This is a genomic window from Mannheimia haemolytica, from assembly GCA_900638155.1.
Taxonomy (GTDB): Bacteria; Pseudomonadota; Gammaproteobacteria; order Enterobacterales; family Pasteurellaceae; genus Mannheimia; species Mannheimia glucosida.
Window position 1 is genome coordinate 1 of sequence record LR134495.1, and the last position, 115,343, is coordinate 115,343.

At 41.3% G+C, this 115,343-nt stretch carries 114 protein-coding genes, 8 tRNA genes and 1 other RNA gene (1 of these 123 running past the window's edge); 54 read left to right on the forward strand and 69 right to left on the reverse strand.

Features of this window, described 5'->3' with window-relative positions:
* Together dnaA and dnaN are read left to right on the forward strand one after the other, a co-directional pair.
* Positions 1-1,350 carry a chromosomal replication initiator protein DnaA gene (dnaA, locus tag EL242_RS00005; RefSeq protein WP_172595329.1) on the forward strand — a complete coding sequence of 450 codons (1,350 nt, stop codon included), beginning with the start codon at positions 1-3 and terminating at the stop codon, positions 1,348-1,350.
* 18 nt (positions 1,351-1,368) lie between these two features.
* Entirely contained in the window at positions 1,369-2,472 is a 1,104-nt protein-coding gene (gene dnaN / locus EL242_RS00010) for a DNA polymerase III subunit beta (RefSeq protein WP_126301020.1), read from the forward strand.
* A gap of 62 nt (positions 2,473-2,534) precedes the next feature.
* Here the strand turns inward: dnaN and EL242_RS00015 are convergent, their stop codons facing one another.
* The 18 genes from EL242_RS00015 to EL242_RS00100 all read right to left on the reverse strand — a co-directional run bounded on the left by EL242_RS00015 (position 2,535) and on the right by EL242_RS00100 (position 18,310).
* Positions 2,535-3,155 carry a YfgM family protein gene (locus EL242_RS00015; RefSeq protein ID WP_126301021.1) on the reverse strand — a complete coding sequence of 207 codons (621 nt, stop codon included), beginning with the start codon at positions 3,153-3,155 and terminating at the stop codon, positions 2,535-2,537.
* A 9-nt stretch (positions 3,156-3,164) separates the two neighbouring features.
* Complete coding sequence (hisS, locus tag EL242_RS00020; protein WP_126301022.1) at positions 3,165-4,436, reverse strand: histidine--tRNA ligase; 1,272 nt, start codon at positions 4,434-4,436, stop codon at positions 3,165-3,167.
* Positions 4,437-4,440: 4 nt separating this feature from the next.
* Positions 4,441-5,553, reverse strand: coding sequence for a flavodoxin-dependent (E)-4-hydroxy-3-methylbut-2-enyl-diphosphate synthase (gene ispG, locus EL242_RS00025; protein WP_126301023.1), 1,113 nt, complete (start codon positions 5,551-5,553; stop codon positions 4,441-4,443).
* A 100-nt stretch (positions 5,554-5,653) separates the two neighbouring features.
* Positions 5,654-6,649 carry a RodZ domain-containing protein gene (locus EL242_RS00030; RefSeq protein ID WP_126301024.1) on the reverse strand — a complete coding sequence of 332 codons (996 nt, stop codon included), beginning with the start codon at positions 6,647-6,649 and terminating at the stop codon, positions 5,654-5,656.
* Between the two features lie 167 nt (positions 6,650-6,816).
* A complete protein-coding gene (gene argH / locus EL242_RS00035; protein ID WP_126301025.1) occupies positions 6,817-8,196 on the reverse strand; it encodes an argininosuccinate lyase in 1,380 nt (459 codons plus the stop codon).
* Positions 8,197-8,312: 116 nt separating this feature from the next.
* Positions 8,313-9,476, reverse strand: coding sequence for a tRNA 2-thiouridine(34) synthase MnmA (gene mnmA, locus EL242_RS00040; protein ID WP_126301026.1), 1,164 nt, complete (start codon positions 9,474-9,476; stop codon positions 8,313-8,315).
* A 111-nt stretch (positions 9,477-9,587) separates the two neighbouring features.
* Complete coding sequence (locus EL242_RS00045; protein WP_126301027.1) at positions 9,588-9,899, reverse strand: nucleotidyltransferase domain-containing protein; 312 nt, start codon at positions 9,897-9,899, stop codon at positions 9,588-9,590.
* Positions 9,881-10,297: a nucleotidyltransferase substrate binding protein gene (locus tag EL242_RS00050; RefSeq protein WP_126301028.1), complete on the reverse strand. Its 417-nt coding sequence runs from the start codon at positions 10,295-10,297 to the stop codon at positions 9,881-9,883. Before EL242_RS00050 ends, EL242_RS00045 begins: the two co-directional genes overlap by 19 nt.
* A gap of 1 nt (position 10,298) precedes the next feature.
* Complete coding sequence (gene nqrM / locus EL242_RS00055) at positions 10,299-10,544, reverse strand: (Na+)-NQR maturation NqrM (protein ID WP_006250397.1); 246 nt, start codon at positions 10,542-10,544, stop codon at positions 10,299-10,301.
* Positions 10,545-10,556: 12 nt separating this feature from the next.
* On the reverse strand, positions 10,557-11,591 hold the full coding sequence (locus tag EL242_RS00060) for an FAD:protein FMN transferase (protein WP_126301029.1): 1,035 nt from the start codon (positions 11,589-11,591) through the stop codon (positions 10,557-10,559).
* A 48-nt stretch (positions 11,592-11,639) separates the two neighbouring features.
* Positions 11,640-11,933: a nucleotidyltransferase family protein gene (locus EL242_RS00065; RefSeq protein ID WP_126301030.1), complete on the reverse strand. Its 294-nt coding sequence runs from the start codon at positions 11,931-11,933 to the stop codon at positions 11,640-11,642.
* Positions 11,926-12,360 carry a nucleotidyltransferase substrate binding protein gene (locus EL242_RS00070; protein WP_126301031.1) on the reverse strand — a complete coding sequence of 145 codons (435 nt, stop codon included), beginning with the start codon at positions 12,358-12,360 and terminating at the stop codon, positions 11,926-11,928. The genes EL242_RS00065 and EL242_RS00070 overlap by 8 nt, the downstream gene beginning before the upstream one ends.
* A gap of 123 nt (positions 12,361-12,483) precedes the next feature.
* Entirely contained in the window at positions 12,484-13,713 is a 1,230-nt protein-coding gene (gene nqrF, locus EL242_RS00075) for an NADH:ubiquinone reductase (Na(+)-transporting) subunit F (protein WP_006250393.1), read from the reverse strand.
* Between the two features lie 10 nt (positions 13,714-13,723).
* The gene (gene nqrE / locus EL242_RS00080) at positions 13,724-14,320 is read right to left on the reverse strand and encodes an NADH:ubiquinone reductase (Na(+)-transporting) subunit E (RefSeq protein ID WP_020824243.1); all 597 of its coding nucleotides are present in this window, start codon (positions 14,318-14,320) and stop codon (positions 13,724-13,726) included.
* Between the two features lies 1 nt (position 14,321).
* Positions 14,322-14,948, reverse strand: coding sequence for an NADH:ubiquinone reductase (Na(+)-transporting) subunit D (locus EL242_RS00085; RefSeq protein WP_006250391.1), 627 nt, complete (start codon positions 14,946-14,948; stop codon positions 14,322-14,324).
* A complete protein-coding gene (locus EL242_RS00090) occupies positions 14,948-15,721 on the reverse strand; it encodes a Na(+)-translocating NADH-quinone reductase subunit C (RefSeq protein WP_126301032.1) in 774 nt (257 codons plus the stop codon). Before EL242_RS00090 ends, EL242_RS00085 begins: the two co-directional genes overlap by 1 nt.
* On the reverse strand, positions 15,714-16,949 hold the full coding sequence (locus EL242_RS00095; protein ID WP_126301033.1) for an NADH:ubiquinone reductase (Na(+)-transporting) subunit B: 1,236 nt from the start codon (positions 16,947-16,949) through the stop codon (positions 15,714-15,716). The genes EL242_RS00090 and EL242_RS00095 overlap by 8 nt, the downstream gene beginning before the upstream one ends.
* Before the next feature lie 2 nt (positions 16,950-16,951).
* The gene (locus tag EL242_RS00100; protein ID WP_126301034.1) at positions 16,952-18,310 is read right to left on the reverse strand and encodes a Na(+)-translocating NADH-quinone reductase subunit A; all 1,359 of its coding nucleotides are present in this window, start codon (positions 18,308-18,310) and stop codon (positions 16,952-16,954) included.
* A 446-nt stretch (positions 18,311-18,756) separates the two neighbouring features.
* Here EL242_RS00100 and nfuA point away from each other — a divergent pair, with 446 nt between their 5' ends.
* Entirely contained in the window at positions 18,757-19,353 is a 597-nt protein-coding gene (nfuA, locus tag EL242_RS00105; protein WP_006250387.1) for a Fe-S biogenesis protein NfuA, read from the forward strand.
* A gap of 109 nt (positions 19,354-19,462) precedes the next feature.
* Here nfuA and pyrG read toward each other — a convergent pair whose 3' ends face one another.
* The gene (pyrG, locus tag EL242_RS00110) at positions 19,463-21,100 is read right to left on the reverse strand and encodes a glutamine hydrolyzing CTP synthase (protein WP_126301035.1); all 1,638 of its coding nucleotides are present in this window, start codon (positions 21,098-21,100) and stop codon (positions 19,463-19,465) included.
* Between the two features lie 267 nt (positions 21,101-21,367).
* Here pyrG and ansB point away from each other — a divergent pair, with 267 nt between their 5' ends.
* Positions 21,368-22,417 (forward strand): L-asparaginase 2, encoded by a 1,050-nt coding sequence (gene ansB / locus EL242_RS00115; protein ID WP_126301036.1) that lies wholly within the window; start codon positions 21,368-21,370, stop codon positions 22,415-22,417.
* Between the two features lie 77 nt (positions 22,418-22,494).
* On the opposite strand, the gene EL242_RS00120 is transcribed toward ansB, so the two are convergent.
* The 4 genes from EL242_RS00120 to EL242_RS00135 all read right to left on the reverse strand — a co-directional run bounded on the left by EL242_RS00120 (position 22,495) and on the right by EL242_RS00135 (position 25,772).
* Positions 22,495-23,139, reverse strand: coding sequence for a hypothetical protein (locus tag EL242_RS00120; protein ID WP_126301037.1), 645 nt, complete (start codon positions 23,137-23,139; stop codon positions 22,495-22,497).
* Positions 23,140-24,123, reverse strand: coding sequence for an HTH-type transcriptional regulator CysB (cysB, locus tag EL242_RS00125; protein WP_126301038.1), 984 nt, complete (start codon positions 24,121-24,123; stop codon positions 23,140-23,142).
* Entirely contained in the window at positions 24,120-24,803 is a 684-nt protein-coding gene (gene yjjG, locus EL242_RS00130) for a pyrimidine 5'-nucleotidase (protein WP_126301039.1), read from the reverse strand. Before yjjG ends, cysB begins: the two co-directional genes overlap by 4 nt.
* 75 nt (positions 24,804-24,878) lie before the next feature.
* On the reverse strand, positions 24,879-25,772 hold the full coding sequence (locus EL242_RS00135; RefSeq protein ID WP_006250380.1) for a transcriptional regulator GcvA: 894 nt from the start codon (positions 25,770-25,772) through the stop codon (positions 24,879-24,881).
* Positions 25,773-26,217: 445 nt separating this feature from the next.
* Between EL242_RS00135 and rsgA the strand changes: the two genes are divergently transcribed.
* The 4 genes from rsgA to EL242_RS00155 are packed head-to-tail and all read left to right on the forward strand — an operon-like array spanning position 26,218 to position 28,597.
* Positions 26,218-27,255 (forward strand): small ribosomal subunit biogenesis GTPase RsgA, encoded by a 1,038-nt coding sequence (rsgA, locus tag EL242_RS00140; RefSeq protein ID WP_126301040.1) that lies wholly within the window; start codon positions 26,218-26,220, stop codon positions 27,253-27,255.
* The gene (rnhB, locus tag EL242_RS00145) at positions 27,252-27,851 is read left to right on the forward strand and encodes a ribonuclease HII (protein WP_171814965.1); all 600 of its coding nucleotides are present in this window, start codon (positions 27,252-27,254) and stop codon (positions 27,849-27,851) included. The genes rsgA and rnhB overlap by 4 nt, the downstream gene beginning before the upstream one ends.
* 12 nt (positions 27,852-27,863) lie before the next feature.
* On the forward strand, positions 27,864-28,223 hold the full coding sequence (locus tag EL242_RS00150) for an HIT domain-containing protein (RefSeq protein ID WP_126301041.1): 360 nt from the start codon (positions 27,864-27,866) through the stop codon (positions 28,221-28,223).
* A gap of 2 nt (positions 28,224-28,225) precedes the next feature.
* Positions 28,226-28,597, forward strand: coding sequence for a YcfL family protein (locus EL242_RS00155; RefSeq protein ID WP_126301042.1), 372 nt, complete (start codon positions 28,226-28,228; stop codon positions 28,595-28,597).
* A gap of 34 nt (positions 28,598-28,631) precedes the next feature.
* On the opposite strand, the gene EL242_RS00160 is transcribed toward EL242_RS00155, so the two are convergent.
* The 5 genes from EL242_RS00160 to proQ all read right to left on the reverse strand — a co-directional run bounded on the left by EL242_RS00160 (position 28,632) and on the right by proQ (position 34,259).
* The gene (locus tag EL242_RS00160; protein ID WP_126301043.1) at positions 28,632-29,261 is read right to left on the reverse strand and encodes an MBL fold metallo-hydrolase; all 630 of its coding nucleotides are present in this window, start codon (positions 29,259-29,261) and stop codon (positions 28,632-28,634) included.
* Between the two features lie 16 nt (positions 29,262-29,277).
* Entirely contained in the window at positions 29,278-29,832 is a 555-nt protein-coding gene (locus EL242_RS00165) for a YcbK family protein (RefSeq protein ID WP_126301044.1), read from the reverse strand.
* A 169-nt stretch (positions 29,833-30,001) separates the two neighbouring features.
* The gene (locus tag EL242_RS00170; protein WP_172595364.1) at positions 30,002-31,489 is read right to left on the reverse strand and encodes a L,D-transpeptidase family protein; all 1,488 of its coding nucleotides are present in this window, start codon (positions 31,487-31,489) and stop codon (positions 30,002-30,004) included.
* A gap of 135 nt (positions 31,490-31,624) precedes the next feature.
* Positions 31,625-33,637, reverse strand: coding sequence for a carboxy terminal-processing peptidase (gene prc, locus EL242_RS00175; protein WP_126301045.1), 2,013 nt, complete (start codon positions 33,635-33,637; stop codon positions 31,625-31,627).
* Positions 33,638-33,722: 85 nt separating this feature from the next.
* Complete coding sequence (gene proQ / locus EL242_RS00180) at positions 33,723-34,259, reverse strand: RNA chaperone ProQ (protein WP_126301046.1); 537 nt, start codon at positions 34,257-34,259, stop codon at positions 33,723-33,725.
* A 326-nt stretch (positions 34,260-34,585) separates the two neighbouring features.
* On the opposite strand from proQ, the gene EL242_RS00185 reads away from it, so the two are divergent.
* Positions 34,586-34,798 (forward strand): cold-shock protein, encoded by a 213-nt coding sequence (locus tag EL242_RS00185; protein ID WP_006250370.1) that lies wholly within the window; start codon positions 34,586-34,588, stop codon positions 34,796-34,798.
* A 56-nt stretch (positions 34,799-34,854) separates the two neighbouring features.
* On the opposite strand, the gene EL242_RS00190 is transcribed toward EL242_RS00185, so the two are convergent.
* Complete coding sequence (locus EL242_RS00190; RefSeq protein WP_126301047.1) at positions 34,855-36,012, reverse strand: 3-phenylpropionate MFS transporter; 1,158 nt, start codon at positions 36,010-36,012, stop codon at positions 34,855-34,857.
* A complete protein-coding gene (gene proC / locus EL242_RS00195; protein WP_126301048.1) occupies positions 36,009-36,827 on the reverse strand; it encodes a pyrroline-5-carboxylate reductase in 819 nt (272 codons plus the stop codon). The genes EL242_RS00190 and proC overlap by 4 nt, the downstream gene beginning before the upstream one ends.
* A gap of 76 nt (positions 36,828-36,903) precedes the next feature.
* Here proC and rdgC point away from each other — a divergent pair, with 76 nt between their 5' ends.
* From rdgC to argE, 4 genes are read left to right on the forward strand one after another with little or no spacing between them, the layout of a single operon-like run.
* Positions 36,904-37,812, forward strand: coding sequence for a recombination-associated protein RdgC (gene rdgC / locus EL242_RS00200; protein ID WP_126301049.1), 909 nt, complete (start codon positions 36,904-36,906; stop codon positions 37,810-37,812).
* Between the two features lie 20 nt (positions 37,813-37,832).
* Positions 37,833-38,438: a beta-phosphoglucomutase family hydrolase gene (locus EL242_RS00205; protein ID WP_126301050.1), complete on the forward strand. Its 606-nt coding sequence runs from the start codon at positions 37,833-37,835 to the stop codon at positions 38,436-38,438.
* Between the two features lie 15 nt (positions 38,439-38,453).
* Positions 38,454-39,245, forward strand: a complete 792-nt coding sequence (locus EL242_RS00210; protein WP_126301051.1) for a DUF998 domain-containing protein — start codon at positions 38,454-38,456, stop codon at positions 39,243-39,245.
* A gap of 3 nt (positions 39,246-39,248) precedes the next feature.
* A complete protein-coding gene (gene argE / locus EL242_RS00215; protein ID WP_126301052.1) occupies positions 39,249-40,391 on the forward strand; it encodes an acetylornithine deacetylase in 1,143 nt (380 codons plus the stop codon).
* A 74-nt stretch (positions 40,392-40,465) separates the two neighbouring features.
* On the opposite strand, the gene EL242_RS00220 is transcribed toward argE, so the two are convergent.
* The 6 genes from EL242_RS00220 to EL242_RS00245 form a co-directional block, all read right to left on the reverse strand.
* On the reverse strand, positions 40,466-41,263 hold the full coding sequence (locus EL242_RS00220; protein ID WP_126301053.1) for an autotransporter outer membrane beta-barrel domain-containing protein: 798 nt from the start codon (positions 41,261-41,263) through the stop codon (positions 40,466-40,468).
* A gap of 21 nt (positions 41,264-41,284) precedes the next feature.
* A complete protein-coding gene (locus tag EL242_RS00225; protein ID WP_126301054.1) occupies positions 41,285-43,075 on the reverse strand; it encodes a pertactin-like passenger domain-containing protein in 1,791 nt (596 codons plus the stop codon).
* Between the two features lie 99 nt (positions 43,076-43,174).
* A complete protein-coding gene (gene dolP, locus EL242_RS00230) occupies positions 43,175-43,765 on the reverse strand; it encodes a division/outer membrane stress-associated lipid-binding lipoprotein (RefSeq protein ID WP_044426780.1) in 591 nt (196 codons plus the stop codon).
* A 9-nt stretch (positions 43,766-43,774) separates the two neighbouring features.
* Positions 43,775-44,359, reverse strand: a complete 585-nt coding sequence (locus EL242_RS00235) for an SIS domain-containing protein (RefSeq protein ID WP_126301055.1) — start codon at positions 44,357-44,359, stop codon at positions 43,775-43,777.
* A 5-nt stretch (positions 44,360-44,364) separates the two neighbouring features.
* Positions 44,365-44,736, reverse strand: coding sequence for a YraN family protein (locus EL242_RS00240; RefSeq protein WP_006250860.1), 372 nt, complete (start codon positions 44,734-44,736; stop codon positions 44,365-44,367).
* Entirely contained in the window at positions 44,711-46,429 is a 1,719-nt protein-coding gene (locus tag EL242_RS00245; RefSeq protein WP_126301056.1) for a penicillin-binding protein activator, read from the reverse strand. Before EL242_RS00245 ends, EL242_RS00240 begins: the two co-directional genes overlap by 26 nt.
* A 73-nt stretch (positions 46,430-46,502) precedes the next feature.
* Here EL242_RS00245 and rsmI point away from each other — a divergent pair, with 73 nt between their 5' ends.
* Positions 46,503-47,375: a 16S rRNA (cytidine(1402)-2'-O)-methyltransferase gene (gene rsmI / locus EL242_RS00250; RefSeq protein WP_126301057.1), complete on the forward strand. Its 873-nt coding sequence runs from the start codon at positions 46,503-46,505 to the stop codon at positions 47,373-47,375.
* Between the two features lie 244 nt (positions 47,376-47,619).
* Here the strand turns inward: rsmI and EL242_RS00260 are convergent, their stop codons facing one another.
* From EL242_RS00260 to EL242_RS00285, 6 genes are all read right to left on the reverse strand, one after another.
* Entirely contained in the window at positions 47,620-48,786 is a 1,167-nt protein-coding gene (locus tag EL242_RS00260) for an MFS transporter (protein WP_126301059.1), read from the reverse strand.
* 72 nt (positions 48,787-48,858) lie between these two features.
* On the reverse strand, positions 48,859-50,373 hold the full coding sequence (gene putP / locus EL242_RS00265) for a sodium/proline symporter PutP (RefSeq protein WP_006250857.1): 1,515 nt from the start codon (positions 50,371-50,373) through the stop codon (positions 48,859-48,861).
* 93 nt (positions 50,374-50,466) lie between these two features.
* On the reverse strand, positions 50,467-51,255 hold the full coding sequence (locus tag EL242_RS00270; protein WP_126301060.1) for an IclR family transcriptional regulator: 789 nt from the start codon (positions 51,253-51,255) through the stop codon (positions 50,467-50,469).
* Positions 51,252-51,830 (reverse strand): 5-formyltetrahydrofolate cyclo-ligase, encoded by a 579-nt coding sequence (locus tag EL242_RS00275; RefSeq protein WP_126301061.1) that lies wholly within the window; start codon positions 51,828-51,830, stop codon positions 51,252-51,254. The genes EL242_RS00270 and EL242_RS00275 overlap by 4 nt, the downstream gene beginning before the upstream one ends.
* Position 51,831: 1 nt before the next feature.
* Positions 51,832-52,023: non-coding RNA, 6S RNA (gene ssrS, locus EL242_RS00280), on the reverse strand.
* Positions 52,024-52,127: 104 nt separating this feature from the next.
* Positions 52,128-52,418 carry a cell division protein ZapA gene (locus EL242_RS00285; protein ID WP_006250856.1) on the reverse strand — a complete coding sequence of 97 codons (291 nt, stop codon included), beginning with the start codon at positions 52,416-52,418 and terminating at the stop codon, positions 52,128-52,130.
* A 78-nt stretch (positions 52,419-52,496) separates the two neighbouring features.
* Here EL242_RS00285 and EL242_RS00290 point away from each other — a divergent pair, with 78 nt between their 5' ends.
* The 4 genes from EL242_RS00290 (at position 52,497) to EL242_RS00305 (ending at position 55,353) form a co-directional block, all read left to right on the forward strand.
* A complete protein-coding gene (locus tag EL242_RS00290) occupies positions 52,497-53,054 on the forward strand; it encodes a UPF0149 family protein (RefSeq protein ID WP_126301062.1) in 558 nt (185 codons plus the stop codon).
* Between the two features lie 89 nt (positions 53,055-53,143).
* Positions 53,144-54,208 (forward strand): uroporphyrinogen decarboxylase, encoded by a 1,065-nt coding sequence (hemE, locus tag EL242_RS00295; protein ID WP_126301063.1) that lies wholly within the window; start codon positions 53,144-53,146, stop codon positions 54,206-54,208.
* 146 nt (positions 54,209-54,354) lie between these two features.
* Positions 54,355-54,945, forward strand: a complete 591-nt coding sequence (locus tag EL242_RS00300; protein ID WP_006250347.1) for a YjaG family protein — start codon at positions 54,355-54,357, stop codon at positions 54,943-54,945.
* Positions 54,946-55,062: 117 nt separating this feature from the next.
* Complete coding sequence (locus EL242_RS00305) at positions 55,063-55,353, forward strand: HU family DNA-binding protein (RefSeq protein WP_226318009.1); 291 nt, start codon at positions 55,063-55,065, stop codon at positions 55,351-55,353.
* 88 nt (positions 55,354-55,441) lie between these two features.
* Here the strand turns inward: EL242_RS00305 and EL242_RS00310 are convergent, their stop codons facing one another.
* The 3 genes from EL242_RS00310 to EL242_RS00320 all read right to left on the reverse strand — a co-directional run bounded on the left by EL242_RS00310 (position 55,442) and on the right by EL242_RS00320 (position 60,265).
* Positions 55,442-55,882 carry a hypothetical protein gene (locus EL242_RS00310; protein ID WP_126301064.1) on the reverse strand — a complete coding sequence of 147 codons (441 nt, stop codon included), beginning with the start codon at positions 55,880-55,882 and terminating at the stop codon, positions 55,442-55,444.
* Between the two features lie 145 nt (positions 55,883-56,027).
* Positions 56,028-58,970, reverse strand: a complete 2,943-nt coding sequence (gene rne / locus EL242_RS00315) for a ribonuclease E (RefSeq protein ID WP_126301065.1) — start codon at positions 58,968-58,970, stop codon at positions 56,028-56,030.
* 449 nt (positions 58,971-59,419) lie between these two features.
* Entirely contained in the window at positions 59,420-60,265 is an 846-nt protein-coding gene (locus EL242_RS00320) for a cysteine hydrolase family protein (RefSeq protein WP_126301066.1), read from the reverse strand.
* A 126-nt stretch (positions 60,266-60,391) separates the two neighbouring features.
* On the opposite strand from EL242_RS00320, the gene EL242_RS00325 reads away from it, so the two are divergent.
* On the forward strand, positions 60,392-61,216 hold the full coding sequence (locus EL242_RS00325) for an AraC family transcriptional regulator (protein ID WP_126301067.1): 825 nt from the start codon (positions 60,392-60,394) through the stop codon (positions 61,214-61,216).
* A 96-nt stretch (positions 61,217-61,312) separates the two neighbouring features.
* Here EL242_RS00325 and ubiD read toward each other — a convergent pair whose 3' ends face one another.
* Complete coding sequence (gene ubiD / locus EL242_RS00330; RefSeq protein WP_126301068.1) at positions 61,313-62,776, reverse strand: 4-hydroxy-3-polyprenylbenzoate decarboxylase; 1,464 nt, start codon at positions 62,774-62,776, stop codon at positions 61,313-61,315.
* Between the two features lie 131 nt (positions 62,777-62,907).
* On the opposite strand from ubiD, the gene znuA reads away from it, so the two are divergent.
* Positions 62,908-63,885 carry a zinc ABC transporter substrate-binding protein ZnuA gene (gene znuA / locus EL242_RS00335; RefSeq protein ID WP_126301069.1) on the forward strand — a complete coding sequence of 326 codons (978 nt, stop codon included), beginning with the start codon at positions 62,908-62,910 and terminating at the stop codon, positions 63,883-63,885.
* A 51-nt stretch (positions 63,886-63,936) separates the two neighbouring features.
* Here znuA and EL242_RS00340 read toward each other — a convergent pair whose 3' ends face one another.
* Positions 63,937-64,257: a zinc ribbon domain-containing protein YjdM gene (locus EL242_RS00340; protein WP_006249742.1), complete on the reverse strand. Its 321-nt coding sequence runs from the start codon at positions 64,255-64,257 to the stop codon at positions 63,937-63,939.
* Positions 64,258-64,396: 139 nt separating this feature from the next.
* Here EL242_RS00340 and rnr point away from each other — a divergent pair, with 139 nt between their 5' ends.
* The 19 genes from rnr to recN all read left to right on the forward strand — a co-directional run bounded on the left by rnr (position 64,397) and on the right by recN (position 88,280).
* On the forward strand, positions 64,397-66,760 hold the full coding sequence (gene rnr, locus EL242_RS00345; RefSeq protein ID WP_126301070.1) for a ribonuclease R: 2,364 nt from the start codon (positions 64,397-64,399) through the stop codon (positions 66,758-66,760).
* A 3-nt stretch (positions 66,761-66,763) separates the two neighbouring features.
* Positions 66,764-67,030 carry a hypothetical protein gene (locus EL242_RS00350; protein ID WP_126301071.1) on the forward strand — a complete coding sequence of 89 codons (267 nt, stop codon included), beginning with the start codon at positions 66,764-66,766 and terminating at the stop codon, positions 67,028-67,030.
* Between the two features lie 222 nt (positions 67,031-67,252).
* On the forward strand, positions 67,253-67,711 hold the full coding sequence (gene mraZ / locus EL242_RS00355; protein WP_006249739.1) for a division/cell wall cluster transcriptional repressor MraZ: 459 nt from the start codon (positions 67,253-67,255) through the stop codon (positions 67,709-67,711).
* 15 nt (positions 67,712-67,726) lie between these two features.
* Entirely contained in the window at positions 67,727-68,665 is a 939-nt protein-coding gene (rsmH, locus tag EL242_RS00360; protein WP_126301072.1) for a 16S rRNA (cytosine(1402)-N(4))-methyltransferase RsmH, read from the forward strand.
* Positions 68,666-68,683: 18 nt separating this feature from the next.
* The gene (gene ftsL, locus EL242_RS00365) at positions 68,684-68,995 is read left to right on the forward strand and encodes a cell division protein FtsL (protein WP_006249737.1); all 312 of its coding nucleotides are present in this window, start codon (positions 68,684-68,686) and stop codon (positions 68,993-68,995) included.
* A 3-nt stretch (positions 68,996-68,998) separates the two neighbouring features.
* On the forward strand, positions 68,999-71,059 hold the full coding sequence (locus EL242_RS00370; RefSeq protein ID WP_126301073.1) for a penicillin-binding transpeptidase domain-containing protein: 2,061 nt from the start codon (positions 68,999-69,001) through the stop codon (positions 71,057-71,059).
* An 8-nt stretch (positions 71,060-71,067) separates the two neighbouring features.
* A complete protein-coding gene (murE, locus tag EL242_RS00375; protein WP_126301074.1) occupies positions 71,068-72,558 on the forward strand; it encodes a UDP-N-acetylmuramoyl-L-alanyl-D-glutamate--2,6-diaminopimelate ligase in 1,491 nt (496 codons plus the stop codon).
* Positions 72,559-73,110: 552 nt separating this feature from the next.
* A complete protein-coding gene (gene murF / locus EL242_RS00385) occupies positions 73,111-74,505 on the forward strand; it encodes a UDP-N-acetylmuramoyl-tripeptide--D-alanyl-D-alanine ligase (RefSeq protein ID WP_126301075.1) in 1,395 nt (464 codons plus the stop codon).
* A gap of 20 nt (positions 74,506-74,525) precedes the next feature.
* Positions 74,526-75,608: a phospho-N-acetylmuramoyl-pentapeptide-transferase gene (gene mraY, locus EL242_RS00390; RefSeq protein WP_126301076.1), complete on the forward strand. Its 1,083-nt coding sequence runs from the start codon at positions 74,526-74,528 to the stop codon at positions 75,606-75,608.
* Positions 75,609-75,945: 337 nt separating this feature from the next.
* A complete protein-coding gene (murD, locus tag EL242_RS00395; RefSeq protein WP_126301077.1) occupies positions 75,946-77,247 on the forward strand; it encodes a UDP-N-acetylmuramoyl-L-alanine--D-glutamate ligase in 1,302 nt (433 codons plus the stop codon).
* A complete protein-coding gene (gene ftsW, locus EL242_RS00400; protein WP_126301078.1) occupies positions 77,247-78,425 on the forward strand; it encodes a putative lipid II flippase FtsW in 1,179 nt (392 codons plus the stop codon). The genes murD and ftsW overlap by 1 nt, the downstream gene beginning before the upstream one ends.
* Positions 78,426-78,545: 120 nt before the next feature.
* Complete coding sequence (murG, locus tag EL242_RS00405; RefSeq protein ID WP_126301079.1) at positions 78,546-79,601, forward strand: undecaprenyldiphospho-muramoylpentapeptide beta-N-acetylglucosaminyltransferase; 1,056 nt, start codon at positions 78,546-78,548, stop codon at positions 79,599-79,601.
* 76 nt (positions 79,602-79,677) lie between these two features.
* Positions 79,678-81,105 carry a UDP-N-acetylmuramate--L-alanine ligase gene (gene murC, locus EL242_RS00410; RefSeq protein WP_126301080.1) on the forward strand — a complete coding sequence of 476 codons (1,428 nt, stop codon included), beginning with the start codon at positions 79,678-79,680 and terminating at the stop codon, positions 81,103-81,105.
* Positions 81,106-81,194: 89 nt separating this feature from the next.
* The gene (locus EL242_RS00415) at positions 81,195-82,106 is read left to right on the forward strand and encodes a D-alanine--D-alanine ligase (RefSeq protein ID WP_126301081.1); all 912 of its coding nucleotides are present in this window, start codon (positions 81,195-81,197) and stop codon (positions 82,104-82,106) included.
* A complete protein-coding gene (locus EL242_RS00420) occupies positions 82,106-82,897 on the forward strand; it encodes a cell division protein FtsQ/DivIB (protein ID WP_126301082.1) in 792 nt (263 codons plus the stop codon). The genes EL242_RS00415 and EL242_RS00420 overlap by 1 nt, the downstream gene beginning before the upstream one ends.
* Before the next feature lie 22 nt (positions 82,898-82,919).
* Positions 82,920-84,191 carry a cell division protein FtsA gene (gene ftsA / locus EL242_RS00425; protein ID WP_126301083.1) on the forward strand — a complete coding sequence of 424 codons (1,272 nt, stop codon included), beginning with the start codon at positions 82,920-82,922 and terminating at the stop codon, positions 84,189-84,191.
* A gap of 32 nt (positions 84,192-84,223) precedes the next feature.
* On the forward strand, positions 84,224-85,471 hold the full coding sequence (gene ftsZ / locus EL242_RS00430) for a cell division protein FtsZ (RefSeq protein ID WP_006249726.1): 1,248 nt from the start codon (positions 84,224-84,226) through the stop codon (positions 85,469-85,471).
* Positions 85,472-85,502: 31 nt separating this feature from the next.
* Entirely contained in the window at positions 85,503-86,423 is a 921-nt protein-coding gene (lpxC, locus tag EL242_RS00435; RefSeq protein ID WP_006249725.1) for a UDP-3-O-acyl-N-acetylglucosamine deacetylase, read from the forward strand.
* 174 nt (positions 86,424-86,597) lie between these two features.
* Positions 86,598-88,280 carry a DNA repair protein RecN gene (gene recN, locus EL242_RS00440; RefSeq protein ID WP_126301084.1) on the forward strand — a complete coding sequence of 561 codons (1,683 nt, stop codon included), beginning with the start codon at positions 86,598-86,600 and terminating at the stop codon, positions 88,278-88,280.
* 46 nt (positions 88,281-88,326) lie between these two features.
* Here the strand turns inward: recN and EL242_RS00445 are convergent.
* Positions 88,327-88,402 (reverse strand) — tRNA-Ala (locus tag EL242_RS00445).
* Positions 88,403-88,481: 79 nt separating this feature from the next.
* On the reverse strand, positions 88,482-89,921 hold the full coding sequence (gltX, locus tag EL242_RS00450) for a glutamate--tRNA ligase (protein ID WP_126301085.1): 1,440 nt from the start codon (positions 89,919-89,921) through the stop codon (positions 88,482-88,484).
* A gap of 174 nt (positions 89,922-90,095) precedes the next feature.
* Here gltX and EL242_RS00455 point away from each other — a divergent pair.
* From EL242_RS00455 to EL242_RS00470, 4 genes are all read left to right on the forward strand, one after another.
* A tRNA-Val gene (locus tag EL242_RS00455) sits at positions 90,096-90,171 on the forward strand.
* 48 nt (positions 90,172-90,219) lie between these two features.
* Positions 90,220-90,295, forward strand: a tRNA-Val gene (locus tag EL242_RS00460).
* Between the two features lie 52 nt (positions 90,296-90,347).
* Positions 90,348-90,423 (forward strand) — tRNA-Val (locus tag EL242_RS00465).
* 48 nt (positions 90,424-90,471) lie between these two features.
* Positions 90,472-90,547: transfer RNA gene (locus EL242_RS00470), tRNA-Val, on the forward strand.
* 153 nt (positions 90,548-90,700) lie between these two features.
* On the opposite strand, the gene mltF is transcribed toward EL242_RS00470, so the two are convergent.
* The 5 genes from mltF to EL242_RS00495 form a co-directional block, all read right to left on the reverse strand.
* Positions 90,701-92,194: a membrane-bound lytic murein transglycosylase MltF gene (gene mltF / locus EL242_RS00475; RefSeq protein WP_126301086.1), complete on the reverse strand. Its 1,494-nt coding sequence runs from the start codon at positions 92,192-92,194 to the stop codon at positions 90,701-90,703.
* A gap of 128 nt (positions 92,195-92,322) precedes the next feature.
* Positions 92,323-92,399, reverse strand: a tRNA-Arg gene (locus EL242_RS00480).
* 71 nt (positions 92,400-92,470) lie between these two features.
* A tRNA-Arg gene (locus EL242_RS00485) sits at positions 92,471-92,547 on the reverse strand.
* A 13-nt stretch (positions 92,548-92,560) separates the two neighbouring features.
* A tRNA-Ser gene (locus EL242_RS00490) sits at positions 92,561-92,655 on the reverse strand.
* Positions 92,656-92,863: 208 nt separating this feature from the next.
* The gene (locus EL242_RS00495) at positions 92,864-93,415 is read right to left on the reverse strand and encodes a hypothetical protein (protein ID WP_020824258.1); all 552 of its coding nucleotides are present in this window, start codon (positions 93,413-93,415) and stop codon (positions 92,864-92,866) included.
* Between the two features lie 92 nt (positions 93,416-93,507).
* On the opposite strand from EL242_RS00495, the gene EL242_RS00500 reads away from it, so the two are divergent.
* Positions 93,508-94,359, forward strand: a complete 852-nt coding sequence (locus EL242_RS00500) for a thymidylate synthase (RefSeq protein ID WP_126301087.1) — start codon at positions 93,508-93,510, stop codon at positions 94,357-94,359.
* Between the two features lie 52 nt (positions 94,360-94,411).
* Here EL242_RS00500 and lysM read toward each other — a convergent pair whose 3' ends face one another.
* Positions 94,412-94,855, reverse strand: a complete 444-nt coding sequence (gene lysM / locus EL242_RS00505; protein ID WP_126301088.1) for a peptidoglycan-binding protein LysM — start codon at positions 94,853-94,855, stop codon at positions 94,412-94,414.
* A gap of 238 nt (positions 94,856-95,093) precedes the next feature.
* Between lysM and EL242_RS00510 the strand changes: the two genes are divergently transcribed.
* The 7 genes from EL242_RS00510 to EL242_RS00535 all read left to right on the forward strand — a co-directional run bounded on the left by EL242_RS00510 (position 95,094) and on the right by EL242_RS00535 (position 101,634).
* Complete coding sequence (locus tag EL242_RS00510) at positions 95,094-95,531, forward strand: DNA polymerase III subunit chi (protein ID WP_126301089.1); 438 nt, start codon at positions 95,094-95,096, stop codon at positions 95,529-95,531.
* A complete protein-coding gene (locus EL242_RS00515; protein ID WP_126301090.1) occupies positions 95,525-95,968 on the forward strand; it encodes a GNAT family N-acetyltransferase in 444 nt (147 codons plus the stop codon). Before EL242_RS00510 ends, EL242_RS00515 begins: the two co-directional genes overlap by 7 nt.
* Positions 95,965-96,705, forward strand: a complete 741-nt coding sequence (locus EL242_RS00520) for a Fic family protein (RefSeq protein ID WP_126301091.1) — start codon at positions 95,965-95,967, stop codon at positions 96,703-96,705. The genes EL242_RS00515 and EL242_RS00520 overlap by 4 nt, the downstream gene beginning before the upstream one ends.
* 1 nt (position 96,706) lies before the next feature.
* Positions 96,707-96,877 (forward strand): hypothetical protein, encoded by a 171-nt coding sequence (locus EL242_RS11410; RefSeq protein ID WP_172595331.1) that lies wholly within the window; start codon positions 96,707-96,709, stop codon positions 96,875-96,877.
* Entirely contained in the window at positions 96,867-97,460 is a 594-nt protein-coding gene (locus tag EL242_RS00525) for a zeta toxin family protein (protein ID WP_126301092.1), read from the forward strand. Before EL242_RS11410 ends, EL242_RS00525 begins: the two co-directional genes overlap by 11 nt.
* Positions 97,461-98,119: 659 nt before the next feature.
* On the forward strand, positions 98,120-98,725 hold the full coding sequence (locus EL242_RS00530) for a hypothetical protein (protein ID WP_126301093.1): 606 nt from the start codon (positions 98,120-98,122) through the stop codon (positions 98,723-98,725).
* A gap of 44 nt (positions 98,726-98,769) precedes the next feature.
* Positions 98,770-101,634 (forward strand): valine--tRNA ligase, encoded by a 2,865-nt coding sequence (locus tag EL242_RS00535; RefSeq protein WP_126301094.1) that lies wholly within the window; start codon positions 98,770-98,772, stop codon positions 101,632-101,634.
* 69 nt (positions 101,635-101,703) lie between these two features.
* Here the strand turns inward: EL242_RS00535 and EL242_RS00540 are convergent, their stop codons facing one another.
* The 9 genes from EL242_RS00540 to nudE all read right to left on the reverse strand — a co-directional run bounded on the left by EL242_RS00540 (position 101,704) and on the right by nudE (position 109,465).
* Entirely contained in the window at positions 101,704-102,297 is a 594-nt protein-coding gene (locus EL242_RS00540; RefSeq protein WP_126301095.1) for an SGNH/GDSL hydrolase family protein, read from the reverse strand.
* 134 nt (positions 102,298-102,431) lie between these two features.
* Positions 102,432-103,886: a decarboxylating NADP(+)-dependent phosphogluconate dehydrogenase gene (gnd, locus tag EL242_RS00545; protein WP_126301096.1), complete on the reverse strand. Its 1,455-nt coding sequence runs from the start codon at positions 103,884-103,886 to the stop codon at positions 102,432-102,434.
* Between the two features lie 82 nt (positions 103,887-103,968).
* Entirely contained in the window at positions 103,969-104,658 is a 690-nt protein-coding gene (locus EL242_RS00550) for an aspartate/glutamate racemase family protein (RefSeq protein ID WP_126301097.1), read from the reverse strand.
* 5 nt (positions 104,659-104,663) lie between these two features.
* A complete protein-coding gene (locus EL242_RS00555) occupies positions 104,664-105,002 on the reverse strand; it encodes a n-acetylglutamate synthase (RefSeq protein WP_126301098.1) in 339 nt (112 codons plus the stop codon).
* A gap of 27 nt (positions 105,003-105,029) precedes the next feature.
* Entirely contained in the window at positions 105,030-105,581 is a 552-nt protein-coding gene (locus EL242_RS00560; protein ID WP_126301099.1) for a hypothetical protein, read from the reverse strand.
* 44 nt (positions 105,582-105,625) lie between these two features.
* Positions 105,626-106,324: a 6-phosphogluconolactonase gene (gene pgl, locus EL242_RS00565; RefSeq protein ID WP_126301100.1), complete on the reverse strand. Its 699-nt coding sequence runs from the start codon at positions 106,322-106,324 to the stop codon at positions 105,626-105,628.
* Positions 106,325-106,525: 201 nt separating this feature from the next.
* Complete coding sequence (gene zwf / locus EL242_RS00570; RefSeq protein ID WP_126301101.1) at positions 106,526-108,013, reverse strand: glucose-6-phosphate dehydrogenase; 1,488 nt, start codon at positions 108,011-108,013, stop codon at positions 106,526-106,528.
* Between the two features lie 77 nt (positions 108,014-108,090).
* Positions 108,091-108,909 (reverse strand): 3'(2'),5'-bisphosphate nucleotidase CysQ, encoded by an 819-nt coding sequence (gene cysQ, locus EL242_RS00575; RefSeq protein WP_126301102.1) that lies wholly within the window; start codon positions 108,907-108,909, stop codon positions 108,091-108,093.
* Between the two features lie 13 nt (positions 108,910-108,922).
* Positions 108,923-109,465, reverse strand: a complete 543-nt coding sequence (gene nudE, locus EL242_RS00580; protein WP_126301103.1) for an ADP compounds hydrolase NudE — start codon at positions 109,463-109,465, stop codon at positions 108,923-108,925.
* A gap of 136 nt (positions 109,466-109,601) precedes the next feature.
* On the opposite strand from nudE, the gene EL242_RS00585 reads away from it, so the two are divergent.
* The 3 genes from EL242_RS00585 (at position 109,602) to hslO (ending at position 112,120) form a co-directional block, all read left to right on the forward strand.
* Entirely contained in the window at positions 109,602-110,576 is a 975-nt protein-coding gene (locus tag EL242_RS00585) for a hypothetical protein (RefSeq protein ID WP_126301104.1), read from the forward strand.
* Entirely contained in the window at positions 110,566-110,982 is a 417-nt protein-coding gene (gene hslR, locus EL242_RS00590; RefSeq protein ID WP_126302678.1) for a ribosome-associated heat shock protein Hsp15, read from the forward strand. Before EL242_RS00585 ends, hslR begins: the two co-directional genes overlap by 11 nt.
* A 244-nt stretch (positions 110,983-111,226) precedes the next feature.
* Positions 111,227-112,120 (forward strand): Hsp33 family molecular chaperone HslO, encoded by an 894-nt coding sequence (hslO, locus tag EL242_RS00595; RefSeq protein ID WP_126301105.1) that lies wholly within the window; start codon positions 111,227-111,229, stop codon positions 112,118-112,120.
* A gap of 72 nt (positions 112,121-112,192) precedes the next feature.
* On the opposite strand, the gene hisIE is transcribed toward hslO, so the two are convergent.
* The 5 genes from hisIE to EL242_RS00620 all read right to left on the reverse strand — a co-directional run.
* Positions 112,193-112,837, reverse strand: coding sequence for a bifunctional phosphoribosyl-AMP cyclohydrolase/phosphoribosyl-ATP diphosphatase HisIE (gene hisIE / locus EL242_RS00600; RefSeq protein WP_126301106.1), 645 nt, complete (start codon positions 112,835-112,837; stop codon positions 112,193-112,195).
* A gap of 9 nt (positions 112,838-112,846) precedes the next feature.
* A complete protein-coding gene (locus EL242_RS00605) occupies positions 112,847-113,587 on the reverse strand; it encodes a hypothetical protein (protein WP_126301107.1) in 741 nt (246 codons plus the stop codon).
* A gap of 70 nt (positions 113,588-113,657) precedes the next feature.
* Positions 113,658-114,431, reverse strand: a complete 774-nt coding sequence (gene hisF / locus EL242_RS00610; protein ID WP_126301108.1) for an imidazole glycerol phosphate synthase subunit HisF — start codon at positions 114,429-114,431, stop codon at positions 113,658-113,660.
* Complete coding sequence (gene hisA / locus EL242_RS00615) at positions 114,413-115,162, reverse strand: 1-(5-phosphoribosyl)-5-[(5-phosphoribosylamino)methylideneamino]imidazole-4-carboxamide isomerase (RefSeq protein ID WP_126301109.1); 750 nt, start codon at positions 115,160-115,162, stop codon at positions 114,413-114,415. The genes hisF and hisA overlap by 19 nt, the downstream gene beginning before the upstream one ends.
* A gap of 175 nt (positions 115,163-115,337) precedes the next feature.
* A protein-coding gene (locus tag EL242_RS00620) for a BRO family protein (RefSeq protein WP_126301110.1) crosses the window boundary here: on the reverse strand, positions 115,338-115,343 show its end. 840 nt of this gene lie beyond the right edge of the window; 6 of the gene's 846 nt are visible here — the last part of the coding sequence; the start codon falls outside the window, past its right edge; the stop codon is at positions 115,338-115,340.

Consider the following 115,343-nt stretch of genomic DNA (forward strand, 5'->3'; position numbering starts at 1 on the left):
TTGGAGCAAATTGTGTCTTCCCTTTGGTCTGATTGCCTTAATCACTTACAAACGAAAGTCTCACCAACCGATTACAGCACTTGGCTACGTCCTCTGCAGGCAAGTTCTGAGAATGGGGAACTTACACTTTATGCACAAAATCAATTTGTTGAAAACTGGGTAAAAGATAAATTTTTATCTGAAATTACCGAGCTTGCCCGTTTTTTGTCGAAAAATGATAATTTGGTGGTGACGTTAAAAGTTGGGATTAAACCGACAGAACAGCCAAAGGTCAGCCCAAGTCTAAAAAACGAGAGTTCAGAATTCAGCAATACCGGCTTTAAAACCGGGCTAAATCCAAATCAAACCTTTGATAATTTTGTACAAGGTCGCTCAAACCAATTAGCTAAATTAGTGGCTCAACAAGTGGTGGATAATTTAGGCGAAAGCCATTGCAACCCACTCTCGTTTTATGCCGGCACCGGTTTAGGCAAAACCCACTTATTACACGCTATCGGCAATGAATTAGTTAAACGCACACCGGGTACTCGGGTGCTATATATTCATTTGGAACGTTTTTATCGTGATATTATTAAGGCGATCAACAGTTCCAATAACGATGCGGAAAAAATCAAAAAATTCTACCGCTCGCTTGATGTGTTAATGATTGACGATATTCAATTTCTTGCCAATAAACCGAAAGTGCAAGAAGAATTTTTACATCTGTTGAATTCGCTGTTTGAACAACGCAAACAGATTATTTTAACCTCCGATGTGCTACCGAAAAACATTGATAAAATTGACACGGCGATTAAATCCCGTTTAAGCGGCGGTATTAGTGCGACCATTGAGCCACCTGAATTGGAAACCCGAGTGGCAATTCTTCGCCAAAAAGCCTTAGAACGTGGAGCAGATTTGCAAGAAGATGCCGCCTATTTAATGGGGCAAAAACTCCGAACCAATGTGCGTGAATTGGAGGGAGCATTAAACCGTGTAATTGCGTGGCAAAAATTGACCCTTCGCCCGATTACGGTTGATGCGGTGCGTGAAACCTTGCAAGATCTGTTTGCCTCTTTCGATTACTTGATTACGATTGAAAATATTCAACGCATTGTAGCCGAATATTACGGCATAAAAGTTGCCGATATTAAATCGAAAAGTCGGGCAAGAAGCATTGCCCGTCCTCGCCAAATGGCAATGGCACTGGCAAAAGAGCTAACCAACCATAGCTTGCCGGAAATTGGTCGGGAATTTGGCGGTCGGGATCATACTACCGTGATGCACGCCTGCAAAACCATTAATGAATTACGCGATACCGAAAGCGGTATCCAAGAAGATTATATCCATTTAACACGCAAATTATCATCTTAGCCCGATGAAGGAATGATTATGCAAATTACCATTACCAGAGAACAATTACTTAAGCCTTTACAACAGGTGTGTGGCGTATTAAGTAGCCGTCCGACTTTGCCTGTTATTAACAATCTTTTATTAGAAATTGAAGGTAATCGTCTATCTTTAACCGGCACCGACTTAGAAGTGGAATTAACCACCCAAGCACAACTGCTACAAGCGGTCGATTTTGCCGGAAAATTTACCATTCCGGCGAAAAAATTCCTTGATATCAGCAAAAGCCTACCTGATGACAGCGTGATTTCGGTACAATTTGAAGAAGATAAAGCCATTATCAAAGCAGGGCGTAGTAAATTTAGTTTAGCTACATTACCGGCAAGTGATTACCCGAATTTGATGGATTGGAAACCGGAAGTGGATTTCTCAATTGATCAATCTACCCTTGCCCGTCTGATTGATGCGACCCAATTCTCAATGGCGAACCAAGATGCCCGTTATTTCTTAAACGGAATGAAATTTGAAACCGAAGGCAATTTATTACGCACCGTTGCCACAGACGGACACCGTTTAGCCGTTTGCACAATGGTGCTAAATCAAGAGCTTTTGACCCATTCGGTTATCGTGCCACGCAAAGCCGTACTTGAGCTTTCCCGTTTGGTTTCCAGCAACGATGAAACCGTGCGTTTGGAAATCGGTTCAAGCAATATCCGTATTACAATGAACGGCATTGTGTTTACCTCTAAACTGATTGACGGCAGATTCCCGGATTACCGCCGAGTTCTGCCTCGCAATGCAGACCGTATTCTAGAAGCGGAAACCGAAACCCTCAAACGGGCATTAATGCGTGCGGCGATTCTTTCTAATGAGAAATTTAGAGGGGTGCGTTTAACCTTAAGCAATAATTTACTCAAAATTACCGCCAACAACCCGGAGCAAGAAGAGGCGGAAGAGATCATTGATGTTGCCTACGACAGCCCGGAAATGGAAGTCGGCTTTAACGTTAGCTATGTATTAGATGTGTTAAACACTTTAAAATGCCAACGTGTGCGTTTTAGCTTAGTTGATTCAAGTTCCAGTTGCTTAATTGAAGATTGCGATAACAGCTCTGCCGAATATGTGATTATGCCGATGCGTTTATAATTCACAGCAACACTAAACCAACAAAAAAGCCTGATTGATTTTATTTCAATCAGGTTTTGTTTTTATAAGTTATTCAAACGTACATCAATTAAGGTTTGTTCCTGAGGATTTGCGGTCGTTTTAGCTTGCTCATAAGCACTTTTCGCCGCAGGAATATCGCCTTTTGCTGCAAGAATATCGCCTGTTAGAATTTGCTTACGCAATTCCCACGCTTTATCTTGAATTTGAGCCAGACTTGCCAGTGCTTCATCGTAAGATTTTAATTGAAAGTCAATTTGAGCCAAACGAAAACGCGCGATCGATTGTAAGGTTGAATCTGAATGAGCTAAGACTGACTGTAACGCTGTTTTAGCCGCAGAAAAATCCCTTTTTTCGACCGCTTGTTTAGCCGTTTCAAATTGGGCAAAAGCGGCATAGCTTGAATCTTTATTATCCGCAATAAATTTCTCGACAAGCGGTTGGTTTTTGCTTGGATTTTGCAAATAACTCTCCATTACACTTTGGTATGAAGCGGATGTTTTTTGTGCCGTTTCAAGCTGGTGATTTTTCCAAAAATTCCAGCCGGCAGTTGCTGCACAAGCTAAAATAATCGCCACCAAAATCGGTGTGCCGTTCTCTTTAAACCAATTTTTGGCATCTTCAAATTGCTGCTCTTCGGTTTTATTTAAATATTCGTTACTCATCTTTTTCTCCTAAAATCGTTTAAATAGCTCAGCAATCAGCTCTGATTGAGCAATCGTGATTTGTTCTGCTCCTGAACGCAAATCTTTGATAACAACTTGCTTTTCAGCCACTTCGCTTTCGCCAATCACTAAGGCAATTTGGGCTTCTACTTTATCTGCACGTTTAAATTGTTTTTGGAATTTACCGCCGGAACAGTGTGTCATTACGCCAACGTGTGGCAATTCGCTACGAATCTGCTCGGCAAGTTGGAAGGCATTTAGTGTTGCCCCTTCACCGGAGAATACGATATACACATCCACCGCTTTTGGTAAATTAATCTCTTTATTTACCTCTTGCACCAACAGCACTAAACGCTCTAAGCCCATTGCAAAGCCAACGCCTTGGGTTGCGTGTCCGCCGAGTTGTTCGACTAAGCCGTCATAACGCCCACCGCCACAGACTGTGCCTTGTGAGCCTAAAGCTGAAGTGACCCATTCAAACACGGTTTTATTGTAATAGTCTAAACCACGCACCAATTTTGGATTGACTTCGTAACGGATTCCCATTGCATCAAGTAAGGCACAAAGCTGGGTAAAATGCTCACGGCTGTCATCATCTAAATAATCAAGCAGTTTTGGGGCATCGTTTAATACATTTTGTAGTGCTTCGTTTTTGGTATCTAAAATCCGCAGTGGGTTTTTCACCAAACGCTCTTTCTCTTCTTCGCTCATTAACGCGGTATGATTTTCTAAAAATTTTACTAATGCCGAACGATAATTTGCACGAGCTTCTAACGAGCCGATAGAGTTAAGTTGCAAAGAAACGTGTTGGTCGATACCTAACTCTTTCCATAGACGTGCGGTAAGAATAATCAACTCCGCATCAATTTCCGGATTGGCAATGCCGAACACTTCAACACCGGCTTGGTGAAATTGGCGATAACGCCCTTTCTGTGGACGTTCGTGGCGGAACATCGGGCCCATATACCATAAGCGTTGCTCATTATTGTAGATCCAACCACGCTCAATCGCCGCACGCACACAACCGGCTGTACCTTCCGGACGGAGCGTTAATTGCTCATCATTATCCCAGAAGGTGTACATCTCTTTCGACACTACATCAGTTACTTCGCCGATGGCACGGGCAAATAACGGGGTGCTTTCTACAATCGGCATACGCACTTCCGAATAGCCGTAACTTGCCAGCACATTACGCACTTTCTGTTCAACCCATTGCCATAATGGAGACTCACTTGGTGAGCAGTCGTTCATTCCTCGAATTGCTTGAATTGTTTTTGCCACTCTCTTATCCTATTTGTTCAATATCTATACGATTATGTTGTTGTGCAACTCTGGCACGAATTTTAGCTTCTAATTGGTCGATTAATTTTGCGTTGTCAAAACGCTCTTTTTGACGAACGCCATCTAAATAAAAGCCGCTCATTTTATTGCTACCTGTTACCCCTAAATCAGACACCAACGCCTCACCCGGCCCGTTTACCACACAGCCGATAATCGATACGTCCATCGGTGTGATAATGTCTTCTAAACGTTGCTCTAGCTCGTTTACCGTCGCAATTACATCAATTTCTTGGCGGGAACAGGTTGGGCAAGCAATAAAATTGATCCCACGAGAGCGAATACGCAGCGATTTCAAAATATCAAAGCCAACTTTCACCTCTTCAACAGGATCAGCCGCTAATGATACACGCAAGGTATCGCCAATCCCTTCCGCCAATAATAACCCTAAGCCTACCGCTGATTTCACCGAGCCGGCTCTCGCACCACCTGCTTCAGTAATGCCTAAATGCAGGGGCTGATCAATCTGTTTTGCAAGAAGTCGGTAAGATTCGACCGCTAGAAATACATCTGAGGCTTTCACGCTGACTTTGAATTGTTCAAAGTTAAGGCGATCTAAGTGATCAACGTGGCGTAATGCCGATTCTAATAATGCCTGTGGTGTCGGTTCGCCATATTTTTCCTGCAAATCACGCTCTAATGATCCGGCATTCACCCCGATTCGGATCGGAATGTTTTTATCTCTGGCACAATCTACCACAGTTCGGATCCGCTCTTCATTTCCGATATTACCCGGGTTAATCCGCAAGCAATCCACCCCATATTCGGCAACTTTCAACGCAATGCGATAATCGAAGTGGATATCCGCCACCAATGGCACATTCACTTGTTGTTTAATCGCTTTAAATGCTTCTGCTGCGTCCATTGTCGGCACGGACACACGCACAATATCAGCCCCGACACGTTCTAGCGATTTAATTTGAGCAACCGTTGCTTCCACATCAGTTGTGCGGGTGTTGGTCATTGACTGAACCGTAATCGGTGCATCGCCGCCTACAGGCACATTACCCACATAGATTTTCTTCGATACCCGACGTTTAATAGGTGATTGATGTATCATATTTTTAGCTAATTGTGAAAATTTATAAAAACAGAAAACGCTCGTAAAGACAGCTATCGTTGAATGCTAGCTTTACGTGCGTTTCATCGTTAAATCAAGCTTACTGTAACGGTAAACGAATACGAGCTACACGCCCATCAATTTTCAATGGTACTTCTTGGCCTTTATAGTACACTTTTACATTGGCAGGCGCACCAATGGTTAAACGATATTGCTCATTCTCATTGAAACTTAAAGTCTCACCATTGTTATATAATTTTTCTGCTAAACGTTTATTTTTAGCACCTCGCACTGTAATCCAGCTTTGTGAACCGGTAATTTCGATACGAAGCTCATCATTCGTTACCGCAACAGGCTGTTCTGTAGGTGCTTGTTCCGACTGAGATTGCTGTAAAACATTCACTGCTTCAACCTGTGCTGTATCAGCTTGTTTAACGTCTTCTACCGCTTTAACTTCTTCTTGTGCTACAGCCGGCGATGCCGTTTGTGTAGGCTCTACTTTTTCAGTTAATGCCGGTTCTGCTGCAACTACCGTTTCTGCTGCTTGAGCAGGCTGCTCTGAAACCTGAATAGGTTGCTGAACAGGCACGGAAGTTTGTGCTGAAGCATCATTATTATTTGTAGTGGTATTTGTCACTTCAGCAACTGGTGCAGAGCTAACAAATTGCTCACGATTTTCCTGTTCTTTTTGATACCCTTGCCACCACCAAAGTAATGTCATTCCTAATGCCGCAAGCAATACTAATACCGTTAAATACTTTAAGGTTTTACCTTGTGAATTTGATGAAGGTTTTACTGAAGAAACTTTAGTGACTTCTTTTGGAATAGTGACTTCACCATAATTAACGCTCGAAATAAGGGATTCAGGTAAACGCAAAAATTTCACATAATTACGCACATAGCCACGCACAAAAGTTGGGGCAACGTTTTGTAGAATAAAGATATCATTTTCAAGTGATTCAATATGTGATTTTTTTAAGTTGGTTTTTTGAGCAACATCTGTAATAGAAAGATTTAACGCTTCACGAGCCGCTTTTAATTGTTGCCCTAAAGAAAGTGCTGTACCAGCTTGAGTAGAATTAACTGATTCTGTCATATAAAACTCTTTAAAGAAAGTAGTAGAAATAAAATTCAAAAATTATTCGGAAGTTTAAAGAGGTAATGCCTATTTTGCAATCTTAATGCGTAAAAAATTGAAAATTTAATCGGCAAGCGGTCATATTTTTCAATTTTTTTGCAAAATATGACCGCTTGTATCTTGCTTTACTTAGAAGCTAAATTGGCTTTTGCTGCCGCAATCGCCTCTGCCACACGTTGTGGGTTCACCCCTCCTTTAGCACAACGTTTTTCTAAGCAGGACTCTAATGACAGAATCGGATAAACGTCATTATCAATAGAAACGTGGAATTGCTGGAACTCGGCAATCGTTAATGCTTCAAGCGGTTGTTTTTTGCCGATTGCATATACCACCGCTTCGCCAACAATATGGTGAGCTTCACGGAATGGCACGCCTTTCGCCACTAAATAATCTGCCAACTCGGTCGCATTCGCATAACCTTGCTGAGCGGCTTCTCGGGTGCGTTCGGTATTCACTTGAATATCAACCAGTACAAGTTCTGCAATTTCTAAACAAGCCTGCCAAGTTTCCAACGCATCAAAAATACCCTCTTTGTCCTCTTGCATATCTTTATTATAAGCAAGTGGCAACCCTTTGAGTGTAGTTAATAAACCGTTTAATGCTCCAAATACCCGACCGGATTTCCCACGAATCAGCTCACAAGCATCAGGGTTTTTCTTCTGTGGCATAAGTGATGAGCCTGAGGTCACACGATCCGACATTTCAAGAAAGCCTGATTCACCACTATTAAAAATGATTAAATCTTCAGCAAAGCGAGAGAGATGCATCATACTGATCGAGGCAGTAGAAAGCAGCTCTAAAATATGGTCACGATCTGACACGCTGTCTAAACTGTTGCGTGTGGCTTCTTCAAAGCCTAAATCACGGGCTAATAAGTCACGATCAATGCCGTAAGCCGTACCAGCCAATGCCCCTGAACCAAGCGGGCAAGTGCTCATACGCTTATTTGCATCGCTCAAACGGCTGAAATCCCGTTCTAACATTTCATAGTAAGCCATACACCAATGGGCGAAGGTCACAGGCTGAGCCCGTTGCAAATGGGTATAACCCGGCATCACTGAGTCTTGATTTTCTTCGGCAACGGACACCAAACGCTCTTGTAAAGCTCGGATTCGCTCTTGCAGTGCTACCGCTTGCACCTTGCACCACATTTTAATATCCACCGCTACTTGGTCATTACGGCTACGCCCGGTGTGCAATTTTTTACCTAAATCGCCCACTTTTTCAATCAGCTTGGATTCAACCCAGCTGTGAATATCTTCCGCATCATCTTTTAAGATAATGGTGAGGTTAGATTCCACCTCTGCTCTCACCTCTTTTAATGCTGCGATTAGTTGTTCTAATTCTGCTGCCGTTAAAATACCTACCGAAGTAATGGCTTTTGCCCAGCCGATTGACCCCTCAATATCTTGAATCGCCAAGCGGTAATCAAAACGTAATGAATCGTTAAAATATTTAAATTTTGCATCTGCCTGTTGTGTAAAGCGTCCACCCCAAAGTGCCATAGTCTGTTCCTTGTATATTATTCTTTGTATTAATCAAAATGAAAAAGGCGTTTTACCGCCTTAACTTTTCGCTTATTTTGCATAAATATGCAGAATATTTCAATATTTATTTATAACTATTTTAATTGTGACTCAATAATGCCACCGCCTAAGCAAACTTCGCCTAAGTAAAACACGGCAGACTGCCCCGGGGTCACGGCAATTTGTGGTTCATCGAACATCACTCGAATAGTTTCATCATCAATCACTTGGATTTCACAGGCAATATCTGCTTGACGATAACGGGTTTTTACCGTGCAGCGTAAATTTTCACGCAACGGCATCATATCCACCCAAGTGAGCTGTTTCGCAATTAGGCCGTTTGAAAGCAGAGCTGAATTATCGTGTCCTTGTGCTACAATCAATACATTATTAAGTAAGTCTTTCTCCACCACATAAAACGGATCTTCACTTAGCCCTTTCACCCCGCCGATACCTAAGCCTTTTCGTTGCCCAAGCGTGTGATACATCAGCCCATCGTGGCGACCGACTAATTTGCCGTCAACAGTGCGAATTTCCCCCGGTTGAGCCGGCAGAAAACGAGCTAAGAAATCTTTAAATTTACGCTCACCGATGAAACAAATGCCGGTAGAATCTTTTTTCTTTGCCGTTGCTAATCCTAGATCTTCGGCAATGGCTCGCACAATCGGCTTCTCAATTTCGCCCACCGGGAATAAACTCTGCCCGATCTGCTTTTTATTTAACGCATATAAAAAGTAGCTCTGATCTTTATTTTCATCTAAACCACGCAAAAGTTTCGCATCTTGATCATCATTCGTGCGGCGGACATAATGCCCGGTCGCAATATAATCTGCACCAAGATCTTCTGCTGCATATTCCAAAAAGGCTTTAAATTTGATCTCTTTATTACATAAAATATCCGGATTTGGCGTTCTTCCTGCCTTGTATTCCGCCAAGAAATATTCAAATACATTATCCCAATATTCCGCAGCAAAATTAATTTTATGCAACTTCATACCCAGTTTATCGGCAACCGCTTGAGCATCGGCAAGGTCAGCGGCGGCAGTACAATAATCGGTATCATCATCTTCTTCCCAGTTTTTCATAAACAAGCCTTCCACTTGGTAGCCTTGTTGTTGAAGAATAAAAGCAGAAACCGAGGAATCCACCCCACCGGACATACCAATAATGACTTTTTTCTTGCCATTTTCAGCAAGTTGCTCTGGTGTTAATTTCGGGAAATGGGTGTTATAAGTGTTTGAAATTAATAGATTTGACATAAATTCTCCCGTAACTTCGGTTAAGGCGAAGCACATTGGTTAGTGATAAAAACAACAAGCGGTGAAATTTGCAAAAAATTTTGCAAAATGAACCGCTTGCCTATTAAGAAATTAGAGTTCTATTTGGTAAAAGACTTTTCCTACTCTATCAATATGTTCAATAAAGTTAGGATTTGTGAGTTTATCATAAATGGAAAGATCAAATAAATAAGGTGAGCTTGAGTCATCAAGATCACCCCAGATTCTTTTTACAATATCATAAGTCAGATCTTTGCCTTTGAAAGTAAGATCTACATCTGAGCCTTCACGATAATTACCTTTAGCACGCGAGCCATAGATAATTGCTTGCTCCACTTCAGGGTATTTCGCAAGAATATCGGTAATAGTTTTCGTCGCTCGTTCGCTTAGTCCAAAGTTTGGCATAGTGTTTCTACTCGCTGTTCAAATTCAATAAATAAAGGCAGATACGCCTTGATAATTTTATTAAATTCTTCAGTTAAAATAGTTTCATCGTAAGTATGAACTATTATATTGCGGCTTTTTATCATTTCTAGCCAAACTTCGCCCTGAGTGATTAGCCCACGATTAAAAGCCAAACGAGAAGCCGTTTTTGAACCATAAATATCAACTTCACCTTCCCATTTTAAAATATCTTGCATTAACTTCCACGCTAACTCGTGTGTAATCTCAAAACTCTGGATAATTCCTTTTTTAATTACATCAATGTCGGTATCAGCGTATTTTTCTGCTTCTGCTTGAAGGTAACTTACTGATTTTTTATAGTTATCAAACCGCTGTTTCCAGCGAATATCTCTATTCATATTATTTCACTTCATAAAATTGTGGCTCTTTATTAAAACGTGCCACTTCTTCAGGGTCGGCTGTGCCGTCTGCGATTTTAGATTTTAGGTTATCGCAAGGTTCTTCGCAGTCGCACATTTTTTTCATACCTAAAGCGGTGATACCGCCACAGCTGCCTTTGATGGTTTTGCCTTTCACGATAAAACCAATCGACATCGCAAAAATCACGGCTACAAAAAAGCCAAAGGTTAATAATACAGTTTCCATTTTTCACTCCAACTATTGTGATTGAATAAGTTTGCTAAATTCGCTCGACATTTGTGTCTCAAATTTATCGCCGTTTTTAACAATTAAAAAGATTGCTAATTTTTCACGCTCTGCCACTGCTAATGCTTTTTCCGCTCCTAACACAAATAAACCGGTTGATAAGCCGTCTGCCGTCATTGTGGTTGGGGCAAATACAGTGATAGAGGCTAAATTATGGTTTACCGGACGTAACTGTTTTGGGTCGATAATATGTGAAAGACGGTTGCCTTTTTCATCTTCAAAATAATTACGATAATTGCCCGAAGTTGCCATCGCCAAATTGTGCAACGGCACGGTAATTTGTGCGGCTTGACCTTGTGTCATTACCGGTTGCTCGATTGCAATCCGCCAATCTAAGCCTTGTAAATTTTTTCCTTTGCCTCGTAATTCGCCACCAATTTCAACTAAATAGTTGCTCACACCTATAGTTTCAAGATGCTCGGCTAATTTATCTACACCGAAACCCTTTGCAATAGACGATAAATCTAGATAAAGATTAGCTGCTGACTTGGTGAGCTTGGGTTTACTACTCATTTCAAGCAAAATTTTATCAATGCCGACATAAGCAGAACGCTCTGCAATTTGTTCCTCAGACGGCACTTTATTTAAGCGTTTATCCGGCCCGAACCCCCACAAGTTCACCAATGGACCAACGGTTACATCTAAAGCCCCTTCGGTGACTTTATTTAAACGGATTGCCTCTTGTACCACTTTTGCAAAATCCTGCGAAATTTCGACCGCTTGATTTGCCTGCTTTGCTTGATTAAAACGGCTAATTTCCGAATCTTGTTGGTAGGTGGACATCTGATTATTCACCTCAATCAATAAGCCATCCAGCTCATTTTTCATTTTTTCAGGCGAAATCAAATTCTTCACTTCACCATTATCAATATATTTTACGGTGTAAGTTGTCCCCATGGTTTTGCCCGACAGCGTAATTTGCTCAGGGGCTTTTTCACAAGCACTTAAAGTAAAAAAAGCAATTAAAAGAAGAAAAAATTTTTTCATTGGTATCACAAAAGTTAAAAATTGGGGAAATTATAGCATATTTAGCGATTAAATAAGCACTTCATATCGTTGTAAAATAATTTGTTTAAACGATTCGTTGCAACTTGCCCAGTCAATCAGATCTACTGTGAAAGGTAGGTCAGAATCCGTAAACGCAAGCTCTAACTCTGTTTGTTGCCGAATCGTGAGCGGTTGTTTGGTGATTAATGCTAAATCAAGATCCGAATAGGCTTTAGCTGTGCCTTTAATGCGAGAGCCAAAAACCCAAACGGGTGTATCAGGCAAGTATTTTTTGAAAATATCCAACACCTGTTGGCGTTGTGCCTCAGTTAAATCAATCATAGCTATTGCGTTTTTGGAGCTGTTTAACTAAAAAATACGTACTTTCCAGAAAGTTTGAAATTCCGTTATAAACCTGCAGTGCTTTATTTTGATCATAAGTATGCGAGGTAATATTTCGCATTTTGCGATAATCTAGCCAGACTTCCGGTGATTCAATCAGCCCATATTGAGCAGCCATTCGCAAAATATCACGGAACTCGGTGCTATCAATATCAGTGTCATTTGACTCAATGTTTTTGAGCTGACGCTTGAGCATTTTTATCGACAATTCGTAAACAAATTCAAATTTTTGGATTGCTCCTGCAATCAAAGTGTCTTGAATAATTGCTTCTTGCCGGTTAAACCACGCTTGATTTTCAAGGCTGACAATCGTTTTCTCAAGGGAATTGAAAGCATTTTCAAGTGCCGTAATATCCAGTTGTTCCATTTGCTTCCCCTTAAAATTCACATTATTAAATTACCAAAACTTAATAATATAAATTAAATCAAGCGGTCAATTTTGCAGAAAATTTTGCAAATTTGACCGCTTGTAGTCAGAAGTTAAGGTTTATCAACCACCGAAGTCATCTAATAAGATGTTTTCGTCTTCTACACCTAAGCTCTTCAGCATACCGATTACGGCAGCATTCATCACCGGTGGACCACACATATAGTATTCGCAGTCTTCAGGTGCTTCGTGGTTTTTGAGGTAGTTCTCATAAAGCACGTTATGAATAAAGCCACGGAAGTAATCTTCTCTGTCGCCCGGTAATGGATCAGAAAGTGCCACATACCATTTGAAGTTGTCGTTTTCTGCTTGAAGACCATCAAAATCTTCCACATAGAACATTTCACGTTCTGAACGAGCACCATACCAGAATGACATTTTACGTTTAGATTTTAAACGTTTTAATTGGTCGAAGATATGTGAACGCATTGGTGCCATACCTGCACCACCACCGATAAAGACCATTTCCGCATCGGTATCTTTAGCGAAGAACTCACCGAATGGACCTGAAATTGTCACTTTATCACCCGGTTTTAATGACCAAATGTAGGAAGACATTTGACCCGGCGGTACGTCCGGATTGCGTGGTGGAGGTGTAGCAATACGCACGTTAAGCATAATAATGCCTTTCTCTTCCGGATATGAGGCCATTGAGTATGCACGAATAATATGCTCGTCCACTTTTGAAGTATAACGCCATAAGTCAAATTTATCCCAGTCTTCATGGTACTCTTTTGGAATATCGAAGTCTTTATAATGAACAGTATGAGGCTCAGCTTCAATTTGGATATAACCACCCGCACGGAACGGTACTTCTTCGCCTTCAGGAATTTGAAGTTTAAGCTCTTTGATGAAGGTTGCTTTGTTATCGTTTGAGATAACGGTACATTCCCATTTTTTCACACCAAAGATCTCTTCCGGAAGTTCAACGTCCATTGAAGATTTCACGTTTACCTGACAAGCTAAACGCCAGCCTTCTTTCGCTTCTTTCTTAGAAATGTGCGATAACTCAGTTGGAAGAATTTCACCACCGCCTGATTTCACTTGTACTTTACATTGACCGCAAGAGCCACCGCCACCACAAGCTGAGGAAACGAAAATCCCTTTACTTGCTAAAGCACCGAGTAATTTTCCACCAGCCGGTAGCGTAATGCCTTTTTCCGGATCGTTGTTGATTGAGATGGTAATATCACCTGAATCAACTAATTTTGATTTAGCGAAAAGAATGATCACCGCAAGCACTAATACCAGAGCCGTAAATGCGATAATACCGAAAATAAAATTACTATCCACGATATGCTCCTTATAATTGAATGCCTGAGAATGACATGAATCCTAACGCCATTAAACCTACCGTGATAAAGGTAATGCCTAAACCACGTAAGCCTGCCGGCACGTCAGAATATTTCATTTTCTCGGTTAAACCTGCAAGTGCTACGATAGCTAACATCCAGCCTGTACCTGCACCTACACCATAAACCACAGATTCTACAAAGTTATACTCACGTTGTACCATAAACGATACACCACCAAAAATCGCACAGTTTACGGTGATAAGTGGTAAGAAGATACCTAATGCACTATAAAGTGCCGGGAAAAACTTGTCTAAAATCATTTCCAGAATTTGAACAAGTGCTGCAATAACCCCGATGAAAGTGATAAAGTTTAAGAAGCTTAAATCCACACCTTCTACTAATGCACCCTCTTTTAATACGTGGGTATAAACTAATTGGTTAGCTGGAACTGCAATGCCAAGTACTACAATTACCGCAATACCTAAACCAAAAGCAGTTGAAACTTTCTTAGACACCGCAAGGAATGTACACATACCAAGGAAGAAAGAAAGTGCCATATTTTCAATAAATACGGACTTAACAAAGATACTCAGAAGATGTTCCATCTTATTTCTCCACTTGTTCCGGTTTCCACGTTCTAATCGCCCAGATCACAAATCCGATAATAAAGAACGCACTTGGTGCTAATAAGAATAAACCGTTTGCTTGATACCAACCACCATTTTGAACAGTTTCAAGAATGGTGATACCGAAAATTTTACCTGAACCGATAAGTTCACGTAAAAAGGCAACGATAATTAACATTGCACCGTAGCCTAAACCGTTACCGATACCATCAACAAAACTTTCAACCGGGCCTGATTTCATCGCGAATGCTTCTGCACGCCCCATTACGATACAGTTGGTAATAATCAGACCAACGAATACCGATAATTGTTTTGATAGATCGTAAGCATAAGCACGTAAGATTTGGTCAACCAAAATTACTAATGAAGCAATAATCGCCATTTGTACAATGATACGGATACTATTTGGAATATAGTTACGAATCATTGAAATAAACATACTTGAGAATGCAGTAACTAAACTTACCGCAATTGCCATTACTACTGCTGTTTGTAATTGAGTCGTTACCGCTAACGCAGAACAAATACCTAAGATCTGTAATGCGATCGGGTTGTTATCGACAATTGGCGATAACAATAATTTTTTAAGATTGTTATTGTCTGCCATTAGTTAGCTCCTGCCGCTGCTTTAAATTTTGCTAAATATGGACCAAAACCATTTTGACCAAACCAGTATTTGAATGAGCCATCCACACCGTTTGAGGTTAATGTCGCACCGGATAAACCATCAACGCCGTGATCTTTATCTGCCGATGCACCTTTACCCACTCTTAACGCAACTTGGTTTTGCTCGTTAAATAGTTTTTTACCTACAAAGTTTTTCTGCCAGTTTGGGTTTGCAATTTCACCACCTAAACCTGCCGTTTCACCTTGTTCATAGTAAGTAATACCATTGATCGTATTTGCATCAGGTTGTACTGCCACAAAACCGTACATAATTGACCATAAGCCGTTACCGTGCATTGGTAATACTACTTGAGTCGTTTTACCTGAGTCATCTTTTACTAAATAAACTTCCGCATATTTAGCTCGAGTTTTGATATTCGCTTTATCATCTTCAGGAGCAATCACAACATTTTGCGCCGGATCTTTAGCTGCTGCACGAGCATCAAAGCCTGTTACACCGTCAACATAATCGCCTGTTGCTAAATCTACAATTTTCGGCTCAATAAATTTGGTATAGGTTTCTTGCACATCAGTATCTTTTTGCAATAAACCGGCCGCTTGTAAAATGTTTTTCTGTTTATCAAGTTGTTTCTGAATATCTTGTGTGGGTTTAAGCATTACTGCTGCACCTGCCACAATTAAAGAACAGATTAAACTTAATAAAACTACAACAGTTAGCGTTCCGCCAACGCTATCTTTATTAAATTTAGCCATTGTTTGCTACCCTCGCTAATCTGCGTTTGATATTCCCTTGAACTACTAAATAGTCAAAGATTGGAGCAAATAAGTTAGCAAATAAAATCGCTAACATCATACCCTCAGGGTATGCCGGGTTTACCACACGGATTAATACACACATAAAGCCGATTAAGATACCGTATGCCCATTTACCTTTGTTCGTAAATGCAGCTGATACCGGGTCGGTTGCCATAAAGAACATACCGATCGCAAAACCACCTAATACTAAGTGCCAATGCCAAGGCATAGAGAATAATGGGTTGGTATCAGAACCGATTACATTAAATAATGTCGCAGTTGCCGCCATACCAATCATTACACCGGCAATAATTCGCCAAGAAGCAATTCGAGCAAATACAATGATTGCAGCACCAATAATCAACATTAAGGTAGAGGTCTCGCCGATAGAACCCGGAATATTACCTAAGAACGCATCCATCCAAGTAATGGTTTCACCGGTTGCAACGTGCTGTAATGCACCTTGACCACCAACTGCCCATTGAGAAAGTGCAGTTGCACCTGAGAAGCCATCTGCGGCAACCCATACTGCATCACCTGAAATTTGCCCCGGATAAGCAAAGAATAAGAAAGCACGACCGGCTAATGCTGGGTTCATAAAGTTTTTACCCACGCCACCGAATACTTCTTTTGCCACTACCACACCAAAGGTGATAGCAAGAGCAGCTTGCCATAATGGTAATGTTGGCGGAACGATTAACGCTAACAATAATGAAGTGACGAAGAAACCTTCATTTACATCGTGCTTACGCACTGCGGCAAATAAAATTTCCCAAGTTACACCTACTGCAAAGATCGTAATGTAGATAGGTAGGAAATATGTTGCACCCAGCAACATTTTGGTTCCCCAGCCTGCATTAGCAATAGAGCCTAAACTATCAGCTAAACCATAGTGCCAATCATTTGCCACTAAATCTGATAAAGTACCCATTTTTAATGCTGCAAGAATACCTTGTGAACCTACATTGTACATACCGTAGAACATTGCAGGGAAAAGTGCTAGCCACACGAAGATCATCATACGTTTGGAATCAATCGCATCACGAACGTGGGCATCTTTCTGCGTCACATTGCCTTGCACATAAAGCACTGTTGCAATAGCTTCATACAACGCATACAGCTTTTCGTATTTTCCACCCGGTAAAAACGCAGGTTCCATTTTTTCTAGTAAATGTTTTAAACCCATTTTTAACCTTCCTTCTCGATCTTCTCTAATGCTGCACGCAACATCGGACCGTAATCATTTTTACCCGGACACACAAAGGTACAGAGTGCTAAATCTTCTTCGTCTAACTCCAAGCAACCTAAGGCTTGAGCAGAATCGGTATCATTAGATGCTAAATCACGCAGTAACAAGGTCGGGATAATATCCAACGGCATTACACGCTCATAAGAACCGATTGGCACCATAGCACGATGGCTACCGTGTGTACCTGTTGTGAAATTAAACAGTTTTTTACCGAAGTAACCTAATGTTGTACGGGTGATTGAGAATTTATTCGCCCCCGGCATAATCCAGCCGAAAAACTCTTTCTCATTGCCTTCTGCAATTACAGAAACCTGCAACGCATAACGACCTAAATAGTCGTGAACGCCTTGCGCTTTCGCACCGCTTAACACTGAGCCTGAAATCACACGGTTTTCCCCTGCGTTTAACTCATTCGCCACTAATTCAGACACTTTGGCGCCTAAACGGGTACGGATTAAACGTGGATTTTTCACTTGTGGACCTGCTAATGCCACTACACGGTCAGTAAATAGCTCACCGGTCGTAAATAATTTACCGATAGCAATTACATCTTGGTAATTTAAATACCAAACTTGTTTAGTTGCACCAACCGGATCAATAAAGTGAATGTGTGTACCTGCAAGCCCTGCTGGGTGCGGGCCTTTAAAACGGTTAGTTTGGACATTCTCAATTTGACGGCTTTGTGCCGCATTTAAAATATTTGAGTCTGCACTGCCACAGAGATGAATCACTTTTTTACTTTCAAATAAACGACTTAATACAGTTAAGCCATCAAAGAAAGCTTGTTGGTGTTCTGCAATAATCACTTCCGGATTTGCTGCAAGTGGATTAGTATCCATCGCATTGACAAAAATAGAGGAAGGTTCTGCATCTAATGCAGGCACTTTGCTAAACGGACGTGTACGGAAAGCCGTCCATAAGCCTGACTCTACAAGGTTTTGTTTTACTTGCTCTGAAGTTAATGAAGCTAATTGGCTGGCTTCATAACGAGCAAAGGTAATTTGCTCATCACCCTCAACTTTAATTACTACCGATTGAAGAACACGCTTCTCGCCACGGTTAATTGCCGTTACGGTACCACTTGCAGGGGCAGTAAATACCACGCCCGGATTCTTTTTATCTTCAAAAAGAACCTGACCTTTCTTTACTACATCGCCTTCACGCACTTTCATTGAAGGACGCATACCCACATATTCTTCACCAAGCATAGCAACTTCAGTAACGGTATTACCGTTATGGATTACTTGCTCAGGTTTTCCCGCAATCGGAAGATCTAAGCCTTTTTTGATTGTAATCATATTGTTTGCACTACTTTTCTTTTGGGTTAAAAAATATGATTGCGCTAACGCAATCGCTTCTATTGAGCCGCAGCTTTACTTAAAAATAAACAATGGTCCCCCACCTATTTTTAAAAGCCACATTAAGTTCTCAAATCTGTGATCAACCTTTATCTTTTCTTAACAAAAGGTTAACTAAAAATAATCTTCTTATTTTACCTAAAAAGCTCCCCTTCTGGCTAGGAAAACCCCCTATTTTTTGCATATTCCCGCGGTAAAATTTGAAATAAATCAAGATTTCAATTCCCTCTTAACATAAATTAACCATAATTAGTTAATCCAATTTCCCTTCAAGCGGTTAAATTTTATTAACAATTTGCAAAAATTTTTTTAGCTAGGCAATTTTGAAATTCAGGCGTAAAATAGTTGATAAATTTTGTAAAATATTAAAAAACAGGATAATTTAAATGGAAGAACAAACCATTCATATTTCAATATCAGATGCAGCACAAGCCCATTTTGCCAGACTATTAGAACAGCAAGAAGAGGGAACTAATATCCGTATTTTTGTGGTCAATCCCGGCACACCGGGGGCAGAATGCGGTGTCTCTTACTGCCCACCCAATGCAGTTGAAGAGACGGATACCGAATTTAAATTTAACCGTTTCTCTGCATTTGTCGATGATATTAGCTTGCCGTTTTTAGACGAAGCAGAAATTGATTATGTCACTGACCCGATGGGTTCACAGCTAACGCTAAAAGCCCCTAACGCCAAAATGCGTAAAGTGGCTGATGATGCACCTTTTATCGAGCGTTTAGATTATGTGATTCAAACCCAAGTCAATCCGCAACTTGCCAGCCACGGTGGTAAAGTGACTTTAATTGAAATCACCGAAGATAAATATGCTGTGTTGCAGTTCGGCGGTGGTTGTAACGGTTGTTCAATGGTAGATGTGACCTTAAAAGAGGGGATTGAAAAACAGCTTCTGGCAATGTTCCCTGATGAATTAGTTGGTGTGAAAGATATTACCGAACACCAACACGGTGAACATTCTTACTATTAATAAACATACTAAAAAGGGATAAATCATTTGATTTATCCCTTGTTTTATCATTCGCAAGCGGTCGAGTTTCGCAATTTTTTTACAAAATCCGACCGCTTGTTAAGTCTCATTAAGCCATACGGCTCTCTTGGTAATCTTTCGCTGCTTTTACAAAGCCTGCGAATAATGGGTGACCATCACGTGGGGTTGAGGTAAATTCCGGGTGGAATTGTGCTGCTATAAACCAAGGGTGATTTGGCACTTCAATAATTTCCACTAATTTACGATCTGCTGATAAACCGCTCACTTTTAAGCCTGCCGCTTCAATTTGTGGCAACAGCTTATTGTTCACTTCGTAACGGTGGCGATGACGTTCAACAATCGTTTCCGCACCATACACTTCACGGGCTTTCGAGCCTTCAATTAAATGGCATTGTTGCGAACCTAAACGCATAGTGCCGCCTAAATCCGATTCATCACTGCGGGTTTCCACATTCCCTTCGGCATCTTGCCATTCGGTAATTAAACCAATTACCGGCTGCGAGCAATCTTTGTCAAATTCAGAAGAATTAGCTTCAGTTAAACCTGCTACATTACGGGCATATTCAATTAAGGCAATTTGCATACCTAAACAGATACCTAAGTAAGGAATCTTGTTTTCACGGGCATATTGTGCGGTTCGAATTTTGCCTTCCACGCCACGATAGCCAAAGCCGCCCGGCACAAGAATACCGTCTAAGCCTGCCAATAACTCTGTGCCTTTGGTTTCAATATCTTGCGAATCAATGTATTTAATATTCACTGCTAAACGATGCGTTAAGCCTGCGTGTTTCAAGGCTTCATTCACCGATTTATACGCATCCGGCAATTCCACATATTTTCCGACCATACCGATAGTCACTTCACCGGTTGGATTTGCTTGGCGGTATAACACTTGTTCCCACTCTGAAAGATCGGCTTCTTTGCAATCTAAACGGAAACGATCGCACACAAAGGAATCTAACCCTTGCGATTTCAATAATTCTGGAATGCGATAAATCGAATCTACATCTTTAAGCGAAATAACCGCACGCTCCGGCACATTACAGAAAAGGGCGATTTTTTTCTTCTCATTTTCCGGAATAGCACGATCTGAACGGCAAATTAACACATCCGGCTGAATACCGATTGAAAGCAACTCTTTTACTGAATGCTGAGTCGGCTTAGTTTTCACTTCCCCTGCGGTTGGAATGTAAGGCACTAAGGTTAAATGCATAAACAAGGTTTTTTCACGACCGATATCCACCGCTAATTGGCGGAGTGCTTCTAAGAATGGCAGTGATTCAATATCCCCCACCGTGCCACCAACTTCCACAATGGCGACATCACGCCCTTTACCGCCTTCTAATACACGGGCTTTAATTTCATTGGTAATGTGCGGAATAACCTGAATGGTTGCCCCTAAATAATCGCCACGGCGTTCTTTACGCAACACTTCAGAGTAAATTTTACCGCTGGTAAAGTTGTTAGCTTTGCTCATTTTGGAACGGATAAAACGCTCGTAGTGACCTAAATCCAAGTCGGTTTCCGCACCGTCTTCGGTCACAAATACTTCCCCGTGCTGAGTAGGGCTCATTGTACCCGGATCGACGTTGATATAAGGGTCAAGCTTCATAATGGTGACATTTAAACCACGAGCTTCAAGAATAGATGCTAAAGAGGCTGCCGCAATACCCTTCCCTAAAGAAGATACAACACCGCCTGTGACGAAAATATAATTCGTTGTCATTGTGATTGCCTTTGCTGATTAATTGGGTTGGAAATTCAGAATATCAGTTTACTTTATAAAAAAGAAACTATCAGGACGGGAAAGTAGTTTACATCAAATTACATTTTTTTGCTAATGGAAAATCGGTAAGCAGTCAGATTAATTCTTTTTCAATAGTGCTAACTAATCTTAACTTAATTAATGCACTATTATTTGCGATAGATCAGAATTAACCTATATGTTTATGGATATCATAATACCTGTTTTTCTAATACTGGAGACGATACAATGAAAATCAAAAAATTACTACTGCCAACTCTGTTAAGCATTGCTACTATGCCAATTCAAGCAGCCGACCTACCTAATATTACAATTCTTGCAACTGGAGGGACAATTGCCGGTAGCCAAAAAAACACGGCAACCTCAGCTTATCAAGCTGGGCAGCTAAATATTGAAACACTCATAGAAGCCGTCCCGGATATTAAAACATTAGCAAATATCAAAGGAGAACAAATCGTTAAAATCGGATCTCAGGATATGTCTGATGAAGTATGGCTAAAACTGGCAAAAGCAATTAATCAACAATGCCCAAACACAGATGGTTTCGTTATTACGCACGGCACAGACACTATGGAGGAAACCGCATACTTCCTTGATATGACTGTAAAATGCGAAAAACCCGTAGTATTAGTGGGAGCCATGCGACCAGCAACTGAAAAAAGTGCCGACGGCGTATTAAATTTATATAACTCAGTTGTTGTCGCCAAAGATTCAAAATCCAGTGGCAGAGGGGTGTTGGTTGCAATGAATGATATTGTATTGGGCGCTCGCGATGTTACAAAAACCAGTACGACATCAGTGCAAACATTTAACTCACCAAACTTTGGTGCACTAGGCTATATTCATAATAGCAAAGTTGATTATGAGCGCTCCCCAGAAAGTAAACACACAGTAAACACTCCCTTTAAAGTAGATGAATTAACAGAATTACCAAAGGTCGGCATTATTTATGCTTATTCAAATATGCCAACCGAACCGCTTCAAGCATTATTAGATGCAGGTTATCAAGGCATCATCGTTGCTGGAGTTGGTAATGGTAATATGAATGCGGCAAATTTAGCTTTACTAGAAGAAGCGGCTAAAAAAGGAATTACTGTGGTTCGCTCGTCTCGAGTACCAACCGGATATACTACCCGAGATGCAGAAATTGATGATAGTAAGTATGGTTTTATTGCTTCCGGCACATTAAATCCTCAAAAAGCTCGAGTATTACTGCAGCTCGCCTTAACACAAACAAATGATATAAAAACCATTCAACAATGGTTTGACGATTTCTAAAAAATAAATAACAAGCGGGCTATTTTGCAGAAAAAATCACAAAATAGACCGCTTGCCGCTCTTATTCCTAATCTTTATTATTTTACAAAGCTATCAAAAGTTAGCTCGTAATTATCACCGTCTCGGCTATAGGCGATGTAGCGTGGGAATTTTTCGCCTTCAAATTTTTTCACCGTAATGTCTTTTTTATCACTGGTTCTAAACTTGTAGGTAATTTCTTGGTAAGTTTTATCACCTACTTTTACCGCCTTTTGAGCTTTACGTAGCTGCACATTCGGTGTCGGGTAAAGTTTTTTACCGTTTGTGGTTTGGAAACTGCTCGGTAATTTATCGTAATAGCTTAACTGGAATGCCGTGGTAAATAAATCATAAGTCGGCATTGTCAGCGCTTCTTCTTTTAGTGGCTCTTTCACTTTGCCATATTTTACCGTTTTAGAATCAATTTCTGCCATTGCATAAGTTTTGCCGTTACGGGTATCTCGGTAGCTCAACATATGAAATTGTTCGTTTTTTTCTGTTCCCTTCGCAGAAAAGACAATATTATATAAAGGCACATTAATTTTTGCCTGAATATTATATTGGCCACCACCGTTATTAAAGTTAATGTAGGCTGGCATTAAATAATTTGAGCTGTATTTCAACTTAAAATTCTCCGCACTGGCGTTTGAAATCAAGCCCAAAGTGACCACGATTACGCTCGCTAACTTCTGCCAAATTCTCATCTATTTCTCCTCTAAAGATATACTTTCGAACAACCTTGAAATTGCATTGTTATCTCGTAATTGTTCCGCTTTCTCCACTTGTACCCGTGTTAAATGTGGCGAAAAATAATTAATAAAATCATACATATAGTTACGAAGAAAAGTTCCTCGTTTAAAGGCAATTTGCGTCATACTCGGCTGAAAAAGATGGCTTGCATTAATAGCCACCAAATCTTGATCTGTTTCCGTATATGCCATTGATGCCATAATGCCAACCCCTAAGCCTAAGCGTACATAAGTTTTGATTACATCAGCATCTGTCGCCGTAAATACGATATTAGGCAAAATACCTTCCTTATTGAAGGCATGATCTAAATCCGATTGCCCTGTAAAACCAAAAGTATAGGTTATCAAATCATATCTACCTAATTGTTCGACAGTCAAATTTTTACTTTGGTTCACAAAAGCCGCAAGAGGATGCTCTGGTTTGACAATAACTGAACGATTCCACCAATAACACGGCAATAAAACCGCTTCATCAAATAAATATTGAGCTTCTGTGGTAATGGCTAAATCCACTTCTCCAGCCATCAAAGCATCATAAATTTGATTCGGGGAGCCTTGGTGCAAATGCAAACTTACTTCAGGATAGCGAGCCTTAAACTTCTCAATTACACTCGGTAGCATATAACGGGCTTGGGTATTGGTGGTCGCAATGCGTAAGATGCCTTTGTTGGGTCGAGTTTGTTCTTCAGCAACCGATTTAATGCTCTGGGCTTTTACCAATAATTCACGAGCAATCGCCACAATTTTTTCACCAGCAGGCGTTAGCCCCTTAACGTGCTTACCGTTACGCTCAAAAATATTAATTCCCAACTCACTTTCCAACAAACGAACTTGTTTGCTAATCCCCGGTTGAGAAGTGTAAAGCACCTCTGCGGCCTCGGTAATATTCAAGTTTTGGTTTACTATTTCAACGATATAACGTAACTGTTGTAGCTTCATAATGATTTCCTCTCTACAATCGCAATAATCTGTTGCATCGTATGCACTTCGTAAGTTGGCTTAATATCCGTATCATTCTCTTTACTAAGCAAATTTAACCAACAAGTATCAATCCCAGCATTATTACCTCCTAAAATATCAGAAGCGAGGGTATCACCTACCATAAGCACTTTAGTACGATCAAATTCGTCCATTAATGCAAAAGCGTAATCAAACACTTGGCGATCAGGCTTTGCGGCACCAATTTGTTCTGATATCACTACAATATCAAAAAAATGTGAAGTTTGAGTATTATCTAAACGTTTTTGCTGCAAGTCGGTAAAACCATTGGTGATAATGCCCATTTTTACTTTACCATACAAAGCGTTTAACATATCCATTACACCTTCTAAAGGCTGACTGACGAATGCCATCTCCGCCATTAATTCTTGATTAAGTTGTAGCGGATCCACGCCTGTTTGAGCAGATAATTTTGCAAAGCGTCGGGTTTGAATATCTTGAGCAGTGATCTCATTATTTTGGTAAGCCACCCAAAGTGGTTTATTTACCGCTTGAAAGTCTTGATAATCTTGTTCACTAAAATCAATCTGGTAACGAGCCAGCATCGCTTTTAAACCAAGATAAGAATTAAATGAAAACAAGGTTTCATCAGCATCAAATAATACCCATTGATATTTCATAATATTCCTTTTTTAACTTAGATAACAAGCGGTCAAATTTTTCTAATTTTTCGCATACCGCTGATAAAACCACGCTTAAGCACAACACTCTTTCATTTTTTGCTGAATCCACTCAACAAAAAATTGTACTTTCTGAACTTGGGCTGATTGCGAAGGATAGACAACATAGAACGATTTTTCATCAAACAATGTGGTTGGGAAAGGCTCTATTAAAGTACCTTTTTCAATTTCGTGCTGTGCCAACAACTGGTTGGCAATCGCAATGCCTTGTTGGTGCATTGCAGCTTGAAGCACCATAAAAGTATGGCTAAAAATTGAGCCAGTTTCCGCATCTACTATATCTTCTATATGCAAATGCTCAACCATCCTTTTCCACTTATTATGGGTGGAGGAATGCAATAAATGTTTACCTGCTAAATCTGCCGGTAAATGAATGGTATTTTGCGATAAATACTCAGGCGAAGCTAAAATAACAATACGGGATTCCGTCAAACGGATAGATTCCAGACCTTGCCAATCCCCCTTACCATAATAAATAGCAACATCAGTTTCTTTACCTAATAATCCCTCATCTTGATCAACACCCTTAATACGTACTTCCACTTCTGGATATTTTTCGTGGAAATCCGCCAAACGTGGGACTAACCAATGCATACCAAATGTTTGTGGTACGCTAATAGTCAGAATTTGACGACTACTTTGCTGCCTAATTTTATCTGTTGCGAGAGCAATTTGTTCTAATAATGGCTGAACTTCATAGAAATATTGTGCGCCTAACTCAGTTAATTCCAGCAAACGGTTACGGCGATGGAACAGGGAAGCACCTAAAAAATCTTCTAATAGTTTAATTTGGTGGCTCACTGCAGCTTGTGTGACGAAGAGATCTTCTGCCGCTTTAGTAAAATTTAAATGGCGTGCAGCAGATTCAAATGCTTTCAATGCATTGAGTGGTGGAAGTTTTTTGTTCATAATTTTTCAAGCTAATAGATTACTAAACAAGCAACTCTATTATTTTTTCTGATAGTTTAAATAAAAAAAATTCGTTTGATGCTTGCAAATAGAAATAATAAAATATCCGCATACTTAGATGGATAGTTTAGAATTTATTTCTATTCCTAAATTTTAAGTATGATGTTGTGTTTGCATATTGGTCTAGGAAACTAGACTAGAGTAACGAAAGTTACTTGTTTCACTTCCTGTATATTTTGAACCGTATTGGTTTATAACCGCCCACTTTGGGCGGTTTTTTTCTATGTAAAAAAACAGCACAAAACCTAGATCGCATTCTATATTATTCGCTACCTTTATTCTAGCCTTTCTGCTTTTTTATTCTTTCACTTTAATCTATTATAAAAAGAGGTTTTATAGTATGCTAAAGCCTATTTTTCATTTGCAATAATTACCGAGAGTTCTTTTGAGTAAACCGAAATTAACCCATAACCAACAGCGTAGAATCCAATCTAACCATCATAAGCGTATCAACAAAAAAGAAATTGAATGGCAAGATGAAATGTTAGGCGAAATGCAACAGGGCATTGTCGTTACCCGCCACGTTAAACACGCTGATGTTGAAACCGCAGAGGGAGAAATTTTCCGCTGTAATATCCGCCGTACATTGAAAAATGTGGTGGTGGGCGATCAGGTTTCTTGGCGTAAAGGTAGTGAGCAACTACAAGGGATTAGTGGTGTAATTGAGGCAGTTTTTCCACGTAAAAATGAACTTACCCGCCCCGATTATTATGACGGTATTAAGGTGATGGCATCGAATATCGATCAAATCATTATTGTATCAGCCGTGCTACCCACACTTTCGCTGAATATTATCGACCGTTATTTAGTGATTTGCGAAACGGCAAATATTCCTGCCTTAATCGTACTCAACAAAATTGATTTGCTAGATGAAAATGAGAGACAAGCGGTTAAAGAGCAGCTCAAAATCTATGAAGAGATTGGCTATGAAACTCTCTGTTTATCGGCCGACACGGGTGAAAATATGCAGGCATTACACCAATATCTCGCCAAAGGCACTTCTATTTTTGTCGGACAATCCGGCGTGGGGAAATCCAGCCTGATTAACCAACTCTTACCTGAAGTCAATGCCCTCACCGGCTCAGTGAGCGATACCTCTGGTTTAGGTCAGCACACCACCACTGCCTCTCGCTTATACCATTTACCGCAAGGCGGACAGCTAATTGACTCACCGGGTATTCGAGAATTTGGCTTATGGCATTTAGAACCTGAGCAAATCACCTTAGGCTATCGAGAGTTTCAATCGGTTTTAGGCACGTGCAAATTCCGTGATTGCAAACACAAAACCGACCCGGGTTGTGCCTTAAGACAAGCGGTCGAAAATGGCGAAATTTCTGCAATTCGCTTTGAAAATTACCATCGCTTAATTGAAAGCCTGTCTGAAACCAAAAGCCAACGCCATTTCAGAAAAGAAGAAGTATAATGAATGAATTTATTTACCCTAACGCCCGATTAATCGCCGGTGTTGACGAAGTCGGACGAGGACCTTTAGTCGGAGCGGTTGTGACCGCAGCCGTGATTTTAGATCCGAATAACCCGATTCAGGGCTTAACCGATTCCAAAAAATTATCCGAGAAAAAACGCCAAGCTTTGGCAGAAGAGATTAAAGCCAAGGCTCTGAGCTGGTCGCTAGGACGTGCCGAGCCGACAGAAATTGATGAGCTGAATATTTTAAATGCGACAATGTTGGCAATGCAACGTGCGGTTGCCGGCTTGCATATTCAGCCGGATTTTGTGCTAATTGACGGCAATCGTCCGCCAAAACTGCCAATGCCGGCACAAGCTGTGGTGAAAGGAGACAGCTTAGTAGCTGAGATCAGTGCCGCTTCGATTATTGCAAAAGTTGCCCGGGATCAAGAAATGGACGAATTAGACCAACAATTTCCACAATACGGCTTCGCACAGCACAAAGGCTACCCGACTAAACTCCATTTTGAAAAATTAGCAGAATTTGGGGCAACACCTTATCATCGTAAGAGTTTTGCCCCTGTAAGAAAAGTATTAGGTTTAATCGACTAGAAGGAAAACACAATGGCTACAGAGTACCAAGAAACAATTTTCACCAAAATCATCAATAAAGAAATTCCGGCAAATATTGTCTATCAAGATGAACTTGTGACCGCATTTCGTGATATTGCCCCACAAGCACCCACGCATATTTTGATTATTCCGAATAAATTTATTCCAACCGTCAATCACGTGAGTAGTGAAGATGAATTAGCCCTAGGGCGTTTATTTACGGTGGCGGCAAAATTAGCCCAAGAAGAAGGCATTGCCGAAGAAGGCTATCGCTTAGTGATGAATTGTAATAAAAACGGCGGGCAGGAAGTGTTCCATATTCATATGCACTTGTTAGGCGGACAAAAACTAGGACCTTTAGTGGCAAAATAACTATGCGTATTTCCTACTTTGCATTTGCAATTTTTTCGATTTTTTTGACCGCTTGTGGTAGCAAACCTGTCAGCTATTTACCAACCGGCTCAGAGCCTATTGTCAATATTGAGTCTGACATTGCTGAAAAGATAGAGCTGGAAACGAATAGCAAGCAATTTAGCACCACAAATTTAACTGAATTTCCGCTTAATCTTGCTTATAAATTATTTTGGTATAATAGAGATGGGGTAACACAATCCCATAACGGTATATCAGATAGTATCGGCTGGCAACATCTATGGTTGCAACCTAAGCAAAAACAGACCATTGCACTCATTAAACCAACGGAAGAAAGCCATAATTACCGCCTCTATTTACGAGGCGTAAAATAGCAAAAAAGCAGAGCCAACTGCTCTGCTTCTTTATTTATTTCAAAAACGGGTTGGTCTGTTTTTCCCGCCCGATAGTTGTGTGTGGACCATGTCCCGGTATGATGATGAAATCATCATCTAAATCAAACATTTTTTCCCTGATCGTTTCCAATAACTGGCTATGGTTGCCTAAATAGAGATCTGTTCGACCTATGCTATTTTGGAATAAAACATCGCCACTAAAAGCAATACGATTGTCAAAATCAAAAAAGCCGATATGACCTGGAGCATGCCCCGGCAAATGTCGAACGGTATAGCTCAGCTCGCCGACTTCGACCCGATCACCTTCCTCTAACCAATGATCAGGCAAAAAGCCATTTACTGGTGGTAATCCAAATTGTTGGCACATTTCCGGCAAACGTTCAAATAAAGGTTTATCTGCAAGATGCGAGCCGAAAACCTCTACTTGAAAATGCTCTCTCAACTTTTCCACCGCCATAATATGATCTAAATGACCGTGCGTAATCAATAATTTCTGAACCTTAAGCTGCTGAGATTCAACAAATTGAATAATGACTTCGGCATTATCGCCGCCATCAATAATAGCCGCATTCTTATTTTCGTCCCAAATCACCGTGCAATTTTGTTGAAATGGACTAACAGGAATAATTTGCAAATTAAACATAAAATAAGACCGCTTGTTAGCCTCTCCAAGTGCGAACTGGGCCAGTATCTACGTGAACAAAGTTACTACGAGGATAATAACCTACGCCACCATTATTCAAGCTCTCAGCCGCTTGTTTTACTTTATGTAACGGCACGCCTGATACTTGGAAATCTACTGCTTGTCCAAGAATATGGTAACTATGGCTGGCAACACCACGGCTTCTACGACGAAGTCTTGCATTTGTTTGTGCGGAGCGATAACCACTTAATACTAGGATTTCCGCATTATGGAAACCTAAACGGCGTTGTAATTGATTCAATTTGACAAATAATTTTGGATCAATTGCTTTAACCTGATTGATATGACGATCCCGCATTAAATAGTTTAACTGGCTTAGATCGGTTTTGTTTAATCCACCTGCACCAAATTTAGCAGTGTAAGTATCGCCTGTATTCACATTACGAAAACGTAACGCAGCTGGGGCAGGAGTAGAAAGCGCTGCCATTACTTGACCCGGCAGAAGGCTAGCCCCTAAAACAAGTCCACCGAGTGATAGCCACTTCCGGCGTTGAACATTAATTTGTTTCATTTTTTCCTCATAGGTTAGCTAATGATTTATAGAAAATCACTCACAAATGAGCGAATTTCTATACACCATACTTAAAGTAAGAATTTACAATCGTAAATTTATGTAAGCTATATTTTCAAAAAGTTCCAAGAAGATGATATCTTCTTGGAATTTATCAGAAATAGCACGATTAAATAATGCTCTTTAATTTTCCCCAATTCACAGAATGTTGTGGGATTTTGGCATCAAAGTTATAAATGTCCGGAAGGGTTTGCACTTTTCCACCTTCAACCCAAGCCGTCACATAATAGAGATAAACCGGGTTATCTGAACGAATCTGGGCCGAGGTCGTCTTTTTACTGCCTAAGACTTGATTCTTTTTATCAGATCCCCAACCCGCTTCTTTTAATAAAATGGTTGCCAATTCATCAGATTTTTCTACACGGACACAACCAGAACTTAACGCACGCCCCGTTTTACCAAATAATCCTCTATTTGGCGTATCATGCAAATAAATTGCATCCGAACTTGGCATATTAAATTTATAACGTCCTAAGGCACTATCATCACCTGCTTTCTGGCGAATACGGTATGGTGAACTTTTCGCATTTAAATATTGTGACCAATTTACGCTACGCGGATTAATTTTATTGCCACTACTATCAAGAATTTCGAAACTAGCACGATCTGCATAACCTGGGTCACGTGCTAGTTTAGGAATAATATCTTTAGTCATAATACTAGTCGGCACATTCCAAGGTGGATTCACTACCACATTACTCAGCTTACTATACATTACCGGTGTACGACGATCTTCTCGCCCAACAATCACTTTAGATTGAAGAGCTAAATTACCATCACGGAAATAATATAATTGATAGCTTGGGATATTCACAAAAATTCCATTGTTAAAACTTGGAATAATACGTAAACGTTGAGCATTGAGCGCTAATTTATAGAAAGAAGCCCCATTACCACCACCAGCTACCTCCGTAACAGCTTTACCTTTTTTGGCTTTAGGTGCTGAAGAGCCTCCTGCCATTGCCAATACTCTCTGTGCCGTATCACGATATAAATGGTTTCTTGGAACAAGATTTGTTACAAACTGCCCAGAATCGCCTTCCCTCACGGCATTAGTCCATTGGAAGATTTGCTCTGAAGAGGGCGATTTTGGTACATAACTGCCTAAGTTATATAACCAATTATTTGCATTTTTAAACACATTTTTGTTGTAATACAAATAATCTAAGAAGCCATCAGTTAATAAAATATCTCTACCTAAACCTTCCGGTTGATTTAAAATTTGCTGCAATGCCTTAGCTGATTTAGAAGATACACCACTTACTGCAAATAATGCATATTCTTTCAAAAATGCTTTTTCTGCGGCTTTATCATTCCACATTGTCGCAAATTCACTGTCTAAATAAACCTTAGTTGTTGCTTGGCTCAGCAATAAGGCATTATTACCTATTTCTTGCTTAATTCTTGCTTCCGCTTCTGCAAATTTTCTTGCTTGCTCTTGACGAATTTGTTCCTGTTCTAACGCATAATCGGCCTGTTTTACCAATTCTGCAGCACGAGCCTGCTGAGTTGCAAAACTTAATTGCGGTAAAATATTATCTTGTACAACAGGCTCAGAAGCCACCTGAGCAACTGTGGCTGTTTCAGCCAAAGCCATGCCAGAAAACGCCACCATAATAGGTAATAATTTAAAGGTTTTCACCCACTCTTCCTCTTAATATTTGCAAATTTATAAAAAAATAAACCGCTTAGCTCCGCTAAGCGGTACGTTATGTGCGCATTATAAACACATTTATGATTTTTTATCAAATTCTGACCAATCAAGCATCATCTGTTCAGCTTCTTTTAAGAAAAAGTCCGGTGCTTCATAGTCTTTTGGTAAATCATCAATATCTTTTAATGCTTTTTTGCCTTCACGGGCAAAACGGGCATTAATATCTTTTAGGCGCTTGCTTTCATCTGATTTATTTTCTTTCAGACGCTCTTCTAAATTTAACGATAAAAACTTACGCTCATCACGTTCTTTTCGAATCGCAATATTCTCGTTTAAGACTATAAACTCTGGGTTTTTAGCAATACGCTCTTGATGTTTCGCTGTTAATGTAGCAACTGCATTACGAGCATTCCCAGCCTCTTTATAATTAGCTGCTGGAATTTTATCCCAAGGAAGCGCATTATCTTCAAAACTTTCACCTGTTTTTGCAGCATTAATGATTTCCGGGAATTTAATATCCGCCTCAACCCCTTTTAGCTGGGTACTTCCACCATTGATACGGTAGAATTTTTGAATCGTATATTGGATAAAACCAAGAGGCTCTTGATCCAAATCATATACAAAATTCAATGAACGGCTCTGTTGAACAGTTCCCTTACCAAAGGTTTGTTGCCCTACAATAATTGCACGGTTGTAATCTTGCATTGCCGCAGCGAAGATTTCAGAGGCTGAAGCACTATGGCGATTAATCATCACCATCACTTTTCCATCATAAACTGATTTTGATTCCGGATCTTCGTGTACTTTGATACGATTGAATGCGTCTTGTACTTGCACTACAGGACCATCTTTAATAAATAAACCGGTTAATTCAATCACTTCAGTTAACGAACCACCACCGTTTTCACGTAAATCAATGATCAATCCTTCAACATTTTTTTTCTCTATTTGAGTAAGTAATTTACGTACATCTGAAGTCAAACCGATATAAAAAGTAGGGATCTTAATTACCCCTACATTTTTTCCATCTACTTTTTCTACCGTTAATTTAGCAGCACTATCCTCAATACGAACTTTATCACGCACAAGGGTAATAATTTTAGTTTTTCCACCTTTTTCAGGCTCAATTTCTAAACGAACTTTAGTGCCTTTTTTACCTTTGATTTTATCGACTACATTATCCAAACGCCAACCGATAACATCTTCAATCTCACCTCTCTCACCTTGACCTACACCGACAATTTTATCGCCGACTACCAGCTTCTTACTTTTAGCGGCAGGGGCTCCTGGCACTAATGCTCTAATGCTGGTTACATCATCTTCTTGGGTTAGCGTTGCACCAATTCCTTCTAGCGACAGATTCATGCTCTCTTGGAACGCTTTTGCCGCACGAGGAGACAAATAGCTAGTGTGAGGATCGATCTCACGAGAGAATGAATTTAAGTAAGTTTGTAAAATATCATCAGCCTTAACTTGAGTTAAACGCTTAATCGCAAAGTTATAACGTTTAGTGAGTGTTTTCTTAATTTCAGGCCATTTTTTATCTTTAAGATATAAATTGATAATATCGTTTTTAACTCGCTGCTCCCAAAGTGTATTTGCCTCTTCTACACTTTTTGGAAATGCGGCCTTATCACGGTCAATCTCAATTTCATCATTCCCTTTTAAGTCAGGCTCTTTATCTAGTAAAGATAAGGCATAGCTATAACGCTCATAACGACGTTTAGACATTAACTCATACATTGCAAATGCTGCATCTAATTTACCAGCATATAAATCATCATCTAATGTTGTAGCATATTTACTACGCATTTCATCAATATCGGCTTGAAGAAAAGTATTATGAGAAGGATCAAGCCAATCGACATAGCGGTTAAAAATCTTCCCTGCAAACTCATCATTCAGTTGAAATTTATGATAATGCGATTGAGTTAATCGGGCTGTTACACGCTTGGTTGATAAGCTATGCTGCTCATTAGGTTTTGGCATCACAATCGCACTTTCTTTAATGTCCGGCTGAACGGCAAAAGCGTTTCCTACCATTAAACCTAGGGCTAGGGCAAAAATTTTATTTAATCTTGTTAATTTCATCTTCTTTTCCAAATAATCAAGCGGTCATTTTTTTGCAAAATTTTACTAAAATCCGACCGCTTGTAAGCACAAAGCGACTTGAAAACTATTTACGACCGAATTTATCTGCTAATGCAGCTAATTTTTCTTCTGAAGCTTTAGGTAAATTATCTATTGCTTTTTTCGCCTTAAATTCTGCACGCTTTTTCGCATTTTCTTCACGTGCTTTCTGTTTGAAGTACTCTTTACGTTGTGCTTTACGCTCTTGTGCTTTACGTTCTGCAACCACCGCTTTCGCAGCAGCCAAAGCTTCTGCGGCGTGAGTAGCTTCGTCTTCTGTTACCACGCCAACTTCTTCACCCTGTAAGCCGACACGAGCAACATTAGCTTGGCTGGCAGCTAAGTAACGCCAAGAGTTAGTGTAATTCCGCAATACTTGGCGTAACAATGTTTTACTGACTTTCTCATCATCTTTTAAAGCGTCTGCTAATTCTTGGAAAAGCCCAACTTTCAATGGTTTTACTTCACCTTCAAGCGTGAAACAAAGCGGAAATTTCTCCGCTAAATAAGCAATCACTTCCTTGGTACTTGGATTGGTTTTATTCTGAGTTTGTTCTACTTTTTGCTCAATTTGCTCTGACATAATAAGTCCCATTTAATAAAAATCTGATAATTAGATAAGTGAAAATCTAACTGGATACTATATTTGATTTATAAGGCTTCGTCCATATAAATTCCACATTCCGTTTACAAAAGAGATAGACTCTTTTTTCATTTGAATGTTCATAAAAGTATAAAAATGATTTGCTTAAAAAATGAATAAGTGGTGTAATGACTCAAGCTGTTCGTGCGTTAAAATAGTTGAATCTTTTTAGTTATTTTCCTCAAGGCAAGTGATTGATAGATACGTCTGTAATATCCCGTTTAGCTATCTTTTATCACTTTTTGTATTTATATAAGGAAAATTTTATGTCAGCAATTACCGGCACAGTAAAATGGTTCAACGCCACCAAAGGTTTTGGTTTTATCACCCCTGATCAAGGGGGCAAAGATGTATTCGTACACTTCTCTGCTATCGAAGCAAACGGCGGCTACCGCACATTAGAAGACGGTGCTAAAGTACAATTTGAAATCCAAGATTCAGAACGTGGTGCTTCAGCCGTAAACGTGAAAACGATCTAATTTCAGCAAATTCAATAAATTTCGATAAAAATGCCGACAACTTGTCGGCATTTTTGCTATCTATTAATCTGCACTTCAAACCTTTTCGGCACAATAAAAATGACAGGTAGGGTAAAAATTGACATCAGCCAAAATGTTAGGCTTGGGGAGTGTTGATAGACCATTCCGGCAATAAAGGTAAATACTGCCATAAAAGCACAGCTTGCCAAACCAAAATAGAGACCTTGCAATTTCGTCACACGTTCTGCCGACTGCATCGAAATATAGCGAATCATCGCAATGTGAGCCGCCCCGAAGGTAATGGAATGTAGCATTTGCATTATAATAATCAGCACAACCTCGGTGGTACTACCCATTATTGCCCAGCGAATCACTGCAAAAATGGCAGCTAAAATCATTAAATGGCTGATTTTCCACGATTTAAACAAACGTTTAGAGACCAAAAAGAACAAGATTTCCGCCACCACCGCCAAGCCCCAAAACAGGCTGGTCATTGCGGTTGAAATACCGGCATTCGACCAATGAATGGTGCTGTAAGTGTAATAAGCCGCGTGCGAGGCTGAAATTAACGACACCGCAACCAACATTTTTAAGGTTTCTGGCTCTTTCAATAATTGGCGATAAGTTACGCTTGAAGTATTGGCTTTATTTCCTTGTTCGTCAAACCCGACTTTTGGCGTGGCAAACTGCCCTATTCCTAAAAAAACCAAGAAACCGATAATAATCCACACCACTGCATTTTCACCAAGCAAGCCGATAAGATAACCGGCAGAAAGTGATCCCACCACAAATGCCATTGAGCCAAATAACCTTGCTCTGCCGTAATCCAGCCCGATCTGATGTTGCCAAATTGAGGCAATACTATCAGCTATCGGCATTGCCCCCGAATTAAAGATTTGAAACAACATTAACACCGGAAACAGGAGCCAAATGAAATCCCCTGAAAATAACAACGCCACCGCAGCCGCAATATTGAGCCAAGTTAAACTGCGAGCGGTAGGAATGAGCTGGTTCACGGTTTTTACCCGTTGTGAGGCAAGCATACTACCGGCAAAACGGAATAAATAGCCAACGGCGGCAAATAAACCAATCATTTCGGTGGAATAGCCGTGATGTTTGAGCCACACCGGCAAAAACGGCAATAGCACGCCATAGGCACAGAAAAAGCCAAAGTAATTAAATGCCGCCCATTGGAACGGTGAGACTTTCATCATAACGATTGCTCCATTTCTCTGGCTCGATGAATCGCCGCCCACATTGCATCATCAACGGTTTTAGCAAGATCGTGCTGCTCAAACACCTCAAGGGCTTTCGCCGTTGTGCCGCCCTTTGAGGTCACATTTTCCCGCAAAGTCGAAAGTGGCGTAGTTGGATTCGCTTCCACCAATTTCGCTGCCCCTAATGCGACAGATTGCACTAATAGTCTTGCATCTTGCTCGGAAAAGCCCATTTGCACGGCACTTTGCTGCATTGCCTCCATAAAACGGAAAAAATACGCCGGGCTTGAGCCGGTAATCGCAATGATGTGGTTGATTTGTTCCTCAGTTTCCACCCAGTAACATTTACCAACGGCTGACATCAACTGTTCGGCAAATTGACAAGCGGTCGGATTAACCGATTTTTTTGCAAATAATCCGGTCATTCCTTCGCCAATTAAAGAAGGGGTGTTTGGCATCGTACGAATAATATTTTTCGCACTCGGCAACAATGATTCCAAACGTTGCACCGAAATGCCTGCTGCCACCGAAATGACCCATTTGTTGGAAAAATCAACATCAGCAAACTCGTCACATACTTGTGCCATCATCTGTGGTTTTACCGCCAGCACAATTACGTCCGCCTGCTCTACCGCCTCACGATTTGCAAAATTTGTCGTAATTCCGACCGCTTGTAGCTCTGCTCGGCGAGCTAAGTTACTTTTATTACACGCAATGATTTGTTCTGGGGCATAACCGCTTTTTAATAAGCCTTGAATAATCGCATATGCCATATTGCCGGTGCCGATAAAGGCAAGTTTTTTCTCGTTCATTTGCAAATTCTCTACTGTGTCGGGTTGGGGTCTGTTAAAATAACCCTATTCTACACCCGATAAAGGATATGCAAAAATGGTTTGGTTCAAAAATGTGATGATCTATAAATTAACCAGCGAACTGGCGTTGGAAAGCAATCGCCTTAACGAGCTACTGCAAGAAACCCGCTTTACCCCTTGCAGCCAGCACGATATGAGCAAATTCGGCTGGGCTACGCCACTTGCCGGCTCGGATTTACTGCATTTCTCACAAGCGAACCAATTTTTGCTGATTTCACACAAAGAAGATAAATTATTACCTGCCAATGTAGTGAAAGCCGAAACCGAACAGCGAATTGCCGAACTGGAAGAAAAAGAGGCTCGCAAGCTAAAAAAAACCGAAAAACAAGCGGTGAAAGATCAGGTCGTTTCTGCCTTATTGCCACGAGCATTCAGCAAACATCAATTTACCGCACTTTGGTTGGATTTAGATAATCAGTTGGTTTATGTTGATGCAGCCTCAAGCAAACGGGCGGAAGATACGCTGGCGTTACTGCGAAAAACACTTGGCTCGTTGCCGGTTGTGCCAATTTCCTTTACCCTACCACCGACAGAGGTAATGACGAATTGGATCGCCAAAGGGCATACGCCAAGTTGGTTGAACTTGTTAGAAGAAGCAGAGCTGAAATCTTTCGATACCGACAGCATTATTCGCTGTAAACGCCAAGATTTAGAGGCAGAAGAAATCGCCCAGCACTTACAAGCGGGCAAATTTATCACAAAACTTGCGATTGAATGGGAAGGGCATTTCAGTTGCGTGTTAAATGAAGACGCCACGCTTTCACGCCTGAAGTTTGCCGATGAAGTGCGAGAGAAAAATGACGATATTCTCAAAGAAGATGTGGCTCAACGCTTTGATGCCGATTTCTTATTAATGACCGAAGAGCTGAAACTTTTCACCGAAAAAATGATTGCCGAATTTGGCGGAATTAAATCCAGAATTTAAGACAAAATTTAAGGAAAGCAATGTTAGCTCAAACCATTATCGACCAATATGACGCCTTGATTTTTGATATGGACGGCACATTAATTGACACGATGCCAAGCCACGCCAAGGCGTGGGAAAAGGTGGGCGAAGTGTTAGGCTACCCAATCAATCCAAAGCCAATGTACGAACTGAGTGGCTCAACCACTTTTGTGATTGCCCGAGAAATAATGCAACGCTCCAATATCCCCGAGCATTATTTTGAGCAAGTGGTACAACTAAAACGGGAATTTGGGATTGAAATGGTGTTAGCCAATGCCACTCTGTTGCCTGCCTTTGAGATTATTAAAGCTAACGTTGGCAAAAAACCAATGGCAATCGGCACAGGCTCACACCGTGCAATGGTGGAATTATTAGACCAAAAATTTAACTTACGTCAATATGTTTCGGTTATTGTAGATTCTGATGATGTAAGCAACCATAAGCCAGCCCCTGAAACCTTTTTAAAATGTGCGGAAAAACTTGGCATTGCCCCACACCGCTGTTTGGTGTTTGAAGATGCCAATTTAGGCGTGCAAGCCGCCCTCAACGGCAATATGGACGTGTTTGATGTACGTACGAATACGATAACTCACTCAACCCGTTAAAAATGATAGGTTTATATGAAAACAGAATGGATTAAACATTTAATTCAACAATTAACCACGCTTTCCAAAGCCATCGAAAACTACTTTACCAGCGGTTCATTTGGGGTGAAATTTTACCCTTTCCTAATGCACCCTTGTTTTCGCAAAAGCTGCGCCTTTTTAATTTTTATTATTGCAATGGTATCGAGCTTTAGCGGATTATTTTATTTGGTGGCGGAACACATCACGATTTTATTTAGCGAAAGATCACTCACTACCTACTTCCACCATAGTACCCTTGAATTGATGATTCCGGTCGGCACAATGATAGACGACAAAATCAGCCAACTATCGCCGCTTTCGGTGGTGATGCGTTCAATGTTTGTGCTACAAGCGGTGGTTTTTTTCTTTATTTATGCAATCGGCATCACTCACGTTACTCAAAATAAATTGCGGGTAATCGGCTTATTACTTTCGCTATGCTTTGCGATTGGCTGCTCACTGGTTGCAGGCATTCAGCCAAGCAGTCGTGGCGAATTCGGCATTTACAATTTAGGGGCAAGCATTACGTTTTTAATCGGCAATTTAACCCTGATCATCGCAGGTCTCGACCTCTACCACCCTGCACTGCAATTTTTTAAACGCTTTAGCATTGGTGCAGGCGTTCTTGGGGCAATCTGTATTTTAATCACAATTTTCCTGCCAACCCTGTTTAGCCCGTTAATTGAACGAGTAGGTATTTACACCATTATGCTGTGGGAAATCTTAGCCGGTTTTGCCATCATTAAACGCCTGTGGAAATTGCCCTCATTCAGACAACAAGGATAACCAATGAAACAGATTCCCTTTATTCAACGCTATTCGCAACTAATTGAGCTACCGACCATTTCCAGCCTTGTTGCCGAAGAAGATTTATCGAACCGCCGTTTGATTGAATTGCTTGCTACTTGGCTGGCAGATTTCGGCTTTAAAACCGAGATTTTAGCGGTAGAAGGCAGTCGCAATAAATACAACTTACTTGCCACCTATGGAGAGGGTGAAGGCGGATTATTATTGGCAGGGCATACCGACACAGTGCCGTTTGATGAAGGAAAATGGAGCTTCAACCCGTTTCAATTAACCGAAAAAGAAGGCAAACTCTACGGCTTAGGCACGGCAGATATGAAAGGCTTTTTCGCCTTTGTGGTGGAGGTGGTGAGCCAACTCGACCTAACTCAAATCAAAAAGCCAATTCGCATTCTTGCCACCGCCGATGAAGAAACCACAATGCTGGGGGCAAAAACCTTTGCGCAACATACCCATATCCGCCCGGATTGTGCCATTATCGGCGAGCCGACCTCGCTCAAGCCGATTCGAGCCCACAAAGGGCATATTGGCGAATCGGTTCGCATTACCGGCAGAAGCGGACACTCCAGCGACCCCGCCAAAGGCATTAATGCGATTGAGTTAATGCACCAATCTATCGGTTATTTAATGAAAATGCGTGATGAACTGCGAGAGAAATACCACAATCCGCTGTTCCAAGTCACCCACCCGACAATGAACTTCGGCAATATTCACGGCGGCGATGCGATTAACCGCATTTGTGCCTGCTGCGAATTGCAATTTGATATGCGACCTCTGCCGAATATGGCGGTACAAGATTTGTATGCAATGGTCAACGAGCATTTAAAACCGATGCTGGAACAATATGGCAATTTAATCGAAATCCGCCATTTACACGATGGCATTCCGGGCTACGAATGCGAACACTCGGCACAAATCGTGCAAGTGGTTGAAAAACTACTGGGCGAAAAATGCGATGCCGTCAATTACTGCACCGAAGCTCCTTTTATCCAACAACTCTGCCCAACGCTGGTGCTAGGCCCCGGCTCTATTGAACAAGCCCACCAACCCGATGAGTTTTTGGAAATGAAATATATTGAACCGACAAAAGAGCTATTAACTAAATTGATTTATCATTTTTGTGGATAAGATCAAAATCGGGGCAATTTCAATTGCCCCTACCTTGTACAAGCGGTTAAATCTGCCTGATTTTTTGCAAATAATTACCACTGATAACGATAATTCGCTAACACACTAAGTGGTTGTTTAAATTTGCTACCCGAAGTAATTGAAGCCTCTAAGCCTAAGCGGTGGTTTCTATTACCTGCGGTTAAACCTAATGCAGTTTGTACTCTGCCTTTATTTTCTGCCACATCAAATTGATATTGGTTCACTCGCACTTTTGCCTTATTCGCTTTTTCAGTAATCGCATTCACTTCCGCATAAGGTTGTACATTCCAGCCATTATTCAACGTAAAACTTTTTGCAACACGCACGCCAGCACGAGCAGTAAAGAGATTTAAACGGCTCTCATCAGCTTTTCCGTTAATGGTATGATAAGCAAGCTGAGCTTGTGGCGTAATACTCCAATCATTGCTTAGTGCAAAACGTTTTCCAATTTCACTTGAAAGGCTAACCGCATTGTATTTACGTTTTTCATCAACAAATTTAGCGGTTAAGAGTTCATATTTGGCAATATTATCCAGATACCAGCCTTGCTCATTTGCAAAAGTTGCGTATAACCCGACCGCTTGTGAACGTAATTTGCCTTTACTGTATTCGCCGTTAAAATCCACATCGGCACGGCTTGTACCTACAAATCCGCCTAAACGCAGATTATCATTAACAGCACGATCCGCCCCAACTTGTAAGCTGTGAGAATCCATCTCAAAACCTGAAGAACGGCTATCTACCGCTACATTTTGGGCTTTAGCTTCACTCCGGCTATTGGTATTTTTTACCCACACATTGCTAGATTTATCTGTTTTCAGCTCGCCTAAACGCTGATGAACCCCTTGCAGGTTTTGACTGAGTAATACGCCCTAAGCTTGGCGGAGAGAGACAAGAGCGTTCGATTTTTCGCTTAATGCTTTTAACACAGGTGCAACAATAGGTTGGCTAGGTTGTATTGGTTGAGGTTGTGTCGGTTGAACAACAACCGGCTGAGTTGGAACTACAGGTTTTGGCTGAACCGCTGGCTGAGTTGGTTCAGTAGATGCCGGTGTTACAGGCTTAGCAGGGAGCGTAGGCTGAGTAGGGTTATTTTTAACTGGTTCAGCTTGGCGGTTTGCCAATACCCAATTTGTTCCCTCTTTGTTTAAGCGGTAACGATACGCCCCAGCATCCACATATTCACGATCTTTTAAGCTAAATTGAGCTTGACCCGTTTGAGTTTCAACTAACGTAACTTTACCATTCGCAGCCTTTGGCTCATTTCCGCTGTCCTTAATGCCTAATGTGAAACGACCACTATCTTCGCCTTTTACCACAATTTTGTCGGATTGTTGGTTGGCGAGATCAGTATTGAGATCGAAATGACCGTTGCCGATTAAGTAATCCGTAATCGTCAAAGTTTGGAATTGATCGCCCGTTTTTTGCAATGAGGTTGTGGAATTTGCCATTGCTAGTCCATTTAAATGGCTATCACCATTTACCGTCCATTGACTGTTTTTCATTGTAAGATCAACATTAGTATTGGCTTGTGTATCAATGCGAATATCTAATTCGTTATCCTCATTTTCATCGGAAACATCTCTCATATTCACAACTCTACCTGAGATCTTACTGCTCTCAACATTCACTGTTGTAGAATAATCACGAGAAAGCGGTTCTGTAGCTTCATTGGTATTTACTGCCACAAATAATTCTCTACCGGTAACATTGCTATGGTTGATATTCACAACACTATGAGCAGAAGTATAATCTTCATTTTCTTTATACCAATACGCGTCCGAAAACACCGCATAATTCGCATTCACATTACTATGATTAATATCTATTTTTCCTGTACCTAAGCTAGCAGCCACAGTTAAAATATCATTCGTTAAATCAATAGTACCTTGATTAAACTCAATAGATGAGCCTGACTCTCCAACCTCTAATGCAAATTGCAATGCATTAGAGCCAGTAATATTTACATTTTCTAATACTACCTTTGCATTATCACGAGCTAAAACTCCCGATGATTCAGGCGATAATTCAATTTTATGATTTTTAGCTGTTACTGTTGAACTATCATTTGCCCAAATGCCAGTAGCATCTCTACTTTTTAATATAATATCTGCGGAAGTTGTCACATTACTTTCACCGGATACATCAATAGTTACCAGCAATGCTTTCTCATCTTCTGATTCTCCTGCTTGTAATCTAACACCTGAATCAATCTTAGCATTCGCATTTCTGATAGATACAACATTAGCATTGTGACGACCACTATTAGCAACGGTTGCTGTCGTGCCTGATGGGATATATAGGCTAGCTTTTCTTTTGTACTCTAATTCAGCAAGAGAAAAAAAGTCTTTATCAGAATTACCAATTCCAATTAAAGAATTAGAACCACGGATATTATCATCAGGTGAAGGTATATTTTGGTAGTGCTGAGGAGTAACCGAAGCCTCTAGATCATCATTGTGCTTACCTAATTTAGTAGAATTTAGATACCAATAATATTCGGTATTAGTCTTACCATCAGCTGTGGTAGTACCAGACTGTAATGTTGAATAATAACAATCGGAACTCACAGAACAAGTATGATTAACTAAATCTGCATAAGCATATTGTCCTGCTAATGCAAGACTTAATGCACTTAATTTAAATAATGCTGTCTTTTTCATATCGTTTATTCCTATTTTATTAATAAAACAAGCGGTCAAATTTCCCTAAAAACTTGCAAATTAACGAAATAAGGCGAACACTAAGGTTCGCCTTATCAATTACTGTGCATAACTAAACACTTTTACCACTTTGGTTACGCCACCTACATTACGGGCGGCTTCGGCAGCGGCATCAGCTTGGTTTTGGCTGACTTTGCCCATTAAAAACACTTCGCCGTTTTCGGTGACTACTTTCACTTCGGTGGCTTTTACTTCGCCGTTTACCAGAAGTTTGGATTTCACTTGGGTGGTAATCCAGCTGTCTTGTGTAATCTGCCCAAAGCCGATTTTTTCGCCTTGTCGGATTTCGTTGTAAATTTCAGTCACACCTTCTGCCCCTGCAGCGAGGTTTTTCGCATTTTCCACTACGTCCATACTTGGTGCTTGCCCAATTAATAACACTTTGCCGTTGTAAGCGACTACATTAATGCGGGCTTCTTGTTTGATTTGCTCGTCTTTATTAATGTTGTAGGCGACTTTTTCTTCTAAAATTTCATCATCAACTTGCGTGCCGGTAGTGCGTGGGTCTGTCGCCACTTTTGTCGCAACCGCAGCGGAAGTCACCACTGCTGTAGTAATACAACCTTGTAAAGAGATAAAGCCTAATACTAATAGGCTGCCCTTTAATAGTTTATTTGCTAATTTGTTCATAATCTCTCCTTACGAGAACAGTAAATGGTCGATAAGTTCGCATAATAAATTTACATAAAAGTGATGGCTTTCAATCACCCTGAGTTCATTAGTCGAAGGGGCTGAAATTTCAATATCACTTTCGTCTAATAAGCCAAGTGTGTGGTCGTTATTACTGCCTGTTAGTGCAATAATATCTAAATCTAAATGTTGATTTTTCGCCGTATGAATAGCTTGCAATATACATTCTTCATTACCCACAGGCGAAAAAACAATGAAGAGATCACCCTCTTTTGCAACCGCCTGCAACTGTTTTTTATAAACAGCCTCTAACTCGTTATCTTGTGCCACAACCCCTGCAAATACACCGCTTAATTGCAGTTGTACGGCAGCAAAACTCGGTCTTGCCAGTTCATAACGGTGAAGTAAGTGGCTGACCAATAATTCGGCATTACCATAAGAGCGACCGTGCCCGCATACAATGACTTTATCGCCACGCAACAAACAGGCAACAATGCGGTTTGCCGCTTCGCTTAATTTAGCCGGCAATAGCTCAGCGGCGGAAATTTGGGTTTGAATACTTTCGGTAAATCTATCTTGGATTTTATTTAACATTCTATCTAACCTAAAAAGTTAGGAATCCACACAGGCGTTTGGTTTCCTTCAAAAGCAACCACATCAAAACGGCAATTTGCGGTTTCTAAACTTTGGTTTTGTTTAAGCAACCACATATTAGCAGCATTTTGCCATTTTTGTTGCTTGCGGTAATCAATACTCTCAACGGCTGAACCGAAGCGGTTGCTTTTACGCTGGCGAACTTCTACAAACACAACGGTTTGTCCGTCTTGCATAATCAGATCCAGTTCGCCACCTTTAAATGCTTGGTTAGCGGCAACAAAACGAAGCCCTTGCTGTTCTAAAAACACTCGGGCTTTTTGTTCATAAAACGAGCCTTGTTCCCGTTTATTAATAAGCTTGTTGAATAGCTCCATTGCGATATTGCATCCAAGATAAACTACGTTCAATATTACAATGTTGTCCGGCTTTTAACTCACCGGTTAAACCTGAAATTTTGTAGCCCGGAATATGGCGGAATTCATTGAATTTGGTTGCCAATGACCACGCATCAGCCCCCATTGCGTATAAACGCATCATTGAGAAATCGCTATTGGCTAAATTCTCGGCTTTTTTATATTCACTAGAACTTTGATCAGCTAACAGTGGCACTTCACTAAATTTTACCCCTTCCATTGAAGTGTAAAAATCAATGCCGTTATTTGGCGAATTACTGCGAGATGAGGTATAGATCGCTAAACGATCTTTTAAGGTTGAGCTATCAATACCTTGTTTAATTTCTAATACTTGCTCGGCATTCCCCAAAATATATAAAGCTGCTTTGCTCACGCCTGCATTTTGAATAGCGGCAACGGCATCAAGCGGTTGGTTGTAATAACGCACATCGGCATCGCTATTGGTAAGCTGACGCCAGCGTTTGGCAAAGGCTTCTGCCGAGCGGTTGCCGTAGTCATCTTGAGGGGCGGCAACGATAGCGACACTATTACCGTCTTGATAAATTTTTTCCGCCCCTGATTGTGCCTCAGATTCAGGAGATAAACCGTAGTAACACACCTGAGCAATATTACGCACATTTTCAGTGGCATTCAGTGCCAAAATATTCACGTTTTGGATTTCTGGGCTAAGTAGCATTTCATCAACACGAGATTTGAGCAATGGCCCGACAATCACATTTGCCCCTTGCTGTTTTGCCTGTGAAATTAAGGAATTAACATCAGATGAATCGGTATCAAAAGTTTGCACTGCGGTTGGGTCATCAGCCTTAGCATCATTAAAACCACGCTTGATAATATCACCCAAAATTTTTGCATCACTACTTAAAGGCAATAGCAATGCGACACTGTTTAACTGGGTTTGTTGGAAATTATTCACCCCTTGTAATTCCGTTGGCATTACGGCAACCGCACTATGGCTCGGGTATTGGGCTTTCCAATTATTAATTGCTTGTGGCATTTGTGCCGGTGTCGTCACATTTTGATTATAGATATTAATTAATGCCAACCAACCAGCAAGCTCCATCTCACCCGCTTCAGGCACAGTTTTTTCCAGCATTCCTCGATTTGCATCACGCAAGGTTTGCCAAATAATATCGTTATTTTCTTGGCGTTCACGGTTCATTTTATAGAAATTGTTAAGTTGCGATCTTGCACGCACAATGCCAATCACATCTTTCTGATTGGCAGCAATACGGGCTTGGGTTTGAATATAACGCAAACGCTGTGCCGAACTTAGCGGATCTTGAATGGCTTTTAATTGGCTTGTTGCTTGCTCGTTTTTCCCTTGTAAGGCGGCAAGCTGAGCGGAAACCAAAGCATACTCTAACTTTTGCACCTCGCTCATCTCTGCGGTCAGAATTTCACTAAAAGTGTTTTGTGCTTCATATTCCTTATTTTCATCAATTAATTTGCGTACCGCTAAAAGTTGATACGAAATTTTATCTTCCGCTTCTTTGGTTTGATCTGCTTTATTAATATAGAATTCCGAGCTTGAATAGGCTTCATTTTTAATGGATTCGGTGACAGGATTTACCGATGTACAGGCAGAAATGAATAATGCAATCGCCGTTGGCACCAATGCCTTTTTCATTGTATGGTTTAAAATAGTTGCCATTGTCAGATCCTCAATAGAATATAATGTGCTAAATTTAATGTGAAATCTTACTTATCAAACGAGCTAAAAGCAAATGAAAAACAGACAAAATTCATCTGAAATCAACCCAAATTACGGAATTTTATATATTGTTGCCACGCCTATCGGCAATTTAGGCGATATTACCCAACGGGCATTAGACACCCTAGCATCTGTCGATTTAGTCGCCGCCGAAGACACCCGCCACAGCGGTTTATTGCTAAGCCACTACGGCATTAAAAAACCGTTTTTCGCCTTGCACGACCATAATGAACAGCAGAAAGCGGTCGTTTTAGTCGAAAAATTAGCAAAAGGTGAAAATATCGCCCTAATTTCCGATGCCGGCACGCCACTGATTAGCGATCCCGGCTTTCATCTTGTCCGCCATTGCCGCCAAGCAGGGGTAAAAGTTGTGCCGATTCCCGGTGCTTGTGCCGCTGTTACCGCATTATGTGCTTCAGGCATTGCTTCAGACCGTTTTTGTTTTGAAGGGTTCTTACCGGCAAAAACAAAATCCCGCTGCGATAAACTTACCGAGCTTGAAAACGAGCCTCGCACGCTGATTTTTTATGAATCTACCCACCGCATTTTAGACACCCTTGCCGATATGCAGACTGTTTTTGGCGAAGATCGCTATGTGGTGATGGCAAGGGAAATCACGAAAACGTGGGAAACCATTTACGGTGATCAACTAGGTAACTTAATCGGCTGGCTGAAGGAAGACAGTAACCGCATTAAAGGCGAGATTGTGCTGGTGGTTGAAGGCAAACCACAAAGTAGTGAGGAAGCCTTTTCCGGACAAGCAATCAAATTGCTGGCATTACTCTGCCAAGAACTCCCGCTTAAAAAAGCCTCTGCCATTGTGGCAGAAACCTTTGGCTATAAGAAAAATGCGTTGTATCAATATGGATTGGAGCATTTTGAGTAACAGACAAGCGGTCAGATTTTGTGAGTTTTTTGCAGATTGGCACTCCCCTCTCTCTGAAAAATGTTTCTGAACGAAACATTTCCCGGTCTCAATACTCGCTACGCTCGCTCCTTCGGAGCCGTTGGCAAAGCCAACGTTCAAATGTAAACATTTGTCCCATAAGGGGAGAGAGCTAAATTATTCGCTTGTCGACCCCTCTCCACTCGTGGGAGAGGGACAGATTCTTCTTCGTTCAGAAGAAAAATCAGGGAGAGGGGGAAGTTTCTCGCACTAAATTCCGATAAGCATACGCCATAATCGCAAACATCAACAGCAAGTAAAGCGGTAATAATTGAATGCTGATGGCATTAGCGATAAAGCCGAAAATCGGTGGCAATAACAGCACGCCAATATAGGCACTTGCCATTTGCACGCCGATCACCGATTGTGATTTGTCCTCGCCGAAAAACGCAGGGGTAGAATGAATTAAGCACGGGAAAATCGGGGCACAGCCCAGCCCGATGATAATTAAACTTGCCAGCGTAACATATTTGCCTAGCGGTAAGCATAGTATGGCAATGCCGACTAAGATCAAGGCTGAACCGAGTTTAATCATTTGTCTGTTGCTAAATTTAAGCGTCAAGAAGCCACTTACGCCTCTGCCAACAGTAATGCCGATAAAGAAAATACTGCCGAACGCAGCCGCTTGCTCTAAACTAACATCTTTGACCATCACAAAATAACTACTCGCCCACAGTCCGGCGGTTTGTTCTACGCCACAATAGCCAAAAAACGCTAAAATGCCATATTTCACGCCCGGAATTTTTAGCGTTTCTTTTAAGCTCATCGGTTTTGCCGAATGGTTGATTTCAGCGATAGTCTGCTTACGTGATTTCCAAAAAGGCATTGAGCAAAACAGCATTAGCGTTAGCCCGATTTGTAACATTGAAATGGTGAAATAGCCTGCCTCCCAGCCTCGCCCTTGCAATAAGGCGTAGCCTAAAATGTGCGGCCCGATAGAAGCTCCAACGCCCCACATACAATGCAGCCAGCTCATATGGCGGCTGGCGTAGTGAACTGCTACATAGTTATTCAACGCCGCATCAACCGCTCCAGCCCCTAAGCCGTAAGGAATTGCCCATAAACATAAGATCCAGAAAGAATCACTGATTGAAAAGCCCCATAATGCTAACGCGGTTAAGGCAACGCTAATGACCATTACTTTGCCTGTGCCGAGATGGTAGGTCAGTTTGTCCGACATTAAGCTAGAGGTAATAGTGCCAATCGACATAATCATCGAGACCACACCTGCATAGGAAAGCGGAACAGCAAGCTGTTGGTGCATTGACGGCCACGCCGAGCCTAAAATTGCATCAGGCAACCCAAGGCTGATAAAAGAGAGGTAAATAATAGCGAGCAGGAGGTTAGTCATAGCTTACAAGCGGTTACATTTCTCAAATTTTTTGCAAAAAAATGGCTTAAGGAGACCTTAAGCCAAATTTCATTATTTCACTTCTGCCAAATAGGCTTTGTTGGCACGGTCAAAGGTGTCTAACACGGCTTTGCTTGGCATTGGCGTGATAAGTGATACCACAATGATCATTAGGGTAGCAGCAATAAAGCCCGGGATCATCGAGTAAATTTCCGGTAAGGCGAGCTTAAGTGTAATATCGCCCCAGAAATGCACGATTAACGCACCGGTCAGCATTCCGGCAATCGCCCCAAAACCGTTCATACGTTTCCAAAATAGTGAAAGCAAGACCACAGGCCCGAATGCCGAGCCGAAACCTGCCCACGCATTACGCACTAAGCCAAATACTTTGCTGTCCGGGTCTTGGGCGATATAAATAGCTAATGCTGCCACCGCAAGCACCATCAAGCGGCTTAACCAAACCAGTTCTTTATCAGAGGCTTGAGGGCGTAAAATGCCTTTGTATAAATCTTCGGTAATCGCACTTGAACAAATCAGTAATTGAGCGGAAAGGGTACTCATTACCGCAGCAAGAATGGCAGATAATAAAATGCCGGCTACCCAAGGGTTAAATAACAATTTAGCTAATTCAATGAAAATTTGTTCCGGGTTTTTGCTGATATTACCAACTTGCTCCGGGTGTCCAAAGAAATATGCCATACCAAAATAACCAATACCGATTGCACCTAATAAGCAAATCACCATCCAAGTCATACTGATACGGCGTGCATTTTCAAGAGACTTCACACTTTCTGCCGCCATAAAACGCACCACAATATGCGGTTGTCCGAAATAACCCAGCCCCCACGCCATTAAGCTGATAATGCCTAATACGCTGGTGCCGGTGAAAATGTCGTTGTAGTCTTTTTGTGCCATCTCGCCTGCACGATCAATTAAGGCTTGCATTTCATCAAAACCACCTAAGTTATACATCACAAAAAACGGGGTAAGAATCAGGGCAAAAACCATTAATGAAGCTTGAATAGTATCCGTCCAACTTACTGCTAAGAAACCACCAATAAAGGTGTAAAGAATGGTAGCAACAGCCCCATACCAAATTGCTTGGTGGTAAGGTAAGCCAAATAAGTTTTCAAATACTCTCGCACCGGCCACGACGCCCGATGCACAATAAATTGCAAAAAAGAGTAAAAAAATGACCGCTGATAAAATCTTAATTAAACGGGTTTTATCGCCAAAACGATTGTGGAAGTATTCGGGTAAGGTTAAGGCATCGCCACTGTGTTCCGTGTGAGAGCGTAATCTGCCTGCGACTAATTTCCAGTTTAGATAAGCACCGATAGTTAAACCGATAGCAATCCAGCCTTCTATCAAACCGCCTGCATAAACGGCTCCGGGTAATCCCATCAGCAACCAGCCGGACATATCTGATGCACCGGCAGAAAGTGCGGTCACAAAGCTACCTAAACGGCGACCGCCTAAAATATAGTCTGAAAGGTTATTGGTAACACGATAGGCAATAAAGCCGATGGCAATCATTCCTAGAATATAGACAACAAACATAATTGTTGTTGGATCAAGACCAAACATTATTAATGAATCCTCAAGATTTCTTATTGTATAAAGATTAAAGTGAGTAAAGGATAAAAGATTACCTGAAATAATCAAAATGGCAACACAAAATTACCGTCCGCCCAGCTCAGCTGAAATTTTTTCTGCTGTTTCTTGAATAGCCGGTAGTAGATTTTCCCGCCCCAGCTGATTTAAACGAGCAGTTGAAAGCGAAACAGAAATCGCATAATGGACTTTTTGTTGGTGATCAAAAATCGGGCAAGCAATACAAGAAACCCCTAATTCATTTTCTTCGTTATCCATTGCAAAACCTTGACGGCGAATGGTTTCCAGCTCGGTTTGCATTCCGTCAATCGTGGTGATGGTATTGACCGTCAGTTTTTGAATGATGTCCGATTTAGTCTGCCAATATTGTGGAATGTAATCTGCCGAACCATAAGCAAGAAACAGTTTTCCCATTCCCGAGCAATAGAGTTGCATTTGTTGCCCGATATAGGCTCGGGTACGCATCATTCCGGTGGTTGCTTCCAATTTATTGATTAAAATGGCGTGATCGTTTTCCCGCATCGCAAAATTTACCGTCTCGCCTAAGCTTAAATTTAGGGCTTCTAAATGTGGGGCAGCGATATGCAAAATGTTAATCGAACTTAAGGCTCGCTGCCCGATTGCCAAACATTTAGTGGTTAAGCGATAACTGCCCGCGGTCGGTGCGGGGCGGACATAGCCCTCTTGTTGTAGGCCTTGTAGCAAGCGATGAACCGTGCTTTTGTTCAGCCCCGAAAGCTCGGCTAAATGGGCAAGCGGACAGCCGTTTGGGAATTTCGCTAACAATTCCAATAGTGTTAAGCCACGAATTAAACTTTGATTTCCACTCGATTCCTTTTCTTTCTTTGCATTCATTTGGCTACTCCCAAAATAATATGATCTAACGGCATATCCCAACTCTTAATCGGTAATTGTTCGACTTGCTGACATTCGTGTGCCAAACCGACACTAATCAGATGCGGTGCTTGAGCAAGGGTTCTATCATAAAAGCCACCACCCATTCCCAGCCGATTTCCGGCTTTATCACAAGCGACAAGCGGGGTAAAAATTATCTCTAATTCTTGCAACGGAATGATATTCCTAACATCTAACACCGGCTCTTGAATCCCCAAGCGGTTAAATTTTAAAGATGTTTTGCAATTGTAATTTAAAAACAATAATTGACCGCTTGTAAAAGGGTGAAGCAACGGCAGATATAGCTTCTTGCCCTGTTGAAGTAATTGTTCCATTAAAGGCAGAGGTGAAATTTCACCGTTAAAAGGCAAATAAAACGCAATATGTGAGGCTTGGTAAGATTCAATCAATGAAAGGGCTTGAGGAATAATAGATTCGGCTGCTTGAGTTTGCTGACCGGCAGTTAAACTTTGCCGTTTAAGCCGCATTGATTGCCGTAATTGGCTACGAAGATCGGTTAAAGATGATTGATTCATATAAAGACCCGAGATGCCGCTACCAGTAATGGTCCTTGAACCAGTCGGTTCAAGGGAGTCAAACTTAACTGCTTTTAGGCTTCTTACTCCTAATTAAATTAGGGTAAGCCTGCTCACCAGCGTTAGATGTCCAACTCAAAGTTTCAAATTATCGGCTCAGGGACGTAACTCGTAACGCACACCCCAGGCAAGACTTATAGTAACGGAATTTGATGATTTTTCCTAGTATTTAATACCACAAAATGCAAATTCTCAATCTTTTTGGCTTTATTCCTAATCAATTTGATTAAAAATTACCTAATTAGATTGGAATTTACCAAGCGAATTATCTAACTGCTCAATACAAGCGACCAACACATTTTTATTTTCTGCATTTTGGCGTTGGGCTTGTTCCAGTTCATAATTTAAATTCAATGCCACAATCGCTAACACTTTTTCAAGCTGAATAATGCCGGACTGCTCTTTCAATACCGCCACACGCTCTTCCAAACGCTGTGCTGAAGCCAGTAAATGCTCTTGCTGTTCAACAGGGCATTGCAAGCGTAAAACCTGCCCAAAAATCTGTAGTTCGATATTATTTGCCGACATAAATACGAAATCCTCACTTAATCGCAAAATTTTTGCTATATTATGCCATTCTTTAGCAAAATCACAAATAATCCCATTATGGCTATCACAGATTCCCAACAATTTAAACAACTGGTATCACAATTACAGATTGATGACACACCGGCAGAGTTTCACGGTTTTTTATGCGGTTTAATTGCCGGCGGTATTCAAGATGAATCTTGGAAAACCCTCACCTACCAATTTACCAATGACGGACACGCATTTTCCATCGAGCCGTTAAACACTTTAACCGATTTTTATCAGCAATTAACTGAAAGCTTTTCTGAAGCCAACACGCTGTTTAGTCTTTGGTTGCCACAAAACGAAGAAGATGGTTTTGCTTTGGCTGATGGTATCTCCGAATGGACAAACAGTTTCTTACTCGGGCTTGGTGTTGCTCAACCTAAATTACAACAAGAAACCGATGAGGTTGGCGAGGCGATTGATGATTTAGATGAAATCGCCAAACTAGGCTACAGTGACGATGATAATAACGAGGAACTGCTGGAAGCAGGCGAAGAAGTGTTGGAATATCTGCGTGTTTTAGCCTTGTTCTTACACAGTCATTTTGCTTTAGGCGTGCCGAAAACAGAAGAAAAGCCACAATTACATTAATACAAGCGGTTCAATTTTACTAAAATTTTGCAAATGTATTATTAAGGGCGAAAAATATTTTCGCCCTACGAATATCAAAGGAAAAACCAATGTCTCAACTTAAAAATGATCGCTATTTAAAAGCCCTTTTGCGTGAACCGGTGGATATGACCCCAGTTTGGATGATGCGTCAAGCCGGGCGTTACTTGCCGGAATATAAAGCCACCCGAGCAGAAGCCGGCGATTTTATGTCGCTCTGCCGCAACGCTGATTTAGCGTGTGAAGTGACCTTACAACCGCTACGCCGTTATGAACTCGATGCTGCTATCCTATTTTCCGATATTTTAACTGTGCCTGATGCAATGGGTTTAGGTTTAAGTTTTGGTGCTGGAGAAGGCCCGAAATTTGCCCGCCCGGTGGCAAGCCTCAATGATGTCAATCAGCTACCGATTCCTGATCCGGAAGACGAGTTGCAATATGTAATGAATGCGGTGCGTATCATTCGCCGAGAATTGAAAGGCGAAGTGCCATTAATTGGTTTTTCAGGCAGCCCTTGGACACTCGCCACCTATATGGTCGAAGGCGGTTCAAGCAAAGCATTTACCAAAATCAAAAAAATGCTCTATGCCGAACCACACATTCTGCACAAGTTGCTGGATAAGTTAGCCGACAGTGTGATTTTATACTTAAACGCCCAAATCAAAGCCGGTGCTCAAGCAGTGATGGTGTTCGACACTTGGGGCGGTGTATTGGCTCACGAGGATTATAAAGCCTTCTCATTACACTATATGCACAAAATTGTGGACGGTTTAATTCGAGAAAATGAAGGACGTAAAGTGCCTGTTACGCTATTTACCAAAGGCGGTGGCTTATGGTTAGAAGCGATTGCAGACACCGGCTGCGATGCGGTTGGCTTAGATTGGACGGTGGATATTGCCGATGCTCGCCGCCGTGTTGGCAACAAAGTTGCGTTGCAAGGCAATATGGATCCTAGCGTGCTGTATGCAAGCCCTGAACGAATCGAACAAGAAGTGAAAAACATTCTTGCCGGTTTTGGTAACGGCAGCGGACACGTCTTTAATCTTGGACACGGTATTCACTTAGATGTACCGGTGGAAAGCCCGAAAGTGTTTGTTGATGCGATTCACAACTACTCGAAGCAGTATCATAAATAATGGATAAAATGCCCTCTCCCCTTGTGGGAGAGGGACAGATTTTTCTTTGTTCAGAAGAAAAATCAGGGAGAGGGGCAAGCGGTCATTTTTATACAGAATTTTGCAAAATCGTTCCCTTCTCTCTGAAAAATAAAGAAGGAAATACAATGAGAAACCCGATTCATAAACGCATGGAACGTTTCGAGCCTTGGCAAAACACCACCTTTATGGCGTGCCTATGCGAAAGAATGTACCCTAACTATCAGCTTTTTTGTGAAGTAACCGAACAGCCTGAAAAAGCTAAGGTATTCCAAAATATTTTAAATTTAGTCTGGGAATATTTAACCATAAAAGGGGCAAAAATTAATTTCGATAACCAACTGGAAAAATTAGAAGAAATCATTCCTGATGTGAACGAATATGCGTTTTTTGGTGTCTTACCTGCACAGGAAGCTTGCGAAGCCCTTTCTGAACTTCTTCACAGTATTATCGCTGGTTCAACCCTTGAACAAGCAATCCGCATCAGCCAAATTTCATTAGGCACAGTTGCCAGCTATTTGGAAATGCAACAAGATAAAGAACTGAACGAGCAAGAGCTAAAGAATTCTGAAGAAATTCAAGAAGAACTGGACGTACAGTGGCAAATATACCGCTTGCTAAACGAATGTGAAAAACGTGATCTTGATCTCATTTTTGAACTTAAAGATGAAATCAGAAGCAGCGGGATTAGTAATATCGGGTTAAATATTAACCAATAGCATTGATATTTGCAAAATCTTGCTTAATAATACTTTGAGAAATCTTAACTTTGAATTAAGCTATCGCAAGGTTTCAATAACTTCTCAGACGTTTTACGTCATTTATTAAAAACACATATCTTAGAGGATAAAACTATGAACAAAACTGAGTTAATCGATGCTATCGCCGCTGGTGCAAACTTAACCAAGAAAGATGCTAAAGCAGCATTAGAAGCAACTCTTGATGCAATCTCTGCAAGCTTAAAAGCAGGCGACGCTGTTCAATTAATCGGCTTCGGTACTTTTAAAGTAAATGAGCGTAAAGCACGTACTGGTCGTAACCCAAAAACTGGTGAAGAGATCAAAATTGCAGCAGCTAAAGTACCTGCATTCGTTTCAGGTAAAGCATTAAAAGATTTAGTAAAATAATTCTTTAAAGATATAAAAATAAAGCCTGGATTATAATCCAGGCTTTATTTTTAGCGTGTTTCGATAGCTACAGAGAAACTAAAAAGCACTATTTGCTTTCAATCGCTTTTTTCATTTCTTCAACTTTTGTTTCTGTCTCAACTTTCACTTCTGCTGCCTTCTCAGCTACTGCCTTTTTAGCTTCTTCTGCTTTATCTGCTGTTGCTTGAGTCGCATCACTTGCTGCTGCTTTTAGTTCTTCCACTTTAGCTTCAGTTGTGGTTTTTAACTCAGCGGCTTTCTCTGCCACTGCCTTTTTTGCCTCTTCTGTTTTATCTGCTGTTGCTTGAGCTGCATCATTTGCTGCCGCTTTCAACTCTTCAACCTTCGCTTCAGTAGCCGATTTAACTTCTGCAGCTTTTTCAGCTACAGCTTCTTTTACTTCAACCGCTTTGTCTGTAGTTGATTGCGCGGCTTCTTTTGCCTGATCACAAGCAGCAAGTGCCATAGTTGTACCTAACACTAATAATGATAAAAATGATTTTTTCATACCGAGTTCCTTAAATAAACTAAAAATAACGCACTTTGTAATAAAGTGCGTTTACTTAGGCAGAAAAATTGATAGAAAGTTCATACTTTGATAAAAAAATGCCTATTAGTTATAACTAATAGGCATTTAAACCAATTAATTGTACTTAACCATTGGTTGAACGAGGCGCTGACTGCACTTGGCTCACTGCGCTGGTATATCCGCCAAACCCTTTGCCATAGAAATAGTATTTAGAGTTTTGCCATTGGCTAATTTCGACTACTTCAAGCTTGTCACTTGGTGCAGAAGCAATCGTCATAGCGGCTTGGGTATGCTCAACACGAGAGAATGTACCTAATCTGCCGTTAAATCGATAATCGCTTTCGTAAGCTGATTTTGGCACTTCAATCGGGTGAGTAACATCTTCCACAATCGCTGGTGCAACTGTTGCTTGTGATTGGAATTTACTAACTCGCTCATTTTTCTCTTTAACTAAATCACGTTCAGAATGCTGAGCAACCACACTGCCAAATGGAGCAATATGCTCCTTTACTTCTACTGGTTTTACGTCTTCAGAAGCAACTTTTTCTTCCTTCGGTTTGGAAAGCTGTTCTTGTTTCTCCTTAACCAAATCACGGTTAGTTGGTTGTGCTACAAAACCACCTAGCGGACTAACTGTCTGAAGTTTCTTCTCTTCTGATTTTTTCTCTGTCTCAACAGGCTGATTTTCTTGCTGTTCAAGCATTTGATCAACGGATAAGAATGGTGCTTTTTCCTCTGCTTTAGCAGTAGAGGTAACCTGAACCCAAACTTTACCGCTCGCAAGCTCAGGAGAAGCAACAGCTGAAGTTAGAGGCATAGGAGAAATAACCTGATTGCGTTGATTTTCACGACGACGCTGATTGCCCACACGCAAATGGCGAGGTAAACGGCGTTGGCGGTTATTTTCACGTCCTTCGTTCGTTGTTTCTACCGTAGAGGTTGTTTCAACAGGTACTTCTTGGGTTATAAGCGGTTGAATTTGCTGATTTTTTTGCACATTTTCAACTTGTTTTGCTACCGTTTCCTCAACAGCAGGTGTTAGATTTTCTGCTTCTACTTCTTGTGTTTCGACACGCACTTTTTTACGTAGATCACGGCGTTGGCGGCGTTCGGTTTGAACCTCACGGGAGCTGCTACGACTCTCTTGCTCGGTTACGCCGGAAACTTCTTCCACTACCGCTCGGCGTGCTTTTTTCTCGCTACGCACCGGTTTTTCTTCCGTTGGAGTAGCTTGAGCTTGCACGGTTTTACGCTCTTGGTTTTCCGCTTTGGTATTGCGGTTCGGGCGTTCACGGCGTTGGCGACGATCACGCTGGTTGCGTGCTTTCGGCTTCGGTTTTTCTTCCACTTTTTCTTCGCTAAACCAGCCTTTAATGGTCGCAATTAAGCGGCTTAATAGTGATGGTTTTGGTGGTTCGGTAGGTGTTGGCGAAGGTTGGAGATTCAGCTCCGAGCTTTGTAACACAGACTCTACCGTAATCACCGGCTCGTTACGGGTGACTAACACATCTTCTTGATGGTGATGATGTGGGTGTTCTTCCTCATTACGAGCTTCATAATGCTTGGTTAAATCGTAGCTTAACGTTGGGGTAATTTCATTTTCACGCAGGCGATATACGCTGAAATGCGGCGTTTCCATACTTTCAGACGGTACTACGACAATTTGTACATCGTGGCGTTTTTCAATGCTGGAAATCGCTTTACGTTTTTCGTTGAGTAAGTAGCTGGCGATTTGCACCGGCACAATGGTGTGAACCTGTGCTGTGTTTTCTTTGATTGCCTCTTCTTCTAATAAACGTAAAATCGACAGTGCGATTGATTCATTATCACGTACTTTACCTGTTCCCTGACAGCGAGGGCAGATATGCGATGAAGCCTCACTTAATGATGGGCTTAAACGCTGACGGCTCATTTCTAACAAACCGAAACGGGAAATACGGGCAAATTGGATTCTCGCACGGTCTTGGCGTGTCGCTTCACGAATACGGTTTTCCACTTCACGTTGGTGGCGAACCGGCGTCATATCAATAAAGTCGATCACAATCAAACCGCCTAAGTCACGTAAACGTAACTGACGGGCAATTTCATCAGCCGCTTCTAAGTTGGTGTTAAGAGCGGTTTCTTCAATATCGCCGCCACGGGTTGAACGTGAGGAGTTAATATCAATTGCTGTTAATGCTTCTGTGACATCAATAACGATAGAGCCACCGGAAGGTAAACGCACTTCACGTTGGAATGCCGATTCGATTTGCGATTCAATTTGATAATGACTAAATAGCGGTACTTCGCCTTCGTATAATTTCACACGGTTGATGAAATCCGGGCGAACAAGGCGAATGTGGTTTTTGGCTTTCTCGAACACTTTTTTGTTGTCGATTAAGATTTCGCCAATATCACGGCGTAGATAGTCACGAATTGCACGCACAATCACGTCACTTTCTTGGTGAATTAAGAACGGAGCAGGGCGAGATTCCGCCGCCTTTTTAATTGCTTCCCAGTGGTGTAACAAGACTTTTAAGTCCCATTGTAACTCTTCCGGTGATTTACCCACACCGGCGGTACGCACGATTAAGCCGACATCTTCCGGCACATCTAAGCAGTCTAATGCCTCTTTGAGTTCTAAACGCTCATCGCCTTCAATACGGCGGGAAATACCACCGGCACGAGGGTTGTTCGGCATTAAAACTAAGTAACTACCCGCAAGCGAAATAAAGGTGGTTAAGGCTGCTCCTTTGTTACCACGCTCTTCTTTGCTGACTTGAACAATCACTTCTTGCCCTTCTTGAATAATATCTTTGATATTCGGGCGACCGTTAAACACATAGTCTGACGGGAAGTATTCTCGGGAAATTTCTTTTAAAGGTAGGAAGCCGTGGCGTTCTGCACCGTAATCCACGAATGCAGCTTCAAGGCTTGGTTCGACACGGGTAATTTTACCCTTGTAGATATTGGATTTTTTCTGTTCGTGACCCGGGCTTTCGATGTCCAAGTCAAATAAGCGTTGCCCATCAACGAGGGCAACACGCAACTCTTCTTTTTGAGTTGCATTGATTAACATTCTTTTCATTGTGTTTTCTCATTATTTTGTTTTTGTCTTACACGGTCATTTTGACCCATTGATACGGGAATGGTTTTAGTGTCTATCTCACGACTGTCTTCATTCCGATAGTATGTTGATAGTTGTCTTATGTTTACTTTTTCTTGTCTCAAAGAAACTGCAAAATCAATCACTTAAGGCTTGTTTATCTCTATTACAAGCGGTTATTTTTGCTTTATTTTTTGCAATTTTTTATTGCTTTTTCAAGGCAAAAATAACGGGTTATTATCGCACTTTAACCTTGAAAAAGGCAAGGTAATTATTGTAGGGTAGCTGTTATTTGTGGGTATGAATATTGAAGTAAAAAGGTAAGAATGAAGAAATAACGAGATTTGGTATGAGTACTGGAGATAAGCGTGAAATCTAAGCGGTTAAATTTGCAAAAAAAGTGCTAAATTTAACCGCTTGTAAAGCCAATATTATGCTTTTGCCGTCATTTTTTTCACTGCATCTTCAGTGGTCCAGAGGTCATTTGCGATAATACGGTAGTTGGTTAATGCTGCAAGATAGCCGTCACCTTCAGGAATACGAGGCCCAGCGGTTGCATCTTTCACCACTGTTACTTCAAAACCTTGTTCGATTAATTCACGCAAGTGTGAATCAATACATAAGTTGGCAGCCATACCGGCTAAAATTACTTGGTCGATTTTACGTTTGCGTAATTGCAACACTAAGTCATTGGTTTCTGGGCCAAAAACTTTATGTGGTGAAGCAATCACTGTTTTACCATCAAAAATGTATGGTTTGTACTCAGGCATAAAATCCGCACCTGAATTTTCAAAGCCTTCCATTGTGTATTGACCTTTTCTCGCAAACATTCCGCTGTCGTGCATAAAGTGTTCGCCCGGTGAGCCAAATTCCCATTTGTGATCGGTTGGGTAGTAATAGTGTGGCGAAACAAAGGTTGGCATATCCACTGCTTTTGCCGCTTTAAATAGGCTTTCAATGTTGGCTACGGTGTTGTTCTCTTTAATAGAGTCGCCTAACACGCCCCACATCACGCCTTTCGGGCTTAGGAAGTCAATTTGTGGATCAACTACTACTAATGCCACACGTTTTGGATCAATAGTCATTCCGTGGCGTTTTAAACCGTATTGTTCCGGCTCTGCATAAGGTGATTTTTCTGCGCCGGCTTGTTTTGCATTTGCTGTTGATGCAATACCTAATGCACCTAATACACTGGCAGCCATTGCAATACGAGAGCCGTGGTTAAGGGCTTGACGGCGTTCTTGGTTGATTTCTTCAAATTGTGCTTGTGACATTATTTTATCCTCATTAATAGATATACAAATTGTAACGATAACTTGCGTTACCGAACGGGTTGCTATTATAGTGATCGCATTTCTCCTGTTTTAACCGTTCGTCTCAATTCTTTACCCAAGGAGCTTAATGTGGATAGTTTGACTCATCTTTTTACCCAATTTCAGTTTCGCACGGATTTATTTCATCTAGGTCATTTATGTCAAATCGGGACTTTTAATGAAGAGAATAAAGGCTATTTGCATTTCGTTCGTCAGGGACGTTTTATTTTAAATCAGGCTGCCGAACGCCCGATTACGATTGAACGCCCTGCGATTATTTTTTCACCAACCAATATTTTGCATAGTTTGCATCCGTTAGATGATAGTGGGTTAGATATATTTTGTATTAATTTTGATTTTGGCAAAGGGATTCGCAACCCATTAACGCATACCTTGCATAATATTGTGATCTTAGAGTTGGCACAGTATCCGGAATTGGGGGTATTAGCCGATCAAATTTTTAGTGAAGTAAATCAGAAAGGGTGTGGTTATCAGGCAATGATCCACCATTTATGTGCCTATTTTACCTTGAAGGTTGCCCGCCAATGTTTAGAAAAAGGGTACATTCAAACAGGTTTGTTAAAAGGTTTGGCAGATAAGCAATTAGGGAAAGTGCTGTTAGCTATTCATAATGCACCGGAACGAGATTGGAATGTAGAGGAGTTAGCAAATATGGCATTAATGTCTCGTTCACGCTTTGCCGCTTATTTTAAACAAACGATGGGGGTTTCGCCGATGGATTATCTCACTAACTGGCGATTAGCGGTTGCCCAACATTTATTACAAAAAGGTATGTCGGTGGCATTGGTGGCAGAGCAAGTCGGCTATAGCCACAATGCTGCACTCAGCCGTGTTTTTATGCGGGAACTAGGGCTTTCACCTACCGAATGGTTAGCTCAAAATAAAGAATCGTAACCTGATTGGCAACAAAAAGCAGAATGGTAAAAAGATCAAAAAATTTAACCGCTTGTAGTGTGAAGAACAGTGTGACACAAGCGGTTAAATGTTGTCTTAGATGCCAAGAGAATCCCAAATTTCATCAATGCGTTTCACCACATTGTCATCTTTTTTGATTGGCGTTCCCCACTCTCTGGAAGTTTCACCCACCCATTTATTGGTGGCATCAATCCCCATTTTCGAGCCAAGCCCTGCAATCGGTGAAGCAAAATCAAGATAATCAATCGGGGTATGTTCAATCAGTGTCGTATCTCGAGCCGGGTCACAACGGGTAGTGATCGCCCAAATCACGTCTTTCCAATCTCGAGCGTTCACATCATCATCGCACACAATCACAAACTTGGTGTACATAAATTGACGCAGGAACGACCAAACTCCCATCATCACCCGTTTAGCGTGTCCGGCATATTGTTTTTTCATCGTCACCACAGCTAAACGGTAAGAACAGCCTTCAGGTGGCAAGTAGAAATCGACAATTTCCGGAAACTGTTTTTGCAAAATCGGAATAAAGACTTCATTTAATGCTTCGCCTAATACTGCCGGTTCATCAGGTGGTCTGCCGGTGTAGGTAGAATGATAAATTGCATCTTTTCGCATCGTAATATGGGTAACGGTAAATACCGGAAAATATTCTTGCTCGTTGTAGTAGCCGGTGTGGTCGCCGTAAGGGCCTTCCAAAGCGGTTTCTTCAAGATCGATATAGCCCTCTAGCACAATTTCGCTACTTGCCGGCACTTCTAACTCATTGGAAATAGATTTGACCACTTCGGTTTTATGCCCTCGCAACAGCCCTGCGAACGCATATTCCGAAAGCGTATCCGGCACAGGGGTGACTGCCGCTAAAATAGTGGCTGGATCTGCCCCAATCGCCACCGATACCGGAAACGGTTTACCTGGGTTTTCGGCTTTCCACTCTTGGAAGTCTAACGCACCACCACGGTGGGAAAGCCAACGCATAATCAGCTTGTTTTTGCCGATAAGTTGCTGACGATAGATGCCTAAATTCTGGCGTTTCTTGTAAGGACCTTGCGTAATGGTCAGCCCCCAAGTGACCAGCGGAGCAACATCGCCTGGCCAGCAGTGCATAATCGGTAACTTATAGAGATCAACCTCATCGCCAGAAATTACTACTTGCTGGCAATCTGCTTTGCTCAGCACCTTAGGGGGCATATTTAAAATTTGCTTCCATTGTGGCAGTTGCCCGATCAAATCTTTAAACCCTTTCGGTGGTTCAGGCTCTTTTAAAAAGGCAAGTAACTTGCCCAGCTCACGCAGAGCTTTGGTATCTTCTTGCCCCATTCCCAGAGCTACCCGTTTGGGCGTGCCGAATAAATTACACAACACCGGCATTTGATAGCCTTTCGGGTTTTCAAACAGTAATGCCGGCCCGCCTTTGCGTAAAGTGCGGTCGGCAATTTCGGTCATTTCTAAATAAGGATCGATTTCTTGCTGAATGCGGACTAATTCGCCCTGTGCCTCAAGAAAATCAAGAAATTCACGGAGATTTTTATACTTCATAGCGGTCATATTTTTCGATTTTTTTGCAAGTATATAGAAAAACGCAGATGAAAAATACCCATAAAAAAATTATAGAATTTTTATTTGATTTTGTTAGAATAGCCCAACTTGACTATATACAAGGAGATATTATGTTTAAGAAAACCTTACTCAGCCTTGCCGTTTTAGGGGCAGGCGTTGCTCAAGCCGATGTGCTAACCAGTGTTAAACCGCTAGGCTTTATTGCTAGTGCCATTACCGAAGGTGTAACCGAAACTAAAGTATTATTACCGGTAACCGCTTCTCCGCATGATTACAGCTTAAAACCTTCAGATGTTACTCAATTACAATCTGCTCAATTAGTGGTTTGGGTTGGTGACGGCTTAGAAGGCTTTTTAGAAAAAAGCATTGAAAAATTACCGAAAGAAAAAGTGTTGACGCTTGAAGATGTTGATGCGATTGATGAAATTGTTGAGAAAGCAAGCAAAAAAGAACACAAAGACGATGATCATGATCATAAAGATGAACACGCCCATAAACATGAGCATAAGCACGAACACAAGCATGAGCATAAACACGAAGGGCATGACCACGATCATCACGGACATAGCCACGATGAAGATTGGCACATCTGGTTCTCAGCTGAAGCAAGTGAGCTGGCAGCAGAGCAAATTGCGGCACGTTTAAGCGAACAAATGCCGGAACAAAAAGCGAAAATTGCGGAAAACCTTGCAAAATTTAAAGCAAATTTAACCGCAAAAAAAGCAGACATTGCGAAACAATTAGAGCCGGTAAAAGCCAAAGGTTACTACACATTCCACGATGCTTATGGCTATTTTGAAAGAGAGTATGGTTTAAATTCATTGGGTTCATTTACCATTAACCCAACCGTTGCACCGGGTGCGAAAACCATTGCTTCTATCAAGAAAAATATTGAAAAGCACAAAGCACAATGTTTATTTGCCGAGCCTCAATTCACGCCAAAAGTGATTGAAACCTTAGCAAAAGAAACCAAAGTGAACGTAGGGCAATTAGACCCACTGGGTGCAAAAGTTCAGTTAAGTGCGACTGCTTACCCTGAATTTTTACAAGTTTTGGCTGACGAATTTAGCCAATGTTTAACAAAATAAGTTAAAAATCCCCCATTTAAATATAAATGGGGGATTTTGCGATTACATCACTTAAGCTTTTTTTAAGAATTCTGATTTCAACATAATTTTACCGCAATCGACATTATGGTCACCTTGAGCTAAACGGATTCCTTTGAATTTTGTACCTTTTTTCAGTACTTCAGACGAGCCTTTTAATTTTAAATCTTTGATTAATAATACATCGTCCCCGTCAGATAATAAATTGCCATTACTGTCTTTTACAATTAGCACATCATCATCTTGATCCGTTTCTTCGCCCGTCCATTCATACGCACAATCCGGGCAAACAAATTGAATTGAGTCGTGGTAAGTATTTTCGCTTTTACATTCAGGGCAGGTTGGGTAAATCATTTTAATTCCTCAAATTAATAAAGAACCAGATTATATACCGAAATCCAGCAAAACGCTAAGCGGTCATATTTTGCCGATTTTTTACCAATCAAGCTAAAAGTCAGTTAGAATAGCCCATAACTAACAAAAGGAGGATACTATGATAGTCGATCCTAATTATCAGCAAGAATTAGAAAAATACGAAAACCCGGTGCCAAGCCGAGAGTTTATTTTAAAAACGATTCGAGAATACGATGCACCAATGAGTCGTGATGAATTACTGGACGCTTTCCATATTTATGATGAAGAACGAATGGAAGGCATTCGCCGCCGTTTGCGTGCGATGGAAAATGACGGAGAATTGGTGTTCACCAAAGGTAAACGCTACGCATTGCCGGAAAAGATGGATTTAATCAAAGGCACTGTTATCGGTCATCGTGACGGTTACGGTTTTTTACAGGTGGAAGGACACGAAAAAGGGGTAACTAAAAGCGAAGATTGGTTTATTCCCAATGCCCAAATGGTAAAAGTGATGCACGGTGACTTTGTGCTGGCTCAACCAAACGGCACAGACCGCCGTGGGCGTAAAGAAGTCCGCATTGTACGGGTGTTGGAAGCCCGTAAGAAACAGATTGTGGGGCGTTTTTTCCTTGAAAGCGGCATTGGTTTTGTCGTGCCTGATGACAGCCGCATTAACCAAGACATTCTGATTCCAGATGAACACCGTATGGGAGCGAGAATGGGACAAGTCGTGGTGGTGGAACTACAGGAAAGAAAAGCGAGTTTTAGCCGCCCGGTTGGAATTATCACTGAAATTCTAGGGGATAATTTAGCTCCGGGAATGGAAATTGAAATTGCTTTACGCAATCACGATATTCCGCACGTTTGGCCGGAAGGGGTAGAAAAACAAATCCGCCAATTTAGCAGCGAAGAAGTGCCAGAAGAAGCCAAGCAAGGGCGGGTGGATTTGCGAGATCTACCGCTGATTACCATTGACGGCGAAGATGCCCGAGATTTTGATGATGCCGTATTTGCCAAGAAAGAGGGCAACGGCTGGCGGTTATGGGTAGCGATTGCCGATGTGAGTTACTACGTTCGCCCGAAAACCGCATTAGATTTGGAAGCCCTAAATCGTGGTAACTCGGTCTATTTCCCGAATCGGGTTGTGCCAATGTTGCCGGAGGTGCTTTCCAACGGCTTGTGTTCACTCAACCCACAGGTTGACAGGCTCTGTTTGGTGGCGGAAATGTCGGTTTCCAATAAAGGAGAATTGCAAGATTATCGATTCTATGAAGCAGTAATGAATTCCCACGCCCGTTTAACTTACACTAAAGTGTGGAAAATGTTGGAGGGTGATGAAACCTTGCGTGAACGCTATGCTCCATTAGTGCCGCATATTGAAGAACTCTATGCAATGTTCCAAACCTTAATGAAAGCCCGCCATAAACGAGGGGCGATTGAATTTGAAACCATTGAAAATCAATTTATTTTCAACCCGCAAGGGCGAATTGAGCGAATTGAGCCATTAATCCGCAACGATGCCCATAAATTGATTGAAGAGTGTATGATTTTAGCCAATATCGCTGCCGCTCGTTTTGTGGAAAAAGCGAACGAACCGGCATTATATCGAATTCACGATAAACCGAGCGAAGAAAAATTGCTCAGTTTCAAATCCTTTGTGCGTGAGTGTGGCTTAATGTGGGACGTAGGCTTAGATCCAACCCCAAAAGATTACGGAGTATTACTGGAGCAAATTGCCGAACGTGCCGATAAAGAGTTAATTCAAACAATGTTGCTTCGCTCGTTGAAACAAGCGGTGTATGCGGCGGATAATATCGGGCATTTCGGCTTGGCATTAACCGAATATGCTCATTTTACCTCGCCGATTCGCCGTTATCCTGATTTGCTGTTACACCGTGCGATTAAATATCTGATTGAAAAAGGCAAAGGCAACACCCGTCACTATACCGATGGCGGTGGTTATCACTACAAGTTAGATGATATGGACGAATTTGGTGACAAATGTTCTGCCACCGAACGCCGAGCCGATGAGGCAACCCGAGAAGTGGCAGATTGGCTAAAATGCGAATTTATGCAAGATCATCTTGGTGAAGAGTTTGATGGCGTGATTTCGAGTGTTACCGGCTTTGGCTTATTTGTGAAACTTAATGAGCTTTTAATTGACGGATTGGTTCATATTTCAACGTTGGATAATGATTATTACCACTATGATGCTGACCGACAACGTTTAGTCGGCGGGAGTGGGATCATCTATCGGTTAGGCGATGCAGTTCGGGTGAAAGTAATCAATGTGAATTTAGACGAGAAAAAAATTGATTTTGAGTTGCTGACCGGTAATAAGAAAACCGGCAAGACCGCCAAGAAAAAAGCAAAATCGACAGAGGTTCCTGTTTTCAAAGAGCCTAAAACGGTAAAAAAAGCCAAAAAAGTCGCTGAGAAAAAGCCGGCAAAATCTGCAAAAAAACGGACAAAAACGACCGCTAGTAAATCAAGGAAAAAATAGCAAATGGATTACAAAAAACAAATTTTATTCAGCCTTTTATTTGCTTTAGTAATTGCAATAATAAGCTATTTTTTGTTCACCTATATCCCGTTTGATTGTAGCGATCTGAGCAAACTCAACGATTCACAACGTTTAGAGTGCCGAACTGCCGAAGTTCTGGGCGTTTATTACTGGCTGCCGCACACTACCACGCTGTTTTTCGGCTCGGTGTTATTATATTGGGCGGTTTATGGCGTGATTTCATTAGTGCAAGCAGTGCTCAAACGCTAACAAGCGGTTTTGTTTTTGCAAAAAGTTGCAAATCTCATCTGAATAATCCTTCCAAGATCAAAGGTCTATCAAAAAAGATAGACCTTTATTGTGTAAATAAACTAAAACTCCTTGATAGATGTATCACTAATCTATAAAATTCCAGCAATTAAGTGGGAAAAAGTGGTGAATTGTGGAACTTTTCCTTAAATTTAACCTCATTTAAAAAGGTAAATCAGTAAAATGTTTCGTGGTGCAAGTTCAATTAGCATTGATAGCAAAGGGCGGATCGCTATTCCGACCCGTTATCGTGCCGAGCTATTGGAAAAACATCACGGGATCTTAGTTTGCACTGTGGATATCCGCCAGCCTTGTTTGTTACTTTACCCACTTCACGAATGGGAAATGGTTGAACAGAAATTGTTGGCACTATCTAATTTTGACCCTGTTCAACGCCGCATTCAGCGAGTAATGCAAGGCTTTGCTACCGAATGTGAAATGGATTCGGCAGGGCGAATACTGCTTAGCCCTACACTTCGCCAACACGCACAATTAGAGCAACAAATTATGCTGGTTGGACAATTAAACAAATTTGAAATTTGGCAAGATAAACAATGGCAAGCACAAATTGCCGAAGATCTTGCTTTTGGCAGTTCGGCAGAAATTTTAGACTGCGAAGCATTGAAAAACCTGTCTCTCTAGTAATTGGAAATTGAGATGAGCGAGAACCCAAAACATATTACAGTATTATTGCACGAAGCGGTTGACGGCTTGGCAATTAAGCCTAACGGTATCTATATTGACGGTACTTTCGGGCGTGGCGGGCATTCTCGCTTGATTTTATCCAAACTGGGCGAAAATGGGCGATTAATCGCAACTGATCGTGACCCTCGAGCGATAGCGGAAGCCCAAACGATTAGTGACCCTCGTTTTCAAATTGAACATACGGCATTTTCTGCCATTCCCGAACTGTGTGAACGAATGGGGTTGGTGGGCAAAATTGACGGTATTTTATTGGATTTAGGTGTGTCTTCCCCGCAGCTTGATGAAGCCGAACGAGGCTTTAGTTTTATGCGTGACGGGCCGCTTGATATGCGAATGGATACCACCAAAGGCTTATCGGCAGCCGAGTGGCTTGCCCAAGTTTCGGCAGAAGATTTAGCTTGGGTATTAAAAGAATTTGGCGAAGAGCGTTTTGCCAAACGGATTGCACAAGCGGTCGTTTCTTACAATAAATCTGCAACTGAAAAAATCAGTCGAACTTTGCAGCTCGCGCAAATTATTGCGGATGCGGTGCCGTTTAAAGATAAGCACAAACACCCTGCAACCCGTTCGTTCCAAGCAATTCGCATTTTTATCAATAGTGAATTAGACGAACTGGAAAAGGCTTTAAATTCCGCATTAACGGTGTTAGCCCCTGAAGGGCGTTTGTCGATTATCAGTTTCCATTCCCTTGAAGACAGAATGGTGAAACAGTTTATGCGTAAACATAGTAAAGGAATGGAAGTCCCTCGAGGTTTACCGATTTTAGAAGTGGAGTTAACTAAAAATATTCCGCTGAAAACTATTGGCAAAGCGATTATGCCGAGCGAAGCCGAAATTGAAGCAAATGCCCGCTCACGCAGTGCGGTATTGCGGATTGCCGAAAAACGCTAACAGTAAATAGGGAAGAATATGTCGAACGAACGTTATCCGTTACATCAAATCATCATTGATGATATTTTTAGCCATAACAAAGTGGCTCTTTTATTGTTGATTGGTGTAGTGATTTCAGCAGTGGCTACGATTTGGATAACCCACCAGACTCGTTTATCGGTGAGCGAACAAGGGCAACTGATTCAAGCAAACCAAAAGTTGGAAAGCCAATATACTAATCTGCAATTAGAAGAAAACAGCAGAAGCAGTCGGGCAAGAGTTGATGCCGCCGCTAAATCGTTCGGATTACAGCCGATTAAAAAAGAGCAAGAAATTATTTTAGTTGAATAAAAAATGGTTAAATCAGTTAAATTAAAACGTAAGCAAGGAGCCCCTGTCGCAAAAGCAGAGCCTCAACAAGCAGAAGGTAAAAAAACACCGAGTTTTTTACCTACTCGCTTTAGAGTGGTTGTGTTTTTTATGCTATTAATGGTTGGTGGCTTACTAGCACAAACCGCCTATATTCAGCTTTTTGACTCTGAAAGATTAATTAAAGAGGCTAATAACCGCTCACTTCGTACTAAAGAACTCCAATTTACCCGTGGACGTATTTTAGATCGTAACGGGCGTTTTCTCTCTATTAGTGTGCCAATGTACTCATTAACACTTGACCCGAGAGAATACTTTGATACTAAACTGCGCCGTTCCAACGAAAGCTGGCGTGCCTTGGCGATTGAAATGGAAACATCAAAAGGTAAAATTGAGGCAAACGTTAATAAATTTATTGAAAAGAAAAATTTTTCAAAAGAAAAAGTAGATTTTGATCCACGTTCTATTTTAAATACTAAAAGCGAAGGCTATTGGACTCAGCTTGCCCAAGTTACAGGCTTGGATTACAACAGTTTAGTAGAAAAAGTACGGAATAACCCTAGTTCGGCTTTTTTACGTTTAGATAACGAAAATTTAGTAAGAGAACGCCAGAAATTCCAAGCATTAAGCAAAGAAATCGGCCGTTCCTATAATGACATAATGGACGAGCTTTATAGCAAAAACCGCCAGCGATTCCTTTATTTATCTCGTCATCAATCTGAAGCTATTAGCGAATATGCAAAAGAACTAGATATTGATGCATTAGTGATTAAAGTCGAATCACGCCGTTTTTACCCGCTAGCAGAGGAATCTTCACAGTTGATCGGCTTTACCGATAAAGATGATATGCACGGTTCAGAAGGGCTGGAGCGTAGTTTTGATTCCTTACTGATCGGCAAAAACGGTAAACAAATTATCCGAAAAGATGCCAAAGGCAACATTGTGGAAAATATTCGCTCAGAGAAACAGTACGATCCGCAAGATGTTATGTTAAGCATTGATGAAGAGTTACAATCAATGGTTTATGGCGAAATCAAAAAAGCAGTACAGGAAAATAATGCGGAATCAGGCACAGCGGTCTTGGTTGATGTGCAAACCGGCGAAATTTTGGCAATGGCAAATGCCCCGTCATTCAACCCGAACAAGCGGGATAGCTTTAAGCCCGAATTAATGCGTAACCGTGCGATTACCGATACTTTTGAGCCGGGTTCAACAGTGAAACCTTTTACCGTATTAACCGCATTACAAAATGGGGTAACTTATCGTGATGAGGTAATCAGCACACGCCCCTTTGCTGTCAATGGACATACGATTAAAGACGTTGCTCCAAGAGACAGTCTGACACTTACGGGCATCTTACAGAAATCCAGTAACATTGGGGTAAGTAAATTAGCCCTTAGAATGCCGGCAAATGCGTTAGTAGATACTTACACCAAAATCGGTTTCGGTAAAGATACCGGTTTAGGGCTAGGTGAACAACGAGGCTCAAATGGTGACCGCAAACGTTGGGCGGATATTGAACGTGCGACCCTTTCCTACGGATACGGCTTAAATGTGACTCCTCTACAACTTGCTCGAGCTTATGCGACTTTAGGGAGTTTTGGGTTATACCGTCCGCTTTCCATTACCAAAGTCGATCCACCGGTGATTGGCGAACGGGTTCTGCCTGAAAAAACTACCCGAGACGTAGTGCATATGATGGAAAGTGTTGCGGCTAAAGGCGAAGGTGGACAACGTGCAGCGGTGGACGGCTACCGTGTAGCCATCAAAACCGGTACGGCACGCAAATTAGAAAAAGGCAAATATGTTGAAAAATATATTGCTTATACTGCAGGTATTGCACCTGCAAGCGATCCTCGCTTTGCGTTAGTGGTATTAATCAACGAACCTAAAGCGGGCAACTACTATGGTGGCTTTGTTTCTGCACCATTGTTCTCACGCATTATGGGTTACACGTTAAAACAACGTAATATTAAGCCGGATAACTTAACTGAAAATACCCAAAGTGCCGTGCGTGAAATTAAATTAGAACGCCCTATCAATTAAGGTTAGCTATGAAACGTTTACTTCCTTTTCTTACAGAACTTGATGCTTGGGTGAAAGAACTCACCGAGCTTAAACAAATGACACTTGATAGTCGCCAAGTACAGTCAGGCGATCTTTTTGTTGCCTTGAAAGGGCATCAAGTTGATGGCAGAAAATTTATTCCGAATGCGATAGAACAAGGCGCAGCAATCATTTTGGCTGAGGCTGATGAAGATCAGCCGGAAGTTGAGCTTGATTCAAAATTTGCAAAATTTAACCTAGATCGCACCGCTTGTTGCAAGGTTGTTTCAGTACCGAATTTGCCAAAATTGCTATCTGAAATTGCAGGAGCTTTTTACCATAACCCGTCACACAAGCTGACTTTAGCAGGCATTACCGGCACGAACGGTAAAACGACTACCGCTCAATTATTAGCACAATGGCGTAATTTATTGGGTGGAAAATCGGCAGTTATGGGTACTATCGGCAACGGTTTGTACGGACAAGTGCAAGAAGCGGTAAATACCACCGGCTCTGCTATTGAAATTCAGCGTAATCTTGCGAGCTTTGTTGAACTTGGAGCGGATTTTTGTGCGATGGAAGTCAGCTCTCACGGCTTGGCTCAATTTAGAGCAGAAGCTTTAGATTTTGATTTGGCGATCTTTACGAATTTAAGCCGAGATCACCTTGATTACCACAACACGATGGAAGAGTATGCCCAAGCTAAATTCCGTTTATTCAACGAATTAAGCACCAAAGCTCAAGTGATTAACGCCGATGATGAAATCGGGCGTGAATGGCTGACACAATTACCGAATGCGGTTGCAGTAAGTACTGATCCGGAATTTGCTGGCAACCACCGATTTGTCAAAGCTACGGCGGTGAAATTTACCCTGCAAGGGGCAAGTATTGCGTTTGAATCAAGCTGGGGCAATGGCGAGTTACACAGCCGTTTAATCGGGGCTTTCAATGTAAATAATCTGCTTACCGCCTTTGCCGGACTTTTAGCTCTTGGCTTTGATATTCAAGAACTGATTAAAACTGCACCGAATTTAGTTGGCGTAGCAGGTAGAATGGAATGTATCACCGCTCCAAATAAGCCAATGGTGATTGTGGACTACGCTCACACCCCTGATGCCCTCGAAAAAGCCCTACAAGCGGCTCGTTTACATTGCGAAGGCGAACTTTGGTGCATTTTCGGCTGTGGTGGCGACCGTGACGCCGGCAAACGCCCGTTAATGGCAACGATCGCCGAGAAATTAGCCGATAAAGTGATTGCTACAGACGACAACCCGCGCACTGAAGATAATCAAAAGATTATGGCAGATATTGTGAAAGGCTTTAGTAAACCACAACAAATTATTCATAACCGTGAAGAGGCAATTAAAACCGCCATTGAGCAAGCTAAAGCCACCGATGTGATTTTAATCGCCGGCAAAGGCCACGAAGATTATCAGATTATTGGTACGGAGAAGTTGCATTTTTCGGATCAGGAAACGGCAAGGAAATATCTGTTTTAATGTCACTTTCTTTGCTTCGCCAAAGAAAGTAACCAAAGAAAGGCGACCCTACTTCACCGCTATCTTCGCTTGGTTTGAATTTGCTTAACGAAAAAATTCCAAACTCGCAGCTTTGCTGCTCAAACAAGGAATTTTTCCTACAAATTCAAAGTCGCTCAGGCGGTTCAGAAGGGGACCCGGCAGAGCATCATTTTGCAAAATTTTTCAAAAAAATCACCGCTTGTATGGTCGGATCGGGTTCCCTTCTGAGTTGCCCGAACGACTTGAAATTTTTAGGAAAATAACCCGAGCGAGAGCGAAGCGAACATCAGGGTTATTTTTCGTTAAGAAAATTTCAACCAAGTGAGGACAAACGCTTTAGCGTTTGAGCGTTGGCTTCGCCAACGACCCCGAAGGGGCGAGCAAGTAAGCTATGCGAACTTGCGAGTAGTGCAACGAAGCAGGGTGTGCTTTCTTTTGGTTACTTTTCTTTGCACAAGCAAAGAAAAGTGACAGTGACAGTGACAAATACAAAATGCTCGTAATTAATTTTATAAAGAAAAATATAAATCAATGATAAAACTAACCACCCAACAAATCGCTGAAATCCTAAATGCCAAATTGATTGGCAATGGCGAAACTGTGGTAGAAACCACCAGCACCGACACCCGACAAGCGGTTGAAAACGGCTTATTTTTTGCATTAAAGGGCGAGAACTTTGATGCTCATCACTATCTTCAAAATGCAGTCGCACAAGGTTGTGTGGCAGTTGTGGTTGAGCGTGAGTGTGAAATTGATGTACCACAACTTGTGGTGGCAGATACCCGTTTGGCATTGGGGGAATTGGCGAAGTGGTTAAAAGCCACGTTGAACCCGAAAACGGTGGCGATGACAGGTTCTTCCGGTAAAACAACCGTCAAAGAAATGACTGCAAAAATCCTGCAAAAAATGACCGCTTGTGAACAGGAAGTGCTTTATACTTTTGGTAACTTAAACAATGACTTAGGTGTACCGATGACCTTGCTTCGCTTAACCGAACAGCATAAATATGCAGTAATTGAGCTGGGGGCAAATCATATCGGTGAAATTGCTTATACCACCGCTATCGCCCAGCCTGATGCCTGTTTGGTAAATAATGTGGCTGCGGCACATTTAGAGGGTTTTGGTTCATTAGAAGGTGTAGCTCAAGCCAAAGGCGAAATTTATCGTGGTCTGAAAGAGAATGGCAAAGCGATTGTCAATTTAGCGTTTTATTATCCGCAATGGCAAAAAGAGATTGGTTCACGAGAAATGCAATCTTTCTCTTATATCGGTTCAGATTCGGATTCTTACGCTGATTACTGGGCGGAAGATGTCGAGCTACATTTAAGCGGTTCACTCTTTACGCTACATACGCCACAGGGCGAAATTGCCATTGAACTACCTTATTTGGGAAAACATAACGTGAGCAATGCCTTAGCAGCGACTTCATTGGCGATGTCTGTCGGTGCGACGTTAGAGGCAGTCAAAGCAGGGCTTGAGCAACGTTCAATGGTAAAAGGGCGTTTATATCCAGTGCAAATTAACGACCACTGCTTGTTTATTGATGACACCTACAATGCTAATGTAGATTCAATGAAATCGGCGATTTCTGTTTTAGAAAATTATCCGGCTTACCGTATTTTTACGGTGGGCGATATGGCGGAATTGGGCGAAGAAAGTGGCAAATGCCACCAAGAAGTAGCTGATTTTGCCCAAAATGCAGCGTTAGATTTAATAGTGAGTTTCGGTAAAGAGAGTGCGGTAATCAGCCAACAGGCAGCACATCATTTTACCGATAAACAGCAAATGGTTGATTTCCTACTGCCGATTATTTTGCAAAAAATCGAACAAAAACAACCGCTTGTATTATTAGCAAAAGGCTCTCGTAGCCAGAAAATGGAAACGGTGATTTCCGAATTGTGTAAACCATTTAACCTAAATTTCTAATTATTTTTAAGGACTAAGCAATGTTAGTTTGGCTTGCAGAACTATTGGTTCAATATAACACAGCGTTTAACGTTGTTTCTTATATTACTTTCCGTGCCATTATGGCGTTATTAACTGCAATGGGGATCGGGCTTTGGATCGGGCCGAAAGTGATCCGCCGTTTGCAGATCTTAAAATTCGGTCAGGAAGTGCGTAATGACGGGCCGGAAAGCCATTTCAAAAAACGTGGTACGCCAACAATGGGCGGTGTGATGATTCTCGCAGCAATTGGCGTGAGTGCGTTACTTTGGGCGGATCTGCGTAATTCCTATGTTTGGTTCACGCTATTTGTGCTATTTGGCTACGGTGCAGTAGGTTTTGTGGATGATTATCGCAAAATTGCCCGCAAAAATACCGATGGTTTGATTGCTCGTTGGAAATATTTTTGGTTATCTGCCATTGCATTAGTGGCGGTGTTTGGTATGTATGCAGTGGGGAAAGATACCGCAGCAACTCAGTTAGTAGTGCCGTTTTTTAAAGACGTGATGCCACAGCTTGGTTTATTTTACATTGTGTTAGCCTATTTCGTGATTGTCGGCACCAGTAATGCAGTAAACCTAACCGATGGTTTAGACGGGCTTGCGATTGTACCAACCATTATGGTGGCATCTGCCTTTGCGTTAATTGCGTGGGCAACCGGTAACTTTAATTTCGCACAATATTTACACATTCCTTTTATTCCAAATGCAGGCGAATTGGTAATTTTATGTACAGCCATTGTGGGAGCAGGTTTAGGGTTCTTATGGTATAACACTTACCCTGCACAGGTGTTTATGGGCGATGTCGGCTCACTTTCGCTCGGCGGTGCATTAGGTGTGATTGCAGTATTAGTTCGCCAAGAATTATTATTGGTGGTAATGGGGGGAGTGTTTGTAGTTGAAGCTCTCTCGGTGATTTTACAAGTGGGTTCATACAAATTACGCCAAAAACGCATTTTCCGAATGGCACCAATTCACCACCATTTTGAGCTCAAAGGCTGGCCTGAACCACGCGTTATCGTGCGTTTCTGGATTATCACACTCATGCTAGTGTTAGTCGGCTTAGTAACATTGAAATTACGTTAATTGATTGAATAAGGTGCATTTAGATAATGTGCCTTATGTTATTTTTAAATTACAGAAGAAATGAATGGAATAGAAGATCGGGTTCCCTTCTGAGTTGCTCGAACGATTTGAAATTTTTAGGAAAATAACCCGAAAGAGAGCGAAGCGAACATCAGGGGTATTTTTCGTTAAGAAAATTTCAACCAAGTGAGGCTGGCAACGAGGCAGGGTGTGCTTTCTTTTGGTTACTTTTACTCACTTCGCTCGCCTAATCGGCTGTTGCCTTCGGCAACATTCAAACGCAAGCGTTTGTCTTTGCACAAGCAAAGAAAAGTGACATAAATTTAGAGAATAAAGTATGCAAAAACAATACGAAAACAAAACCGTTACTATTATCGGCTTAGGCACAACAGGGCTATCTTGTGTGGATTTCTTTAAGAAAAAAAATGCCAATATCCAAGTGATTGACACCCGAGCAAACCCTGCCGGAGCGGATAAATTAGACGCAACGATTCCGTTGCATACTGGTGGGCTAAATAGTGAATGGTTGCTGAAATCTGATCTTATTGTAATTAGCCCGGGCTTAGCCGTTGCGACACCTGAAATTCAGCAAGCTATTCAAGCAGGTGTTGAAGTGGTCGGTGATGTTGAACTGTTTTGTCGTGAGGCAAAAGCCCCGATTATTGCGATCACCGGTTCAAACGGCAAAAGTACCGTAACGACTTTAACCACCGAAATGGCAAAGCAAGCGGGGATTAAAGTGGGAATGGGCGGTAACATCGGTGTGCCGGTATTAAGTTTGCTGGAAGGCAATTATGAACTTTTTGTGCTTGAGTTATCCAGTTTCCAGCTTGAGACCACTTATTCACTGAAAGCAAAAGCTGCTACCATTTTAAATATTAGCGAAGATCATATGGATCGCTACGATTCGATTGCCGACTACCGCCAAGCTAAATTGCGGATTTACGATAACGCGGAAAATATCATCGTAAACGGTGAAGATGCTCAAACTTACCCGATACAAGCGGTCAAAAAAGTGATTCGTTTTGCAGAACAAAATGCGGAATATAGCTTACGCAATCAAATGCTTTATTCAGGTGATGATGCGATTATCCAGACCAAACAGATGCTGATTAGCGGTCGTCATAATGAAATGAATGCGTTAGCAGCAATGGCATTGGCAGAGGCGGCGAATGTTCCGCGTGAAGGTATTGTAAAAGCATTACAAATTTATGGCGGTTTACCACACCGTTTCCAAGCAGTGGCAACTAACGATGGTGTACGTTGGGTAAATGATTCCAAAGCCACCAATGTGGGCAGCACAGTTGCAGCTCTAAACGGCTTGAATGTTGCCGGTACACTTTATTTACTTTTAGGTGGAGACGGCAAGGCTGCTGATTTTTCCGAACTCAAACCATTAATTAATAAGCCAAATATTGTCTGCTATTGTTTCGGGCAAGATGGAGCGGCATTGGCAGAATTAAGTGAACAAAGTGTGTTGGTTGAAACGATGCAAAAAGCGGTTGAAGCAATCCGCTCACAACTGAAAAAAGGCGATATGGTACTGCTTTCTCCGGCTTGTGCCAGTTTAGATCAGTTTAAAAATTTTGAGCAACGTGGTGAGATATTTATGGCATTAGCACAAGGACAGCACGCATAATGTTAGAAAGAATTAAGTCGGAATGGGATAAATGGGTCAGATTAACCCCTTCTAATTCACTTTATGATAGAACTCTGATTTGGTTGTTTTTAGGCCTGCTGATTATTGGTTTTGTGATGGTAACATCTGCTTCACTCCCAGTTAGCACAAGGTTGAATAACGATCCATTTTATTTTGCGATTCGAGATGGGCTGTATATTATTGCTTCAATTATCTTTTGTTATGTTTTTGTACAAATCCCAATTGAAAAATGGGAAAAGCATAACTTGGCACTGTTTTTTATTTCAATCGGTTTTTTAATCGCCGTACTCATTTTTGGTCGCTCAATTAATGGTGCAGTGCGTTGGATTCCGTTGGGTATTCTCAACTTTCAGCCGGCAGAATTAGCGAAATTGGCGGTAATTTGCTATTTTGCCAGTTTCTATGTGCGCAAATATGATGAAATTCGTAAGGAAAAAGCCAGTTTCTGGCGACCGGCAGTGATTTTATTCTTATTCGGCTTCTTGCTGATTTTGCAGCCGGATTTAGGCAGTACCTTTGTGTTATTTGTCCTTACTTTCTCAATGTTGTTTATTGTAGGGGCGAAAATTATGCAATTTATGTTCTTAGGTGTTGTTGGAGCGGTGCTATTTGCTGTACTTATTTTAACCTCTGAATACCGTTTAAAACGTGTTACCTCCTTTATGGATCCGTTTGCTGATGCTTATGGAGATGGATTCCAATTATCTAATTCTCAAATGGCATTTGGACAAGGTGAATTTTGGGGGCAAGGCTTAGGTAATTCGGTACAAAAGCTAGAATATTTACCTGAAGCCCATACTGACTTTGTAATGGCGGTTATTGGTGAAGAATTTGGTTTCTTTGGTATTGCTTGCATCGTACTTTTACTGATTCTATTAACGGTGAGAGCATTAAAAATCAGCAAAGAATCTTTGGTGTTGGAAGAGCGTTTTAAAGGCTATATGGCATTTGGGATTGCGATTTGGGTGTTCCTACAAGGCTTCGTAAACTTAGGAGTAGCATCAGGTTTGCTGCCAACTAAGGGTTTAACCTTCCCATTAGTGAGTTATGGCGGTTCGAGTTTGGTAATTATGTCGATTGCGATTGCGGTCTTGCTTCGAATTGACCACGAAAACCGTGCCGAGCGAATCGGGCACGCAAAAATTAAAACCATCTAGCCGAGCGGTCTGCAACGTTACAATTTGCAAATTTTTACAAAAATGAGACCGCTTGTATTAGCTGGAAAGCATAAAAATTCAGTAAAATAACACCTTTGTTGAGATGAAAAAGAGTTAAATATGACAAAAAAATTATTAGTGATGGCAGGCGGAACTGGCGGTCACGTTTTCCCTGCAATCGCAGTGGCTCGAGAATTACAAAAACAAGGCTGGCAAATTCGCTGGCTAGGAACGAAAGACCGAATGGAGGCTACCCTTGTGCCGAAACACGGCATTGAGATTGATTTTATTGAAATCTCAGGCTTGCGGGGCAAAGGCGTTGCTGCATTATTGAAAGCACCGTTTGCTATTTTTAAAGCGGTAATGCAGGCCCGTAAAATTATTAAAAATTATCAGCCTGATGCGGTGTTGGGAATGGGTGGTTATGTGTCCGGCCCGGGTGGCATTGCCGCTAAATTATGTGGCGTACCGGTGATTTTACACGAGCAAAACGCCGTTGCCGGCTTAACCAATGTGTGGCTATCTAAAATTGCCCGTAAAGTGCTACAGGCTTTCCCGACTGCTTTTAAAGAGGCTGAAGTGGTAGGTAATCCTGTGCGTGAAGATTTATCTGCTCTTCCGTTACCGAATGAACGTTTCGCCGAACGAGGCTACCCGATTAACATTTTAGTAATGGGTGGCAGCCAAGGGGCAAGAGTGATTAACCAAACCGTGCCTGAAGTGGCAAAAGTGTTAGGAAATAATGTATTTATCAGCCATCAAGTCGGTAAAGGTAATTTAGCCGGTATCGAAGAAGTCTATCAACAAACCGGCAATGGGATTGCTTCCGAGTTTATTGATGATATGAAAGCGGCCTATGAGTGGGCGGATTTGGTGATTTGCCGCTCCGGTGCATTAACGGTGTGTGAAATTGCCGCCGTAGGCTTGCCGGCTGTGTTTGTGCCGTTCCAACATAAAGACAGACAACAATTTTTAAACGCTCACTATTTGGCGGAAGATGGTGCTGCGGTGATTATTGAGCAAAGTGATTTTACGCCAGAGGCTTTACTAAAAACGTTAGAGCCGTTAATTGCTAATCGCCAACTCTTATTGGATATGGCGATGCGAGCCAGAGCAAAATCCACCCCAACGGCAGCAAAACGAGTGGCGGAAGTGATTATTCAAGAAGCGAATTAACTTACTACAAGCGGTCATTTTTGGTAAAAATTTTGCAAAATTTAACCGCTTGCGAATAGATAGAAAAGGACAATAGATGAAAAATTTCCAAGATAAAGTCAAAAAATTAGTGCCTGAAATGCGTCGTGTCAGCCAAATCCATTTTATCGGGATTGGCGGAGCCGGTATGAGCGGTATTGCGGAAGTGTTATTAAATGAGGGATACCAAATTTCAGGCTCGGATATTGCAGACGGTGCGGTTACACAGCGTTTATCTTCAGCCGGGGCAAAAGTCTTTATCGGACACCAAGCAGAAAATATTGCTGGGGCGAGTGTGGTGGTGGTTTCTACTGCGATTGATGAAACCAACCCTGAAATTATTGCCGCTCGAGAAGCTCGAATTCCGGTGATTCGCCGAGCGGAAATGCTTGCCGAAATTATGCGTTTTCGCCACGGCATTGCGATTGCCGGCACACACGGTAAAACCACTACAACCGCAATGATTTCAATGATCTACACCGAAGCAAAATTAGATCCGACTTTCGTGAATGGCGGTTTGGTCAAATCTGCCGGCAAAAACGCCCATTTGGGGGCAAGTCGTTATTTAATTGCCGAAGCCGATGAAAGTGATGCTTCTTTCTTACACTTGCAGCCAATGGTGTCGGTAGTAACCAACATTGAGCCTGACCATATGGATACCTATGGTGGCGATTTCGAGAAAATGAAAGAGACTTACGTACGATTTTTGCGTAACTTACCTTTCTACGGCTTAGCGGTAATGTGTGCCGATGATGAAACGGTAATGGAAATTGCTCCTCGTGTCGGCAGACAAGTGATTACCTATGGCTTTAGCGAAAATGCGGATTACCGAATTGAAGATTACCAGCAAACCGGCTTCCAAGGGCATTACACCGTAGTTTGCCCAAGCGGTGAACGAATTGATGTGCTGTTGAACGTGCCAGGTATGCACAATGCCTTAAATGCAACCGCTGCGTTAGCGGTGGCAAAAGAAGAAGGGATTGGTAATGAGGCGATTTTAGCTGCTTTAGCTGATTTCCAAGGAGCTGGTCGTCGTTTTGACCAATTAGGTTCATTCATTCGCCCGAACGGCAAAATTATGTTAGTTGATGACTACGGTCACCACCCAACAGAGGTTGATGTAACCATTCAAGCTGCCCGCTCAGGTTGGGAAAGCAAACGTGTGGTGATGATTTTCCAACCGCACCGCTATTCGCGTACCCGTGATTTATTCGATGAATTTGTGCAAGTGCTGTCTAAAGTCGATGCCCTGATTTTATTAGATGTGTACGCTGCCGGCGAAGTACCGATTGTGGGAGCCGACAGTAAAGCCTTAGCCCGTTCGATCCGTAATTTAGGTAAAGTTGATCCGATTTTGGTGTCAGATACCGATCAACTTGGTGAGGTATTAGATCAAATTATTCAAGACGGTGATTTAATTTTGGCACAGGGTGCAGGCAGTGTAAGCCGTATTTCTCGTGGCTTGGCTGAGAGCTGGAAAAATTAAATACTCTCTCCCCTTGCGGGAGAGAGACCGAAAAATACTTCGTTCAGAAGTATTTTTCAGAGAGAGGGTATATATTTAAAGGATTTCAAATGAGCATTAAAAATGAAAAAATTGCCGTGCTATTCGGCGGTGTTTCGCAAGAGCGTGAAGTTTCACTGAATTCAGGTGCAGCGGTAACAGCTGCATTAAAAAGTTTAGGCTATAACGTGGAAGGTATTGATACTAAAGAGTTCCCGATTGAAAAATTAAAAGAAAAAGGGATTCAGCGCGTGTTCAATATTTTACACGGTGGTATTGGCGAAAATGGTGTACTGCAAGGTGCGTTAGAACAAATGGGTATTCCTTACACCGGTTGTGGCGTAATGGCATCAGCAGTGACGCTAGATAAATTCCGGACTAAATTATTATGGAATGCAGTAGGTTTACCAACAGCGGATATGGTGGTGGTTCAGCGTGGACAAGCGGTCGATTTTGACCAAATTATTGCAAAATTAGGCTTGCCGGTATTTGTGAAGCCTTCGTGTGAAGGCTCAAGTGTGGGTGTATTCAAAGTAAAAACCAAAGAAGAATTGGCACCGGCAATTCACGAGGCATTAAAGTTTGATTCCATTGTGTTGGTGGAAGAATTTTTAGCCGGTAATGAATATTCTGTACCGGTATTAGACGGACAAGTTCTACCGGCGGTACAAGTAATTCCGGACGGCGAATTTTATGACTACCACGCAAAATATGTGTCGGATAACACCCAATATGTAGTACCGGCATTAAATGACGAACGCCAAGCAGAGGTCGCCAAATTAGTGAAAGCGGCTTACGATGTGGTTGGCTGTCGAGGTTGGAGCCGTATTGATGTGATGGAAGATGGCGAAGGAAAATTCCGCTTGGTTGAAGTAAATACCAACCCAGGAATGACCAGTCACAGTATTTTCCCAAAATCGGCAGCAACAGTTGGTATTTCCTTTGAAAAATTAGTTGAACTCGTATTGGAGTTAAGTGCTTAATGGGCATCTTCCGCAAGAAGAACAGCACAAATGTGCGTTTGAATGTTCTTAATCCAAAAACACCTGTTTCTCCACGTAAATGGCTAGTATTCATTAAGCCATTAATTGTGTTATTATGTACACTATTTATATTCGGTGTGTATAGTAATTGGCAAAATATACTCGAAAGTTGGGATAAAACACCAATTCGCGCTTATGCATTAACACATAAAACACAATTTACAACAAATGCAGATATTCGTGAAACTTTGTCTAAAGAACCTGCTCTAAAAGGATATTTCGGACAAAATATTCAAGAGGTCAAAGATAAGCTTTTATCGATACCTTGGGTTAAAGATGTGGCTGTTCGTAAACTTTATCCCGACCGATTAAGTATTACTTTGCTAGAACATAAACCCGTTGCAATTTGGAATGATACTAACTTTGTCTCAGAACAAGGAACCGTCTTTAGTTTACCGAAAGACAGAATCGATAAAAATGGACTTCCATTACTCTATGGTCCAGATACGGAAGGAAAAAGTGTATTAGAGGCATGGAATAAAATCCGAGCTGATCTAAATGCCCGCAAATTGGATTTAACCTCCGTTTCTGTAGACAATCGAGGTTCTTGGACAATTAGGCTTTCTAATCAAGTAGAATTAAGATTAGGAAGAGGGGAATGGACTCCTAAAATTGATCGTTTTGTAACAATCTTTCCTGAAATTCATATACCTGAAGGCAATAGATTAGCTTATGTTGATTTACGTTATCCACATGGCGCGGCGGTTGGATTTAGTCCTATAAAAAATTAAACTCAGTGAACACAAAAACATTATGACAAAAGCAGTAGAATCAAAAATTATCGTTGGTCTTGACATTGGAACATCAAAGGTTGTTGCCGTTGTTGGTGAAGTATTACCTGATGGTGTAATTAATGTTATGGGAGCTGGCGTTTGCCCTTCTAAAGGAGTCGATCGAGGTGGCGTTATTGATCTTGATGCTGCCGTTAATTCTATTCAAAGAGCCATTGAGCAGGCGGAATCTATTGCCGATTGTCAAATTATGGGTGTAACACTGGCAATCTCAGGTCAGCATATTGTTGGTTTAAATGAAGCAGGATCATCAACATTATCTGGAGGTATTGTTACCCAAGATAATATTGAAAGTGCTGTGGATATGGCAAAGGCAATTAAATTACAAGATGGCTTAGAAACATTACACATGATTCCACAAGAATATCACGTAGATAGATTGCCTGCGACTAAAAATCCAATTGGCTTATCGGGTATGCGTTTACAAGTTCAAGCACACTTAATTGCTTGCCATCAAGCTTGGTTAAAAAACTTAAAAAATGCGGTTGAACATGCTAAATTAAAAGTCGATCAAGTTGTATTTTCAGGTCTTGCCTCTAGCTATTCTGTTTTAACTGAAGATGAAAAAGAACTGGGTGTTTGCTTAATTGATATTGGTGGCGGTACGATGGATGTACTAGTTTATACCGATGGTGCATTAAGATACAGTAAAGTCATTCCATTTGCAGGTAATAACATTACTGATTATTTGGCTCGTGTATTTACGACATCTCGCCCTGAAGCTGAAAGCCTTAAAGTAGGTTATGGTAGCGCAATTTCACCTCCAACCCATAATTCAGATAAAAAAATTGAGGTGGCAGGACTAGGTGGAAGGATGGCAAGAACCTTTACTCGCGCGCAAGTAGCAACCGTTACATCGCAATGTTATAGCGATTTGTTAAAAGTTGTTGAAGAGGAATTAACCCAATTGCGCCATGAACTTTTCCAAAAAGGCATAAAACAAGAGTTAATTGCCGGTGTAGTCATTACTGGTGGTGGCTCACAAATTGAAGATATTGTAGAATGTGCTAAATCAATTTTTGGTTCACAAGTTCGTGTTGGATATCCACTCAATATTACTGGCTTAACCGATTATGTGAATAAACCACAATATGCAACAGCATTAGGGCTTTTACAATATAGCCACTATAATTATACTGAACAAGGTACAAGTACAGATTCTAATGAAGATATCTTTGCTCCTATTGGTCGTGGAACCAAGAAAATCATTGACTTCTTCAAATCAAAATTTTAATAGTGTTAAAATAAACACGCAGGGAGATAAAAATGTTTGAACCTATTATTGAACAAACGCAAGATGCTATCATTAAGGTAGTGGGTGTTGGTGGCGGTGGCGGTAATGCCGTAGATAGAATGTCTCGCTCTGCCGATGATATTAAAGGTGTTGAATTCTTTGATGTAAATACTGATGCTCAAGTTTTAAGAAAAAGAACCACACGCCAAACTATCCAAATTGGAGCAAGTACAACTAAAGGTTTAGGTGCAGGTGCTGATCCAATGGTAGGAAAACAAGCTGCCGAAGAAGATCGTGAGGCTATCGCTAATGCATTAAAAGGTGCAAATATGACCTTTATTGCTGTTGGTATGGGTGGAGGTACCGGTACCGGAGCAGCCCCTGTTGTTGCTCAAATTGCTAAAGAGCAAGGCTCACTAACTGTAGGCGTTGTAACAAAACCTTTCCGCTTCGAAGGTCCTCGCCGTATGCGCTTTGCAGACCAAGGCATTAAAGAGCTTTCTCAATATGTTGATTCTCTTATTATCATTCCTAATGATAAATTACGTGGTTTAGGTAAGCAAACAACAGCAGTAGATGCATTTGCCGCAGCAAATGATGTTTTAAGTAACTGTGTGCTTGGTATTACCAATATGATTACCAGCTCGGGCGGTTCTACCGGTGCAGATATTAACGTAGACTTCGCTGATGTTCGTACAGTAATGTCTGGTAAGGGACACGCTATGATTGGTACAGGTTTTGCTGAAGGTGAAGTCGGTGAAGGACGAGCGGAAAAAGCGATGAATGATGCTATTTCTAGTCCATTACTTGAAAATGTGGATATTTCAGGTGCAAGTGGTATGCTCATCAACATCAGTGCTGGGACAGATTTCTTATTAGAAGAAGTTTATGCTATGATGGACTTAATTTATGGTTTTGCAACAGAAGATGCCGCAATTGTATTTGGTTGTAACTATTACCCCGAAATGGATGGAAAAGTAAGTGTAACACTTGTTGCAACAGGAATAGGCCAACCTGAGGAAGCTCTACATATGCCACATAAGGCTCAGCCAGTATATGCACAGCAAGGAAATCATGTTCAAGCTACACAGCCTACTCAGCCAAACCATGCGGTACAACAACCAAACTTTACTCAACCGTCAAGTTATGGTCAGCCAAATCAATTTAGTGGTCAACCACAACCACTACAACAACCTGTGGCTCCAAAACCACAATCGGTTGATACAGCACAAATTTTTAACCCAAATTCAATTCCGGGTTTTATGAGAAATAGTCAATAACTTCCACTCATTTCGGAAGTAAGGACAAAATATGACTAAACAAAGAACATTAAAACAAGCAGCAAAAGTAACAGGTATTGGCTTACATAGCGGCAAAAAAGTAACCTTAACGTTACGCCCTGCCCCAGCTAATACAGGAGTTATTTATGCCCGTACCGATTTAGAGCCTGTCGTTTATTTCCCTGCAAGCGCAGACTCTATTCGTGATACACAATTATGCACATGTATGGTAAATGATGATGGTGTTCGTATTTCAACAGTAGAACATTTAAACGCAGCAATGTCAGCATTAGGCTTAGATAATGTTATTGTTGAAGTAGATGCACCTGAAATTCCGATTATGGACGGTAGTTCAAGCCCATTTATCTATCTTTTATTAGATGCCGGAATCGAAGAACAAGATGCACCGAAGAAATTTATTCGCATTAAAGAAACAGTACGCGTTGAAGAAGGCGATAAATGGGCCGAATTAAAACCATACAATAAAGGTTTTAAATTGAACTTCACTATTGACTTTGAGCACCCATTAATCCCCAAAAATGTAGGGAGCTATTCCATTGATTTTTCTGCTGAGAACTTTATTCAGCAACTAAGTCGAGCGAGAACCTTTACATTTATGAAGGATGTAGAATACTTGCAATCTATTGGTCTTGCATTAGGTGGAAGCCTTGATAATGCTATTGTATTAGATGATTACCGAATTCTAAATGAAGACGGTTTACGATTTAAAGATGAACTGGTTCGCCATAAAATGCTGGATTCGATAGGTGACTTATATATGTGTGGTTATAATATCCTAGGTGAATTTAGTGCATATAAATCAGGTCATGGCGTTAATAATAAATTATTAAGAGCTGTATTGGAAAATAAAAACGCTTGGGAGTTTGTTACCTTTGAAGATAAAGCAGAAGTCCCACAAGGTTACCAAGTACAACAAGAAATTTTTATTTAGTCTAAATGCTTAAAAGACGAACAGAAATGTTCGTCTTTTTTATTTTACAAATCTTTTCCAAAATTTAACCGCTTGTAAATAGCCTCATTTTCTATTTTTTCTCTCTAATCTATTTACTGTTTAAAAAAACAGTTGTACTATATACCTATACAGTTAATTTTATGTGGGTGTATTATGCTTACTCAACTTACGATTAATAATTTTGCGATTGTTCGCCATCTTGTTCTTGAATTAAATGAAGGTATGTCTGTCATTACCGGTGAAACCGGTGCTGGGAAATCAATCGCTATTGATGCCTTAGGGCTATGCTTAGGTTATCGTTCTGAAAGTGGAATGATTAGAAACGGTTCGGACAAAGCAGATATAAGTGCAACCTTTACTATGCAGCCAACCAGTCCGGCTTATTTATGGCTACAAGAACATGAACTGCTTGATGAAGATAATCCTCAAGAGTGTATCTTACGCCGTATGATTAATGTTGATGGACGCTCAAAAGCCTTTGTAAATAACCGATCATTACCTGTTTCACAACTTCGAGAGTTGGGGCAATATCTTATTCATTTAAATGGGCAACATGCACCACAATTACTCCTAAAAAACGAATATCAACTTGAAATAGTCGATCATTATGCCACGTTACAGCCTTTATTGATGGTGATGGCAAAGCAATATGTGAATTGGAAAGAACTGAATAAGCAGGTAAAAAATTTCCAAAAACAGTGCCAAGAAAATGAAGCTCGCAAACAGCTATTAGAATATCAAGTTGAGGAATTAGATGAATTTGCAATTAAAGCAAATGAATTTGAAGAAATGGAAGAGAAATACAATATCTTGTCTTCTTCCGAGGAGCTTACTGAAATTTCAGATGAAATCACACGCTTATTAAGTGATGATGAAATCAATGCAAATAGTCTGATTTATAAAGCGTTACGCAATGCAGAAAACTTGGCTGAGGTTGATAGCCAATATCAGGGCATTTTAGATATGCTTAATGAGGCCCTGATTCAGATTCAAGAAGCAAGCTCCGAAGTGGCTCAATTAGCCAGTAAAATTGAACAAGATCCGGAATTACTACAGGAGCTGGATAATAGAATTGCACAAACTATATCATTAGCACGCAAACACCATATTCAACCGAATGAATTATGGCAATATCACGCGACATTAAAAGCAGAACTACAGGAATTACTGGATTTTGAAGATAATGAAGAACAACTCATTCAAAATGAAAAACAAGCTTACCAAGAGTGTATAACATTAGCAGAAGAAATTTACCAAAAACGTCTAGATGCCGCACATAAGCTCTCTGAACAAGTAACAAAACAAATTAAACACTTAGCAATGGAAAACGGTGAGTTCTTTATTCATATAGAACATAATCTTGAAAAAATGTCTGCAAATGGTGCTGACTATGTCGAGTTTAATTTACGCAGCAATTTAGGACAACAAGCCCAACCACTGGTAAAAATTGCTTCTGGTGGTGAGCTATCTCGCATTTCTCTGGCAGTACAAGTGCTTACCGCAAATAAACTTTCTACGCCCACTATTATTTTTGATGAAGTTGATGTTGGGATTAGTGGCTCTGCTGCCACTACAGTCGGAAAGCTACTGCGTAAGCTAGGCGAAAAATGCCAAGTATTATGTGTAACCCATTTACCTCAAGTGGCAAGTTACGGCAACCAGCAGTTTAATGTACAAAAATATGTAGAAAATAATCAAACTGAAACGCAAATGACATTACTCACAGAAGCAGAGCGTATTCACGCCTTGGCTCGACTATTAGGCGGAAGCGAAATCACTGAAACGGTTTTAGCTAATGCAAAAGAAATGCTAAATTTAGCGAAAAATAACGAATAGCCAAAAAGAAAAATCGCATCAATGAATATTGATGCGATTATGAATTTGGTGGAGGTAAACGGGATCGAACCGATGACCTCTTGCATGCCATGCAAGCGCTCTCCCAACTGAGCTATACCCCCTTAATACAAGCAGAATAATATGCTTTCCGCTTGAAGATGTCAATGGCTTTAATCAAGCAAGGTGTTGATTGATTAAAAACTAGCTATTCGCCTGAATAAACGTAATCGCTTTTTGTAAACGAGCTAAGGTTCTCTCTTTGCCGACTAATTTTGCCATAATATCCATTGATGGAGATTGCCCACTTCCTGTTACCGCCAAACGGAACGGCATACCGACTTTGCCCATACCGATTTCCAGCTCAGCGGCAGTTTGGTTCATTGCCTCGTGGATATTTTCCACCGTCCAGTCGTTGCAAGCGGTCAGTTTTTCCAATAATTTTGCAAGGGGCGCAATCGCTTCCGCTTTGAAGTTTTTAGCAGCGGCTTTTTCGTCATAGGTCTCAAACTCTTCATAGAAATAACGGCTGCTTTCGGCAAGCTCTTTTAAGGTTTTGCAACGTTCGCCTAACACCGGAATGATCTCTTCCAATGCCACACCGTTTTGGTAGTTGATACCTTGATGTTGCATATGCCATTCAAGGTGTTTCGCCACATAGCTTGGCTCAAGCGCACGAATATAGTGCTGGTTCAGCCACTGCAATTTTTCGGTATTGAAGGCACTTGCCGATTTGCTTACAGAATGAATATCGAAAAGCTCAATCATCTCTTGACGTGAGAAGATTTCTTGATCGCCGTGTCCCCAGCCTAAACGCACGAGGTAGTTAATCAGCGCCTCAGGCAGATAGCCGTCATCACGATACTGCATTACGCTCACCGCACCGTGACGTTTGGAGAGTTTTTGCCCGTCATCGCCGTTGATCATTGAAACGTGCGCATAGGTCGGAATTGGCGCACCTAAGGCTTTCAAAATGTTGATTTGGCGAGGGGTGTTGTTGATATGGTCTTCGCCCCTAACAACGTGGGTGATGCCCATATCCCAGTCGTCCACCACCACACAGAAATTGTAGGTTGGTGAACCGTCTGTACGGCGAATAATTAAGTCGTCCAATTCGCTGTTGGCGATTTCAATTCGTCCACGCACTGCATCTTCAAACACCACCGAACCGACCGTTGGGTTTTTAAAACGTACAACGTGTGGCTGGCTTGGGTCATTTTGTGGATTGTGTAAGCAGTGCTGATCGTATTTCGCTTTCTCTTTATTTGCTTCTTGTTGCGCACGCACTTCGTCTAAACGCTCTTTCGAGCAGTAGCAACGGTATGCCGTGCCGGCTTCTAACATTTGGTCGATCACTTGGTTATAGCGGTCGAAACGCTTGGTTTGGAAGTATGGGCCGTGTTCCCACGCTAAATCCAGCCATTCCATACCTTCTAAAATAGCGGCAGTTGCCTCAGGGGTTGAGCGTTCAAGATCGGTATCTTCAATCCGCAGCACAAATTCGCCTTGGTGATGTTTAGCGTATAACCAAGAGTAGAGTGCGGTTCTCGCCCCTCCTACGTGCAAGTAGCCGGTTGGGCTAGGGGCAAAACGGGTGCGGACTTTTACATTCGGATCTAAGGGGAAAAGGGTTTCAATTTTCATTTTATATTGCCTAATTGATGATTCTTAAGAAAAACTTGTCTATTTTACTATGCTTAAGGGTGAATCATAGTAAAAAATTAAATTTGTGGGGTAAAAAATCAGCAAACGGGGTGAAAAGAATAAAAAGGGTTTGACGAAACAGCAAAAATCTCTATAATTCACTTCCACAACAACGGGCGATTAGCTCAGTTGGGAGAGCACCTCCCTTACAAGGAGGGGGTCACTGGTTCGAGACCGGTATCGCCCACCACTTAAACTCAAGTGTTTCGTTGTTGTATTACAATCTAATTTTGAAAACGGGCGATTAGCTCAGTTGGGAGAGCACCTCCCTTACAAGGAGGGGGTCACTGGTTCGAGACCGGTATCGCCCACCACTTCAACTTAAGTGTTTCGTTTTCAAATTCCCTTTGATTTTAAGTCTCAAGTGGGCGATTAGCTCAGTTGGGAGAGCACCTCCCTTACAAGGAGGGGGTCACTGGTTCGAGACCGGTATCGCCCACCACTTAAGACTAAAATCATAAACTTCAAATGACGATTTTTCGTATCTGAAGGGCGATTAGCTCAGTTGGGAGAGCACCTCCCTTACAAGGAGGGGGTCACTGGTTCGAGACCGGTATCGCCCACCATCTATTTTGTTTAAAGCCTAAAACTTATATCATAATCTAAATAATCCCTCTAAAGTCACAACTAAAAAGGGAAAATAAATTCAGATGGTCTGTTGCATCTGCATAAATGCCTTTCTACGTGCAGAAATTAATCTTTTTCTATCTTTAATTTGCTTAATTTGACGCAGGCGTAATTTCCTTGTCGGTAGGGATTTCTTTTTCTTCAATTTTCTCATAATAAGAATTCTCCTGTTTTATTTGACCATCTGATAAATTTTCTTGTTCTTGTATCTTTTGCTCTTCAACTCGTTGATAATTAATAATACTACCATAATAACGCCGTATATTTTCAACATACTGTAATGCTTCATATCCTCGAGCATAGCCGTATTTTAGATTAGCATAATAACGTTTTTCCGCAAGCAATGGCAGATTCTTTTTAACATCAAGCCAATTATCCGGATCACCACCAAGTTGTTTTGTTAATCGACGAAGATCCAATAAGTGCCCCAATCCCATATTATACGCTGCTAGGCTATACCAAATTCTATCTGCTTGAGGAATGGTTTCCGGCATTTGTCTCATTAACATATGTAAATATTCAGAGCCAGCTTTGATACTTTGTGCAGGATTAGTTCTATCAGAAATTTTCATTCTATCGGCCGTATCTTTTGTCAACATCATAATTCCCCGCACTCCGGTTGGAGAAGTTGCATTAGGATCCCAATGAGACTCCTGATAGGCGATAGCCGCCAACATTTGCCATTCTAATTCACCTTTATGTGCCCGAAAAAGGGGTTCATATTTAGGTAAAATAGTTTTAATTGCATTCAAATAGCTCTGAATATCCACATAATCAAACTTAGCTAAATGATTAAAATATTTCTCTTCTATTCTTGATATCAGCCCAGTTTCCATAGAATAAGACATAAAATCCAGTAATGCAGACTGCAACTCGCTATAAGAACTGTTAGCTAAATACCATAACACTGGATTTTCATCTGTTAAGTCAAATCCCACCGCTAAATTAGGATTAATATGCTGTGCAGCAGAAATATCAACCGACATTGCTATTGTATGTGAAATTTCACCTTGTGCGACCTTTAGCAATAGCTCTTCTTGTGTAAATTTATCCGAGATCTGCCATTTTAATTCCGGATTATCCACCTTAAGCTGATTTAATATCGGAATTACCGCAGAACCTGCTGGAATAATCACATTTTCCCGCAAATCGGAAAGTCGATATGGTCTAGCACTTCCCTTTTTATAAACAAGCTGCCAAGAAGCCGAATAATAGGAAGGACCTATCTGAAATTCATCATTTAATTCAGAATGGTAAAGCAGTCCAGCCGCAGCAATATCAATATCATTATTTCTTAATGCTTCAAACAATTTTTCGCTACTGTCATAAGTTTTAATATCAAGATTGACCTTTAAATATTGCGCAAATGCCGTCGCTAAATCATATTCAATTCCACTTTTTCCTTCAGGACCAACAAAATAAGAAAGTGGATGATTGATCATTCCAACCTTTAACATTTTACTTTGCTGAATTTGCGTATAATGATTTGCTTCTGAATGAATGATTTTTTGCCAAGGAAAAATCATATCCCAAGCCCACAGTAACAATGCTACAGCAATAAAAAGGCGAGCAATTAATCCTTTCAATTTAAAATCCTCATTATTTCAACTAAGCATTAAGCCTATCTGAAATTACAAATTAACAGAATAATACTTTATAGTTTAATTATTTAATAAAAAAACAAAAGGGGAATATAATGGATATAATATAGAAATGGCGCACCCGAGAGGATTCGAACCTCTGACCGCTCGGTTCGTAGCCGAGTACTCTATCCAGCTGAGCTACGGGTGCGTATATTTGAATTGTAAGTTTATTTAGTATTATCAGCAACCATTTTAATTTGAATAGAGCAAAAATTAAAATGGCGCACCCGAGAGGATTCGAACCTCTGACCGCTCGGTTCGTAGCCGAGTACTCTATCCAGCTGAGCTACGGGTGCGTGATAAAGTAAATGGCGGTGAGAGAGGGATTCGAACCCTCGATAGAGCTTTTTAACCCTATACTCCCTTAGCAGGGGAGCGCCTTCAGCCTGCTCGGCCATCTCACCACTCACTGTGTCTGTGGGCGCCATATTACTAGAATTTAAAAAGATGTCAAATTCTTTTTCCTGAAAATTGAAAAATCCCGAGTGTTTGCCTATTGAATAAACAAAACGCTGTTTTTTTAAGTTTCATAGAATAAATATTAAACATTTCATACGGTTATAAAAAAGCGGTAAAATTTTTTAAAAATTTTACCGCTTGTCATAGCTTAACTTATTTATGCTTTTTGGTTTTACCTTTAGATTGCGATTTATTTTCATCTTCAGCAATCGTTTTTACACAAAGGTGCAATATTTGCTCAACCCCATTTTTGATATACTCATCTCCACGAACTTTGTTCTTCTGTAAATCTAACATCGCATCGTGAATGCCCTGGGTCATACTCGCTGGTTGAACAAGCCCCCAACAATTAGGATCTAAATGATTGAAATTTGCCTGCAAATCTGCGGCATAAATCACACCACTATAATAAGCATACACATTATGGTCTAACATTCGATTAATCGTTATTGCTCTAATTTGCTCAATTGGCAATGTAACCTTTTTAGTGTACCAATCATTTACCCCATTCATAAAGGAATTGATATCATAGCTTTCATTTACTCTATCCGCATAAGTCTGAGCCGTTGCACCATAAGCAATAGCATAAGATTTCTGATCAACATCATTATCATTTAAACGTGTCCAACCGCTTTTATTCGATGAACAAGCTGCTAAAAAAACAGCGGTGGAAAAACCCAGAATGGATTTCATTATACCTTTCATATCCATAACTCCTTATTGTGTTGTGTCATAAAGTTTTAGCTATTTTACCGAATAAATGGCAAAATTACCTAAAATTTTTTATGAGGTAAATAATGAAACAGTATTTAGACTTATGTAACCGCATCGTTAGCGAAGGCAAATGGGTTGCAAATGAACGTACAGGCAAACACTGCCTCACAGTCATTAATGCTGACTTAACTTATGACGTAGAAAAAGGAGAATTTCCTTTAGTTACCACCCGCCGGAGCTATTGGAAAGCTGCGATTGCCGAGCTCTTAGGCTATATTCGAGGCTATAGTAACGCTGCTGATTTCCGTAAATTAGGCACAAAATCCTGGGATGCAAATGCAAATGAAAATGCACAATGGCTAGCTAATCCCTATCGAAAAGGGGAAGATGATATGGGCTTGGTTTACGGCGCAGTAGGGCGTAATTTCCCGAAACCAGACGGTGGCTCAGTCGATTTATTGCGACAAATTGTGGACGATTTGAAAAAAGGAATTGATAACCGTGGTGAAATTTATACCTTCTACCACCCAGGCGCTTTCCATATGGGCTGCTTACGCCCTTGTTTACACAGCCACCATTTCTCTCTACTTGATGGCACGCTTTACCTGAATAGTACTCAGCGTTCGGCAGATGTACCGCTTGGGTTAAATTGGAATATGATTCAATGCTATACCTTTTTAGCTTTAATGGCTCAAATTACAGGGCATAAAGCAGGACAAGCGTTCCATAAAATTGTTAATGCTCATATTTATGAAGATCAACTAGAATTAATGCGAGATGTTCAGCTTAAGAGAGAACCACTCAATGCACCTAAATTAATCATTAATCCTGATATAAAATCCTTAGAAGATTTAGAAACTTGGGTGAGCTTAGATGATTTCAAAGTTGAAGGTTATGAATACCACCCTGCCATTCAATATCCATTTTCAGTCTAACACCTCTAACAAAAAGAGCTAAACTTTGACCAGCTTAGCTCTTTCAATTTGATTATAAACCTTTCGGGATACGAATTTTTTGCCCCGGGAAGATTTTATTTTCGTCTTTAATAACTTCTTTATTTGCTTCCACAATCGCTTTATATTTTGCACCGTTACCATAAGCTTTTGTGGCGATTTCCCACAAAGTATCCCCTTTTTGGATAACATAAAGCTCATCATCACTTGCAAGTTGCACGTTATCAGGCAAGGTCACTTCATCAATATTTACCTCTGTGATACCAGCCACATTACCTGCCATCAATACCGCTTTCTCAACAGCTGCTGCGGTTGAAGCAATACCTGAAATTTTCGCTACCCCGTTTTCAACCGTTACGTTTACATTTTCAACGCCCGGATTGTCTTCCGCCAAATGCTCTGTAACCGCTTTTGAAGCATCTTCTTCTTTATTAAATAATTTACGACCAATGTCGCCAACAAAATCAAATAAGCCCATAGTAAGTTCCTTATAAAATAGCTAAATGAAGTGGATATTCTACACAATTTCCAACTATTGAAATAGTGCATTGTTCTCTTAGAACGTCTAAAAGCTAATTAGTTCCTCAAGGCAACGCAACACAAGTGGTCATTTTTTCTCAATTTTTTGCAAAAACAAACGCTTAGATTTTATATTTTACTCATTTTCAGCTAGAATATTAAGTTTAAATATCTGATTGAATTTCTGGGAACATTCTGTGAAACAAGTACAATTTTATCTATTAAGCCAAGCTGACTCAGTCGAGCTTTCCGCCGCTGAAATGCAAGCCTGCGAACTTGCGGCTCAAGCGTGGCGATTAGGTAAACGGGTACTGATTGCATGCGAAACCGAGCAACAAGCGTTAAATATTGACGAAGCACTTTGGGCAAGAGATCCGGATTCGTTCGTGCCACACAATTTATCGGGCGAAATCACTACTTACCCAACGCCTATCGAAATTTCGTGGAAAGGCCAACGCAACGCCCAACGTCGGGATTTATTGATTTCGCTCCAAACCGAACTCCCCGAATTTATCGGCAGTTTTACCCAGATTATTGATTTCGTGCCGGTGGAAGAAACCTCCAAAGCACAGGCTCGGGAACGCTATAAACAATACCGCCAACTCGGTTGGCAACTGGAAACGATACAATGCTAAAAAACCTCTCTTGGTACGCAAAACGCTTTGACGAACTCTCCACCCAAGAGCTGTTTGAGATTTACTACGCCCGCACTGCGGTTTTCATAGTAGAGCAAAATTGCCCCTATCAAGAAGTTGATCACAAAGACTTACAAGCGGTGCATTTCTTTGCAAAAAATGCAGAAAATCTGACCGCTTACTGTCGTTTAATTCCAGCTGATGACAGTGTGCATATTGGCAGAGTGCTGGTGGTAAACCAATTTCGTGGCTCAGGTTTGGCAAAAGAATTGGTACAAAAAGCTATAGCTTATTGTCGAGAGCATTTTCCTGCTCAACCCATTCACGCCCAAGCCCAAAGTTACCTGCAAGGGTTTTATGAAAGTTTTAGGTTTAAAGCGGTTTCAGCGGTGTATTTGGAAGATGGGATACCACATTTGGATATGGTGTTAGAATGAATAAATTAGCTAAAATCGAACAATTAAAAACAGCACTTTCACAACGCCGTCCATTATCTGAAAGCGAAATTCAACGACTGCGGGAAGAGTTTATAATTGAAAGCAGCTATAATTCCAATGCGATTGAAGGCAATACCATTACCTTGCGTGAAACCGTGCTTATTTTAAAAGAGGGAATGACCATTGCTGAAAAGCCGATTCGGGAGCATTTAGATATTATCGGTTTTAAAGATGCGTTTAACTATATTTATGAATTAGTCACCAATAAAGAACCATTAAGCGAACGAGCGATTAAAAATATTCATTCGCTAGTGTTAATGAGCAATGCAGAAAGTCGTGGGATTTATCGCAAAATTCCGGTGCGGATTTTAGGGGCAGAAAATGAACCGACACCTCCTTATTTAATTGCCGAAGAAATGCAATCCTTGATTGAAAAATATCAACAAAAACTGGCTGCTCTGCATCCCATAGAGGCAATCAGTTGGCTGCATTTAGCCTTTGAAAGTATTCACCCTTTTATTGATGGAAACGGACGAACAGGGCGATTGCTGATTAATTTTGAATTATTGAAACAAGGCTATTTACCTGTTGATATCAAATTTACCAATCGAGCCCAATATTACCAATGTTTTGATGATTTCCATAAAAATCAGCAAGATATAAGCAGTTTAGTTGAGTTGATTAGCCAATATGAAATTACAGAATTAGAACGATATTTGGCGATTTTGGAGAAATAAAATGACCAAAATAGAACAGATAAAAGAACATCAACGCCAATTACAACTTCAATTTAAAGCGTGGATGGACGATAAGAAAAAACGTGAAGTGCTGACGTTTATGCGACCGAATGGCAATATTGTGGAACATTATCCAAACGGTACTGAAAAAATTGTTAAATATGCAAAATAATTTAGCAATTTTCTACTGTGGCACAAACGGAGCGGGTAAAACTACATTACGAGGATTTAACAAAGATACCGTACAGATTGTAATTGACTCCGATCATATTGCAATGGAAATCAACCCACAAAATCCACGATTAGCGGATTTAGAAGCTGGCAGAAAAGCGATTGAATTATTCAAATTTGCACTGAAAAATCAGATTTCTTTTTCAATGGAATCTACGCTATCAGGCAAATCCATTTTAAATCGAATGAAACAGGCAAAAGAGAAAGGTTTTTCTCTTCGTTTAAATTATATCGGTGTAAATGATCCTGATATTAATGTAAGACGTGTTAAAGCTAGAGTAAAAGCGGGTGGGCATTTTATTGATGAACAAACAATCCGCCAACGGTTTAACATGAGCCGAAAAAATTTAATTACCGCACTTTCATTTTGCGATGAAGTGTTAATTTACGACAACTCTGCTGAAATACCCGAAGTGGTTTTTCATATTGAGAATAACCAAATCACGCAAATTGCGAATAATTTAGTAGGTTGGTGTGAAAATTTGCGTGATGAATTGGTAGGATTAGGGTTTAAGATCACCTAGCACGAGCCGTGCTAGGCTCGATAATCCTAGCTCCTTCGGAGCTTAGAAAAGAATAAAGAGCCGCAGAGTGGCTCGGCTATGTTTAACCCCACACGGCTCGTGTGGGGTTGCAAGCGGTCGGGTTTAGGTAAAATTTTGCAAAAAATTACTCAAAACAGACCGCTTGTAAAATATCAAACGATAGCACTCGCCTCTGACGGGGGCTTAAATAAATAGGCACTCGTCGGAGACGAGCGCCATCGGGGCGATTTTTATCAATGATGAAACACTGATTTATGATAATTCAGAAACCAAGCCGAATTTGATTTTGCAGATTGCGGATAAGAAAGTGATAAAAATCTCAGAAAAAATACCGAATTGGTGTAATCAGCTTTGTGATGAATTAGTGGAATTAGGTTTCGGAATTTCCTAGCACGAGCAGTGCTAGGCTCTATAATCCTAGCTCCTTTGGAGCTGTAACTTAGAGCTACAAAGTGGCTCGGCTATGCGTAACCCCACACGGCTCGTGTGGGGTTGCAAGCAGTCAAATTTCCGCAAAATTTTGCAAAAACAGATCACTTGCATAGTACAAAGATAGAACCCTTCTTTAACGTTTAAAGAGTATTATCGGAGATATATTTTCTACATTTAACTAAACACAAAATTAGTAAGGAATAAAAATGCTTTCAACACAAACAATATTTACGTTATTTATTATTTTACTTATACTATTCATTTTATTTTCTTTTCAAAATTATATTCCTTTTGTTTTTAACTATAAAAAGCAAAGAGATTCAAGAATAGATTATAATATAGATATGTTTATAAAAGAATTAGAAAAAATTTTCGTAGATAATAGAACAGGACAAAGATACTTTAGGATATATTTTTATCAGTGGGAAGTTAATAAAAAGGCTTTTTTGGATAATTTCTTTTATCGAAGAATGATTATTGGTGATGATATCGTAACTAACATTGAGACATATTCTACAAATAACAAGTTTTTGTCTGAATTTAGAATATATCATAAATTCCTTGATAAAGCAGAAGCTAAATATATTTTAATTGAAAATTTAGAGAAATTAACATTTGATATAAACCAGATAGAGAAAAATAATATTATTTATATTGAGAATGCAATCAAAGATATAGAACAAGGTCAATTAACAAAAGAAAAACGTCATGAGTTAATTACATTTTTAGAGAAAATAACAAATTTACCTGCTAATTTAGCAACATTAATTCCAACAATTATTCAAATTATAAAATTTTTATTTGGTAGATAATTAATAATATCCCCCTTTTTAGTATGATAGATAAAGAGACACTTATGACCCAAAACTTCACAATGGAAGACCGTTTTAACCCTTCCGCCGTAGAGCAAGCGCTCTACCAACACTGGGAATCGCAAGGCTACTTTAAGCCGAGCGAAGATATTAATGCACCGAGCTACTGTATCGCTATTCCACCGCCGAATGTGACGGGGAGTTTGCATATGGGGCATGCTTTCCAACAGACCTTAATGGATACAATGATCCGCTTTCACCGTATGGAGGGGCATAATACCCTGTGGCAGTCGGGGACTGACCACGCCGGGATTGCCACTCAGATGGTGGTGGAGCGTAAAATCGCAGCGGAAGAGGGCAAAACCCGCCACGATTATGGACGTGAAGCCTTTATCAACAAAATCTGGGATTGGAAAGCCTATTCGGACGGCACAATCAGCCAGCAAATGCGCCGCTTAGGCAACTCGATTGACTGGGATCGTGAGCGTTTTACAATGGACGAAGGTTTGTCGAATGCGGTGAAAGAGGTGTTCGTTCGCTTGCACGAAGAAGGCTTGATTTACCGTGGTAAACGCCTTGTAAACTGGGATCCGAAACTGCACACTGCGATTTCTGACTTAGAAGTGGAAAACAAAGAGAGCAAAGGTTCGCTGTGGCATTTCCGCTATCCGCTTGCCAACGGTGCGAAAACCGCTGACGGCTTAGATTACTTAGTGGTGGCAACGACTCGTCCTGAAACGATGTTGGGCGATACTGCGGTGGCGGTTCACCCTGAAGATGAGCGTTATCAAGCCTTGATTGGTAAGAGCGTAATCCTACCGCTTGCCAACCGTGAAATCCCGATTATTGCCGATGAGTATGTGGATCGTGAGTTCGGTACGGGCGTGGTGAAAATCACCCCAGCCCACGATTTCAACGACTATGAAGTGGGCAAACGCCATGGTTTGCCGATGGTGAATGTGATGACGCTGAACGCCGATATTCGTAATGAGGCGGAAATTATCGGCACAGACGGCAAACCGCTTGCCGACTATGCTGCGCCAATTCCTGCCGAGTATCAAGGCTTAGAGCGTTTTGCGGCTCGTAAGAAAATTGTGGCAGATTTTGAAGCTCTTGGTCTGTTAGATCAAATCAAACCGCACGACTTAAAAGTGCCGTATGGCGACCGTGGTGGTGTGCCGATTGAGCCGATGCTGACCGACCAATGGTATGTGAGCGTCAAACCTTTGGCGGAAGTGGCAACCAAAGCGGTAGAAGACGGCGAAATCCAATTCGTACCGAAACAGTATGAAAACCTGTATTTCTCTTGGATGCGTGATATTCAAGACTGGTGTATCTCTCGCCAATTATGGTGGGGTCACCGAATTCCGGCGTGGTATGACGAAGCGGGCAATGTGTATGTGGCACGTTCTGAGGAAGAAGTGCGGTCGAAATATAGCTTAAATGCTGATGTGGCGTTAAAACAAGATGAAGACGTGCTAGATACTTGGTTCTCATCAGGCTTATGGACGTTCTCAACCTTAGGCTGGCCAGAGCAAACCAAAGAATTGAAAATGTTCCACCCGACTGATGTGCTGATTACCGGTTTTGACATCATCTTCTTCTGGGTGGCTCGTATGATTATGTTCACGATGCACTTCATCAAAGATGAAAACGGCAAACCGCAAGTGCCGTTCAAAACTGTGTATGTAACGGGCTTGATCCGTGATGAGCAAGGGCAGAAAATGTCGAAATCGAAAGGGAATGTATTAGACCCGATTGATATGATTGACGGTATTTCCCTTGATGATCTGCTCGAAAAACGCACCGGTAATATGATGCAGCCGCAACTGGCGGAAAAAATTGCTAAGGCAACCCGTAAAGAATTTGCCGAAGGGATTGTGGCACACGGCACAGACGCTCTGCGTTTCACCCTCACCGCCCTTGCCAGCAACGGGCGTGATATCAACTGGGATATGAAACGCTTAGAGGGCTACCGCAACTTCTGCAACAAACTGTGGAATGCCAGCCGTTATGTGCTAACTAACGACAAGTTAGATTTAAGCGAAGGTGAAGTGGAATTTAGTCTAGCGGATCGTTGGATTGAAAGCCAATTCAACCGCACGGTGGAAACTTTCCGCACAGCACTCAGCCAATACCGTTTCGACTTAGTGGCAAATGCGATCTACGAATTTACTTGGGATCAATTCTGCGACTGGTATTTAGAGCTGACCAAACCTATTTTCTTCAAAGGCACAGACGCCCAACGTCGTGGGGCAAGTCGCACGCTGGTAAATGTATTGGAAAAACTCCTACGTTTAATCCACCCGGTAATGCCGTTCATCACCGAAGAAATCTGGCAGAAAGTGAAAGGCTTTGTGGGCATTGAAGCGGATACCATTATGTTGCAAAAATTCCCGCAATTTGACCCGCTTGCGATTGATGAAACCGCCGAAAGTCAAATCAACTTTATCAAAGAGGTGATTGTAGCGGTGCGTAACATTCGTGCGGAAAGCAACATCGCACCAAGCAAAGGCTTAGATTTAATCGCTCGTAATTTCTCTGCGGACGAAGTCTCTATTCTCAACGCTAACGAAGTGTTGCTCAAATCGATGGCAAAACTGGATAGCGTGAAAGTGCTTGAAAATGGTGAAAATGCACCGCTATCGGTAGCGAAACTGGTAGCAAATGGTGAGATCTTGATCCCAATGGCGGGCTTTATCAACAAAGAAGCTGAGCTGGCACGCCTAACCAAAGAGATGGATAAACTTAAAGGTGAAGTGGCACGCATTGAAGGCAAACTTTCAAACGAAGCCTTTGTGGCAAAAGCCCCAGAGCAAGTCATCGCCAAAGAGCGTGAAAAAATGCAAGAGTACCTGAGTGGATTAGAGAAATTGCAGGTGCAGTATCAAGAAATTGAAGCACTATAATTGAACACAAGCGGTCAGAATTTGTAAATTTTTTGCTAATTCAGACCGCTTGCTTATTGAAGCTTTTCATTATAAATGTTTGGTTAAAATCGCCTCTAAGCGGTCATACCCTGCTTGAGTGAAATGTAGCCCATCGTGGCATAAGGTTAAATCTAAATTCCCTCCTTCATCAGCAAAATATTCCCACGTTTTTACATAAGTCAAATCAGCCGGGATATTTGCTTCAAAATACGCATTGAGTTCTTTAATTACCGCATTATTAGTGGTGGTAATATTATTAACCGGCGTGGCTTCCAATAGAAAAAATTTAGCATTCGGGTTAATTTTACGAAGGGAAGTCACAATTTCTCCAATCCACTCAAGAACTTGTTTTGGTGAGTAATCAGGCTCTTTCACAATGTCATTAACGCCTAGAAAAATAAATACATTATCGCCAACGTGTTGAATTCGCTCTTGTCGGGTAATCACATCTAAATATTGGCGGGTGCTAGTGCCTGATAAGCCCAAATTGGCAACGGTTTTTCCTGCTAAATTCGGCGTGCCGTTTTCCATATCTCCCCACATATCAAACAGGGAATGCCCAACGAGGGAAATATCTGCTTGCTTTTCAAATTCTGATTTTTTGGCTTGGTAGCGATTAAAAATATCTTGATCGGTAAGCATAGGTTCTCCTTAAATATAAATGAAAAATCGCTCCATTATTATACAAACTTGTAAACATTCACTCCAAGATATTTTGAAGAAAAATCCTATAAAAAAGCCACTTAATATCCGATTAAGTGGCTTAAAAAGATTAATTATACATCATAAGTAGTCGATGCGGTATTACCGCCACGTCCTGTCCAGTTGGTGTGGAAGAACTCACCGCGAGCTTTGTCGGTACGCTCATAAGTATGAGCACCAAAGTAGTCACGTTGGGCTTGGAGTAAGTTTGCCGGTAAACGTGCCGAAGTGTAGCCATCTAAGAAGGTGATAGCTGATGCCATACAAGGCACCGGTAAACCGATTTCTACCGATTTTGCCACTACTTTACGCCAATCTGCCAAGCAGTTTTCCAAAATATCTTTGAAGTATGGGTCTGAGCCTAAGAACACTAAATATGGGTTGGCTTCATACGCATCACGAATGTTGCCTAAGAAACGGCTACGGATAATACAGCCTTCACGCCATAATAGGGCGGTATTGCCGTAGTTGATATCCCAACCGAATTGCTCAGAAGCCTCACGAATCAACATAAAGCCTTGTGCGTAAGAGATGATTTTGGAAGCTAGTAACGCACGGCGTACTGCTTCTACCAATACTTTTTTGTCGCCTTCAACTTTGCCGATTTCTTTGTTAAACAGTCTTGAAGCCGCAACACGCTGATCTTTAAATGCAGAGACGCAACGGGCGAATACCGACTCGGTAATCAGTGTTAATGGAATCCCGAAGTCAAGGGCGTTAATACCAGTCCATTTACCCGTTCCTTTTTGACCGGCGGTGTCGAGAATTTTCTCTACCAATGGCTCGCCGTCTTCGTCTTTGTAGGCAAGAATATCAGTGGTAATATCCACCAAATAGCTGTCTAATTCGGTGTTTTTCCACTCTTTAAAGATTTCGTGCATTTCATCATAGCTTAAACCTAAACCATCTTTTAAGAATTGGTAGGCTTCACAAATTAACTGCATATCGCCATATTCGATACCGTTGTGAACCATTTTCACAAAATGCCCTGCTCCGTCACGCCCCACCCAGTCACAACAAGGCTCACCTTTGTCGGTTTTGGCTGAAATCGCTTGGAAAATCGGCTTAACATACTGCCACGCAGACTCATCACCGCCCGGCATAATTGATGGCCCGTGACGAGCCCCCTCTTCGCCGCCCGATACACCTGAGCCGATAAAGCGAATGCCTTTTTCCGCTAATGCTTTCACACGGCGGTTGGTGTCCGGATAGTTTGAGTTACCGCCATCAATGATGATGTCGCCTTCTTCTAAATGTGGCAGTAATGCATCAATAAACTGATCCACCACCTCACCGGCACGCACCATTAGCATCACTTTACGCGGTTTTTCCAACTTCGCCGCTAAATCTTCTAACGAGTAAGCACCGATAATGTTCGTGCCTTTCGCCGCACCTTCTAAGAACTCGTCCACTTTTGAAGTAGTGCGGTTGTACGCCACCACTTTAAAGCCGTTGTCATTCATATTCAAAATTAAATTTTGACCCATTACGGCGAGTCCAATCACGCCGATATCGCCTTTTTGTGACATTGTTTGCTCCTATTGTTTTTGATTCTATGCAAGCGGTCGAATTGGTAAAATTTTTTGCAAATTTGACCGCTTGTAACATTTATTAACCTAAAATAAACTCCACCGCCATTTGGCTGTGTAATGCTGCTGTATCGAAAAACGGTAACGGACTGTCATTTTGGTTAATCAGCAACCCGATTTCGGTACAACCTAAAATCACACCTTCTGCACCTTGCTCACGAAGCTGTTGAATAGTCTGAAGATAAAATGCTTTGGCACTTTCAGTAATCTTACCTAAACAGAGCTCTTCAAAAATAATCCGATGAATTTCTTGCTGTGTTTCTTCATTCGGAACAATGGGCGCGATACCACGCTCCAATAAACCGTCTTTGTAAAAATTATCGCTCATTGTAAATTGTGTGCCAAGCAAAGCGACTTTCGTAATGCCTTTTGCCTGAATAACTGCCGCCACGCAATCTAAAATATGCAAAAACGGCACGGAAATGTTATCCGTAATCTGCTTCGCCACCTTGTGCATTGTGTTCGTTGCCAACAAAATTCCGTCAGCTCCAGCTTGCTCTAATAAACGAGCTTGTTCAGCTAGAATATCCGCCGCTCCTTGCCAATTTCCCTGTTTTTGGCACTGCACGATTTCTTCAAAATTCACGCTAGACATTAAAATCTTCGCACTGGCATTTCCACCCAACGCCTGATTTACCGCACGGTTGATATTCAAATAATAAGAAACCGTACTTTCTGGGCTCATTCCACCTAAAATGCCGAGGGTTTTCATAAATGCTACTCTGTTACCTCAATAATTTGTGATTGCCCGACCTCTAAAGTATCAAGCCACTGCCAGATTTCTCGACCAAGCAATTTTTCATTTTCTAAAGTAAATGTGGTGACACATCGCCCAAGACGGTTTTCTAATTGTTGATTTAAATGTTGGTAAGTGAACTCAATTTGACAATCTGAAATCCATTTACCAATTAAAAATCCTTTTAAAATCTCGCCACCTTGATAGTCCGCCCATATCATTTTCTCTTGTTGAAAATAGTAGAAGCGAGTTTGGTCATTCACTTCGCCATCTTCACTATTTTGCACGGCAGTAAAGATTTTATTGTTAAGGTTAAACATAGATTATACCAATGATAACATGCTTATTTATCTGTCCCTCTGTAATTCATTTGGATCTGACAAATTCATACTAATCAAATCTAGAGGTTTTAATTTCTTATCATCATGTCCTAAATCTTTTCTAATAGCCTTATATACATTATCTATTTTCTTTAATGCCAAAAACGGATCATTTATATCATTTGATCCAGTACTTGTTCTAAAATCAATCCAAGCTTTTATAACTTCATCAGATGCCCAAAGGATAAAATTCTCAGTTAATTTGTGCATTTTATCCTGAAGCATCTCATCATTAGGATCAATTTCTATATTCCTCTTATGATTGTTTTGAAATAAATTAATAAGCTCAAAAAAACTTCTATATGTTTCTATTTTCGCTATTCTATGACTTTCTCTAATATCTCTAGATTTTGAGTTGTATTGAGTGTATATCACGCCAATGAAACCGATAGTCGCCGTTATTAATGGGATGGCTATTGTCGTATTATTTGGAATCCATAAGAAAATAAAATAATATAAAGAATAGATAATCAATGCTATCAGTATCAAACCTAGAATTAATTCAAATATCTTCTTCATTTTTATTTTCCTAATTGTAAATCCTATTGATATACTTCTTTACACTAAAGTAATTCAGCAGAATCACTATCCAAATACCACTCCGTTATCCCATCTTTCGCTTTAATTTTAGCAGCAGGATATGGCAATGCTTCCGCGGGCGTGGTTTGGATTTCTTTTAAAATTTCCGCTTTGCTTGCTCCTGTAACCAAATAAGTAATGCGTTTTGCTTTTTCAATGAGTGAAGCGGTTTTGGAAATGCGGATTTGCCCAGTTTCAGGGTGTTTGGCAATCACGGCAACGTTTTGATCATTAAAATCTGTTTGATGTGGGAACAGTGAGGCGGTATGCCCGTCTGTTCCCATTCCTAAAATAATCCAATCAAACGCCAAGTTCGGCACACAAGCGGTCAATTCTGCCGAAAATCTTGCAAGTTCTTGTTCTACATTCTCTTCACCACGAATGCGGTGAATATTTTCGCTTGGAATGTCGATGTGATCGAACAGTAATTTCTGCACTTCGCCGTAGTTACTTTCGGGATCGGTTGGGGCAACCATTCGATCATCACCCCACCAGAAATGCAAGTTTTGCCATTGAATTTCGGTATTTAATGGTGCTTGAGCTAAGGTTTTGAATAATAATTTGGGGGTCGAACCACCGGAAAGAGAAATATGCACCGGGCGGTTTTGACGGCTGTATTCAATAAACTCTTTAGCAATTTGTTCTACCGCAGCTTGGGCGGTGGGGAAAATAACTTTATTCATAATTTGCCTCGTTAGATCACCCCCTCTTTAGAAAAGAGGGGAGGGGGAGATTTGATTACGATTTCAATATTTCGTATGAGCGTATATAACTTCTGCCACAAACGCTTGCGTTTGAACATCAGCTTTGCTGATGGCACGAAGTGTGAGCGTAGCGAATAAATCTCCCCTAACCCCTCGTGGCTCAAAGAGGGGAACTGAAATTTACACTTTCTTCTTCATTGTACCGGACGGTTTTCGCCATACTTTGCCGTGTCTGGCGATTAATTTATCTGCCTCGGTTGGCCCCCAAGTGCCGGATTCATATTCATATACACGTCCACGATTAGCTTTGTAGTCTAAAATCGGTTGCACAAATTTCCAACAAGCGTGTACAGCATCAGTACGGGCAAATAAGGTTGCATCACCTTTAAGTGCGTCTAATAGTAAGCGTTCATAAGCGGTGAGTAAGCTTGATGATGAACTTAAATCGGAATAGCGGAAATCCATTGAGACTTCTTTTGCTTCAAAGCCCGCCCCCGGTTTTTTCAAGCCGAAACGCATTGAAATGCCTTCATCCGGTTGCACGCGAATAATTAATTTGTTTTCCGGTGCATTTTGGCTAAATACCGGGTGTGGTGTGGTTTTAAAGTGAATCACAATTTCCGTCACACGGGTTGGTAAGCGTTTACCGGTTCGCACATAGAACGGCACACCTGCCCAACGCCAGTTATCGATTTCACATTTTACCGCCATAAAAGTTTCAGTGTTGGAATCAGCCGGCACGCCTTTTTCTTCCAAGTAAGCCGGCACTTCTTTGCCGTCTACCGTGCCACGAGCATACTGCCCTAACACCACATTGTGTTTAACGTCTTCTTCAGTTAGCGGATGCAAGCAATATAGCACTTTTGCGACTTCATCACGCATTGAATTAGCATTAATAATTGCCGGTGGCTCCATTGCAACCATGGCTAATACTTGCAATAAGTGGTTTTGGAACATATCACGCATTGCCCCCGAGCCATCATAGTAACCGCCACGATCTTCAACGCCGATGGATTCTGCCCCGGTAATTTCCACATAATCAATAAAATTACGGTTCCAAAGCGGTTCAAATAAGCCGTTAGAAAAACGTAAAACGAGTAAGTTTTGTACCGTTTCTTTGCCTAAATAGTGGTCGATACGGTAGATTTGATGCTCTTCAAAGCATTTGTGGATTTGTACGTCTAATTTTTTGGCGGTTTCGATATCGTAGCCGAATGGTTTTTCAACAATAATCCGTTTCCAGCCAAACTCTTCGGTAGTTAAGCCGTGAGCGGCTAAACATTCCGGAATCACGCCATATAAACTTGGTGGCGTGGAGAGGTAATAAAGCGTGTTACCGGCTGTTTGATATTTATCGTGTAGCTCATCAAGACGAGGCAGCAACTTGGCATAATCCACTGCATCAGAGGTATTTACAGCTTGGTAATAAAGATGTTCGCAAAATTTATCTAATTCTTCACCGCTTGCTTTTTCAAATTTGACTAACGCATCACACATTTTTTGGCGGAAAGTTTTATCGGTTAAGTCAGAGCGAGAAACCCCTAGCACGGAGAAGTGTTCGCCCAATCTACCAATTTTGTATAAATTATAAAGGGCGGGGATTAATTTACGGAAGGTTAAGTCACCGGAAGCACCAAAAATCACGATACAACTGTTTTCAGCATTCATTTATTTATCCTATGTATTACTAATTGTTAAAATTTTGTTGGGTGCAAGATTATCATAAAAATTGCTAATCAAACTACTTATTTGAATAAAAATATTTTATCCCAATCGGTCGAGCCGTCAGCCACCATCACAAAATAAGGATTAATCAAACTTTCTCGCTGATTATAAGTTAGCGGCGAAAAATGAAAGTCGAAAATTTTGCCGCCCATTTCATTTAACAGCACTTCTGCCACAGCAGTGTCCCACTCCCCTGTGTCACCAAAACGGATATAACAATCGGCTTTCCCTTCTGCCACCAAACCTGCTTTTAGACTGCCCGATCCATATTTTACACACTCAATTTGTAGAGCTGAAATAGCCTTTCTGGCTTGTTCTGCGTGCAAATCGCTGCCTACGGTGACAATCAGCGGGGAATTTTCGGCTCGTTTCGGTTTGACAAGCGGTCGAATTTCTCCATTTTCTTGCAAAAAGCTACCGCCACCTTCCATACTAAAATAGGTTTTGTTTAAGACCGGGGCGTGGATCACTCCCAGCACCGGCTGGTTTCTGCCCTCACGTTTTTGCACTAACGCAATTACCACTGAAAATTGACCGGTGCGGTTAATAAACTGTTGTGTGCCGTCAATCGGGTCGATAATCCAATATTCTTGCCATTGCTGGCGTTCGGCAAACGGAATATCGCAAAACTCTTCCGATAGCACAGGAATGTTCGGTGTGAGCTGTTTCAAGCGTTCAGTTAAAAATTGGCTGATAATCAGATCCGCTTCTGTCACCGGTGTGCAATCGGCTTTGATTTTAATTGCCACCGAGCGGGCATAGAGCTGTTTTAACTGCTCACCGGCTTCTTTGGCGATAGTGATAATACTCTCGAGTAGTGGTTGAGTTAGTGTTTGCATAATAGCTCCTTGCCTATTTTTTTAAGTATTCTCGTAGCATAAATAGAGCGGACAAATTCCGTGCTTCGGCAAAATCAGGATCTGCCAGTAATTGATCAATTTTATCCAACGGATAACGCACAATTTCCAGCGGTTCAGGCTCATCGCCTTCCAATCTTGATGGGTACAAATCTTGTGCCACAAACAGATGCATTAAGCCATACATATGGCTCGGCCCACTATAAAGTGAGCGTAAAAAGGTCATATTTCTTGCCCCAAACCCGATTTCCTCTTGCAATTCACGGTTTGCACTTGCAATCGGCTCTTCGCCTGCATCCACAATGCCTTTTGGAAAACCCAGTTCATAACGCTCCGGCCCGACTGCATATTCTTTCACAAAAATCAGCTCATTGTTTTGAATCGGAATCACCATTACCGAAGAACGGCGATTCGGCGTAAGCCTTTCATAAGTTCGCTCTTCGCCGTTGGAAAAGCGTAAATCGACCGCTTGCACCTCAAAAATACGAGATTTCGCCACCGTTTTAATGTTCAAAATTTCAGGAAGTTGTTTTGTCATTTTATCTCCCTTTTTATCATCATCTAATATGCTAAAGATACCACATTTCATCAAATCCGGTTTGCTCTTTTTTTACATATTGATATGATAATGTTCGCTTAATACGGTTACTAAGAGAACATAAAAAGGATTTCTGATGACTTACAATCCATCTGAAACATCGTTAGTCATTGATGATGCCCATATCGCAAAAACTGAATTTTCCGAAATGCCTGAACTTATCACTTATAAATTTCGGGCTAACTATGATAAAAAACTGGCTGAAATGCAGATTCCGACAAAGCTGAATTCGATTATCGCTCAGATGAAATCGATAGAAGGCATTAAAGGGCTGGTAAAAGGGAGCTTCAATCGTATTCGCAATAATCAAAGTGATGAGATTGAAGTGACTTATCTTGAAAGTGCCTTCGATTCATTTTGGTTTATTGACGTTGAACGCCACTTAAAATATGAATGCGATGAAACCTACAGCTGTGAGGTATTCAATCATCATTCAAAAAATGTACGTCTGCTTAGCAATGGTAACGCCTTTTCAAGCTGTGAGGTAAAAAACGGTAAAATTCAGTTTGAGGTAACAGAACATTGCGAAACCACCAAAAACTATCGCCATTATCTCAGCAACGGCAGTGGTCATATTGATGACAATCTTGCAACGGTGTATTTAGGTAAAAATAAATTTCCGCACACAAAAATCAATAAAAACAACGTCAATACAGATAAAGTGCTGAAGTTTAAGTTATCCCCCGAGCGGTTAATTACCGACTCTGTTTTATATTTATTAAGCGAGAAGATCAAAGCCGAACGCATTACCCGTGATCATCTCTCTTTTAAAGAAGCAAAGTTATATCTTGTGCCGATTCATTTTTTCAGCTACTCCAATCCGTTAAAAGGGGTCTTTAATAGCTTAGTGAAATTTAATGCGGTAACCGGTGATTGCGAAATGATGAATCAAACAAAATACCCAACGCTTATTAGCAAAGAAGATTTACCGACTATTATCTCCGAGCTTGTGGTTGAAACCGCAAACTATATGTTGCCACTTTCAGGCACGATCACCAAGCTCGTTATCGACAATGCAAGAAAACACCAAACTCATTATGATGAAAAATAGACACGAAAAAGAGGAAAACGACACCGAAGTTCGGCTAGATAAATGGCTTTGGGCGGCTCGTTTTTATAAAACCCGCTCGATTGCCAAAGCAATGATTGAAGGGGGCAAAGTTCATTACAACGGGCAAAGAGCTAAAGTCAGCAAAGCGGTGGAAATCGGTGCGATAATCAAACTTCGCCAAGGCAACGAAGAAAAAGAGGTGGAAGTGTTAGCCCTCAGTGACCAACGCCGAGGGGCACCGGAAGCCCAACTGCTCTACAACGAAACCGAAAAAAGTATTAAACACCGTGAGGCAATGGCATTTGCCCGCAAAGCGAATGCTCTTTCAATGCCACACCCTGATCGCCGTCCAAACAAAAAAGAACGGCGGGATTTAATCAAATTCAAAGAGCAAGAATTTAGCTAAGCCCTTGCAATCAGAAAAATAATCCCTATTATTGAATATCCTAAGTAGGGGCGAAACATTTTTCGCCCCTATATAATTATTTCGGGCGAATATTGATTCGCCCCTACAGCGTTCGATTTGCACATTTTTAGCCACAAAACGCATTGCATTTTGAACGTTGGCTTTGCCAACGGCTCCGTAGGAGCGAACAAAATTAGAAATAATTTTGTGAGTAATAATCGACCGCTTGCAACGAGGAATCAAAATGAATTACACCAAAGACAATGACAAACTCTATCGCTATTTATTTAAAGACCGAGCGGTACGAGGCGAATGGGTGCGTTTAAACAACACCTTTACCGAAACCTTAAACACCCACCACTACCCTAAAGCAGTACAAAATTTACTCGGCGAAATGTTAGTCGCAACCAGTTTGCTGACCGCAACAATGAAATTTAACGGCAACATTACTGTGCAGATTCAAGGTGACGGCCCGTTAAAATTAGCGGTTGTGAACGGTAACGACCAACAGCAACTCCGTGCCTTAGCCCGTGTTCAGGCAGATATTGCAGACACAGCCTCATTAGCGGAAATGATCGGCAATGGTGTATTAGTGATTTCTATTATTCCGACCGATGGTGAACGTTATCAAGGGGTGATTGCTCTCGATAAACCAACCATTCGTGAATGCTTAGAAGATTACTTCGCCCGATCCGAGCAATTACAAACCCACCTCGTTATCCGCACAGGCGAATTTGAAAGCAAAGCAGTGGCAGGCGGTATGTTGCTACAAATTATGCCGGACGGCACTGGCTCAAGAGATGACTTCGAGCATCTAGCCACGCTCACTGAAACCGTAAAAGATGAAGAGTTATTTGGTTTAGAGGCAGAAGAATTGCTGTATCGCCTCTACCACGAAGAGCAAGTAGAAGTTTACCCACCACAAGATACCGAATTTAAATGTGGCTGCTCAAGAGAGCGTTCAGGCTCTGCATTATTACTGGTGCCTGCAGAAGAAATCGAAGAAATGTTGGCGGAAAAACAAGGCGTGATCGATATGCAATGCGAATGCTGCGGTACACAATATTTCTTTGACAAAGCGGCGATTGAAGGCTTTAAGGAAGAAACTGAAAAATTAAGTAAGTTAGGGTTAAATTAAGCTAAACAAGCGGTCAAATTTCTTGTCCTTTTTGCAATTTGCAAAAAACGACGAAATTTGACCGCTTGCATTTTACTTATTTGAGCCTTCTGGGTGTAACCCAATCCCTTTGTGGCGTTCTTTTAGTTTAGCATTGACCTCTGCCCAAGATAAATCAGCATTGTGCAATAGCACAGTTAAATGATACGCCAGATCTGCCACTTCAGAAACTAATTCTTCCCGATCATTTTTCATTGCCGCAATCACACTTTCTACTGCCTCTTCCCCTACTTTTTGGGCGATTTTCGGTGTGCCTTTGGCGTAAAGTTTAGCGGTATAAGAGCTTTCCGGATCGGCATTTTTACGTTCCGCAATCATTCGTTCTAATTTGCTGAAAAAGATCCAATCCGGCTGTTCTTGTTCAAACTGATGAAAACAGCTCTCCGCCCCAGTGTGGCAGGTTTCGCCGATAGGGTTGGCGAGGATTAACAGGGTGTCGTTATCACAATCCAAACTCATATCCACCACGTTTAGGAAATTGCCCGAGGTTTCGCCTTTTGTCCACAGCCGTTGTTTGGTACGGGAGTAAAAAGTGACTCGCTTTTCAGCCAGCGTTTTTTCGAGGGCTTGTTGATTCATATAGCCCAGCATCAGCACTTCGCAGGTTTGGGCGTTTTGGACGATAACAGGCAGAAGGTTATCGACTTTTTGCCAGTTGATTTTGTTTATGTGTAACATATTGCTATCTTAATATCGTTCTTCTAATGGTAATAATATTGAGTGTGAATTTCTTAATATATCGCTTTCATCAGTTGAGATACGAGATGTAAATGATCCTAATTTCTTTTCTAAAAAATCAACCCATTTTTCCCCTAACTGATTTACAAAATCGACTAAATAATCATCTTTTTCATCACGATAGACCGGAGCCCAAATTAATTTTGGTTCATCACTATCTTGTATTTCAACATATCTATTCACAGTTAAATAGATAATGCAATCTATAGATTTATAAGAGTCTTTGAGATGACTACATAGCAATGCCATAACTAAATCATGATCTACGCTTGTAAAACCATCATTTACAATAATCGCACAGCCCCTAATATCTGGGGCTCTAAAATATTCTTTAGTTTCTTTTATTTGTTTATTTACCTTTTTTAATATTCTACCTAAAGCTGGTCTAGCAGTTCGAATAAATTCAGAATGAAATGATGATATATCCAATTCATTATTTTTTAATCTTTCTAACAAGGCGAAAAATTGCTCTTTGGCTGATTTAGAGTGTAAGAATTCTGTCTCAATTTCTTTTAGTTCTATAACTATTTTTTCTCTTTCAAACCAATAATCTGCATTACTAAATATTGGTGTTTTATTAAACATTTCTGAAATTCTAATACCTGATTGCTCTTTGATGAAACTATCCATGCTTTTTTCCACGGGAATTGCATCATGAGGACCAATATCCCAGAAACCGTCAATATCCATACATATAGCTCCTTATAGAATATTCACAAAAATACTTGATTTTATGATACCTAGCAAACGTACCCTATGATTATTTACGAACTTCCACCCCTTCCTTCGCCAAATATGCCTTCAACTCCCCAATATTGATAATCTGTTTATGAAACACACTTGCTGCCAACGCCCCGTCCACATTTGCCTCAATAAAAGCATCACGGAAATGCACCATTTCGCCTGCACCGCCTGAGGCGATGAGTGGGACTTGGCAAACTTCACGCACTTTTTTCAGTTGCGCCAAATCGTAGCCGTTGCGTACGCCGTCTTGGTTCATCATATTCAGCACGATTTCGCCTGCTCCTCGTTTTTGCACTTCCGCCACCCAATCCAACAACTGCCATTCAGTTTGGCGGGTGCGTTTTTCATCGCCGGTGTATTGATTGACCCAATATTTGCCGGTTTCTGCCTCAAACCAGCTATCAATACCAACCACTACCGCCTGCACACCAAAGCGATCTGCCAGTTGAGTAATCAGCTCGGGGTTGGCAAGAGCTGGGGAATTGATGGAGATTTTGTCCGCTCCGAAAGTAAAAATCTGCTCCGCATCGGCAATGGTTTTGATCCCGCCTGCCACACAGAACGGAATATCAATCACCTGTGCCACACGTTCCACCCAGCTTTTATCCACCGTTCTGCCGTCACTTGAAGCGGTAATATCGTAAAACACCAATTCGTCCGCCCCCTCTTGGGCATAGCGTTGAGCAAGTGGCACAATGTCGCCGATGATTTCGTGGTTGCGGAACTGCACGCCTTTCACAACTTGCCCGTCACGCACATCTAAACAAGGAATTATCCGTTTTGCCAACATTCGATTGCCTCCGCTACATTAAATTTACCTTCCAACAACGCACGACCGACAATCACGCCAGCCACGCCCGTGCCTTTCAAGGCGGCAATATCCGCAAGCGAGCCGATACCGCCTGAGGACTGAAATTGAATCTCCGGGTATTTGGCACAGATTTCTCGATAGAGATCCACATTGGAACCCGCCAACGTGCCATCTCGTGAAATATCGGTGCATAAAACGTGTTGTAAGCCCACGGTTTGATAATCTTCAATCAACTCCTCGAGCGACACACCACTTGCCTCTTGCCAGCCGCTAATCGCAATGATTTTTTGACCGATTGCATCAATGTTCACATCCAGTGCCAGCACAAATTTCTCTGCACCGTATTTTTTGAACCAGCCTTTAACCGTTTCACGCTCTTTCACCGCAGTCGAACCAATCACCACACGGTTTGCCCCCACCGCCAACAAATCTGCCACGTCTTGCTCGGTACGGATACCGCCGCCCACTTGGATTTTGCAGTGGGTTTCACGAATAATCTTGCCGATAAGTGCGGTCTGTCTTTGAGCGGGATTTTTCGCCCCTGTAAGATCGACCAAATGTAACTGCTCCGCCCCTTGGGAAAGATAATCGGCAAATTGGGCTATCGGGTCATCGGTATAAGTCGTCTGTTTCGCATAATCGCCCTGATGCAGACGAACTACTTGCCCATCGATAAGATCGAGAGCGGGGATAATTTGAGAGTGTTTCATATTGTTTTCCTGTATGCCCCATACGAGCCGTATGGAGCTAGATAATCCAAGCCGCTTTGCGGCTTTATTGGCTATTTATAAGCCCCAAAGGGGCTTGGTTTATGTAACCGGGCACGGCTCGTGCTAGGTACAAGCGGTCAAATTCTTCCAAAAACTTGCAAAAAACCGACCGCACTTATTT

Bases quoted from the DNA above. Each gene is read 5' to 3' on its own strand.
- ftsA (WP_126301083.1), top strand. From the start codon at position 82,920: ATGACAAAAGCAGTAGAATCAAAAATTATCGTTGGTCTTGACATTGGA.
- EL242_RS00185 (WP_006250370.1), top strand. From the start codon at position 34,586: ATGTCAGCAATTACCGGCACAGTAAAATGGTTCAACGCCACCAAAGGT.
- gnd (WP_126301096.1), bottom strand. From the start codon at position 103,886: ATGTCACAAAAAGGCGATATCGGCGTGATTGGACTCGCCGTAATGGGT.
- murD (WP_126301077.1), top strand. From the start codon at position 75,946: ATGCAAAAACAATACGAAAACAAAACCGTTACTATTATCGGCTTAGGC.
- EL242_RS00525 (WP_126301092.1), top strand. From the start codon at position 96,867: ATGCAAAATAATTTAGCAATTTTCTACTGTGGCACAAACGGAGCGGGT.
- pgl (WP_126301100.1), bottom strand. From the start codon at position 106,324: ATGAATAAAGTTATTTTCCCCACCGCCCAAGCTGCGGTAGAACAAATT.
- EL242_RS00270 (WP_126301060.1), bottom strand. From the start codon at position 51,255: ATGAATGCAAAGAAAGAAAAGGAATCGAGTGGAAATCAAAGTTTAATT.
- argE (WP_126301052.1), top strand. From the start codon at position 39,249: ATGAAACAGATTCCCTTTATTCAACGCTATTCGCAACTAATTGAGCTA.
- hisA (WP_126301109.1), bottom strand. From the start codon at position 115,162: ATGAAACACTCTCAAATTATCCCCGCTCTCGATCTTATCGATGGGCAA.
- EL242_RS00120 (WP_126301037.1), bottom strand. From the start codon at position 23,139: ATGAGAATTTGGCAGAAGTTAGCGAGCGTAATCGTGGTCACTTTGGGC.
- EL242_RS00225 (WP_126301054.1), bottom strand. From the start codon at position 43,075: ATGAAAAAGACAGCATTATTTAAATTAAGTGCATTAAGTCTTGCATTA.
- hslO (WP_126301105.1), top strand. From the start codon at position 111,227: ATGAATTACACCAAAGACAATGACAAACTCTATCGCTATTTATTTAAA.
- mraY (WP_126301076.1), top strand. From the start codon at position 74,526: ATGTTAGTTTGGCTTGCAGAACTATTGGTTCAATATAACACAGCGTTT.
- EL242_RS00190 (WP_126301047.1), bottom strand. From the start codon at position 36,012: ATGATGAAAGTCTCACCGTTCCAATGGGCGGCATTTAATTACTTTGGC.
- EL242_RS11410 (WP_172595331.1), top strand. From the start codon at position 96,707: ATGACCAAAATAGAACAGATAAAAGAACATCAACGCCAATTACAACTT.
- EL242_RS00045 (WP_126301027.1), bottom strand. From the start codon at position 9,899: ATGCCAAACTTTGGACTAAGCGAACGAGCGACGAAAACTATTACCGAT.
- ftsZ (WP_006249726.1), top strand. From the start codon at position 84,224: ATGTTTGAACCTATTATTGAACAAACGCAAGATGCTATCATTAAGGTA.
- hemE (WP_126301063.1), top strand. From the start codon at position 53,144: ATGTCTCAACTTAAAAATGATCGCTATTTAAAAGCCCTTTTGCGTGAA.
- ftsW (WP_126301078.1), top strand. From the start codon at position 77,247: ATGTTAGAAAGAATTAAGTCGGAATGGGATAAATGGGTCAGATTAACC.
- EL242_RS00155 (WP_126301042.1), top strand. From the start codon at position 28,226: ATGCGTATTTCCTACTTTGCATTTGCAATTTTTTCGATTTTTTTGACC.
- EL242_RS00605 (WP_126301107.1), bottom strand. From the start codon at position 113,587: ATGGATATTGACGGTTTCTGGGATATTGGTCCTCATGATGCAATTCCC.
- EL242_RS00540 (WP_126301095.1), bottom strand. From the start codon at position 102,297: ATGCTTACCGATCAAGATATTTTTAATCGCTACCAAGCCAAAAAATCA.
- nudE (WP_126301103.1), bottom strand. From the start codon at position 109,465: ATGACAAAACAACTTCCTGAAATTTTGAACATTAAAACGGTGGCGAAA.
- EL242_RS00515 (WP_126301090.1), top strand. From the start codon at position 95,525: ATGCTAAAAAACCTCTCTTGGTACGCAAAACGCTTTGACGAACTCTCC.
- EL242_RS00415 (WP_126301081.1), top strand. From the start codon at position 81,195: ATGAGCATTAAAAATGAAAAAATTGCCGTGCTATTCGGCGGTGTTTCG.
- murE (WP_126301074.1), top strand. From the start codon at position 71,068: ATGAAACGTTTACTTCCTTTTCTTACAGAACTTGATGCTTGGGTGAAA.
- EL242_RS00065 (WP_126301030.1), bottom strand. From the start codon at position 11,933: ATGATTGATTTAACTGAGGCACAACGCCAACAGGTGTTGGATATTTTC.
- EL242_RS00275 (WP_126301061.1), bottom strand. From the start codon at position 51,830: ATGAATCAATCATCTTTAACCGATCTTCGTAGCCAATTACGGCAATCA.
- EL242_RS00235 (WP_126301055.1), bottom strand. From the start codon at position 44,359: ATGTTAAATAAAATCCAAGATAGATTTACCGAAAGTATTCAAACCCAA.
- EL242_RS00550 (WP_126301097.1), bottom strand. From the start codon at position 104,658: ATGAAAACCCTCGGCATTTTAGGTGGAATGAGCCCAGAAAGTACGGTT.
- lysM (WP_126301088.1), bottom strand. From the start codon at position 94,855: ATGGGCTTATTTGATTTTGTTGGCGACATTGGTCGTAAATTATTTAAT.
- zwf (WP_126301101.1), bottom strand. From the start codon at position 108,013: ATGAATGCTGAAAACAGTTGTATCGTGATTTTTGGTGCTTCCGGTGAC.
- EL242_RS00500 (WP_126301087.1), top strand. From the start codon at position 93,508: ATGAAACAGTATTTAGACTTATGTAACCGCATCGTTAGCGAAGGCAAA.
- EL242_RS00260 (WP_126301059.1), bottom strand. From the start codon at position 48,786: ATGACTAACCTCCTGCTCGCTATTATTTACCTCTCTTTTATCAGCCTT.
- EL242_RS00245 (WP_126301056.1), bottom strand. From the start codon at position 46,429: ATGGCAACTATTTTAAACCATACAATGAAAAAGGCATTGGTGCCAACG.
- nqrM (WP_006250397.1), bottom strand. From the start codon at position 10,544: ATGGAAACTGTATTATTAACCTTTGGCTTTTTTGTAGCCGTGATTTTT.
- hisIE (WP_126301106.1), bottom strand. From the start codon at position 112,837: ATGTTACACATAAACAAAATCAACTGGCAAAAAGTCGATAACCTTCTG.
- EL242_RS00030 (WP_126301024.1), bottom strand. From the start codon at position 6,649: ATGACAGAATCAGTTAATTCTACTCAAGCTGGTACAGCACTTTCTTTA.
- znuA (WP_126301069.1), top strand. From the start codon at position 62,908: ATGTTTAAGAAAACCTTACTCAGCCTTGCCGTTTTAGGGGCAGGCGTT.
- hisF (WP_126301108.1), bottom strand. From the start codon at position 114,431: ATGTTGGCAAAACGGATAATTCCTTGTTTAGATGTGCGTGACGGGCAA.
- EL242_RS00535 (WP_126301094.1), top strand. From the start codon at position 98,770: ATGACCCAAAACTTCACAATGGAAGACCGTTTTAACCCTTCCGCCGTA.
- EL242_RS00210 (WP_126301051.1), top strand. From the start codon at position 38,454: ATGAAAACAGAATGGATTAAACATTTAATTCAACAATTAACCACGCTT.
- EL242_RS00370 (WP_126301073.1), top strand. From the start codon at position 68,999: ATGGTTAAATCAGTTAAATTAAAACGTAAGCAAGGAGCCCCTGTCGCA.
- rne (WP_126301065.1), bottom strand. From the start codon at position 58,970: ATGAAAAGAATGTTAATCAATGCAACTCAAAAAGAAGAGTTGCGTGTT.
- EL242_RS00585 (WP_126301104.1), top strand. From the start codon at position 109,602: ATGACTTACAATCCATCTGAAACATCGTTAGTCATTGATGATGCCCAT.
- murC (WP_126301080.1), top strand. From the start codon at position 79,678: ATGAAAAATTTCCAAGATAAAGTCAAAAAATTAGTGCCTGAAATGCGT.
- EL242_RS00530 (WP_126301093.1), top strand. From the start codon at position 98,120: ATGCTTTCAACACAAACAATATTTACGTTATTTATTATTTTACTTATA.
- EL242_RS00495 (WP_020824258.1), bottom strand. From the start codon at position 93,415: ATGAAAGGTATAATGAAATCCATTCTGGGTTTTTCCACCGCTGTTTTT.
- mnmA (WP_126301026.1), bottom strand. From the start codon at position 9,476: ATGTCAAATCTATTAATTTCAAACACTTATAACACCCATTTCCCGAAA.
- EL242_RS00160 (WP_126301043.1), bottom strand. From the start codon at position 29,261: ATGTTTAATTTGCAAATTATTCCTGTTAGTCCATTTCAACAAAATTGC.
- EL242_RS00170 (WP_172595364.1), bottom strand. From the start codon at position 31,489: ATGGCTTTGGCTGAAACAGCCACAGTTGCTCAGGTGGCTTCTGAGCCT.
- EL242_RS00050 (WP_126301028.1), bottom strand. From the start codon at position 10,297: ATGAATAGAGATATTCGCTGGAAACAGCGGTTTGATAACTATAAAAAA.
- pyrG (WP_126301035.1), bottom strand. From the start codon at position 21,100: ATGACAACGAATTATATTTTCGTCACAGGCGGTGTTGTATCTTCTTTA.
- lpxC (WP_006249725.1), top strand. From the start codon at position 85,503: ATGACTAAACAAAGAACATTAAAACAAGCAGCAAAAGTAACAGGTATT.
- EL242_RS00300 (WP_006250347.1), top strand. From the start codon at position 54,355: ATGAGAAACCCGATTCATAAACGCATGGAACGTTTCGAGCCTTGGCAA.
- yjjG (WP_126301039.1), bottom strand. From the start codon at position 24,803: ATGAAATATCAATGGGTATTATTTGATGCTGATGAAACCTTGTTTTCA.
- EL242_RS00095 (WP_126301033.1), bottom strand. From the start codon at position 16,949: ATGGGTTTAAAACATTTACTAGAAAAAATGGAACCTGCGTTTTTACCG.
- gltX (WP_126301085.1), bottom strand. From the start codon at position 89,921: ATGAAAATTGAAACCCTTTTCCCCTTAGATCCGAATGTAAAAGTCCGC.
- rsmH (WP_126301072.1), top strand. From the start codon at position 67,727: ATGAGCGAGAACCCAAAACATATTACAGTATTATTGCACGAAGCGGTT.
- EL242_RS00310 (WP_126301064.1), bottom strand. From the start codon at position 55,882: ATGAAAAAATCATTTTTATCATTATTAGTGTTAGGTACAACTATGGCA.
- EL242_RS00285 (WP_006250856.1), bottom strand. From the start codon at position 52,418: ATGTCGGCAAATAATATCGAACTACAGATTTTTGGGCAGGTTTTACGC.
- EL242_RS00100 (WP_126301034.1), bottom strand. From the start codon at position 18,310: ATGATTACAATCAAAAAAGGCTTAGATCTTCCGATTGCGGGAAAACCT.
- EL242_RS00240 (WP_006250860.1), bottom strand. From the start codon at position 44,736: ATGGAGCTATTCAACAAGCTTATTAATAAACGGGAACAAGGCTCGTTT.
- murF (WP_126301075.1), top strand. From the start codon at position 73,111: ATGATAAAACTAACCACCCAACAAATCGCTGAAATCCTAAATGCCAAA.
- ubiD (WP_126301068.1), bottom strand. From the start codon at position 62,776: ATGAAGTATAAAAATCTCCGTGAATTTCTTGATTTTCTTGAGGCACAG.
- EL242_RS00070 (WP_126301031.1), bottom strand. From the start codon at position 12,360: ATGGAACAACTGGATATTACGGCACTTGAAAATGCTTTCAATTCCCTT.
- rsmI (WP_126301057.1), top strand. From the start codon at position 46,503: ATGAAAAACAGACAAAATTCATCTGAAATCAACCCAAATTACGGAATT.
- proC (WP_126301048.1), bottom strand. From the start codon at position 36,827: ATGAACGAGAAAAAACTTGCCTTTATCGGCACCGGCAATATGGCATAT.
- EL242_RS00150 (WP_126301041.1), top strand. From the start codon at position 27,864: ATGGCTACAGAGTACCAAGAAACAATTTTCACCAAAATCATCAATAAA.
- EL242_RS00165 (WP_126301044.1), bottom strand. From the start codon at position 29,832: ATGAAACAAATTAATGTTCAACGCCGGAAGTGGCTATCACTCGGTGGA.
- proQ (WP_126301046.1), bottom strand. From the start codon at position 34,259: ATGTCAGAGCAAATTGAGCAAAAAGTAGAACAAACTCAGAATAAAACC.
- hslR (WP_126302678.1), top strand. From the start codon at position 110,566: ATGAAAAATAGACACGAAAAAGAGGAAAACGACACCGAAGTTCGGCTA.
- EL242_RS00560 (WP_126301099.1), bottom strand. From the start codon at position 105,581: ATGAAGAAGATATTTGAATTAATTCTAGGTTTGATACTGATAGCATTG.
- nfuA (WP_006250387.1), top strand. From the start codon at position 18,757: ATGGAAGAACAAACCATTCATATTTCAATATCAGATGCAGCACAAGCC.
- EL242_RS00090 (WP_126301032.1), bottom strand. From the start codon at position 15,721: ATGGCTAAATTTAATAAAGATAGCGTTGGCGGAACGCTAACTGTTGTA.
- EL242_RS00520 (WP_126301091.1), top strand. From the start codon at position 95,965: ATGAATAAATTAGCTAAAATCGAACAATTAAAAACAGCACTTTCACAA.
- dnaN (WP_126301020.1), top strand. From the start codon at position 1,369: ATGCAAATTACCATTACCAGAGAACAATTACTTAAGCCTTTACAACAG.
- rnr (WP_126301070.1), top strand. From the start codon at position 64,397: ATGATAGTCGATCCTAATTATCAGCAAGAATTAGAAAAATACGAAAAC.
- nqrE (WP_020824243.1), bottom strand. From the start codon at position 14,320: ATGGAACATCTTCTGAGTATCTTTGTTAAGTCCGTATTTATTGAAAAT.
- ispG (WP_126301023.1), bottom strand. From the start codon at position 5,553: ATGATACATCAATCACCTATTAAACGTCGGGTATCGAAGAAAATCTAT.
- EL242_RS00060 (WP_126301029.1), bottom strand. From the start codon at position 11,591: ATGAAAAAATTTTTTCTTCTTTTAATTGCTTTTTTTACTTTAAGTGCT.
- dolP (WP_044426780.1), bottom strand. From the start codon at position 43,765: ATGAACAAATTAGCAAATAAACTATTAAAGGGCAGCCTATTAGTATTA.
- putP (WP_006250857.1), bottom strand. From the start codon at position 50,373: ATGTTTGGTCTTGATCCAACAACAATTATGTTTGTTGTCTATATTCTA.
- cysB (WP_126301038.1), bottom strand. From the start codon at position 24,123: ATGAAGCTACAACAGTTACGTTATATCGTTGAAATAGTAAACCAAAAC.
- EL242_RS00085 (WP_006250391.1), bottom strand. From the start codon at position 14,948: ATGGCAGACAATAACAATCTTAAAAAATTATTGTTATCGCCAATTGTC.
- EL242_RS00420 (WP_126301082.1), top strand. From the start codon at position 82,106: ATGGGCATCTTCCGCAAGAAGAACAGCACAAATGTGCGTTTGAATGTT.
- mraZ (WP_006249739.1), top strand. From the start codon at position 67,253: ATGTTTCGTGGTGCAAGTTCAATTAGCATTGATAGCAAAGGGCGGATC.
- recN (WP_126301084.1), top strand. From the start codon at position 86,598: ATGCTTACTCAACTTACGATTAATAATTTTGCGATTGTTCGCCATCTT.
- prc (WP_126301045.1), bottom strand. From the start codon at position 33,637: ATGAAATTAACAAGATTAAATAAAATTTTTGCCCTAGCCCTAGGTTTA.
- EL242_RS00340 (WP_006249742.1), bottom strand. From the start codon at position 64,257: ATGATTTACCCAACCTGCCCTGAATGTAAAAGCGAAAATACTTACCAC.
- ansB (WP_126301036.1), top strand. From the start codon at position 21,368: ATGAAAATCAAAAAATTACTACTGCCAACTCTGTTAAGCATTGCTACT.
- EL242_RS00350 (WP_126301071.1), top strand. From the start codon at position 66,764: ATGGATTACAAAAAACAAATTTTATTCAGCCTTTTATTTGCTTTAGTA.
- argH (WP_126301025.1), bottom strand. From the start codon at position 8,196: ATGGCACTTTGGGGTGGACGCTTTACACAACAGGCAGATGCAAAATTT.
- EL242_RS00290 (WP_126301062.1), top strand. From the start codon at position 52,497: ATGGCTATCACAGATTCCCAACAATTTAAACAACTGGTATCACAATTA.
- EL242_RS00205 (WP_126301050.1), top strand. From the start codon at position 37,833: ATGTTAGCTCAAACCATTATCGACCAATATGACGCCTTGATTTTTGAT.
- murG (WP_126301079.1), top strand. From the start codon at position 78,546: ATGACAAAAAAATTATTAGTGATGGCAGGCGGAACTGGCGGTCACGTT.
- EL242_RS00135 (WP_006250380.1), bottom strand. From the start codon at position 25,772: ATGAACAAAAAACTTCCACCACTCAATGCATTGAAAGCATTTGAATCT.
- cysQ (WP_126301102.1), bottom strand. From the start codon at position 108,909: ATGCAAACACTAACTCAACCACTACTCGAGAGTATTATCACTATCGCC.
- EL242_RS00555 (WP_126301098.1), bottom strand. From the start codon at position 105,002: ATGTTTAACCTTAACAATAAAATCTTTACTGCCGTGCAAAATAGTGAA.
- rdgC (WP_126301049.1), top strand. From the start codon at position 36,904: ATGGTTTGGTTCAAAAATGTGATGATCTATAAATTAACCAGCGAACTG.
- ftsL (WP_006249737.1), top strand. From the start codon at position 68,684: ATGTCGAACGAACGTTATCCGTTACATCAAATCATCATTGATGATATT.
- EL242_RS00015 (WP_126301021.1), bottom strand. From the start codon at position 3,155: ATGAGTAACGAATATTTAAATAAAACCGAAGAGCAGCAATTTGAAGAT.